We start from the raw sequence: 113,433 nt of genomic DNA, 5'->3' as shown, positions 1-113,433 counted from the left end.
AACTGCATCGCTTACGGGCCGGGCATTCTGGATCTCGCGCACCAGCCGGATGAGTGGGTGGGCGTCGATGACATGCTGGACAGCGCCAAGGTCATGGCGCTGACATTGGCGGAACTGCTGCTTTCGCCCTCGTGATGCGCTTTCGCGGAGCTGTCGCAAGACCGCCGCACCGTCGGTTTGCGTCCTGGAGCTTGGGGGCAGGGGGCCTTGTCAGGAAACCTCGACAAACCGACAGATCAGGCCGGGTGAGGCATCGGCGTCAGGCCCCGGTCGCCAGCGCAGTGGTCACCGCCCGCATGGTTGGCCTTCCGTGGTCCGGGCAGAAAGCTGGATCGCGTCTCGCTCCGAAGTCCCGACGCGTCGCCCCGGTTTTTCCTGACACGCTCTATGCAACGGCTTTCGTCGGCGTGAGTTCCATGGGGAGATCCGCCTGCTGGCAATCCAGATTACTGCTACAGGCGACAATCAGCCAGCCATGATCCGGGTCCAGCCGGATGACCCCGAGCGCAGTTCCCTCGAAGGTCTTGCTCTGCCCGGTGCCAGCGTCCGGGACCTGGTCCCGAAAGCGCCAGATCGCGTAGACATGATCGCCGATTGAGTCGATCTGCTGAACCTGCATTTCCCGTTCGGTGTGGTTCTCGATCCAGAATTCATGCAGCTGCTCGACCTGAGAACGCCCCCGGAACACGCCCCGCGGGGTGATGACCTTGCAATCCTCGTCGAAGAAGGCGAGGCAGGCTTGCACATCGCGCGCACGGAAATCCTCGCTGTAGGTATCCAGCATCAGTTGCAGTTCGGTCGTCAAGGACATGATCTTCTCCGGTGCTGGTATACCGACAGCCGAAGCTCGACGGGTGTTTGCCATGATTTCGCATGAAACCGTTAGAGAACCGTGAAAGTCGGCCCAGCGATCCACGCAGCCATGATCCGAAGCGCGCAATAAGAAGGGATTTCGGTGGCCCCACCTCCGCTTGCCTCCCGCCCGTGCCACGTATAGCGGTAGCCGGTAAGGCGCGCGGCGCGGGCAGGTTGCCCGTACCCGTTTCCGATCAGGAACAATCGATCATGACCGATACCCAAACCTTGTCGCCCGAGGCGATGGCCACCGCGCGGGGGAACTTGCTGGGATTGCTGCTACTGGCGTTTGGCTTTGCGCTGATGGCAACGGTTGACATGATCGCGAAATACCTCTCGCAGACCGTGCATCCTTTCCAGATCGTCTGGTTCCGGCAAATCGGGTTGCTGGTGGTCGCGGTCACATTCCTGGCGTTGAAGGGGCCGGGCCTGCTCAGGACGACACGGCCCGTTCTTCAGGTGGTTCGCGGTAGTACGGCGGTGTTTTCCGCCCTCTGTTTCATCACGGCAATCAGCTTTGTGCCTATTGCCGACGCGACGGCGGTGACCTTCGTGGCGCCGCTGATGGCCACGGCGATGGGGGCTCTTTTTCTCCGCGAGCCTGTCGGCCGCAGGCGCTGGACCGCCGTGTTTCTGGGCTTTGTTGGTGCATTGATCGTCATCCGGCCCGGATTCGGCGTCTTTCATCCGGCGATCGGACTTGTGGCCGTCGCGGCCGCGTTCTTTGCTATCCGGCAGATCCTGAGCCGGGTGATCGCTGCCACCGACCGCACGTCGACCACGATCGTCTATACCGGTCTTACCAGCTTCGTGCTGCTCTCGATGCTCCAGCCCTTCGTGTGGCAATGGCCGCAGGACGGGCGGATGATCCTGCTTCTCGTGGTGATGGCCGTCTGTGCGGCAGTCTCCGAGATCCTCGTGATCCGGGCCTTCGAGGTCGCACAGGTCGCGGTGGTCGCGCCGATGCATTACAGCATCATGATCTGGGCCACCCTCTATGGTTGGCTGATCTTCGGCCAGTTGCCCGATGGGTGGACATGGGCTGGAACGGCGTTGATCTTTGCCACCGGCATTTTCCTGATCTATCGCGAGCGCCTTGCCGCCCGGCGGATCACCGCGAGGCGAGGCTGACCGCGGGCCTTAGCCCTTGCCGCCGAGCGCGCGCCAGCCGATATCGCGGCGAAAGAATCCCTGCGGCCAATCCACGGCTTCGGCCATGGCATAGGCCCGCTCGCGCGCCTCTTGCAGCGTGCGACCCCGCGCGGTTGCGTTGAGAACCCGCCCGCCGGTGGCCGTCACCTTGCCGTCCACCTCGGTCGTGCCGGCGTGGAACATCATCTCCCAGCTTGTCTCGGGCAGATCGTCCAGCCCACCGATTACCGTGCCCTTCTCATAAGCGCCGGGGTAGCCCTCGGCGGCCAGCACCACGGTCATCGCGTGGTCCTCGGACCAGTTCACGTGCCGTTCGGCCAAGCGGCCCTCGGCGGCGGCCAACAGCAGGTCCAGCGCCTGTGCCCCCAGCCGCATCATCAGTGCCTGGCATTCCGGATCGCCGAAGCGGACATTGTATTCCACCAGCCGCGGCTTGCCGTCCTTGATCATCAGCCCGACATAGAGCACGCCACGATAGGGCGCGCCGCGCCGGGCCATTTCCGCCATGGTGGGCTTGACGATCTGCTCCAGCGTTGCCTCGACCAGTTCCGGCGTCATGATCGGGGCAGGGGAATAGGCGCCCATGCCGCCGGTATTGGGGCCGGTATCGCCCTCGCCGACGCGCTTGTGGTCCTGCGCCGTGCCGACGGGCAGCACCGTCTCGCCGTCGCAGAGCACGAAGAAGCTCGCCTCTTCGCCCTCCATGAATTCCTCGATGACGACTTCTGCGCCCGCCGCGCCAAAGGCTCCGCCAAGGATATCTTCGACACCTGCCAGAGCTTCGTCCTCGGTCATGGCCACGATCACGCCCTTGCCGGCGGCCAGCCCGTCGGCCTTGACCACGATGGGGGCGCCTTGTTCGCGGATATAGGCCCTGGCCAACTCCAGATCGTCGAACCGGGCCCACCCGGCGGTCGGGGCGCCTGCCGCGTCGCAGACCTCCTTGGTGAACCGCTTGGAGGCCTCCAACCGCGCGGCTTCCCTGGAGGGGCCGAAGACCGGGATGCCGGCTTCAGCCAACCGGTCCGCCACGCCAGCAGCCAGCGGTGCCTCGGGCCCGACGACGACGAAATCGATGCTCTCGGCTTCGGCAAACTCCACCACGGCTCCGCCATCGCAGATGTCGAAGCTCGCGCATTCGGCGATCTGCTCGATGCCGGCATTGCCGGGCGCCACGATCAGCCGGTCGCATTTGGGGTTCTGCAGGATCGCCCAGGCCAGGGCATGTTCGCGGCCGCCGCCGCCAAGCACCAGTATGTTCATGTCGTCTCCTCGGTCGGCCTTCTTCTAGGAGGGGCCGGGCCGGATCACAAGCACTCGCGGGCGGGGATTTGGTGTCGAAAGGGCTCTCTGTTACCTTGAGGAAGCCAAGGGAGAAAAAGGATGCTGGAATTCGACGCCGACACCACGCGCCTGCTTGAGCAATGCTATGTAGGCGCCGATGTCACGCGGCGCCGGAGAGCCTCGTTCGACCGCCTGCGGCCCGGACCCGGCGAGCGCATCGTCGATATCGGCTGCGGTAACGGCTTGCTGACGCTGGAACTGGCGCGCGCGGTCGGGGAGGGGGGCGAGGTGATCGGTGTCGATCCCAGCCCGGACATGCGTGCCGCGGCAGAGGACCGTTGTCGGGAGAGCCGCAACGTGCGCATCCTCCACGGGACCGCCGACGCGGTGCCCCTTGCAGATGAAACCGCCGACAAGGCGCTCTCTGTGCAGGTCTTCGAATACCTTTCCGATGTGCCCGCCGCGCTCACCGAGGCTTTGCGCATCCTGCGGCCGGGTGGGCGGCTTGTCCTGGGGGATATCCATTTCGGCTCGCTGGTCTGGCATAGCGACGATCCCGGCAGGATGAACCGGATGTGCGACTCCTGGGACCGCCATGCCGTCCATCTCGACCTGCCGGCGCATCTGCCGGGACTGCTGCGCGAGGCGGGTTTTGCCGTCGACGGCACCGACCCCGTGACAATCTGCGATTCCGAGATGCGGCCGGACGGGCTTGCGAGCATGATGCTCCGGCTGATGGAGCGCTACGCGGTGGCCAATGGCCACATGGAGGCCCCCGAGGCCGCCGCCTGGGCCGAGGAGCAGCATGCGCTGTCACAATCCGGGCGCTTCTTCTTCTCGATCAGCCATTATGTCACCATCGCCCACAAGCCGCATCGGTAGCGCCGCCGGTTTTCATCCGCTACCGCGAGCGATAGGTTGGCCCAAACGGCAGGAGAGCAGCCCATGTCAGACCTGATCGACGCGCCCGACGGCCCCGGCTCCAACGCGCCCGAGTTCACCGTTTCGGAGATTTCCGGCGCGGTGAAAAAGACGTTGGAAGGCGCCTTCGGCCGTATCCGCGTGCGTGGCGAGGTCGGCCGCGTGTTCCGGGCGCGCTCGGGGCATCTCTATTACGACATCAAGGACGAGCGGAACGTGCTCGCCTGCACCACCTGGAAAGGGCAGCTGGCAAACCTCACGGTGATGCCGGAAGAAGGCATGGAGGTGATCGTCTCCGGCCGGCTGACGGCCTTCGGGGCGCAGTCCAAGTACAACCTCAATGTCGAACAGGTCGAGCCGGCCGGCGCCGGCGCGCTGATGGCAATGCTGGAGAAACGCAAGAAACAGCTCGCCGCCGAAGGACTCTTCGAGGAGGCCCGCAAGCGCCCGTTGCCCTTCCTGCCCGAGATCATCGGCGTGGTCACATCGCCCTCGGGCGCGGTGATCCGCGACATCCTGCACCGGCTGCGGGACCGTTTCCCGCGCAAGGTGCTGATCTGGCCGGTGGCCGTGCAAGGGCGCGATTGCGCTCCCCAGGTCGCCGCCGCCATCGAAGGGTTCAACCGGCTCAGCCCCGGCGGACCCTTGCCGCGCCCCGATGTGATCATCGTCGCCCGCGGTGGCGGCTCCATCGAGGATCTCTGGGGGTTCAACGAGGAGATCGTCGCCCGTGCCGCCGCCGCCTCGCAGATCCCGCTGATCTCGGCCGTCGGCCACGAGACCGACACCACCCTGATCGACTTCGTCTCAGACCGCCGTGCCCCGACGCCGACCGCGGCCGCCGAAATGGCGGTGCCCGTGCGGCTCGAACTGCTGGCCCATCTCGACAGCCAGGGCGCGCGGCTTTCCGGGGCGCTCTCCCGCAACATGACCCGCCGCGGCGAACGTCTGCGCGACCTCGCCCGCGCCCTGCCGCGTCCCGACAGCCTGCTGGCCACGCCGCGCCAGCGCTACGACAACGCCGCCAGTCGCCTGCCGCTGGCACTGCGAACCGGCGTGCAAAGCCGCCGCCTCGGTCTCGCCCGCATCACCGCCCCGCTGCGCCCGCGACTGCTGACCCAACGGCTGCAATCCCTCTCCGACCGGCTGGAAGCCTCGGCCAAGCGGCTGGTCCCGGCGCTCGCGCGTGGAACCTCCCGGGCCCGGCAAGACCTCGACGCCCGCGCCGCGCGCCTCTCGCCTGCGCCACTGCTGCGTGAAAACACCCGACGCAAGGAAAGGCTGGCCGAGCTGTCCCGTCGCCTGCAAACGGCGAGCCAGACCGCCGTCGCCGGTCGCCGCGACCGCCTCTCATCGCTGGAACGCATCCTGCAAAGCCTCAACTACGAGGAAACGCTCAAGCGCGGCTATGCCGTCATCCGCGGCGATGGCGCCGTCGTCACCACGAAAGCCGCCGCCGAACAGGCCCGCAACCTGGAAATCCAGTTCGCCGATGGCCGCCTGAACCTGGGCCAGACGAAGACCGCCAAACCACGCAAGGACAAACCCGAACAGGGAAGCCTGTTCTGACAACCCGAATTCTTCTGACGACAAATATCCTCGCCGAAGGCATGCGCGCTCGCGCGCTTTCAAGCCCCAACCTTGGGTCCGAGACAGAACAGCTCCTCTTCCGTCTCCCCGGCCTCGTAAAGTTCCGTCCCCGTCTCCTCCCCGTCGAACAGCGCCCGAAGCCCGCCGCCTTCGGCATGGAAGGTCCAGCATTGCTGCCCTTCGATTCCCTCATAGACGAAACAGATCATCTCCCCTTGCGGGTACCAGTACCCGTCCTGGCATTCGCCATCGAGGAAGCTCCAAGTCACCTTTCTTCCCGGCATGTACCTCTCGGCGCCATACGCCCGGCCATGGGAATAGAACAGAAGCGTGCGTCCCTCGGTATGGGCCTCGAATGCCTCCGCCGAAAGCGGCCCCTCGGCGTTCGCGGGGGCGCAGAACGTCATCGCGATCACAACACTGACGAATAGGCGGCGCATGGCGGCTCCCGGAAAATTGCCCGGCCAACATGCCAGATCCTCTGCCGCCACTCCAGCCCGCCCGAAAGGCACGTGGCGAAACGGATGACAGGGCCGCCGCCTTCCCTTAAGCCGCAGACCATGTCCCTCTTCTCCGTTCCCCTCGCCCTGCTGGCGACGCTCTCTTCGGCGACTTATCTGATGTCCTTCTGCGCTTCCCCGCCGAGCCTCGTCAAATCCGCACTGAAAACGGCATCGACCCTTCTGCTCGCGCTCTCGGCCGTCACCGCCGGAGCAACGCCCTGGCTCATCGCTGCGCTTTGCCTTGGTGCATTGGGAGACTTGCTGCTCTCGCGGGACGGACAGAGGGCTTTCCTGCTCGGATTGATCGCCTTCGCAATCGCCCATCTGGCCTATGTCGGACTGTTTGTTTTCGAGGCCGGTGCCGAATTTGCGGAGTTGGCCAAGGGCGAGAACCTCGTCGCGGCCTTCCTGCTGCTGGCCTTCGGCGGCGTGATGGCGGGCTTTCTCTGGCGGCCGGCAGGCGAGATGCGCTGGCCGGTCATGGCCTATGTCGTGGTGATCCTTGCCATGGGCCTGTCCGCTGTCGCGCTTCCCGAAAGCGCTGGCATCTGGCCTTTGCTGGCCGCGCTGCTCTTCATCGCATCGGACGCGATTCTGGCCAGCGAGCTCTTCCTGCTCCCGCAACGGCATCCGGCGCGCCGGTTCGCACCCTACGCGGTCTGGTCACTCTACTGGTGCGCCCAGGCGCTGTTTCTTGTAGCTTTCCTACCGCTGCCGCCTGTGTGAGGCCGCATTCATGCGGCATTGCCGGGCTTCCAAATCGCGCGGCTTGTGATTAGGTGAGAAGGAGTCCCAGCGGAAAGACCCCCATGGCATTTTTCAGTAAACTCAAGGATCGGCTGTTCAAATCCGCCTCCAAGCTCGAAGAGGGGCTGGATGCCATCGTGCAGGATGGCGGCGAGGAAGAGGCGATCAAGCCGGACACCCCGACCCGGATCGCACAGGATCCCGAGCCGGAACCCGCGCCCGAACCTGCCCGCCCGCCCGAACCGGCGGTCCCCGAGCCGGTGACACCGGAGGCGCCGCAGCCGGGCGATCCCTTCCCCGATGCGCCGCCGTCGGAAATGCCCCAACCGGAGCTGCCCCCCGAGACATCCGCCGCGCCCGCCCGGCCGGGCCTCATGGGCCGCCTATTCGGACGCAGCGAGCCGACAACGGTGGTGCGACGCGCGCTCGATGACGACATGCTCGAACAATTGGAGGAGTTGCTCATCGCCTCCGACATGGGAGTCGACACCGCGCTGCGGGTGACGGCGAACATGGCCGAGGGGCGCTTTGGCAAGAAACTCTCTACCGCCGAGATCAAGTCTCTGCTCGCCTCCGAAGTCGCCCGCATCATGGAACCGGTCGCTCGTCCGCTGCCGCTTTACGCGAAGAAACCGCAGGTTGTGCTGGTGGTCGGCGTGAACGGCTCGGGCAAGACCACGACCATCGGCAAGCTCGCCAGCCAGTTCCGCGCCGCCGGAAAGAAGGTTGTGATCGCCGCGGGCGACACATTTCGTGCGGCGGCGGTCGAGCAGCTTCAGGTTTGGGGCGACCGGGCAGGCGTTCCCGTCCTGACAGCTCCCGAAGGCTCCGATCCCGCGAGCCTTGCCTATGACGCCATGGAAAAGGCGCAGCGCGACGGGGCAGATCTGCTGATGATCGATACGGCCGGCCGGCTGCAAAACCGTGCCGACCTTATGGAAGAACTTGCCAAGATCGTCCGCGTTATCCGCAAGAAAGACCCGGACGCGCCGCATAACACCCTCCTCGTGCTGGACGCGACCACCGGACAGAACGCGCTGTCCCAGGTCGAGACCTTCCAGAAGCTTTCCGACGTTTCCGGCCTCGTCATGACCAAGCTCGACGGCACCGCGCGCGGTGGCGTGCTGGTCGCACTGGCCGACAAGTTCGGCCTGCCGATCCACGCCATCGGCGTCGGCGAGCAGATCGACGATCTGCAGCCCTTCGACCCGGAAGAATTCGCCGCCGCCCTGACCGGCGCGGACGCCTAGAGCCGGCCCACGCTTTTCGTCAAAATATCTGCACAGCCAAAGCAACCCGGCGAAAACGGGAACCTGCGAACAAGGCGAAGCTCTCGCTGTTGTCGCGCGGAGCCATCAGGGGCGAGCGGATGGCGCGCGTCGATCACGCGGGCTTCAAATAGGCCTGACTTCCGACGTATGGGAAAGCCCGAGGAACCAACAGATGCGCAACCGCTGGCTGCGCCGCAGCCGGGGTGAGACGTGTCGGACTGGATCATTTCGCTTGAGGGCACGGAGGCCGGGGCCCTGCTCGCTACCCTGCTGGCGCTGGGCGCGGCCTTCCTGCATGCCGTCTTCGGGGCACTGCAAAAGGGGCGTTTCGATCCTTGGCTGAGCCGCGGGGCGATCGACGCGTGGCTGTTCGTGATCTCCGCCCCTGTCGCCCTGTTCCTGGTGCCATGGCCGGAGGGGCGGGAATGGCTGATCATGATCGGCGTCATGGTGATCCATTTCGCCTACAAGATCGGCATGGCGCTGGCTTTTTCTCGCGGCGCCTTCACGGTGGTCTACCCGGTCGTGCGTGGTTCCGGACCGCTCTTCACCGTCTTCGGAGCCTGGATCATCTTCGGCGAAACCTTCACGCTCATTCAGTGGGTTGGCGTGCTGGTACTGGTGTCGGGCATTTTCGGGCTGGCCGTCTACAACCTGATCCATGTCGAGATCGAGCGCGACACCCTTGTGCCCGCGCTCTGGCTGGCGGTGGGCACTGGCGCGCTGGTCGCGCTCTATACCACCTACGACGCCTACGGCATCCGCGCCACGCCGGACCCGTTCACCTTTCTTGCATGGTTCTTCTTCCTCACGGCCATGGACATGCCGGTAATCGCCGCCCTGCGCTGGCGCAACCTGCGCCACCGGCCCGATCCGCGCCCGCTGCTGGCGATGGGCTTTTTCGGCGCATTGGTGGCATGGGGTAGTTTCGGCTCGGTCATGTTGGCAACCCGGCTCGACAAGGTGGGCGAGGCGGCCGTCCTGCGCGAAACCTCGACCGTCTTTGCCGCGCTGATCGGCTGGCTGGTGCTCAAGGAAAGCGTCGGCCCGCGCCGGCTCGCGCTGATGAGCACAATCGCGTTAGGCGCCGTCATCATGGAGCTGGGCGGTTGACACTGCCGTAAAAAACGGCTGCAACCCTTCCAAGTTAACCCGGAGCCCACGCAATGGACGAAAAAAAGATCAATCCGCTCCTGAAACAGGTGCTGGAACTTGGCCCGACCATTGCCTTCTTCGTGGCTTACATGCGTATGCGCGAGCAGACCTACATGCTCGGTGGCACCGAGTATGACGGTTTTATAGTCGCTGCCGCCGCCTTCGTGCCGATCCTGCTGGTGGCGATGGCGATCCTGTGGAAGCTGACCGGCAAGCTCTCCCGCATCCAGGTGTTTACAGCGGTGCTGGTGATCGTCTTCGGCGGTCTGACCGTGTGGTTCAACGACGAGACCTTCTTCAAGATGAAGACGACAATCGTCTACGGCCTCTTCGCCATCCTGCTCGGAATCGGCCTGCTTCAGGGGCGCAGCTACCTCGCCTGGGTCCTGGGCGACGCCATGCCCATGGCGCAGGAAGGCTGGATGAAACTCACCCGACGGCTGACCTATGGCTTCGCTGCTCTGGCCGTGGCAAATGAGTATGTCTGGCGCACCATGTCCACCGATGCCTGGGTGAAGATCGAGACCTTCGGATTCCCGATCGCGCTCTTCATCTTCCTCTCGGTGCAGGTCTTCACCCTGCAGAAATACATGGAACTGGAAGACGAACCGGCCGAATAGGCCGGTTTCACACCATTGCCTTGTCGTTGGGCCGTGTCGCCTGCAGCATCTCCCATGCCGCCCGTGTCTCTTGACGGAATGCGTGCAAGCAATAGCCTCTTTGCGATCAACCGCATGAAACGAGGCATGTCGTGACCGAAAACCTTTCCGATCCCCCGGCTGCCCGCCGCCTGCAGGACGATCCGAACTGGCTCTACCTGTTGCGGGAATTCGAGACGCTCTATCGCTATGGCTCCCCCGGTGGCAGCAAGGCCATCCGCGCCCATCGCCGCAAGATCCGTGAAAGGCTCTCGCAGGTGATCGACGCCAACCCGGAAATCCTACCGCGCGAACCTGCGGAAAAGCCGGTCACCGCGTTCCTGCCGCGCGCGCTCGATATCGCGGCGCGCGGGTCGGTCCACGCCCTGTCGCGCGCCTTTGGACGGATCTGCCCGGCGCTGACCTGGGAATACGGATACGAGAAAGTGCCTAGGACGCTCGAAAAGAAATACGCCTATTGCGAGGTTCTGGGGCCCAAGGGGCCGGTTCAAGCCGAAAAACTCATCCTCGGCTTCGTGCTCTTCGCGCCGCGCACGACCTATCCGCAGCATAGCCATCATGACATCGAGGAAAGCTATGTTTCTGTGGCCGGCGCATGGTCCGAAAACGACGCGGCCGTCTACGCGCCCGGCTCTCTGATCCTGAACAATCCCGGTCATGAACACCGCATCACCACCGGCGATCAGGAACCCTGCCTGCTCGCCTATGCCTGGACTGGAACCCAGGAACGGCTCGTCGCGCCGGGAATGAAATTCTCCTCCACCCGCAAGATCCGGGCCGCCAAGGGGATCTGAGCCCCGAAGAGGAAAGGCGTCTGGCTTCCTCTTTAGCGGAAATGTCCCCGGTGGGGGTAGGCCCCGCCCGTGCTCCGCGCGAAACGACGCTAGCGCCGGAACAGTACCGACTGGCTCGCCTTGTCCTTCCGGAAATCGCCCCGCTTTTCAGCCGCAAGCGCGCGTCCCCGCTGCACGCCCGGGCGCGCGCCCATCGTCTCCAACCAGCGCGCCATATGCGGCTTGTCGTCCAGCGTCTGCTGCTGCCCTTCCCAGAGCGAGGCCCAGCCCCAGATCGCCATATCGGCAATCGAATAGAAATCGCCGGCCACGAATTCATGCTTTGCCAATTGCCGGTCCAGCACGCCGTAAAGTCGCGCAGTTTCGGCCCGATAGCGGTCTTTCGCATAGGGCAGGTCATTAGGCGGATCCATCGCCGGGGCGTATTTCAGAAAATGATGCGCCTGTCCCGCCATTGGGCCAAGCCCGCCCATCTGCCACATCAGCCACTGGTCGACGGCGATGCGTTCGCGCTCGCTCTCACCGTAAAAACGTCCGGTCTTTCGCGCGAGATAGAGCAGGATGGCGCCGGATTCGAAGATCGAGATCGGCGCACCATCCGGACCCTCCGGGTCGGTGATCGCCGGCATCTTGTTGTTGGGCGCGATCTTGAGGAAATCCTGCTCGTACTGCTCCCCCTTGCCGATATCGACGAGGTGCAACTCATAGGGCAGCGCCATTTCTTCCAGCGCAATGGACACTTTCCAGCCATTTGGCGTCGGCCAGAAATAAAGATCTATCAGCTTCTGCTGCATTTGGCGCTCCTCTCTATCCAGCGGACAGAATGCCGCTCAGGCGGCGAAGGGCAAGGGCGGAATGTGCTTTGCGAAGCTGCACGCACACTGCCGCTCGTCTGCCGGCTCTGGCCGCACCACCGCCATCGGAAGACGCCGGCGCGACATGTCGCGCGCCATCGGTACCGACCCCGACCGGAGGCATCGTCACCCTTCCTCGCGATCTTGCCCGGTTGGAAAAGCAGCAAGGCTACAGCGGGGAGACGGCCCGATTGCACGACCGTGACGTATCGGTAACGAAATGGTAACGCTCCCGGCCCGCGCTTGACGAGGCCACCGTCAGGGCGATAACTGCCCCACACGAGACTCGTGGCGATTTGTGCACCGGATTGCGGGCCACGTTAAACATGCCGCTAAAGAGGTCAGAAGCGGGTCGCCCCGCCGCTGGCTGCGGTGGGGCTTTTTTGTTGGGAGGTCTCCAAATGGAAGACTGGAAAACACGCACCAAGATGATACATTCCGGCATTCGCCGCAGCCAGTATGGCGAGGTGGCCGAAGCGATCTTCATGACCCAGGGCTTCGTCTATGACAGTGCCGAGCAGGCCGAGGCCCGCTTCATCGAGGCCGGGCCGGACGAGTTCATCTATGCCCGCTATGGCAACCCGACTGTGAAGATGTTCGAGGATCGCATCGCCGCGCTTGAAGGTGCGGAAGATGCCTTTGCAACTGCCTCCGGGATGGCGGCCGTCAACGGCGCACTGACCTCCATGCTGAAGGCGGGCGACCATGTTGTGGCCGCGCGGGCGCTGTTCGGCTCCTGCCTCTATATTCTCGAAGAGGTGCTGACCCGCTTCGGAGTCGAGGTCACCTTTGTCGATGGCACCGATCTCGATCAGTGGAAGCGGGCAATCAACAAGGACACCAAGGCGGTGTTCTTCGAATCGATGTCCAACCCGACGCTGGAGGTGATCGACCTGCCGTCAGTCGCTAGGCTGGCCCGTCGCGTCGGCGCAAAGGTCATCGTCGACAATGTCTTTGCCACGCCCGTCTTTTCGCGTGCTTTGGAACAGGGCGCCGACGTTGTCGTCTACTCGGCCACCAAGCATATCGACGGGCAGGGCCGTGCATTGGGGGGCGTGATCCTCGGCACCAAGGAGTTTATTCGCAAGACGGTCGAGCCCTATCTCAAGCATACCGGCGGCTCGATGAGCCCGTTCACGGCCTGGATCATGCTCAAGGGTCTGGAAACGCTCGACTTGCGCGTGCGGGCACAGGCCGCCACGGCGCAGGCCATGGCAGAAGCGCTTCAATGGGATACGCGGCTGGAACGGGTGATCTATCCCGGCCTCGAACAGCACCCGCAGCATGTGCTGGCCGGGCAGCTTCTCGAAAAGCCGGGCACGGTTCTGTCGCTCGACATCAAGGGCGGGCAGGCGGCGGCATTCCGCTTCCTCAATGCGCTCCAGATCATGACGATTTCGAACAACCTCGGCGACGCGAAATCCATTGTCACGCACCCGGCGACCACGACGCATCAACGCCTGAGCGATGAGCAGAAGGAAATGCTGGGTATCACGCCGGGACTGGTGCGCGTGAGCATCGGTATCGAGGATACCGATGACCTGATCGCCGATGTGAAACAGGCGCTGGACGCGGCGGAGGCCGCGTAGAGAAGAGCCCTTGCACGGATCTGCCGATAGATAGCGCGCTGCATGCGCGAACGATCCTGCGGATCGTGCCTCCGGCGGAGGTATTGGTGGAAAGATGAAAGCGGGTCGCGCTTATCATCCTCTTTTCGAACATATTCTGGCGGAGTGCTCGCAAGAGTACCGGGGGCAGAGCCCCCCGAATCCGCCGTCGACGGCTCCTTGCGTCTATTCGGAGATCCGTCCCCAGCGAACCCGGGCCCAGGCACGTTCGTGCAGCATGTAGGTGACCATGCCTGACGCCGCGCCGAGCAGGGCGATGGCGCCGCCAGTTCCTGCCGATCCCGTCACCGTCCAGGTGATCGCGGTCATCACCACTAGTCCCATTGCCTGCCATGTCAGGGCCTTCACGAAACTGCGCCTGGGGGTCTCGGTCATGTCCATTCTCCGGATCTTGTTGGCTTTTTCATCTCTGTATCGCGCTGTTTGGCGCTGTTGAAAATCCGGCGAATACTCTTGCTTTTTTCTGCATTGGTGAGAAAAGTCTACAGTTATGACAAATATGGATAAGCGTGATCGCGCGGTTATGTTTCGCGAGAGGCTGGCTGCGCAGATGGCGGCTTCGGGGATGAACCGCAGTTCTTTGGCGCGCGCCACGGGTGTGGACCGTTCCACCGTGGCCCAGATCCTGGCTGAAGGGACGGCGCGTCTGCCAAATGCGCATCTGGCTGCGGAATGCGCCCGCGCGCTCGGGGTTTCCTCGGACTGGCTGCTGGGGCTGACGGATCGGCCCGAACGGCCCGGCGATGTGCTGGCCGCGGCGATGACAATGACCGAGGCTGCGCGCTCATCGGCCGATGCGCAGCTTCACGAGTGGCACCGGGAGGCCGCCGGTTCCAAGATCCGCCACGTTCCGGCGACGCTACCGGATGTGCTCAAGACCGAGGCGCTGCTGAGCTGGGAATACAGCCGGTTTCTTGGCAAGACACCTGAACAGGCGATCGGCGCCACGCAAGACCGGTTCGGCCTTCTGGGCGAGCAGATGTCGGATTACGAGATCGCCGTGTCAACGGGCGAGCTGCGCGCCTTTGCCAGCGGGACTGGCTATTATCAGGGGCTCGATGCCGCGATACGGCGCGAGCAGCTCGATTACCTGATCGAAGCCACGCGGGATATTTATCCAGCGCTGCGGTTGTTCCTGTTCGATGCGCGGCGCGTCTTCAGCGCGCCGGTCTCCGTGTTCGGCTCCTTCCTGGGCGTGGTTTATGTCGGGCGGTTCTACCTGGCTTTCCGCTCGCGCGATCGGGTTCGCTTGCTGGCCGAGCATTTCGACAATCTCGTCCGGGAGGCGGAAATCGGCGACAGGGCGGTTTCCGGCTGGCTGACGAAGCTGCGCGACGAGGCCGAGATGGCTTGACCTCCTCGGAGGCATCGCGGCAGATGCACCAATGCCAATAGGACCCCGCCCAATGAAGCCATTCCTGATCCTGCAATTGCGTCCCGAACCGGAAGCCTCGGACAATGAATTCGATGCCTTCGTCGAAAAGGGGGGGCTGCGGCTGGAGGAGACACGGCGGATCCGGCTGGAGCGGGAGGAGATCCCGGCCGATCTCGACCTGACCGATTATGCCGGCGTTATCGTCGGCGGCGGGCCGGGATGCGTGTCGGATCCTGACGAGAGCAAGCCCGCGATCGAGAAGCATATCGAGGAGGAGATCCTCGGCCTGATGCCGCAGATCACCGAACAGGATATCCCCTTCATGGGGTGTTGCTATGGGATCGGGATCCTGGCGCATCATCTGGGCGCAAAGGTTTCCAAGGAGCGCTATGGCGAGCCGGTGGGCGCGGTGCCCTGCAGCGTGACCGCCGAGGGTCGGGCCGATCCGGTTCTGGCGGGCCTGCCGGAGCGGTTCGAGGCGCTGGTCGGGCACAAGGAGGCGGTGCAGGAGCTTCCGCCGGGCTGTGTGCAGCTACTGCATTCCGAGCCCTGTCCGTTCCAGATGATCCGCCACGGGCAGAATGTCTATGCCACGCAATTCCACCCGGAGGCCGATGGCGCGGTCTTCGCGCTGCGCATCGCCATCTACAAGGACAAGGGCTACTTCCCGCCCGAGGAGGCCGAGGTGCTGACCCGGGCCGTTCTTGCCTCCCAGACCGAGCTTGCCCCACGCATCCTGCGCAATTTCGTCGAGAGATATCGGTGATTTTTCGCGCCCGAGCGTTCGACCTCCACGCCAGCGACACTATCTAGAGCCAAACGGGCGCTGGACATGGCCCGGAAGCGGCGCAAGGTTGACACCTGTCCGCTTAAACTGGACACCGGAGGGGATGTTATGAACCGCCCAATGACTGCACCTGACCGAGAACCCAATCGCAACGAAGCGAAACGTGCGCTGGAACTTCTGCGCAAATGGGCGGATTCGGCCTCCGAGGACGAGCTTGTCGACCTCGACCCGCTGGTGGCGCGGCTGCGGCCGCAGGGGGCGCCGAATTCCTATCCGGCGCTGAGCCGCCTCTACCCGTCCGATTTCCGGGTGGACGAGGTCTACAAGGCGGGCATGCCAGACCTTCAGAACGGCCCCGAGAGCCTGATCAGGGGCGCAAAGCGGCAGATCCAGCATGTCGGCATCTCCAATTTCCGCCTGCCGATCCGGTTCCACCGCCGCGAAGGGGCGGAGCTGGCGCTCGACACCTCGGTCACCGGCACCGTCAGCCTCGATGCGGAGAAGAAGGGCATCAACATGTCCCGCATCATGCGCAGCTTCTATGCCTCGGCGGAACGGACCTTCAGCTTCGAGGTGATCGAGGATGCGCTGGAAAGCTACAAGCGCGATCTGGAAAGTTTCGACGCCCGGATAATGATGCGCTTCTCCTTCCCGATGATGGTGGACTCGCTGCGCTCGGGGCTGAGGGGGTATCAGTATTACAACATGGCTCTGGAGATGGTCGAACAGGCGGGACGCCGACTCAAGGTGATGCATCTCGACTATGTCTATTCCTCCACCTGCCCATGTTCGCTGGAACTGGCCGAACATGCTCGCAAGACGCGTGGCCAGATGGCGACGCCGCATTCGCAGCGCTCCGTGGCGCGACTGTCGATGGTGGTGGACCCGTCGGCCTCCTGCCTGTGGTTCGAGGATCTGGTGGAGATGTGCCGCAGGGCGGTGCCGACCGAGACGCAGGTAATGGTAAAGCGCGAGGACGAGCAGGCCTTTGCCGAGCTGAACGCGGCCAACCCGATCTTTGTCGAGGATGCCGCGCGGCTCTTTGCCGAGCAACTCCATGCCGACCCGCGCGTGGGCGATTTCCGCGTGGTGGCCAGCCATCAGGAGAGCCTTCACAGCCACGACGCCGTCAGTGTTCTGACCGAGGGCGAGACATTTTCCGGAGCCAGCCTGGAGCCGCATCTTTTTGCCAGCCTCGTGCACGGAGGCTGAGCTCAGTCAGCCTCGACGTTTCCCGAACAGCTTCTGCGCCGCCTCGGCGCGGTTGCGCACGCCGAGCTTGCGATAGGCCGATTTGGTGTAATCGGCGACGGTATTTGGCGAGAGGTCGAGCTTTCGAGCGCATTCCTTGCGCGAATCTCCCGTCCCGATCAGCTCGATGATTTCTCTTTCGCGGGGCGTCAGAAGGCTGAACCCGTCGGCATCGGTATGGGACAATTCTTCGAAACGGCGATGCAGAAGCAGGCAGAAACCGCGGATATCTGCCAGTTGATCAAACATTTCGGCCTCAAACCGCTTCCGGTCCAGAGGGGTGCCGATATTGAAGCCGCCGAATCGCGGTGAGCCGTCCAGCCGGGTCGGGATGCCGAAGCCAGTCCGAAATCCGACCTTTTCGGCGGCTAGAATGAGTGCGCGGGCTTCCTCCGGCAGGTAGTCATGGGTCTGCAGGTACCCCACGCCCGTGCGCGTGGCCTCATAACTTGCACAGCAATATTCCAGGAAAGGGTCGCGGGCAGGATCTGCGGTTTCGTAGATCTGCGGGATGTTTGTCCTAAGATCGACCGTGCTACGTTCCGCGTTGGTCAAGATATAGATGACATGCGGAAAACCGGCGGCGGCGAAACTCTCGATAGCGCCAGCCCACAGACCCTCCGCTGTTGCCTCGCGTTCCAGCAAGGCCGCACGTTCCATCAACACCGACAGCCCCCCCTTTTGGGGGGATATTCGTCGCCCCCCCGCACTTGTACTTTCCACACATACCCGGGGCGGTCCCGGGCAATTTAAACCGGTTTTAATTCTAACGAGTTCAGCCGACCAGTACGAAATACTTTTTTCAATTCAGGCGCGTGGTCTGAACGGGTTCTGTTTCCATGTCCCCTCGGAACTGCCTGTCCGGCCCATGAGCCCGCGGGGCCGCAACGTAGAGATCTGCTCATCCTCCCGTCAGGTGGATGGCAGGCAAAAACGATGACCGGCTGCGGTGAGTGAGTGGCACCTCGGTCGGTCATCGTTACATTGCCAGGTGTTGACAGCCGCGTGAAGGCACGCCAACCCTTGCCGCCATGTTCGACTATCGCCCCGTAGGATACGTCATTGGCTTGCTTGTCGCCGCGCTCGGGGCGGTCATGCTGCTGCCGATGCTGGCCGACCTGATTTCAGGTAATGAGCACTGGTTCGTGTTCCTGGTCTCGTCACTCGTGACGATGCTTGTGGGCGGCCTGATTGCACTTGCCTGCCAGAACGGGATCGAGGCGGGGTTGACGATCCGGCAGACCTTCGTGCTGACAACCGGTGTCTGGGTGATGCTGCCGGTCTTCGGGGCCATTCCCTTCGTGCTGGGCGAGACACAGGCCAGTTACACCGATGCCTTCTTCGAAGCGATGTCCGGGCTGACCACGACCGGTTCGACCGTCTTTACCGGGCTCGATCACCTGCCCGAGGGCCTGCTGCTGTGGCGCGGGCTCATGCAATGGCTTGGCGGTATCGGCATCATCGTCGTGGCGATGGTGTTCCTGCCTGAACTTCGGGTCGGGGGAATGCAGATCTTTCGCTCCGAAGCCTTCGACACCTTTGGCAAGATCCTGCCGCGAGCCGGACAGATCGCCAGCCAGATCTCGGTGATCTATTTCCTGCTCACGGCAGTCTGTGCACTGGTCTATGGCAGCCTTGGCATGGAGCCGCTGGATGCGGTCACGCATGCCATGACCACGATCGCCACCGGTGGTTTCGCAAATTACGACGCCTCCTTTGGAGCGTTTGGCGCCGGGGCCGAATATGCGGCCACGACGTTCATGATCCTCGCCGGATTGCCCTTCGTGCGCTACGTCCAGATGGTGGCGGGAAGCTGGCAGGCACCCCTGCGGGACCCGCAGGTGCGCGCTTTCGTCGGTATTCTGGGGACGGCGGCGTTGCTGATGGTTCTCTGGCAGGTATCGCAGAGCGGGCGTGACTGGGAGCCGGCGATCCGCAAGAGCCTGTTCAACGTGGCGTCGATCATCACCGGAACTGGTTATGCCAGCGAGGATTACATGCTCTGGGGCGCCTTCCCGGTGACCCTCTTCTTCTTTGTCGGTCTGGTCGGCGGGTGCGCGGGCTCGACCGCCTGCTCGGTCAAGGTCTTTCGCTACCAGCTCCTGTTCGGCGCGATCATGACCCAGGTGAAGGCGCTGCATTCGCCGCGTGGCATGTTCCCGCTGCGCTACGACGGGCGCGTGGTCTCGGAGGACGTGCTGAACTCCGTGATGTCCTTCTTCGTGATGTTCACGGTGACGCTGGGCGCGCTCTCGGCCGCGCTGGCGCTCACAGGGCTGGATTTCATCACCTCGGTGTCTGGCGCAGGGGCGGCGCTGGGAAATATCGGTCCGGGGCTGGGGCCCATTATCGGGCCGGCCGGCAATTTCGCAGATCTGAACACGTCCGCGAAATGGCTCCTCTCGGCGGGAATGCTGATCGGGCGGCTGGAGCTGCTCGTGGTCTTTGCCCTTTTCACGGTGAATTTCTGGCGCCGGTGAGGGCAGGGACGGGGAGCCGGGATTCGGTCGCGCGTCGATCCCGGCCCCGTCAGAGCGTTCTTCCTCAGTTCCAGCAGCTGATCCGCACTGTCACGTCGCCGGCAAGCGTCACCAGGTCTTCGGGGGCGAGCGATTTTCCGTCCTCGGCGGCACGCGGGGACAGGCCCGACTGGCCGAGGAAATCGGCAATGGCAGGCACGTCGACGGCAAAATTCACCTCCGGGGGGAGCTGTTTGTCACCCGCGTCGCCGCGCGCCCTGAGCATGCCCAGTACGGCACCGGTCGTGTCGAAGACGGGGCCACCCGCATCGCCGGGAAGAGCCTTCAGCGCGAGGCGCTCGACGAATTCCTCGCCCTGCAGGCCGCGAATGTCGGCCAGCGTGCCAAAGGTCAGCACGGGCAGGTCCAGGATGTCCTCATAGGAGAAACCGGCCAGCGTGACCTCGGAATTCAGCCGCGGCACCGAGCCCTGGAATTCGGCCACGGCGAGCGGGCGCAGGGACTGGCGCGGGGTCAGGAGGGCAAGCCCGAGCGCATCGTCGCGTGCTGTTACGTCGGCCTCGATCTCCTCGCCGATGGTGATGCGCGCGCACTGGCCCAACACATCGGTCGTTGTCAGGACCTTGCCGGTTTCATCGATGTAGAAACCGCTGCGCGACCGCTCCGGACGGCGGATTTCGAGGCCCGCCATCAGGTCGATACGCTGATCGGTGCCGTCTCCCGAGAGCGCGTTGTCCGGCAGAACGATGCCATCCAGGGGCGAGAAGCTCGCCTGCATCGTCTTGACGACGCGCTCCATCACTCGCGCGTCACCGCCGGACTTCCAGGTGACCGTGAAACCCTTCACTGCGCCGTCCTTGAGCGCGGCATAGCTGTAGGAATTCAGTTCGGGCGATTGCCCGGTCAGCACGAAGCTCTGCTTCTTGCGTTCCCGGAAACCCTCGGTGGGCACCACTTCGAGCGTCTGCATGATGTCGTAAAGGCCGAACAGCGTTGCCTCGTCGCCCGACTGGCTGATCAGGATCACCCGGACCTCGTCCGCGTCGGCGCTGTCGTAATGCACGAAAGGTGCCTCGGCGCGGGAATACTCGACCTTGCCGGTGGGCAGGATCATTTCGATGCCGGCGGCATCGTCGCGCACCGAAGCCAGCCCGAGATCGGTGAAGGCGGAGCGGTAATCCTCGACCAGTTGGGCCCGCTGGTTGGTGGTCAGAATGCCGGTCACGTCATAGCCCCTGGCCTCCTGCCAGGCGGCCATTGCGCGCCGCGTTCCGGCGCCGAAGGAGCCGTCGATCGCCGCATCGTAGAACCCTTCCCATTGCAGGCTTTCCTGCAGCAATTTGCGTTGCTCGCCATCAAGCCCGCGTTCGCTGGCGCGGGCCTCGCGCGGGGTCTCGTCGGGGATATAGGCGGGCGGAACCGGTTCCAGCGTCAAGGGCTGATCCGTCTGATCAGGCTGGGCGAGCGGCGACAGGAGCGTGGTCTGCGGGGTGGCCAGCAGCGAATTCGCGCCAACGGGCCAGAATTGCTGCTCGTATTGGTTGCTGAAGGCGATGTAGCTGTCCTGCGGAATCAGGCGGCCACGCTTGAGCGCGGTCAATTCCGCGCGCGCTGCATCCGGTGTATAGGGGCCAAGGGCAATGGCATACCAACGGCCGCCAACCCGGAAACCGGACACGTTGGGAAAGCTGGCGGCGTAGCTGCGCGCGCGCCCCTCGCCTTCGGCCAAGGTCCGCAGGGCTTCAATCTGGATCCAGGCGCTTCCCTGTTCCTGCGCGTGCGCGGTGGAGGAAAACCCCGAAAGAACGAGGGAAAATACAAGAACAAGAAAGGTCTTCACTGCGTCGTCCTCAAATAACTCTGCACCTTGACGGTGCCGACTGGATGTTTCGGGGCAAAATAGCAGAGCGGCGGCGCGGTGCACTTCAATTTTGCCGGAGGTCGGTATGCGTGGCGCAGTTGCATCGAAGGGGTCACGGTTGCGGGGCTGCCACCGGCAGGGGCTACAAAGGCGTCGGTTTCCCGGCAAACCGGCCCGGATGAGCAGGGCGCTTCATTGACCCCAATGCCCCGCAAGCCTATTGAGACGCGAAATCATGACGCGCCGCGCGCGCGACCACGAAAAGAGACCGGGACATCGCAATGACCGAGACGAGCCGACCGACCTGTTTCCAGGAGGTGATCCTGCGGCTTCAGAATTACTGGGCCGACAAGGGCTGCGCCGTGCTGCAACCCTATGACATGGAAGTGGGGGCAGGGACCTTTCACCCAGCCACGACGCTGCGCGCGCTCGGCTCCAACCCCTGGGCCGCCGCCTATGTGCAGCCCTCACGCCGGCCCACCGACGGCCGCTACGGCGAGAACCCAAACCGGCTCCAGCATTACTACCAGTACCAGGTGCTGATCAAACCGAGCCCGCCGGACCTGCAGGCGCTCTATCTCGGCTCGCTGCAAGCCATCGGCATCGACATGGGTCTGCACGATATCCGCTTCGTCGAGGATGACTGGGAAAGCCCGACATTGGGCGCCTGGGGGCTTGGCTGGGAGGTCTGGTGCGATGGGATGGAAGTCAGCCAGTTCACTTATTTCCAGCAGGTCGGCGGGCATGATTGCAAGCCGGTCTCGGGCGAGCTGACCTATGGCCTGGAGCGGCTGGCGATGTATGTGCTGGGCGTCGACCACGTGATGGACATGCCCTTCAACCGCCCCGACGCGCCGATCCCGCTCACCTATGGCGATGTGTTCCGGCAGACCGAGGGCGAGTATTCCCGCTGGAATTTCGACGTTGCCAATACCGATGTGCTGCTCAAGCAGTTCGAAGAGGCCGAGGAGCATTGCGACTTCATCCTGACGCATCCGGAGGTCGACCCGAAGACCGGCAAGCGCATCGTCATGGCGCACCCGGCCTATGACCAATGCATCAAGGCCTCGCACCTGTTCAACCTGCTCGATGCGCGTGGTGTGATTTCGGTTACCGAGCGGCAGGCCTATATCGGCCGTGTTCGGGCGCTGGCCAAGAAATGCGCCGATGCCTTCGTGCAGACCGAGGCCGGTGGCTGGACGGCGTGAACCCGTAGGGAGCTGAAGCGATGAGCGGCAAGATCATTGGAGGCGGAATCGTGGTACTCGCGCTGATTGCGGGCATCGCGATCTATTACCTTCAGCTCTATTACTACTACGACGAGGTCGACATCTCGGCCGAACAGGTCACGCTGACTCTGCTCGAAGGGCCGGCCGATCCGATCGTTGCCGACAACCTTCAGGTCATCGACGCGTCCTCCTCGCCGATCCGCTACCGCGCCTGTTTCACCACGCCCCAATCGCTCGCGATGCTGAGCGAGACCTACGAGATGTACGAGGGTGCCGAGCCGCTCACGGCCCCGCATTGGTTCGACTGTTTCGACGCGGTGGAAGTGGGCAAGGCGTTGGAAGAAGGACGCGCGCTGGCCTTTCTCGGACAGAAAAATATCGCCCATGGCGTGGATCGCGTCGTGGCCGTTATGGAGGATGGGCGCGGCTTCGTCTGGCACCAAGTCAATGAGGAGATCAAGAAATGACTCCGGAAGTTTTTGAAGTCCATGCGTTCGTCTCCGTAACGGTAGCCTTTCTGGTCTATATCATGGGGGCCAAGCTGACCCGGAATGTCGCTTTTCTTCGCGATTTCAACATTCCGGAACCGGTCTCGGGCGGTCTTCTGGTGGCGGTTGCCACCATGCTGACCTTCCTTTTTTTCGACGTGGCGATTTCTTTCGATCTCGCGGCGCGCGACTATTTCCTTCTCGTTTTCTTCACGGGGATTGGCCTCAACGCTCGCATCTCGGATCTGGTGAAGGGCGGGCTGCCGCTGGCGATCCTGCTCGGGCTCACCATCATCTACGTGATCCTTCAGAACATCATCGGCGTGGCTGGCGCGCGGCTCTTCTCGCTGCCGCCGGAGTTTTCGGTGCTGCTCAGCTCGGCGGCGTTGATCGGCGGGCATGGCACGGTCATCGCCTGGACACCGCGCATCGAGGAGATGACCGGGGGCGCGGCAGGCGTGAGCGAGCTGGGCGTGGCCGTGGCCACGATCGGCCTTGTCTGCGCGGCGCTGATCGGCGGACCGATCGCGAAATACCTGATCAACCGCTGGCGGCTGGAGCCGGATCGCCCGGACGAGGAGCCCACGGTTGGTGTATCGTTCGAGGACGAGGCGACGGAGAGCATCAACCACCTCAGCTTCATGCGGGTCATGCTCTGGGTTCATGTGACGATCGCCGTCGGCTATTCGCTCTGGGAAACGCTGGACCATTATGGCATCGGCCTGCCGCCTTTCGTGCCCTGCCTGCTGGCCGGGATCGTGCTCGGCAACCTCGTCCCGGCGATCCTGCCGCGCGTGGTCGAGGTGCGCCGCACGCCGACGCTTGCCATGATCTCCGATTTCTCGCTCGGCACTTTCCTTGCCATGTCGCTGATGTCGCTCCAGCTCTGGACGCTGCAGGGAATGGGGCTGGTGCTGCTCGTGGTGATGACGGCGCAGACGGCCCTGTCCATCGTCTTCGCCATCTACGTGCTCTTTCCGGCCATGGGGCGCGGCTACCGCGCCGCCGTTCTGGCCGCCGGTTTCGGCGGTGTGACGCTCGGCGCCACGCCGACCGCCATCGCCAACATGACCGCCGTGACCAAGCGCTACGGGCCGTCGCCCATGGCCTTTGTCATCCTGCCGCTTGTCTCGGCCTTTTTCGTGGACATCGTGAACTCCTTCGCGATCCAGTTCTTCCTTCCGCTCTGAGGACCCCGCAATGCCCGATCTGCTGATCGAACTCTTTTCCGAAGAAATCCCCGCCCGGATGCAGGCGCGCGCTGGCGCGGACCTGCAAAAACTTGTGACCGACGGGCTGGTCGATGCGGGCCTCACCTATGCCTCCGCGCAGGCCTTCACCACGCCGCGTCGGCTGGCGTTGACGGTCGCGGGGCTGCTCGCGACAAGCCCGACCGTGACCGAGGAGCGCAAGGGCCCGCGGACGGACGCGCCGGAAAAGGCGCTGGCGGGGTTTCTCCGCTCGACCGGGCTGACCAAGGACCAGCTGGAAGCGCGGGACGACAAGAAGGGGCAGGTTTGGTTCGCCAAGATCACGAAGGAAGGCCGCCCGGCAGCCGAGATCGTGGCCGAAGTGCTCGAAGCCACGATCCGCAACTTTCCCTGGCCGAAATCCATGCGTTGGGGCGCGGGGTCCTTGCGTTGGGTGCGGCCGCTGCATTCGATCCTGTGTATCCTGAGCGACGAGGCAGGGGCTGAAGTGGTGCCGCTGGACGTGGACGGGATGGCCGCCGGCAACATGACCCGCGGGCACCGTTTCCTCGCGCCCGAGCCCTTTGCGGTGACCGGCTTCGAGGATTATGCGGCCAAGCTCAAGCGCGCCAACGTTGTGCTGGACCCGGCCGAGCGGGCCGAGACGATCTGGCATGACGCGACCAACATGGCCTTTGCGCAAGGGCTGGAAGTGGTCGAGGATAGGGGGCTGCTGGCCGAGGTGTCGGGGCTGGTGGAATGGCCCGTGGTGCTGATGGGCGATATCGCCAATGATTTCCTCGGCCTGCCGCCGGAAGTGCTCAAGACCTCGATGAAAGAGCACCAGAAATTCTTCTCCGTCCGCAACCCGAGAACGACCCGGATCGAGAAATTCGTCACCGTCGCCAACATGGTGACCGCCGATGACGGCGCGACGATCCTTGCGGGCAACCAGAAGGTGCTGTTCGCGCGCCTGTCGGATGCCAAGTTCTTCTGGGAGAACGACCTGCGCGTGGCGCAGAAGGAACAGATGGCGCCGTGGCTGGAGAGCCTCGACAACGTGACGTTCCACAACAAGCTCGGCAGCCAGAAGGCGCGGATCGACCGTATCGCGGCGCTGGCGAAGGAAATCGCTCCGCTGGTCGGCGCCGATCCGGAGGCCGCCGAGAAGGCCGCGCAGGTGGCCAAGGCGGACCTTTCCTCCGAGATGGTTTACGAGTTCCCCGAGCTTCAGGGCATCATGGGCCGCTACTATGCCGAGGCCGCGGGCCTGAGCGCGGAGATCGCTGCCGCCGCCGAGGAGCATTACTCGCCGCTTGGGCCGTCCGATGACGTGCCCACCGCGCCGATCTCCGTCGCGGTGGCGCTGGCGGACAAGCTGGACACGCTGACCGGCTTCTGGGCGATTGACGAGAAGCCGACCGGCTCGAAGGACCCGTTTGCGCTGCGCCGGGCGGCGTTGGGGGTGATCAGGTTGCTGCTTTCTGCCGAGACGCGCACCACTCTCAAGCCTCTTGTATCGAAGGTGCAGGAACTCTTGGCTCCAGGCGTTGAACACATCGCGTTGGGAATAGGAGACCAAACACTGTTTGAAAATGCGCGGCGCGATGGCCTAGCTGACAGTCTTGTTCCTTCCGACGTCCTCTCCTTCTTCCACGACCGTCTCAAGGTCCACCTGCGCGACGAGGGCATCCGCCACGATGTTATCGATGCGTGCCTTGCCATGCCGGGTAATGACGACCTCGTGCTGCTGGTGAAGCGGGCCGAGGCGCTGGCGGATTTCCTCAAATCCGAGGATGGCGAGAACCTGTTGCAGGGCTTCAAGCGAGCCAACAACATCCTGACCCAGGCCGAGGAAGCCGATGGGGTTTCCTACGAATACGGGCCGGACCGGAAATTCGCCGAGACGGACGAGGAAAAGGCGCTGTTCGACGCGCTCGATTCGGCGGAAGGTGCGATCTCCTCGGCCATCGAAGCCGAGGATTTCGCGTCGGCCATGGCAAGCATGGCCTCCCTGCGCGCCCCGATCGACGCGTTTTTCGATGCCGTTCAGGTGAACACCGAAAATAATATCGTGCGGCGCAACCGGCTCAACCTGTTGCACCGTATCCGGGAAACCTGCCTGAAGGCGGCGGATCTGACGCGGATCGAAGGTTAACGGCACGCGGGGCATTTGCGCGAACACAACTCTCGCATATCGTGCGGGGGATCCGTTATGGAAGGGAGCAGCTCCGTGCTGATGACCGGCGAGACCAAGGACTTCACGTTGATCACGCCGAGTGCGGAGATCTCGGAGCAAAGCCATGGCGGGCGGGCGAAATGCCTGCAGCGGCTGATCCGGCTCGACATTCCGACACCGCGTACCGTGGCGCTCTCCTTTGACGCCGTGCATCGCATCGCCGAGGGCGAGCGACCGGATACGGCGCGGTTGCTGTCGGCCTTTGGCCGCACGCCGCTGGTTTCGGTGCGCCCCTCGAGCGAGGACCCCGATTGGGGCGGACCGGGGGCGATCCTCAATATCGGCATGAATGACGAGCGGCGGGCGGAGCTTGCAACGCGTCTCGGTCAGGAGGCGGCCGACCGGCTCTACCTGCGGTTCATCACGGCCTATGCCAATGACGTGGCGCGGCTCGACCCGGAGCCCTTCGAGGAAGCGGCAGAGGCGGACGATCCGGTGGCGGCGGCATTGGCCGCATACGACGCCGAGGCCGACATGCCCTTTCCGCAGGAGCCGGCCAAGCAGCTTGCCGGTGTGCTGCGCTCGATGGCGCGGGCCTGGGAGGGGGTGAGCGCGCGGCTCTTGCGGCAGGCGCGCGGGGCGCCGGTGGATGCCGGGCTCGGGCTGGTCGTGCAGGACATGGCGCATGGGCTCGGCCCGGGCGAGAGCGGATCGGGCGTGATCCGCATGATCGACAAGGTGACGGGCGACCCGCAGGTGACCGGGCGCTACAAGCGCAAGTCGCCTGAGATGCGCGCGATGGGGCGCAAGGGCAAGGAGTTGTACCTGGCGACCGACCCGCGTGGCACGTCGATGCAGGACGAGGCGCCGGAGCTGTTTGCCAAGCTGGTCGATATCGCGGATCGCTGCCGCAACAGGCTGCGCGAGGAGATGGAGATCAAGTTCACCGTGGCCGAAGGGAACCTGCAGGTTCTGGACGCGGTCAAGGTGCAGCGGAGCGCGCGGGCCGATGTAAAGATCGCCGTGGCGCTGGCCGAGGACGGCATCATCTCGCCGCGCGAGGCTCTGCTCAGGGTGGAGCCGAAATCGCTCACCGAGCTGCTGCACACGCAGGTGGATCCGGAAGCAAAACGCGACGTGATCCTGAAGGGGATCGCCGCCTCGCCCGGCGGCGCCACGGGGCAGCTGGTTTTCACCTCGCGCGCGGCACAGACTTCGGCCAGCCACGAGATCCCCTGTATCCTGGTCCGCCGGGAGACGACGCCGGAGGATATTCGCGGCATGCATGCCGCCCAGGGCATCATCACCGAGCGCGGGGGGATGACCAGCCACGCGGCGGTGATCGCGCGCGGCCTTGGCCTGCCTTGCATCGTGGGGGCGAACAAGCTGACGATATCCATGCGCAAGAAGACGGTGACCACGGCGGATGGGCGCGTCTTCCACGAAGGCGACCTGGTGACGGTCGACGGCACGGCCGGCGAGGCGCTGGCCGGCGCCGTGCCGATGCTGGAGCCCGCGCTCGACACCGCCTTCCGCACGCTGATGGGCTGGGCCGACGAGGTGCGCGATATCGGCATCCGCGCCAATGCGGACACACCGGACGACGCGCATATGGCGCATACCTTCGCCGCGGACGGGATCGGTTTGTGCCGGACGGAGCATATGTTCTTCGAGCCGGCGCGGCTGTCGGTCATGCGCGAGATGATCTTTACCGATAGCGAGACCGACCGGCAGGCCGCGCTCGAGCAATTGCTGCCGATGCAGCGCGAGGATTTCGTGGAGCTGTTCCGGATCATGGCCGGGCTGCCGGTCTGTATTCGCCTGTTCGACCCGCCGCTGCATGAATTCCTGCCATCGGACCGCGAAGGGATGATGGGGCTGGCGGAATCGATGGACCTGCCGCTCAGCGACGTCACCCGGCGGGTGGAATCGCTTTCCGAGTTCAACCCGATGTTGGGGATGCGCGGCGTGCGCCTCGGGGTGACGGTGCCCGAGATCTACGACATGCAGGTGCGCGCGATCTTCGAGGCGACGGTTGAAGCCAGCCGGCAGGCGGGCAAGGCGGTGGTGCCCGAGATCATGATCCCGCTGGTCTCGGCCAAGCGCGAGGTGGAGTTGGTCAAGAGCCGGATCGACGCCGTGGCCGCGGCCGTGCGTGTCGAATACGGGGTTGCCTTCGACTACCGGCTGGGCGTGATGGTGGAGACGCCACGTGCGGCGCTCAGGGCGGGCGAGATCGCGGCCCACGCGGCCTTTCTCAGCTTTGGCACCAATGACCTGACCCAGATGACCTATGGGCTGTCGCGCGACGATGCCGGGCGCTTCATGGGCACCTATGTCAGCAATGGTGTCTTCCACGAGGACCCGTTCCATACGCTCGACAAGGAGGGCGTGGGAGAGCTGCTTCTGCTGGGGGCGGAGCGTGGTCGGGCGGCCCGGCCAGAAGTGGTTTTATCGGTCTGCGGAGAACATGGCGGCGACCCCGACACGATCGATTTCTGCCGCCAGGCGGGATTCGATTATGTCTCCTGTTCCCCGTTCCGGGTGCCCGTTGCGCGACTCGCTGCGGCACATCTGGCGTTGAAGTCGTCGAGTCCCCGCGAGTCAGATCATTGAAAAAGCGCGGAAATCTGCCGGTGGTCGGCGGGTTTCTGCTCAAAAACACCGAAAATTCGTTGCCAATTTGCTCCGCTGAGCCTGCCGGGGCGATTCTTGTGATTCGCAGCATTTACTTCTGACAAGACGATTTGTTATCGCCGCCGACGGCTGGGTGCGGTCTTGCGCATCGCTGGTGGGATGATCTGATGTTGCGTGTGCGCAATCTGTTCTTGTCTGTTTTGACGTGCCTGTGCTTGGGCGTTCCGGCTTCGGCCGAGATGTTCATGTCGAGCTCCAATTACACCGGCGAGGAGGATGGCGCGCTGCGGCTGGAAGGCTTGATGGGGATGGAGAACCGCGTTCTCAACTCCCTCAGCGACGAGCATCTGGGCTTGCTCAGCCCGCGAAGCTCGATCCGGGCCAAGGCTCGGCCAAAGGAATTCCAGACGGTCTCCTACACGAAGAAATGGCTGGACAAGCAAGAGACCGTTGAGGGAAGCGCAGAGTGGCGCTGCCTGTCCGAAGCGCTCTATTTCGAGGCGCGCGGTGAAAGCGTGAAGGGTCAGTTCGCGGTTGCCGAAGTGATCCTGAACCGGGTGAAAAGCTCGCTCTATCCCGATACGGTTTGCGGCGTGATCCACCAGGGCACCGGCAAGAAATACCAGTGCCAGTTCACCTATACCTGTGACGGTAACCCGGAGAAGATCTCCGAGCCCAAGGCTTTCGAGCGGGTGGGCAAGGTTGCACGCCTCATGCTGTCAGGAGCGCCCAAGGTTCTGACCGGCGGTGCCACACATTACCACACAGTTTCGGTCCGGCCGTCCTGGGCGCGGAAATTCGCGCGCACGGCGTCGATCGGCGTGCACCATTTCTACAAGCATCCGCGGTCGTGAACCCGGAAACGGCCGGAACCGGGCCCTTGATGGCCTCGGAACCGAAAGAACGGTCGCCCCGGGCGGCCTTTCTGTCGTTTGAGGCGTGGCTTTCGCCGTCAGGCATGGCATGAAGCTGGCATGACCTCTGAACTCTCGCTTGCCTTTGCCCACCCCGAGGACCGTGCCGCCGCGACCGCTCCCGCCGATGCCCCGCGCGACCGTATCGCGCTGCGCGACTATGTGCGCGCCGTCGAGATCGGTGCTTTCCAGGAGGAGCGCGGGATTGCGCAACGCCTGCGTTTCAATGTCGTGGTCGAGGTCGGTCGGGCATCGGCCCCGCTGGCCGACGATGTCGATCGTATCCTGAGCTATGACACGATCACCGAGGCTGTGGAGGGGGCGCTCTCCGAAGAGCGTCTGAGCCTTTTGGAGACGCTGGCCGAACGGATCGCCGAGCGCCTGTTGAAGGAACCGCGCGCGCGTCGCGTCTTTGTCCGGATCGAGAAGCTGGATCGCGGGCCGTTTTCGCTCGGGGTCGAAATAGAGCGTTCGCAGGCGCAGCTCGGTCCGGTCGAGCAGGCAGAGACGGGTTTTGCCCGGCCGCTCGTCGTGTTCCTGTCGAACGAAGCGATCGCCGATCCGCGCCTGCCCGGCTGGCTCGACAGCCTCGAGGCGCTGTCGTTGCCGGTGGTGCTGACGGTTGGGGCGCCGGAGACGCCTTGCCCCGCGGCTGGCTCCGCGATGCCGCAGCGGCGGATCGACCTGCTGGCGCTGGAGCAGAATGCCTGGGTGCTGGCCGCGCGCGACAGGCGCTGCATTGTCGTCGAGAGCCGGACCGAGATCACCCACGCCATTCACGCCGGGCGCATCGTCGTCTGGGCGCCATCCAAGATCGTTCTGGATTCGATTGACGGGCCCGACGTCGCCCCGCGCGATGCGGCGGGCCTGTCGGCCTGGTTCGCGGAAATCCTCAATGCCGAACGGTTGCTGGGGCTGGGGGCGGATGTCCCTGGTGGCGACACCCTGGCGCTTGCCGACAAGCTCGATCTGTAGCAAACGGGGCGCAACGGCGCAGGCATTTGCATGACAGAATATTACCGACCAATACCCGTCTTCGACGTGGCTCGTCCGAGAGAGGCCTTCCCTTTGGCCGGCGGCTGGACATGGTTCGACAAGGTCGAGCTGCTGCGTCGCGGCGCTCTGCCCCGGATCGTTCCGGCGAGCGAGCTGCCCGGAGAGGTCCTGAAGCGCCTGAGCGAACCGCGCGGCGCTCTGCCGGGGCTTGGAATGCAGCACCCGCGCATCATGGGCATCCTGAACGTGACACCGGACAGCTTTTCCGATGGTGGCCTGCATGATGCCCCCGCGGCCGCGCTTGCCCATGCCCGGGAGATGGCGAAAGAGGCCGACATCATCGATATCGGCGGCGAGTCGACCCGGCCCGGGGCAAAGGACGTGCCGGTCAACGAGGAGGTCCACCGCACGGCGCCGGTAATCGCCGCGATGCGTGCCACCGGAATCCCGACGCCGGTTTCCATCGACACCCGCAAGGCCGCGGTGGCGCAGGCGGCGCTCGACGCGGGCGCGGACATGGTCAATGACGTGTCGGGGCTTGGCTTCGATGCCGGCCTCGCACCGCTTGTCGCGGAACGCGGCGTGCCACTCTGCATCATGCATTCGGTGGCGACCCCGGCCACGATGCAGGACGATCCGACCTACGAGGACGTCTTGCTGGACGTCTATGATTTCCTGTCGGAACGGGTAGAGATCGCCGTATCGGCAGGCATTCCGCGTCAGCGGATCCTGGTCGATCCCGGCATCGGCTTCGGCAAGACTCTGGCGCATAATCTCGCGCTTCTGGCCCGGATTTCGCTGTTTCACGGGCTTGGCTGCCCGATCCTGCTCGGCGTGTCGCGCAAGCGCATGATCGGCAGTATCGGCCGCGCCGCCGTGGCGCGGGATCGTGTGCCGGGATCCATGGCGGCGGCACTTGCCGCAGTGGCGCAAGGCACGCAGATCCTGCGTGTGCACGATGTTGCGGAAACCGCGCAGGCGTTGCGACTGTTTATGGCTGTAAATTCTGGAATTATCCCCGAGGAGAAAAAATGAGCAGGAACCTTTTCGGCACCGATGGTGTGCGTGGAACGGCCAATGAGTTTCCGATGACTGCGGAAATGGCGCTCAAGCTGGGGGCGGCGGCGGGACGATATTTCCGCCAGGATCACTCCGCGGCGCACCGCGTCGTGATCGGCAAGGATACGCGCCTTTCGGGCTACATGTTCGAAACCGCCCTGACGGCGGGGCTGACATCGACGGGCATGAACGTGCTCCTTCTGGGGCCCGTGCCTACGCCGGCGGTCGGCTTTCTGACCACGTCGATGCGGGCCGATCTGGGCATCATGATCTCGGCCAGCCACAATCCGGCCTCCGACAACGGAATCAAGTTTTTCGGGCCAGACGGTTTCAAGCTCTCCGACGATGCGGAGGCCGAGATCGAGGCGCTTGTCGAAACCGGCGTGACCCCTTCCCAGTCGCAGCATATCGGTCGTGCGAGGCGGATCGACGATGGCCGTTTCCGGTATGTCGAACGCGCGAAGCAGAGCTTTCCCGATACGCTGACGCTCAACGGGTTGAAGGTTGTGATCGACTGCGCCAATGGCGCCGCCTATCGCACCGCGCCGCAGGTGCTGTGGGAATTGGGGGCGGAGACGATCGAGATCGGGGTGTCGCCCGATGGCTTGAACATCAACGATAACTGCGGATCCACCCATGTGGCGACCGCCGCCGCGGCGGTCGTGGAACATGGGGCGCATGTCGGGATCTGCCTCGATGGCGATGCCGACCGGGTGATGATCCTCGACGAGAACGGCAAGGTCGCCGATGGCGATCAGATCATGGCCCTGCTGGCGTCCCGCTGGGCCGTAAACGGCCGGCTGAAAGGCGGTGCCCTCGTTGCCACTGTGATGTCGAACCTGGGTCTGGAGCGCTACATGCAGGGGCAGGGGCTGACGCTTGAGCGCACGCCGGTGGGCGATCGCTACGTGGTGGAGCGCATGCGCAAGGGCGGCTGGAACCTTGGCGGAGAGCAGTCCGGTCACATCGTGATGACCGATTACGCAACGACAGGGGACGGGTTGATCGCGGCGCTGCAATTCCTTGCGGCGATGGCGGAAACCGGCCAGCCGGCCTCCGCGCTGGCGCAGAATTTCGAGACCGTCCCGCAATTGCTCAGGAATGTCCGGTACGAGAAAGGGTCCGTTCCGCTGGAGGCTGATGGTGTGAAGGCATCGATACGGAATGCGGAGGAACGGCTGCAAGGCAATGGCCGACTGCTCATCCGGAAATCCGGAACCGAACCGCTTATCCGGGTGATGGCGGAGAGCGAAGACCCGGTACTGATGGAAATGGTGGTCGATTCCATTGTCGAGGCGGTCGAGGCGGCCGTTTGATCCGCGCCGGGACCGCTGCGGTCTAGCCGCGTCGGCGGCCAAACGCGGCCTGGATCGCCCGGCTTTGGCTGACCGCGATTCCGGCCAGGATCAAGGCAAGAGCGATGAAGAGTTGCGGCGGCAATTCTTCATCGAGCAGAACGATGCCGAAGATCACGGCCCAGATCGGCAGCATGTAGTTGGTCAATGTCATGAAGAGCGACCCAGCCGTGGTGATTACCCGAATGCGTATGGCCGCCGCGAGGGCCGTCGGAAACAGAGCCGCATAGAGCAAGGCGAGTGTCGGACGCAGCGGCCAGGCCGCCGGCCAGCCCTCGATCCAGATCGCGATCGGCAGCAGGATGATGGCACCGCTGGCCAGCGACGCTGCGGCAAAGGCAAGCGGCGGCATTCTAGGCGCCCGTCGCGTGGCGACCGATCCCACCGCGTAGCAGAAGGCCGCGAGCAAAATGGCGAGCCTGCCCAGAGGCTCGAATTGCGACCCCTCGGATTCGAGAGCGGAGGGTCCGAAAAGGATCAGCAGGCCAACGCTTCCAAGGCCAATTCCAGCGATCCGGCGTGGCCCAATGCCCTCCTCCGGCGAAAAGATCGCCACCAGCGGCAGAACGAGCAAGGGCAGCATCCCCATGGTCACACCGGCAAATGCCGAGGGCACATGCTGCAACCCCCATGTCAGCAGGGCAAAGGGCAGGGCGTAGGATTCAATCCCGAGCAATATGGCATAGACCCATCCCCTAGCGCCCCCCGTGCGGGTGATCTCCCCGAAACCCTGACCGATGGCGGTGCCGATCGCTGTCAAGGCAACTGCCCCGACTGCAAGGCGCAGGGCGGCGACAGTCCAATACCCGAAGCCTTCGAGGGCGACGGTCATCGACATGAAGGCCGCGCCCCAAATGACGCCGAGGGCAATGATCAGCAGCCAGTTGGTCAGGCCGGGATCTTGTGGAGAAGGGGTGGGCATGGTTGCAGCAATCGGACGAAACGCCGGCAGGTTCAAGGGAGCGCTGACGTGCTCGATGTCGCGGTGCCATTTCGGGGGCGCGCCGTAAGGCGTGGGGGCAGCGCTCCCTGCCTGCGGTTGCAACCGGTGCGAAGTGGATGGGTTCGCATTCGCGACTGGACAAGAAAAACCCCGGCCGAAACCGGGGTTTTCGTGTTCAGGGTGAAAGCCGCGATCAGTTGCGCGACTTGTCCACCATCTTGCCGGCGGAGATCCACGGCATCATGCCGCGCAGTTTCTCGCCTGTCGCTTCGATCTGGTGTTCGTCGTTGATGCGGCGGGTCGCCTTGAAGGACGGCTGGCCGACGGCGTTTTCGAGCATGAAGTCACGAACGAACTTGCCGGTCTGGATGTCGTTCAGAACGGCTTTCATGCGCGCCTTGGTTTCCTCATAAGGAAGGATGCGCGGGCCGGAAACGTACTCGCCGTACTCGGCCGTGTTCGAGATCGAGTAGTTCATGTTGGCGATGCCGCCTTCGTAGATCAGGTCCACGATCAGCTTCACTTCGTGCAGGCACTCGAAATAGGCCATCTCCGGCGCGTAGCCGGCTTCCACCAGCGTCTCGAAGCCCATGCGGATCAGCTCGACGAGACCGCCGCAAAGCACGGCCTGTTCGCCGAAGAGGTCGGTTTCGCACTCTTCGCGGAAGTTGGTCTCGATGATGCCAGAGCGGCCGCCACCGATGGCGGAGCAGTAGGAGAGGCCGATCTCCAGCGCACGGCCGGAGGCGTCGTTATGCACAGCCACGAGGCAGGGAACGCCGCCGCCCTTGGTGTATTCGCCACGCACGGTGTGGCCCGGACCCTTCGGCGCCATCATGATCACGTCGACGCCGGCCGGTGCCTCGATCAGGCCGAAATGCACGTTCAGGCCGTGGGCGAAAGCGATAGCGGCACCCTCGCGGATATTGTCCTTGACGTATTTGTTCCAGGTTTCGGCCTGAAGCTCGTCGGGCATGGTGAACATCATCAGGTCACACCAGGCGGCGGCCTCGGCAATGCCCATCACTTTCAGGCCTTCGCCTTCGGCCTTGGCCGCGGAGGGCGAGCCTTCGCGCAGGGCGACGACGACATTCTTGGCACCGGAATCGCGCAGGTTCAGCGCATGGGCGTGGCCCTGCGAGCCGTAACCCAGGATGGCGACCTTGGTGTCCTTGATCAGGTTGATGTCGCAGTCGCGGTCATAATACACGCGCATTTTGTTATCCTTTACTTGGAGCGGTGTTGATGGGCGCAGCATAGGCCTTTTGTCCGAATAGACGTTTCAGAGTGCATGTGATTGGACAAAAATTGCGAGTTTTAATTCGTAAAATCTGCTGATATGAGATATTTCATGATTGATGATCTGGACCGACGCATCCTGCGCCATCTACAGCATGACCCCGCCATTGCGACTGGCGCTCTGGCCGATGCCGCCGGAACGACGCCAGCCGTCTGCTCCAGGCGCCTCGCGCGCATGCGCGATCGGGGCATCCTGAAAGGGCAGGAGGCCATAATCAACTGGCCGGCCCTTGGCTATTCCGTCCATGTTTCGCTCCGTTTTTCGCTCGACAAGACCCAGACCAACGCTTTCGATATTTTCATTCGCGAGGCGCGCAAGGTGCCGGAAGTATTGGAAATACAGACATTTCTCGGCCGGGTGGATGTGCGCCTTGTCATGATCGCGCGCGACATGGCGCATTACCAGCATCTCTACCGCACACGCATCCTCACGCTGCCGCATATCGCCGACATCGAGGCGCTGGTCCACGTCGCCTCGATCAAATCCGAGGAAGTGCTTCCGATATGATCGAACTCGACGAGGTTGACCGTGCGTTGTTGCGCGAGGTCCGGGCGGATGCCACGCTGGCCACGGGCGAATTGGGCCGTCGTCTCGGCCTTTCGCAGCCCGCGGCCTGGCGGCGGATGAAACGGTTGAACGAGGCCGGGGTTCTCGCCGGACGCAGGCTGGTGGTGGACCGTGAAGCGCTCGGCTTCGGCGTCACCGTGTTTCTGGGCGTGAAACTGGCCATGAAGGGGCGTGTTTCTCTGGATGAGTTTGAACGTGCCGCCTCGGCCATTCCGGAAGTGCAGACCATCGAACATGTCCTTGGCCTCTACGATTACCGCTTGCGAGTCGTGTCGCGCGACCTATCGGACTTTGAACGGGTCCTGCGCCGCCGGATCATGACTCTTCCCGGGGCTGGAGACGTGGAAGCCAATGTCCTGTTGAGCGAGGAGCGCCTGCCGGGGCCGATCTGAACGTTTCTATTTGACGAAAAACCGTCCAGTTTCCTCGGCCTGAGCTTACCATCTGTTAGGTCTGCCGCTGCTAGCGTCCGCATGAAGGGTGGACGAGGGATGAGGATGGTCAAGACCAAGCGAGGCGTCTGGCTCTATTCGATCGCGGTCACGGTGGTTGTCGACGCTTCGGTTGCGCCGCTGGTCATGATGCTGGCGCCGCGCGCCGAATGGTACACGGACGTGCCGCCAGCCCTGGCGCTGGCGACCCTCTTGAGCATTGTTTTCTCCGTTTTCGCCTGGCGGCAGAATTTACGGGGCTATCAGCTTACGCAGGAACTCAGGGCCCTTCTCGAGCGGGACAAGCTGACCGATGTTGCCACGCGAGATTTCTTTTTCAAGCGGATGGCCGAGGCCCCCGATGCCTATGGCCTGTCGTTGATGGTCGATATCGACCATTTCAAGACGGTCAATGACACATATGGCCATATCGCCGGCGATGCCGTGATCCGCCACGTCGCCCAGATCCTGCAAAAGAACACCCGAAGCAAGGACATCGTCTGCAGGTTTGGCGGCGAGGAATTCATTGTGTTCCTCTTCGGTGTCGGCATGGAGAACGGTCTCGATGTTGCGGAGCGCATCAGGCGGGTGGTGGAAGCGGAAGTCATGCGCCACGATGGCCTGAAATTCCAGGTTACGGTTTCGATTGGCGGTTCGCTCAAGGACAGAACGGATGAGGTCAACCGTGCGATCAGAAAAGCGGATGAGGCGCTTTACCGTGCCAAGCAGCTTGGACGAAATCGTTCCATCATGAGTTGGGTGCGTACCGACGGGTCCGTGCCGGATGCGGCCTGACGGCGCCCGGGGCTTCACAACTTGCGAAGTGTTGCGGCGAACTGGGATCTTCGCGGACCACCAGCGACGCATATGGCGTGTTCCCACGCAATTCGTCGCGCCGACTCCATGTTGCGCTCAGCCAAGGAGGCGTCCAATCTGGCCCTAATCACAAGGAGTCTCCCAATGGCATTGCTCGATAGCGTCGATCCCGATGGCCTGCTCGAATTCTCGGTTGTCTTTACCGACCGGTCTCTGAACCACATGTCGAAAACCTTCCAGAAGGTGATGCTCGACATCAACGACATGCTCAAGGAGGTCTACAACGCCGATGCCGTTGCCATCGTGCCCGGCGGCGGCACCTGCGGCATGGAAGCCGTGGCGCGGCAGTTCGGAACCGATGCGCATGCGCTGATCATCCGAAATGGCTTCTTCTCTTTCCGCTGGTCACAGATCTTCGAGGCGGGCGATTTCACCGCGAAGACGACCGTGCTCAAGGCGCGGCCGTCCGGCAACGCACCCCGAGCACCTTTCGCTCCGGTTCCCGTCGAGGAAGCGGTTGCCGCGATTCGCGAAGCTCGACCCGATGTCGTCTTTGCCCCCCATGTCGAAACCGCAGCGGGTCTGATCCTGCCGGATGACTATATTTCGCAGCTGGCCGGCGCCGCGCGCGAGGTTGGCGCGCTGATGGTGCTCGATTGCATTGCGTCGGGTGCGGCCTGGGTGAACATGAAGGAAACTGGCGTCGATGTGCTGATCTCGGCTCCGCAAAAGGGGTGGTCCTCCAGCCCCTGTGCCGGCCTGGTCATGATGAACGACCGTGCAACGGCGCGTCTGTCCGAGACCACCAGTTCCAGCTTCGCGCTCGATCTCGCGAAATGGCGGGCGATCATGACAGCCTATGAAAATGGCGGCCATGCCTATCATGCCACCATGCCCACCGACGCGCTGCGCAGCTTCCGTGACACGATGGTGGAAACCCGCGACTACGGCTTTGAGCGGCTCCGGGAGGCGCAATGGGCGCTCGGCGACGGCACCCGCAGGTTACTCGCCGACCGCGGTGTCAAGTCGGTCGCCGCCGAGGGATTCGGCGCCCCGGGGGTGGTTGTCAGCTATACCGAGGACCCGGATATCCAGAACGGCAGCAAATTCGCCAAGATCGGCTTCCAGATCGCCGCCGGCGTGCCGCTGCAATGCGATGAGCCGGAGGATTTCCGGACCTTCCGCCTTGGCCTGTTCGGGTTGGACAAGCTCTACGACGTCCCGGCCACGCTGGTCCGGCTCGAAGAAGCATTGGACAAAGCTCTCACGTAAACCTGCTGCACTCCGCCATCATCTTTCGGAAAATGTGCCGGGGGCCGGCTGGCCCCCGGCCCCGAAGTCAATGCCCCATGCCGGCCCGCATGATCGCGTGGCGCAGGGACGTCAGGTCATGGGCAGCCTTCATGCCGGTCAGGCGCAGGTTCTGCACCTGCGGGTGCGGCGAGCGGGTAACCCGGTTGAACAGGTCGATTGCCTGGACGCGCTTTCGAATATCGGCGCCACGCTTGCGGTCATATTCCGCCAGCATCTTCTCGCAGCCCAGCCCATCATGGCCGGCCATGAGGGCAAGATCGCGCAACAGGATCAGATCATTCAGGGAGGTGTTGAGCCCCTGCGCACCAATGGGCGGGATCACATGGGCAGCCTCGGCCATCAGCGCCACCCGCGGTGCCGACAGACGCTCGGCGCGTTGGCTGATGATCGGCCAGAGCCGGCGTTCCGATTTCAGGTGCAGCGGACCAAGAATATAGCAGCTGCGTTCGGACATCCGCGCCTCGAACGCGGTCTGCTCCATTGCGGCCAGTTCCTCGGCCCGTGGGCCCCGGTTCATCCAGACCACGGCCGAGGCCGGTTGGCCGTCCAGATCCGGCAACGGCACGAGCGTGAAGGGACCGCCTTGGTTGTAGATCTCGGTGGAGACATTGGCATGCGGCTTGGCATGGCTGACGACGAAGGCCAGCGTCTTCTGGCCGTAGCGCGTTGTCTTCACCCCGATTCCGGCGGCCTCGCGCACGGCCGAATTGCGCCCATCCGCTGCGATGACCAGCTTGGCGGCGACGGAATCGCCATTGGAAAGACGCACGATAACGCCGCTATCCCGCGCGACCATGGAAACGAAGGACGTGCCGAAACGCAGGTCGACACCCTGCTGTGCCTTCAGCACCCGCGCCAGCCCCTGCAATACCCGCCAGTTCATGAGGTTCCAGCCGAAACTCTGCTCGCCCATATCGGTGGCCAGAAATTCCCGGCTGTCGCGGATCTGCGGCGGCCAGTTGACCGTGTCGACGACACGCAGGATGTTCAGTGGTGTGGCGGTTTCAGCCAGATCGTCCCAAAGGCCGATCTGCTCGAACAGGTTCTTGGCGGGCTGGAGAAAGGCGGTCGAACGCAAGTCCGAACCGTCGTCGTTGCCCTCGGTCACGGGCGGTTCGGGCGAGACCAGCACGGTGCGAAAACCCGCGCGACCAAAGGCCAACGCAGCCGTCAGGCCGGCGATCCCGCCGCCGGCGATGAGAATGTCTGTTTGGGTGCGTGCCATGGTCGGGCCCTCCTGCGCTTGGATTTAGGGCGACAGGGTGCCCCCGTACAAGCGGCAAACGGTCCCGGCCGGTTGGCGCCCTATTGCCCGATCGAGATCAGGACCAGTGCGGCCAGCGACACGAAGGTCAGCAGCACGAAAACGAGGCCGATACCGGCCACACCCATGGTCAGCCCGGCAATGACCGCTACAACCACGAGCAGAAGCACGATCGCGAAGAAGGCGCCTTCGCCTTCGCTGCGCTGCAGGCCTTTCCAGCCACGGTCGCCGGTGAAAGGCACGAGGTTTTCGGAAGGGGCGGTGTGGGTTTCGGTCTCGCTCATGGGATTCTCCGGATCAAATGGTTTCGCCTACATTAGCGGATAGTGATGCTACGCGAGCGGCGCAACATGCCGCAGAATGAATGTTTATGAGCAGCCCGACAGGTCGGACGGGCTGACTCACGTTCCCGACGGATCAGGTATCCTGCAGGGCGCGGACACCGATTTCGCCTTCCTCGCGGGCCTTCATGGCCAGCGCCGCGGCATGGGCGGCGGCGAGGGTGGTGAAATAGGGGATGCGATCCATCAGCGCGACGGACCGCATCGAGCGCGAGTCCTCGACGGCCTGTGCGCCCTCGGTGGTATTCATCACCAGGTGCACTTTGCGATCCTTCATCACGTCGACAATGTTCGGCCGGCCCTCGTAGACCTTGTTGACGATCTTGGCCGGAATGCCTTCGGCGGTGAGGAACTTTGCCGTGCCGCGGGTGGCGATGATCTCGAAACCGAGGTCGTGAAGGGCCTGGGCCGTCTCAAGCAATTGGGGCGACTTGTCATCCGGCTTGATCGACATGAAGACGCAGCCGCTCGTGGGCAGGTCGGCGCCCGCGCCGATCTGGGCCTTGAGGAAGGCACGGTGGAAGTTCTTGTCGGAGCCCATGACCTCGCCGGTCGAGCGCATTTCCGGGCCGAGGATCGTGTCGACGCCGGGGAAGCGGGCAAAAGGCAGCACGGCTTCCTTGACGGCGAAGGTGTCGATCTGCGGATCGACGAGGTCGAAAGCCGTCAGCTTCTCGCCGGCCATGAGCCGGGCGGCGATGGAGGCGATGGGCGAGCCGACGGCCTTGGCCACGAAGGGCACGGTGCGCGAGGCGCGCGGGTTGACCTCGATCAGGTAAACGACGCCGTCCTTGATCGCGTATTGCACGTTCATCAGCCCGACCACGTTGAGCGCCAGCGCGAGCGCCTCGGTCTGCTTCTTCAGCTCTGCGATCATCGCGGCGTCGAGCGAGTAGGGCGGCAGCGAACAGGCCGAGTCGCCGGAATGGACGCCTGCCTCCTCGATATGCTGCATGATGCCGGCAACATGCACGTTCTGGCCGTCGCAGAGCGCATCCACGTCGATCTCGATAGCGCCTGACAGGTAGCTATCGAGCAGGACCGGGCTGTCGCCGGAGACCACCACCGCCTCGGAGATATAGCGCTCCAGTTGGGCATGGTCGCGCACGATCTCCATCGCCCGACCACCGAGAACGTAGGAGGGGCGGATGACCAGCGGGAAGCCGATATCATTGGCAATCGCCAGCGCCTGGGCATCGGTGGAGGCGATACCGTTCCTGGGTTGCTTCAGGCCCAGCTTGTTGACCAACGCCTGGAACCGCTCGCGGTCCTCGGCAAGGTCGATCGCGTCGGGCGTGGTGCCGAGGATCGGGATGCCGGCCTCTTCGAGGTCATTGGCGAGCTTGAGCGGTGTCTGTCCGCCGAACTGCACGATCACGCCGTGCAGCGTGCCTCTCTCCTGTTCGACCCGCAGGATCTCCATCACGTGTTCGAAGGTCAGCGGTTCGAAATACAGCCTGTCGGAGGTGTCGTAGTCGGTGGAGACCGTCTCCGGGTTGCAGTTGATCATGATGGTCTCGTAGCCGGCATCGGTCAGCGCGAAACAGGCATGACAGCAGCAATAGTCGAACTCGATCCCCTGGCCGATCCGGTTCGGACCGCCGCCGAGGATGACGACCTTTTTCCTGTCGGAGGGCCGCGCCTCGCATTCGGCCTCGCCCATCGCGGGAACTTCATAGGTCGAATACATGTAGGGCGTCTGGGCCTCGAACTCGGCCGCGCAGGTGTCGATCCGCTTGAACTGCGCCACGACGCCGAGATTCTGGCGGGCACGGCGAATATTCGCCTCGTCCCGGCCCGTCAGCTTGGCCAGCCGTGCGTCGGTGAAGCCCATCATCTTGAGGCTGCGCAGGCCCTTTTCGTCGAGTGGGATGCCATCCTTGCGGATGCGGGCCTCGGCGCCGATGATCTCGCGGATGCGGGCGAGGAACCAAGGATCGAAATCGGTGATCTCCCGGATCTCCTCGTCCGAGAAGCCGAAGCGCATGGCGTGGGCGATGACGCGGATCCGGTCCGGCGTCTTGAGCGCCAGCGCGCGGGTCACCGCCTTGTCGATGGACATCTGGTCGGTCTGGGTCTTGCCAACGAGGATCTGCGGCACAACCGGATCATCGCTATCGGCAAGAACGACGTTCTCGTCGCCGGGCAGGCCGGCGATCTCGGCCTCGTCGAAGCCGGTCAGGCCGGTCTCCATCGAGGCCAGCGCCTTTTGCAGCGACTCGTGGATGGTGCGGCCGATGGCCATCGCCTCGCCCACGGATTTCATCGCCGTGGTCAGCTCGGGCTTGGAGCCGGGGAATTTCTCGAAGGCAAAGCGCGGGATCTTGGTGACAACATAGTCGATGGTCGGCTCGAAGCTTGCCGGCGTCACCTTGGTGATGTCGTTGTCCAGCTCGTCCAGCGTGTAGCCGACGGCGAGCTTGGCGGCGATCTTGGCAATCGGGAAGCCGGTGGCCTTTGACGCCAACGCCGAGGAGCGGGAGACGCGCGGGTTCATCTCGATGACGACCATCCGGCCGTCCTCGGGATTGATCGCCCATTGTACGTTGGAGCCGCCCGTTTCGACGCCGATCTCGCGCAGAACGGCAATCGAGCCGTTGCGCATGATCTGGTATTCCTTGTCGGTCAGCGTCAGCGCCGGGGCGACGGTGATCGAATCGCCGGTATGGACGCCCATCGGGTCCACGTTCTCGATGGCGCAGACGATGATCGCGTTATCCGCCTTGTCGCGGACAACCTCCATCTCGAATTCCTTCCAGCCCAGCAAGCTCTCGTCGATCAGGATCTGGCTCACCGGCGACGCATCGAGGCCGGTCTTGCAATAATACTCGTAATCGTCGCGGTTATAGGCGACGCCGCCACCGGTACCGCCCAGCGTGAAGGCGGGGCGGATAATCGCCGGAAGGCCGACATGCTCCAGCGCGTCGAGGCACTCTTCCATCGTGTTGGCGATGACGGCCTTGGGATTTTCCAGCCCGATCCGGTCCATCGCCTCGCGGAAGAGCTTGCGGTCCTCCGCCATTTCGATGGAAACGCGGTTGGCACCGATCAGTTCGACACCGTATTTGTGCAGAACGCCCATATCGGCAAGCGCCAGCGATGTGTTCAGACCGGTCTGGCCGCCCATCGTCGGCAGCAGCGCGTCGGGGCGCTCTTTCTCGATGATCTTGGCGACGATCTCGGGCGTGATCGGTTCGATATAGGTGGCGTCGGCCATGTCGGGATCGGTCATGATCGTGGCCGGGTTGGAGTTGACCAGGATGACCCGGTATCCCTCTTCGCGCAGCGCCTTGCAGGCCTGCGCGCCGGAATAATCGAACTCGCAGGCCTGGCCGATTACGATCGGTCCCGCTCCGATGATCATGATGGACGATATATCGGTGCGTTTGGGCATGGTAGGAGTCTCCGGGCAGCGGGCTTCGGCAAATTGACTGCGTTATAGGGATGGGCTGGAAAGGTGCAAGAGGGCAAGGGCCCGGCATTGCGATTGAAGTCGCGTCACCCGGCATTCACCGCTTTTCTGCCTGGTGGAAGAAATTGACAGGTGGACCGGGTTTATCCAACCAAATCGGTGCGCCGTGCGTGGCGTAGTTGCGTTTCGGGCAACGAGGTGCGGCCCTTCCCGGCTGTCAGAAGAGCGCGAGAAGCAGAAGGCTGACAGCGCACAGTCCTGCCCAGCTTCGCCAGAGCGCGGTCACGGAGCGGTCGATCGCCTCGGGGCCGGGGGAGCGGTCTCCCGCCGGGTAGATGACGGGAAAGTCTCGGATCTCGCCGCCATAGCTGCGCGGGCCGGAGAGCGCGACATTCAGGCAGCGCGCCATGGCGGCCTCGGGCCAGCCGGCATTGGGCGAACGGTGCTGGCGCGCCTCGCGGGCAACCTTGCCCCAACCCGAGAACAGGCCGTGCGACAGCAGGATCAGCGCCCCGGTGAGCCGGGAAGGGATGTAATTCAACACATCGTCAAACCGGGCCGAGGCCCAGCCGAAAGCCTCGTGCCGTTCCGTGCGGTGGCCGATCATGCTGTCGGCGGTATTGGTCACCTTGTAGATCAGGATTCCGGGAAGCCCGCCGAGCAGGTACCAGAAGACCGGGGCGGTGATGCCGTCCGAAAAGTTCTCCGCCGCGCTCTCGATGGCGGCGCGGGAGACGGCGGGCACGTCCATGCCGGTCGTGTCGCGGCCAACGATCATCGAAACGGCGCGCTTTCCGGCCTCCAGGTTCTCGCGCAGGGCGCTGGCCACGGCGGCGACATGCTGGACCAGCGATTTCTGCGCAACGAGGATGGCAACGACGATGACATCGGCAAGCTGGCCGGGAATCCATGCCTGAAGCGCCCAGCCCAACAGGCCGGCGAGAAGCACCAGCGCCAGGAGCGTGAGGGTGCCCTTAAGGCGGCGACGGTTTCCTGTGTTGAAACTGCGATCCACCCAACCCACCGCTCGGCCCATCACGACCGCGGGGTGTGGCAGGCGCGACCAGAGCCATTGCGGCTCGCCCAGAACCGCGTCCAAGGCCAGCGCGAGCAGAAGAACAAGCGGGGAGCCGGTCATGCCAGCGCCCGCTCAAGTTGTTGCCAGTCCGACTCGCTTCCGGGCAATCCGAGGCGGATCCATTCTGAGGAATAGGGGAAGCGCCGGGACCAGACATGTCCGCGCGCGAGTCGTTCCTGCATCGCGGTCGCGTCAGCGGTTCGATAGAGCCGGAAGAGCGACGTGCCACCGGCAAGCGTCGCGCCTACAGCCGTCATCAGTGTATCGAGCCTTGCGGCATCGGTGTCGAGCCGGGTGCGGGTTTCCCTGGCCCAGTTATTGTCCGTCAGCGCCGCTTCCCCGATGGCGAGGGCCGGTCCGGAGACGGACCACGGGCCGGTCATCTCCCGCAAGGGGGCGATCAACGCCGGCGCGCCGATGACGAAGCCGAGCCGCAGACCGGCCAGCCCCCAGAACTTGCCGAAACTCTTGAGAACCAGCGTTTGCGGACGCGTTGCCACAACCGGCAACAGGCTCCGTTCCGGATGAATGTCGCAGAAGCTTTCGTCGATGATCAGAAGCCCGCTTTCGGGCAGCTCTTCGGCCGTCCACAGGCGGCCATCGGGATTGTTGGGATGCACGAGGACGGTGGCGTCAACAGGGCCGTCGTCGATCCGGGGCACCGTGTCGAACCCTGCATTGCGAAAGGCGGCGGCATGTTCGTTATAGGTCGGTGCCGGAATATGGACCCGGCCGGGGCCGTGCGGCGCCAGCAGAAACGGGATCCGGGCAATCGGGGCCGAGGCGCCATGCGTCGGCAGCACCTCCAGGCCGGCGGGAACGTCCCAGTACGCACGGGCCGCCGTGATGAGACGCGCGAGGCTGTTGCTGTCGGGCAGGGCGCTCCATGCGTCGCCGGGTAGTTCGGGCAAGGGATAGGGGATCGGGTTGATGCCAGTCGACAGGTCCAGCCAGTCCGTGCGCGCACCGCCCCACCTTTCGCAGGCCGCATCCAACCCGCCGCCATGGTCCCGTTTGGAGCCGTGCGTATTGTGGCCTTTCTCTCCCGCCATGCCGAAGCCTCGTCATCAAGCTGTCCGCCTTCGCGGTATCGCGCCGCTTTTGCTGTGTTTCCCGCGCGAAGGAAAGCCGTTAACGCTTGCGAACCAATCATTAACGATTCGTTAAGAAAAAAAGCTCAGGAACATAAGGCAGTAGTGCCGTATTGGTTTCGGCACGGGGGTTGCATGCAAGTCTTGATTGTCGAGAGCAGCCGCGATTTGGGCTGGCTCTGGAAACGTCATATTGAACGGATGGGCCACGAAGTTTCGCTCGCGCAAGGTCAGGCCGAGGCAATCGCCTTCCTGCACGACCGGTCTTTCCAGGTCATCATACTGGATGTCGTTCTGGAGGAGGGAAGCGCTTTCGCGGTGTCCGACTTCGCGTCCTATCGCCGCCCCGCGGCACGGGTTATCTTCGTGACCAACACCAGCTTCTTTTCCGACGGCTCGATCTTCAGCCTCGCGTCCAATGCCTGCGCCTTCTTGCAATCGGAGACCCCGCCGGAGGATCTCGCGGCGATGGTCGAGTATCACGGCAAGGCGCGCCGCTAAGGCGGATCAGGCCGCGCTGTCGGCCTCCAGCCAGTCGCGCCCATGCGGCGCGGACCAATCCATCAGCGGAGGCACTGGCACGATCCGGGACGGGTTGATCGTTTCGTGACTGTAGAAATAGTGGCGTCGGATGTGATCGAAATCGACCGTCTCGGCCACGCCCGCATATTGGTAGAGTTCCCGTGTGTAACCGAGCAGGTTCGGCATGTCGGCCAGCCGGTTGCGACTGCATTTGAAATGGCTGAAATAGACCGGATCAAAGCGGATCAGGGTGGTGAAAGCGCGCCAGTCTGCTTCCGTGATCTGCGCGCCGGCCAGGTAGCGTTGCCGCGAAAGGCGGTCCTCCATCCAGTCCAGCACCTCGAAAACATCTCCAACGGCGTCGTCATAGGCGGCCTGGCGGGTGGCGAACCCGGCGCGGTAAACGCCATTGTTGAGGTTGGCATAGAGACGCTCGTTCACCGCGTCGATTTCATCGATCAGGGCTGGCGGACGCATGCGAGCACTATCGCCGGTCACTCCGGCAAACGCATTGTCGAACATGCGGATGATTTCCGAGCTTTCGTTGGAAACGATCCGGCCGGTGGTCTTGTCCCACAAGACGGGTACCGTGACGCGGCCGGTGAAATCGGCTGTATCGCGGGTGTAGATGTCGCGCAGGTAGGGCAGGCCGAACAGGCTGTCGCCCGTGGCCCCGGGATACTCCCGTCCGAAGCTCCAGCCTTCGGACAGCATGTCCGGGTGGACGACGGAAACCGAGATATGTTCGGCAAGGCCCTTGATCTGCCGATAGATGAGCGTGCGATGCGCCCAAGGGCACGCCAGCGACACGTAGAGGTGATAGCGGCCGCTTTCGGCTCTAAATCCGCCCGTGCCACTTGGTCCTGGCCGGCCATCCGGCGTGATCCAGTTGCGGAAACCCGCCTCCGAGCGGACGAACTCGCCGCCCGTTTTGCTGGTGTCGTACCAGCTGTCATGCCATTTCCCGTCGATCAGAAGACCCATTTTTACCCCCATTCGCATTCGCCTCAGAAGGTAATGATCCTGCCGGGTTTCGAAAGGCCGACCGGTGCAGGGGCGCCTGCGGTTTTTTGCACATGCAGTCATGTTGTTGAAATGTCGCGACTTTGTGGGGCGCGAGCGGGTTGCGCCCGGTCGCCGTTGACAGCGGAGCTGGTGGATTGCCCAATGCAGGCCCGTTCGACAAGGAGAGCCGCATGTCCGAATTTCTACCGCGGGAACTGCGAGATGAGATGGAGCGCGCGCGCCGAACGCAACGCCGCAAGCGTAGCTATATGAAGGTCCGGGCGGGCGAACAGGAGATGCCCATCCTGCGTTACTGGGAGAGTGGTTTCGCGGTAACCGCCGAGGACGCACCGCGCCTGCGCGGTCTGGTCGATCTGTTCGATCACGGCAGACATCTCTGCCAGGCGCTCATCGTCACCAGTTCCGAAGCCGATGGCGAACGAACATACGAGGTGAAAACCGCCAATCCGGCCGACCGGAATGCGCCTGCTGCGGATTTCGTGCGCGAGCGGCCTGAACCGGTGGGGCTGTTGCCACAGAAGTAGACCCAATCTACCAACGCTGTTCACCTGAAAGATCGAGTGGAAATCGTTCGAGCGCTCAAAAGTTTCTTTGGGTCATGCCGCCTACGCGGCTATTTGGTTCAAGAAGAAGTCGTGACTGCCAGTCGTTCTTCTTCGGGCCAGAAATATCCGATGGCGATTGTTCTTTGGGGGAAAGCCCCCTTTCGAGGTTGGAACTGGGCCAATCTTGCTAGGGCCGAATCTCGACCTCGGTGCCCGTTGTCGTGTGACGGAACAATTCCTCGATCTCGGCATTGGTGATGGCAATGCAGCCCTCGGTCCAGTCGCCGGGGATTTTCATGAAATCGGGCAGCTTGTTGGGTTGGCCGTGGATGAAGATGTCCCCGCCGGGGTTCACGCCGAGTGCGGAGGCTTCGGCGCGGTCCTCGGGGCGTGGGTAGTCGAGGCCGAGCGATAGGTGGAACCGGCTGCGGTCGTTGCGGCGGTCGATCCGGTAGATCCCTTCCGGCGTCTTGCCGTCGCCCTGTTGTTGCTTATCGCCCTCCGGCGCGAAGCCGAGCGAGATGCGATAGCGTTTCCGGATTTCACCATCGCGGTAGACCACCATCGTGCGGCGGCTCTTCTCGATGACGATCCGATCAATGTCCTCTGTCAGGGCCCGCGGAGGGGTCATGTCCCAAGGTTCGAAATGGTGCCAGAGCGATGCGCCCAGCATGGCGGGCGGCGCCAGCAGCGCCGCCGTGACGAGCAGAGGGCCGATCAGCCCCGTCACTGGAGATCCGCAAAGGCGGTGGTCAGGCGTTCCATGGCTTCGTTGACCACACTGCGGGGCGTGGCAAAATTGAAGCGCAGGAAGCTCTCGCCACCCTTGCCGAAGGTCGGGCCGTGGTTGATGGCGATGCGGGCGTCCTTTTGCACCCGCCGGGTGAACTCGTCGCGTTCCATGCCGGTGCCCGCGAAATCCACCCAGGCGAGATAGGTCGACTCCATCTTCATCGAGGCGAGGCCGGGAATCGACTCCACCGCCGCGTCCAGCAGCTTTCGATTGCCATCGAGATAGACGATCAGCTCATCCACCCAGGCGGCACCATCCGGCGAGTAGGCTGCCGTAGTCATGGCCAGCCCGAAGCTGTTTGGCGAGAGTCCGAGCGCAGACATGCGCGTGGCGAAGGCCTTGCGCAGGTCCGGGTCCGGGATGATCACGTTGCCGGTATGGGAGCCAGCGATGTTGAAGGTCTTGGTCGTGGCGCTCATCATGACCAGCCGGTCCTCGATGCCTTCGATATTGGCCATCGGGATATGGGTCGCGCCGGGATAGACGAGGTCATGGTGAATTTCGTCGGAGACCAGGATCAGGTCGTGCCGCTTGGCGAAGGCGGCCACCCCTTCCAACTCCTCGCGGGTCCAGACGCGGCCGCCCGGGTTATGCGGTGAGCACAGGATCATCAGTTTCTCGCGCCCGGTCATCTGCGCGTCCCAGGCGTCGAAATCCATCTCGTAGCGGCCATTATTGTTGACCATCTGGCATTCGACCACCTCGCGGCCAGCGGAGCGGATCACGCGGGCAAAGGCGTGATAGACGGGAGTCATGAGAACGACGCCATCGCCCGGCGCGGTCCATGTGTCCACGCACATGCCGGTGCCGTGCACGAGGCCATGGGTGGTGAAAATCCACTCCGGATCGACCGTCCAGCCGTGGCGTTCGGACATCCACCAGCAGATCGCGTTCTTGTAGTCGCCCTCGCCGCCCCAGTAGCCATAGATGCCATGCGCCGCCATGTCCTCGACCGCTTTCTGCACGCAAGCCGGCGGACGGAAATCCATGTCCGCCACCCACATGGCGATGCCGTCCTTGGCCGGAACGCCGTAGATCGGCTCCATCATGTCCCATTTCGCGCAATGGGTTCCGAACCGGTCGATGATCTCGTCAAAGGACATTAGGCACCTCTTTTCTGCTCGGCGCCGAAGCTATCGGCTGCAACGGCAGGCGCAAGAGAAAGCCGCGCAGTGACGGCGTGATATTGCCACGCAAGCGGGCATCGCCTACATCGCGTGCATGACTTTGCGTTCGATCCTGATACATCCCGACCCGCGCCTCAAGAAGGTGTGCGATCCCGTGCCCGATCTGTCCGACGAGCTGCGGACACTGGCCGACGACATGCTGCAAACCATGTATGATGCCCCCGGCATCGGGCTTGCGGCGCCACAGGTCGGGATAACCCGGCGGCTGATCGTGCTCGATTGCGTGCGCGACGGCGAAGGCGAGCCACGCCCTCTGGTGATGTTCAACCCCGAGGTGATCGCGGAATCGGAGGAGAGCAGCGTCTACGAGGAAGGCTGCCTGTCGATCCCTGAACAATATGCCGAGGTCGAACGCCCGGCCGAGGTGACGGTGCGGTGGATGGACCGCGACGGCGCCGCACGTCAGGAAGACTTCAATGGCCTCTGGGCGACCTGTGTTCAGCACGAGATCGACCATCTGAACGGCGTGTTGTTCATCGATTACCTCAGGCCGCTCAAGCGCCAGATGATCACGCGCAAGATGCAGAAGCTCAAGCGCGAGCTGGCGCGGGGCTGAGCGGCATGGGGCGACTGAATATCGTCACCTGGCCCGATCCGGTTCTTGCGCGCGACTGCGACCCCGTGGGGGAAATAGACGCTTCGCTGCGCCGGCTCGCGGAGGATATGCTCGCCACCTTGTATGCCGCCGAGGGGCGGGGACTGGCCGCGCCGCAGGTCGGCCAGCCGCTGCGCCTGTTCGTGATGGACACCGAGTGGAAGGAACGCGCGCCCGCGCCGCGGATCTTCATCAATCCCGAGATCACCTGGACCTCGCCGGAGACACAGGCCTTCGAAGAAGGCTGCCTGTCGATCCCCGGCATTCTGGCGCGGGTGGAACGCCCGGCGCAGATCCACATGCGCTGGACCGAGATTGACGGCTCCGCGCAGGAGGCGGACCTTCACGGGTTCGACGCCATCTGTGCGCAGCACGAGCTGGACCATCTCGATGGGATCGTCACGCTCGACCGGGTGGACCGACAGATGCGCCTTGCCTTGATCGAGGAATATAACGCATGACCGTGCGGCCCTTCGTGCCCTGGCCAGACAAGCGCCTGCGAACGGAAGCCGAACCCGTGGGCGCGGTCACGGACGAGATCCGCGCAATCTGGGCCGACATGGTCGACACGATGGAGGCTATGCCAGGGCTTGGACTGGCGGCACCGCAGATCGGTGTGATGCTGCGGCTTGCCGTCGTCGATTGTTCCGAGGAGCGCGGCAAGGCAGTGCTGTTAGCCGATCCGGAAATTGTGGAGGCGTCGCCCGAACTGCGCGCCCATGACGAGGCGAGCCCGAATCTGCCCGGCATGCATGCGCGGCTGGAGCGTCCGGCCAGGGTGGATGTCGCCTTTACCGATGCGCAGGGTAGCCGTATGCGGCAGGTATTCGAGGGCGTCTGGGCGACCTCCGTCCAGCACCAGATCGATCATTTGAACGGCAGGATGTTCTTTGACCGGCTCAGCCGGACGAAACGCGAGATGCTGCTGAAGAAAGCACGCAAGGCAAAGGGGTAGGGGATGAAGGTTATCTTCATGGGAACGCCGGATTTCTCGGTTCCGGCGCTGGATGCTCTGGTGGAGGCCGGGCACGAGATCGTGGCGGTCTATAGCCAGCCGCCGCGGCCGGCCGGTCGCGGCAAGAAGCCTCGCCCGAGCCCGGTGCAGGCACGCGCCGAGGCGCTGGGCATCCCGGTGCGCCACCCGGTCTCGCTGCGCCCGCAGGAAGAGAAGGATGCCTTTGCCGCGCTCGGCGCCGATATCGGGGTCGTCGTTGCCTATGGGCTGATCCTGCCGCAGGCGATTCTCGATGCGCCGGCGCATGGCTGTCTCAATATCCACGCCTCGCTGCTGCCGCGTTGGCGCGGTGCGGCGCCGATCCACCGGGCGATCATGGCCGGCGATGCGGAGACCGGCATCTGCATCATGCAGATGGAAGCGGGGCTCGATACCGGCCCTGTGCTGCTGCGCGAGGCAACGGGGATCGGGCCACAGGACACGACCGCCGATCTGCATGACCGGCTCTCGGCGATGGGCGGGCGAATGATCGTGGCGGCACTGGCGCAGGTCGGAGCGCTTTCGCCCGAGATCCAACCCGAAGAGGGCGTCACCTATGCCGATAAGATCGACAAGGCCGAGGCGCGGGTCGACTGGAGCCAGCCCGCCGAAGCGGTGGACCGCCAGATCCGGGGCCTGTCGGCTTTCCCGGGCGCGTGGTGCGAGATCGCGGGCGAGCGGGTGAAGCTGCTGCGCAGTCGCCTGGTGGCGGGCAACGGGGCGGCGGGCACGGTTCTGGGCGGGTTCAGGGTCGCCTGCGGCAGCGGCGCCATCGAAGTTCTCGAAGCGCAGCGGCAGGGCAAGCGCCCGATGCCGGCAGAGGAGATTCTGCGCGGGCTGAGCCTGCCAGACAAGCTCGACTGACCAGTCTCAGTTCTTGAACGGCGCCATTCCGGCGCGCGCCAACTCGTCGGCGCGCTCGTTTTCCGGGTGGCCGGCATGGCCCTTGACCCATTCCCAGCTCACATCGTGGCTGGCCTGTGCGGCGTCGAGGCGCTTCCACAGCTCCACGTTCTTCACCGGTTTCTTCGCGGCCGTCTTCCAGCCGTTCTTCTTCCAGCCATGGATCCACCCGGTCACGCCATTCTTCACATAGGCGGAATCGGTGATCACGGTGATCTTGCTCGGCCGGGTCAGGCTTTCCAGCGCGCTGATCGCGGCCAGAAGCTCCATTCGGTTATTGGTGGTTGCAGGCTCGCCGCCCGACAATTCCCGTTCCTTGACGATCGTGTCGCCATCCTTGGCCTGCAGCAGTGCGCCCCAGCCACCCGGGCCGGGATTGCCTGAACAGGCGCCATCGGTGAATGCATATAGCTCGGTCATGCGGGGCGGATACGGGAGGTTTCGGGGCGGGGCAAGGGATCACGGCTTGCGGGCGGTCAACACGATGAATTCATGTGGCGTACCGTCGAAGCCGACGTCCTCTCCATGCTCCTGGATGACAATTTCAAACCCGGCGGCATCGAGAAGCCCGCAAAGCTCGTCTTCCGTGTAATAAGTATAGAACCGGTCCTTGCCGTCGCGGGCCTCGCCCGATCCGAGCTTCAGCGCCAACAGGAACCACCCGCCCGGGCGCAGTGCCCTGTACAGGGCCGCAAGATGGCCGGGCATGGCGGAGCGCGGCGCGTGTAGCAGGCTGAAATGCGCCCAGATCCCGTCATAGGCCTCGGTTTCCGTGACGCTATCGAAACGCGCCACCCGCACCGTCAACCCGTAGCGTTCGGCGGCCACGGCGGCCATGCCGTCGGAGGCGTCCAGCGCGACGACCTCCAGCCCCCGTTCGATCATGCGCGCCGCCCAGTTCCCCGGCCCGCAGCCAAGATCGAGCACCCGCCCGCCCTTGGGCAACCGATCCATGAAGGCTTCGAGGCGCGGATAGGGGCGTCCTGTCTCGACGAGCTGTGCATAATCGCCAGCCTGCGTGTCATAAACCGAGAGAGTGCGTTCGTCGCTCATTCTTCCAGGGCCCTCGCGGATGTTACGCCCGCTCCAGCGCCAGGCGCAGACCGAGGGCCGCAAAGATCGCGCCAAAGGAACGGTTGAGCCAGCGCATGGCTTTCTCGCTCGACAGGACGGCATCGCGCGCGGCGGCAGCAAAGATGCCGTAGCCGACAAAGACAACGAAGGTCATGAGCATGAATACCGCGCCGAGCAACATCATCTCGCCATTCGCCGCCAGCGGATTGCCCGACAGGAAGGCCGGCAAAAGGGCGAGAAAGAAGATCGAGAGTTTCGGGTTCAGGATGTTGATCAGCGCACCGCGCCGGGCGATGGCCCAGGGTTGCGGCGTGCCCTTGCTGGGCGAGATCGCCAATGCGCCGCCTGAACGAAGCGCCTGCCAGGCGAGCCACATCAGGTAGGCGACGCCGGCGAATTTCACCACCTGGAACAGCAGGGCCGAGGTATGCAGCACAGCGGCCAGCCCGAGAATCGCGGCCGTCAGGTGAGGCAGGATCCCCACAGTGCATCCTAGGGCGGCCCAAAGGGACGCGCGGCGCCCTTGTCCCAGCCCGATGGCCAGCGTGTAGATGACGCCCGTTCCCGGTGCGATCACGACCACGAAAGCGGTCAGAAGGAATTGTAGCGAGATCATTTGGCGGCCTCCCGGAGGACGCGCGGTACCTTGAACTCCACCCGTTCGATGGCGGTCTCCACCTGCTCGACGGTGACCTCGTAACGCTCGGAGAAAGCGTCGATCACTTCGCGCACGAGCACTTCCGGGGCCGAGGCGCCGGCGGTGATGCCAAGCGTCGTGATCCCTTCCAGGGCCCGCCAGTCGATGTCGCCGGCTCGCTGTACGAGTTGCGAGTAATCGCAACCGGCCCGTGCGCCGACCTCGACCAGTCGGCGGGAATTCGAGGAGTTCGGAGCGCCAATCACGAGGATCGCGTCAACCTTGGGGGCCATCGCCTTGACCGCCTCCTGCCGGTTGGTCGTGGCGTAGCAGATGTCTTCCTTGTGCGGCCCGACGATGGCGGGAAACCGGGCCTGCAGTGCAGCGACCACGCCTGCGGTATCGTCGATGGAGAGGGTCGTCTGGGTGACATAGGCGAGGCGCTCCGGGTCGCGCACGTCGAGCGTGGCCACATCCGCGACCGTTTCCACAAGCAATACGTCGCCGTCGGGCAACTGGCCCATGGTGCCGACGGTCTCGGGATGACCGGCGTGACCGATCATCACGATCTGGAGGCCTTCCTCCGCATGCCGCTCGGCCTCGATATGCACCTTGCTGACCAGCGGGCAGGTCGCATCGACAAAGACCATCTGCCGCCGCTCCGCCTCGGCCGGGACCGCTTTCGGCACCCCATGGGCGGAGAATATCACCGGTCGGTCCGTCGGGCATTCGTCGAGTTCCTCGACAAAGACGGCCCCTTTGTCACGCAATCCGTCAACGACGAAGCGATTATGAACGATCTCGTGGCGGACATAGACGGGCGCGCCCCATTTCTCGAGTGCCATCTCGACGATCTTGATCGCGCGGTCCACGCCGGCACAGAAGCCACGCGGCGCGGCGAGGTACAGGGTCAGGGCAGGTTTGTTCATAAGGACCTCCGGAGGCCAGACGTAAGGCGTGGGCGCGGAGGCGTCCAGCGAAGAAATCGTAGCTTGGATCCGTTTGGCCCGTCGCAAGGGGGGGCGTTGCCCCCGCGCTCAAGCGAGCGTTTCCCTGGGACATTTGCGGAAAGAGGATCCGAGACTCCCTCCAATGTTCTCTTTCCCAAATATCCCCGCCGGAGGCCCTATCCGAGGGACCGTCAACGCGAGCACAGCACGCGCCCCCAAACGGCCATAGCCTCCGGAAAGCTACGAAGCCGACTAAAACGCGAAACGGCCCGCCCTGGGGCAGACCGCTTGTTCCATCCAGTAGAGCTGCGCACGTCAGTCGCGTGCGAACTCCTCTGTGCGCATCTGCTCGGGGCGCGGTTCACGGGGCGGGCGACCGATCACGTCTTTCAGCTCGTCCAGCTCGATGAAGTTGTCGGCCTGGCGGCGCAGTTCGTCGGCGATCATCGGCGGCTGGCTGCGGATCGTGGAGACCACGGAGACCCGCACGCCGGAGCGCTGCAGGCTTTCGACCAGCGGACGGAAGTCGCCGTCGCCCGAAAACAGTACGATATGATCGACATGCGGAGCCAGTTCCATGGCATCGACCGTCAGCTCGATATCCATGTTGCCTTTCACCTTTCGGCGACCCTGGCTGTCGATATATTCCTTGGCCGGCTTGGTCACCATGGTGAAGCCATTGTAGTGGAGCCAGTCCACCAGGGGCCGTATGGGAGAGTAGTCGTCGTTTTCCAGAAGTGCCGTGTAGTAGAACGCTCGAAGAAGCTTGCCGCGGCGCATGAATTCCTGCCGGAGAAGCTTGTAGTCGATGTCGAAGCCCAGGGCTTTCGCGGCGGCATAAAGATTTGAGCCGTCGATGAAGAGCGCAAGGCGTTCATCCCTGTAGAACATAAAATATCCTTTCGGTATACCGCGCGGACAAGTGAGTGGTTGAGTGGATAAAGTCCGCTGCGGTGATCGACTAAATAAGGAAAAACCACTGTGCCGCAAGGTATATCACGTCATAAATGCGATACAAAGGCCGTGATTGGCCTAGGGTCGAATGTCGCATCCGGCACGTTTTCGAGCCAAGAGCTTGTCAAGGGGGCTTTTTCGGCAGTCGAATATGACGCGGTCCGGCTTGTTTCCACCAGCAGCCTCTATGCCACGCCTTGTATTCCTGCGGGCGCAGGCCCCGACTATGTCAACGCGGTGGCGCTGCTGGAGACGAGCCTTTCGGCCGAGGCGCTGCTCGCGAGGCTGCATGAAATCGAAAAGAAATTCGATCGCAGGCGAGAGGAACGCTGGGCGTCGCGCACGCTCGATCTCGACTTGCTGGATTTTGGCGGGCGCGTCGCGCCGAGCCGGGAGATGTGGCAGCGATGGCACGACTTGCCCTTTGAACAGCAGAAAACCCTGTTCCCCGACGATATGATTCTGCCCCATCCGCGCATTCAGGATCGAGCCTTCGTTCTTGTTCCCCTTGTTGAAATCGCACCGGACTGGCGGCATCCGGTCCTGAGGCGCAGTGCGCGCGAACTTCTCGAGGAATTGACAGAGGATCAACTTGCCGGCATTCGTGCAATCTGAATCGAGCGAATCCCTTGCACTCCGCGGCAAGGGGAGTTATTAGACACGCTCGCACCCCTGGCAAGCTGGAGTTCCCTATGGCCCGCGTGACCGTAGAAGATTGTGTTGACAAGGTTCCGAACCGTTTCGAGCTCGTGATGCTCGCCGCGCATCGTGCGCGCGAGATCTCGTCGGGTTCCGAGATCACCGTGGACCGGGACAACGACAAGAACCCGGTCGTCGCCCTGCGCGAAATTGCAGAAGAAACACAGCTTTCCGGCAGTCTGCGCGAGCGCATGATCGAGGCAAACCAGACCCAGATCGAGGTCGATGAGCCCGAAGAAGATTCCATGGCACTGCTGATGGGCGCCGAGACTCCGGATCGTCCCGAACCGGACGAAATGGACGAGGAAAAGATGCTGCGCGCTCTCATGGAAGCGCAGGAGCCGCGGTAATACGCCACGAAATGGCATTGTAACGAGCTTGTCCGCGCATGATTGATGTCGAAGACCTTGTCGCGCTCGTTACTGCCTATAACCCGCGCAGCGACACTGCGAAGATCCGGGAGGCCTATGCCTTCGGGCATGAAATGCACGAAGGGCAGAACCGGCATTCGGGCGAACCCTATTTCACCCACCCCGTCGCTGTCGCCGCGCTTCTGACCGAGCAACGGCTCGATGATGCGACAATCATAACCGCGCTGCTGCACGACACTGTCGAGGACACCCGCGCCTCTTATGCCGATGTCGAACGGCGCTTTGGCCGCGATGTCGCCGAACTGGTCGATGGCGTCACCAAGCTGACCAACCTGCAATTGTCGAGCTCGGAGACCAAGCAGGCGGAGAACTTCCGCAAGCTTCTGATCGCCATGTCCAAGGATCTGCGGGTGATCCTGGTCAAGCTTGCCGATCGGCTGCACAACATGCGGACGATCAAGTACCAGCGGCAGGAAAAACAGATCCAGAAATCTCGCGAGACGATGGATATCTATGCCCCTCTGGCCGGTCGCATGGGTATGCAGTGGATGCGCGAGGAGTTGGAGGACCTGGCCTTCCGTGTCCTCAACCCCGAGGGGCGCTCCTCCATTATCCGTCGTTTCATCACGCTGCAGCGCGAGACCGGTGACGTGATCCACAAGATCACTCATGACATGCGGCTGGAACTCGACAAGGTCGGCATCGAGGCCGACGTGTTCGGCCGGGCCAAGAAACCCTATTCGATCTGGCGGAAGATGCAGGAGAAGGGGCTCGGCTTCTCGCGCCTGTCGGACATCTACGGTTTTCGCGTGATCACCGAGGACGTGCAGGACTGCTACCGTGTGCTTGGTGCGATTCACCAGCGCTGGAAAGCGGTGCCGGGGCGGTTCAAGGACTATATCAGCCAGCCGAAATCCAACGGCTACCGTTCGATCCACACCACGGTTTCGGGACGAGACGGCAAGCAGGTGGAAATCCAGATCCGCACCCGGCAGATGCACGAGGTCGCCGAATCCGGCGTTGCCGCGCATTGGTCCTATCGTGACGGTGTGCGGGCCGAGAACCCCTTCGCGGTCGACCCGGCCGAGTGGATCTCGACCCTCTCGGAGCGGTTCAGCGAAAGCGACAACATCGATTTCCTCGAGCATATGAAGCTCGAGATGTATTCCGACCAGGTCTTCTGCTTCACACCCAAGGGCGACGTGATCAAGCTGCCAAAGGGGGCGACCCCGCTCGATTATGCCTATGGCATTCACACGCGGATCGGCGACAAATGCGTCGGCGCCAAGATCGACGGTGTGCGCGTGCCGCTCTGGACCCGGCTCAAGAATGGCCAGTCAGTAGAGATCATAACGGCAGAAGGGCAGCGTCCGCAGGCGACCTGGCTCGACATCGTGGTGACCGGCCGGGCGAAATCCGCAATCCGCCGCTCCCTGCGCGAGGAAAACCGCGAGCGCTATATCAAGCTCGGCTCGGAGCTGGCACGGGTTGCTTTCGAGCATATCGGCAAGACCTCCACCCCCAAGGCGTTGCAGACGGCAGCCAAGCAGCTTGGCCTGCAGGATCACAAGGAGCTTCTAGCCCGGCTCGGATCGGCGGAACTCACCGCGCGCGACGTTGTCTCGACGCTCTATCCCGAACTGGCCGCCCGCGAAGGTGAGGAAGTCGAAAGGGAGCGCGCCGTTCTCGGCCTCGCGGCGGATCAGACGCCTACGCGCGGCAAGTGCTGCCAGCCGGTTCCCGGCGAGCGGATCGTTGGCATCACCTATCGCGGCCAGGGGGTCGTGGTGCATGCCATCGACTGTCCGACGCTGGTCGAACTGGAAGACCAGCCCGACCGCTGGATCGATCTGCATTGGCATTCGGGGTTGCACCCGGCCGTCTATACGGTGACGCTGGAAATGACGATCAGCAACGATGCCGGCGTGCTGGGTCGAATCTGCACATTGATCGGGGAGCAGAAGGCCAATATCTCGAACTTGGAATTCATGGACAGAAAGCCGGACTATTATCGCCTCGAAATCGACGTGGACCTGCGCGATGTCGAACATCTTCATATGGTCATGACGGCGTTGGAAGCGGATAACGATGTGGCGATGGTCCAACGTCTCCGGAATGCCGATCGCAAGACGCAGGGCCTTGCGGAAATCGAGTGAAAGGTCTTGAGGCGTGGTCTTCAAGCGACGTGACAAACGAAGCTGGCTGAGGATCGTGGGCGAAAGCCTCTGGCCACGAGGTGGCTGGGGGCGTGCTGCGATCTATGTCAAGCATCGCATCCGGCGCCTGCCCGACAAGCCACATCGAATCGCGCGCGGCATCTTTGCGGGGGTCTTCGTCTCCTTCACGCCCTTTTACGGCTTTCACTTCCTGACAGCCTATATCGTCGCGAAAACGGTTGGCGGGAACATTCTGGCCGCGATCCTGGCCACATTCTTTGGCAATCCCATCACGTTCCCCTTCATCGCCGCCATCGCGCTCAAGATGGGTTACTGGATCCTCGACCTGGAAATCGCACCACATGTGGCCGCGCGTCTTCACGAAGTGGGGCCGGAAGAAATGAGCGCCAGCCTCATGGAGAAGTTCTCAGGGGCCTTCGCTGATCTCTGGGCCAACTTCCTGACGATCTTCAACGGCGAAATGGCAAATTGGCATCGGCTCGGCGTTTTCTTCGAGGAGGTCTTCCTGCCGTTTCTCGTTGGGGGAATCATTCCGGGCATCATCGTGGGCCTCATCGCCTATCATATCACGCTGCCGCTGATCTCGGCCTATCAGAACCGCCGCCAGATGCAGCTTCAGCGCAAGATCAAGGAAATCAAGGCCGCCAGCCGACCGAAGATCTCCGAACCGGGGCGGTGATCTCCTACCGGTTCATGTGCTGCGAAAGGCGCTGAAGCGGGATTCGATGCTTCCCGAAATCGTTTGGAATGCAAAAACGATGCAGGATGTTTCCGGGTGTTCCGGAGGCGCTGCATGCCGCGACGGGGGCAGCGCCCCCATTGCTCAGGAAAACTTGTTGTCGCGCGGGAAGCCATAGGGCGGCTGGCGGCCGACGCTGGCGCGCTTGCCGATATAGGGCGAGAGATCCTTCTCATGGCGGGTCTGGCCGTTCGGCATGAGCCATTTCAGGCCGGATTCCGCGTTGAAGGTCGTGATATCCGACAAACCGCCATCCAGTTCCAACATGCCCTGCCGGCCGCGGGTCTGGTTGTATTTCTGGATCCGAACGCCCTTGCCGCGGGTCATTTCGGGCAATTCACCGATCGGGAAGATCAGGAATTTCCGGTTCTTCGAGATGACCGCTACGTGATCGCCATCGACCGGCTTGCAGATAAGCGCGCTTACCTCGCCTTTCACGTTCAACACCTGTTTGCCCGTGCGGGTCTGGGCGAGCACTTCGTCGGAGGGCACCACGAACCCGTCCCCCGCCGTCGACGCCACGAGCAGGCGCGTGCCTGCGCGGTGAATCATCAGGGAGACGATCTCCGCCTCGTTGGGCAGATCCACCATCAGCCGGACCGGTTCACCCATGCCGCGCCCACCGGGAAGCTGGGAGGCCGAAAGCGTGTAGAAGCGGCCATTGCTGCCAAAGACCAGCAGGCGATCTGTCGTTTCGGCGTGGAACAGGAATCGGCCCTCGTCGCCATCCTTGAATTTCAGCTCGGAATCCAGCGCGATATGGCCCTTCATGGCCCGGATCCAGCCCATCTTGGAGCAGACGACCGTGATCGGTTCGCGGTCGATCATTGCTTCGAGGGGAACCTCGGCCACTTCGACCGCCTGGGCGAATTGTGTGCGCCGCTCACCGCCGGGGACCTTCTTGCCGAACTTGGCGCGAACCTCCTTCAACTCCTCGCCAATGCGGGTCCATTGCAGGTCCTCGCTATCGAGCAGGTCCTGCAGGCCGGCGCGTTCTTCAAGGAGTGCTTCCTGCTCGGAAATGAGTTCCATCTCCTCCAGCTTGCGCAAGCTCCGCAGCCGCATGTTCAGGATCGCCTCGGCCTGTACATCGGAGAGCGATCCCTCGTCGCCCTCGGCCAGCGGGGCAGGGGGCACGTAATCGGCCTCCGACATCGCGCGCGGGAAGGTGCCGCCCCAGCGTTCGCGCATCAGCGCGTCCTTGGGCGAGGCGTCATAGCGGATGATGTCGATCACGCGGTCGAGATTGAGGAAGGCGATGATGAAGCCTTCGAGCACTTCGAGCCTGTGGTCGATCTTTTCCATCCGGTGCTGCGCGCGCCGGATCAGCACCTCGCGGCGGTGATCGAGGAAGGCGCGCAGCACCTCCTTGAGCGAACAGACCTTGGGCGTGCGCCCGTCGATCAGCACGTTCATGTTCATCGAGAAGCGGGTTTCGAGGTCCGAGCTGCGGAACAGCATGTTCATCAGCACATCCGCTTCCACGTTGCGCGAGCGCGGCTCCAGAACGATGCGGATATCCTCGGCGCTCTCGTCGCGTACATCGCCCAGGATCGGGACCTTCTTGGTCTGGATCAACTCGGCGATCTTTTCGATCAGCTTGGATTTCTGTACCTGGTAGGGGATCTCGGTGACCACGATCTGCCACTGGCCGCGGCCAATCTCCTCGATCTCCCAACGCGAGCGCAGCCGGAACGCGCCACGCCCGGTGCGATAGGCCTCGGCGATGTTCTCGGGCGGCTCGACGATCACGCCACCGGTCGGGAAATCCGGTCCGGGGATGTAATTGAGCAACGTCTCGTCGCGCGCGTCCGGCGTCTTGATCAGATGCAGACAGGCCTGGACCAACTCGTCGAGATTGTGCGGCGGGATGTTGGTAGCCATGCCGACCGCGATACCGCTCGATCCGTTGGCCAGCAGGTTCGGGAAGGAGGCCGGCAGCACTTCGGGCTCGGTGAGCGTGCCGTCATAGTTTTCGCGGAAATCGACCGAGTTTTCGGTCAGACCTTCCAGCAGCGCTTCGGAGGCGCCGGTCAGGCGGGCTTCGGTGTAGCGCGAGGCGGCCGGGTTGTCGCCGTCGATGTTTCCGAAATTGCCCTGACCGTCGACCAGTGGGTAGCGGATCACGAAATCCTGGGCGAGACGCGCCATCGCGTCATAGATCGCCGCGTCGCCATGAGGGTGATAGTTGCCCATCACGTCGCCGGAGATCTTGGCCGATTTCCGGTAGGCCCCGGACGATGTCAGCCGCAACTCCCGCATCGCATAGAGAATGCGCCGATGCACGGGCTTCAGCCCGTCGCGGGCATCGGGAAGGGCGCGGTGCATGATCGTGGAGAGCGCATAGGTCAGGTAGCGCTCGCCGATCGCCCGGCGCAATGGCTCGGCGATCTCGTTCGGGGTCATTTTGGGGTCGTTTGCGTCGTCGCTCATGGGGGCTGTGTATCCAAGCAGGCAGGGGCGAACAAGCGCGACGCTTCGTAGAAATTGTCTCTTGGCGCGCTATCTTCTGCAGCAATGTGCTATTATCTGGTTTCAGAGTTTTTTGTTGCTGATTCTCGTGTGTGTTTCCAGGGAGGTTTTTGATGCTCGGACGTTATATTGCAGGGACGTTGTTGGTCCTCGGGGTTGCAATGATGGTGGCGCCCGATGGCCCGGAAAGCAAACCCTCCGTGCCCGTTTCCAGGACCGAAACGTCGCCCGTGGCGCTCGCCACGGCGGAACCGGAAGCGATGGCTGCTGCCGTTCGCAACTCTTCCGACACCATGGCTGAACGTCCGGCCCCGATGCAGGCGCCAGTGAGCGATCCCGAGCCCACTTCCATGCAAGCCGGCGTGCACGCAGCCCTCGCCCAGGCGCTTGCCCTCGACGCCACCGAGACCGCCGCCGAAGAACCGCTGAGCCCTGCCGACGAACCTGCGCCGGTCGCCGATGCACCGCTTCCGGCAGAGGGCGAGACCGGAGCGGATACAGCGCTTCTTGCCGGCCTGACGCTGGATATGGATGCCTCGACCGCGCCCTTCCTGCGACTGCCAGACCAACCCGAAGCAACCGCGCAAACGGAGGCTTCGCTGGCCGAGGGCAATGCGCGGATGATGTATGTGACTGGTACCAAGGTGAATGTGCGCTCCGGCCCGTCGACGCAATACCGTGTCGTGGACACGGTGGCCTATGGCGATTCGGTCGAGCTGGTTGCCTATGAGGGCGATGGCTGGGCACGTATTCGCATCGGAAACAGCGACATGGTCGGCTTCATGTCGCGCAATTTCCTCGATAACGAATTGTCCGGCGGCTGATCCAAGACCGGTTGAACACCTTCGCCTGAAAAGGCAGGAGGGGGCAAATGATCAAAGGCCCCCTCATGACAGGCACTCCATCGCAGAAAACCATTCTCATGACCGGCTGTTCCTCCGGGATCGGCTATGACGCGGCGCATGGGCTGACGGCGCGCGGCTGGCGCGTCTTCGCCACCTGCCGCCGCGAGGAAGACGTCGAACGCCTCAAGGGCGAAGGGCTGGAAAGCCTTCGGCTCGATTACGCAGATGGCGACTCAATCTCGGCCTGCGTCGCGGACGTTCTGGAACGCACCGGCGGGCGGCTCGACGCGCTCTATAACAATGGCGCCTTCGCGTTGCCAGGTGCGCTTGAGGATTTGCCGACGGACGGGCTGCGGTCGCTCTTCGAGGCCAATTTCTTTGGCTGGCACGAACTCACGCGGCAGGTGATCCCGGTGATGCGCGCGCAGGGCCATGGGCGCATCGTGCAATGCTCCTCCGTGCTGGGACTGGTGCCGATGAAGTGGCGCGGTGCCTATGTCTCGTCGAAATTCGCGCTGGAGGGGCTGACGGACGTGCTGCGTCTGGAGATGGCCGATAGCGGCATCAAGGTGATCCTGATCGAACCCGGACCGGTGACCTCCAGGATCCGGATTAACTCTATTCCGCATTTCGAACGCTGGATCGACTGGCGTGCCTCGCCGCGGGCCGATCAATACGAGAAGAGCCTGCTCAAGCGTTTATACGAGGACCGCGGCCCGGACCGGTTCGAACTTCCGGCCGAGGCGGTGACCGCGAAACTCCTGCGCGCGTTGGAGGCCCGCAACCCCGCGCCACGCTATTACGTGACCACACCCACCTATATCATGGGTGCGCTGCGGCGGATCCTGCCGACGCGGGCGCTGGACGCGATCATCCAGAAAGGCTGAATCGGGCTTCGCAATCCGGCCCCGAGGGGCTATGTCGTGCCGAAGGTCCAAAGGGGGGAGAGGTCCGATGCTATCCGATCCGCTATTTATAATCGCCGCGGCAGCGGTGCTTGTCGTGCTCTTCATCCTGTTGACGGGCATCGGAGGTTTCGCCCGCGGCGGCGATTTCAACCGCAAACATGCCAATCGGATCATGCGCTATCGCATCGTCGCGCAGTTCGTGGCGATCCTGATAATTCTTCTCGTTGTCTGGCTTCGCCGGGGAGGTTGAAAATGGTTGTTCTGAACAAAATCTACACGCGCACCGGCGACGGCGGTGACACGGCGCTCGGCAATGGCGAGCGCGTGGCCAAGCATTCGGCGCGGGTCAATGCCTATGGCACGGTCGATGAGTGCAACGCGACCCTCGGCCTGGCGCGGCTCCACGCAGACGGCGAGACAGACGAGCGCCTCGCAGCGATCCAGAACGACCTGTTCGACCTCGGCGCCGATCTCTGCCGCCCCGACATGGAAAAGGATGCAACGGCGGAATACCCGCCGCTGCGCATGGTGCCGACCCAGGTCCAGCGGCTTGAGGCCGAGATCGACGCGATGAATGGCGACCTGACGCCGCTGCGCAGCTTCATCCTGCCCGGCGGTTCGCCCCTCGCGGCCCATCTGCATCTGTGCCGGACGGTGTCGCGTCGCGCCGAGCGTTTGGCGGTGGAGCTTTCCACCGTCGAGGCGGTCAACCCGGCGGCCATCAAATATCTCAACCGACTGTCGGACTGGTTCTTCGTGGCCGCGCGGGTGGCCAACCAGAACGGAACGGCGGACGTGCTCTGGGTGCCGGGCGCGAACCGTTAACTCTCGCGCTCCCGTCGAGAGGCCCTCAGGCGAGAGAAATAGAGCGGGTAGGCGATGGCCGAATCCTGAAAGATCGCGGCCAGGCCCAGCGACACCGCGGTGGTGTTCACGATGATACCGCAGCACAGCCCAACCGTGACCAGGAACCCTGCGCGTCAGCCGAAATGGGCAGATTTCGTGAGCACGAGGATATTGTCCGGCCCCGGTGCGGCAAGTCCGTTTCGATCTCAGTCGTGGAGGGCTAACGAAACAATATTACGTACCGCGACCATAGAACGCGGCGTCCGGAACCGCTTTGGCGTCGTTTTTATGCTGTTGCAGCATGAGACCCTCCGCTAAGCAATGATGCGATAGAACCGGAATGAAACCGTCGGCCGCTGCGGCCGACCAAAAAGGAGACACGTGAATGAAGGTCCTCGTACCCGTCAAGCGCGTGATCGACTATAACGTGAAGGTCCGCGTGAAGGCGGACGGCACGGGCGTCGATCTGGCCAACGTGAAGATGTCGATGAACCCCTTTGACGAAATTGCAGTCGAAGAGGCCATCCGCCTCAAGGAAGCCGGTAAGGCAACGGAGATCGTCGCGGTTTCCATCGGTGTGAAGCAATCCCAGGAAACCCTGCGTACGGCCCTCGCCATGGGCGCCGACCGCGCGATCCTGGTCGAGGCCACCGATGATGTGCATACCGATATCGAGCCGCTCGCCGTCGCCAAGATCCTCAAGGGCATCGTCGATGAAGAGCAGCCCGGCCTTGTTCTGTGCGGCAAGCAGGCGATCGACAACGACCTGAACGCCACCGGCCAGATGCTCGCCGCGCTTTTGGGCTGGGGGCAAGGCACCTTCGCGTCCGAAGTGGGCGTGGAAGGCGATAGCGTGAATGTCACCCGCGAAGTGGATGGCGGGTTGCAGACCATCAAGGTCAAGATGCCGGCGGTTCTGACGGTGGACCTGCGCCTCAACGAGCCGCGCTATGCGTCGCTGCCCAACATCATGAAGGCGAAGAAGAAGCCGCTCGATATCAAGACGCCCGCCGATTACGGCGTCGACACCACGCCGCGGCTCGAAGTCGTCAAGACATCTGAGCCCGGAACCCGAAAGGCCGGCGTGATCGTTGGCTCCGTGGACGAATTGATTGCGAAACTCAAAGACGAAGCGGGGGTCCTCTGATGGCTGTTCTTCTTCTCGCTGAAGTGCACGGCGCCGAGCTTGCGCTGGATGCGACCGCCAAGGCCGTGACCGCTGCCAAGGCCCTGGGTGACGTCACCGTCTTGTGCGCTTCCGCCGGTTGCGGCGGCGCCGCCGAAGCCGCAGCCAGGATCGATGACGTGGCCAAGGTGCTCTGTGCCGATGACGCGGCCTATGGAAATGGTCTCGCCGAGCCGATCGCCGCCCTGGTTGTGTCGCTCGCCGGGGACTATTCCCACATTGTCGCGCCCGCCACGGCCTCGGCCAAGAACATCCTGCCCCGTGTTGCCGCGCTGCTCGACGTCATGGTGATTTCCGACATCACAGCCGTGGTCGATGCCGACACGTTCGAGCGCCCGATCTATGCCGGCAACGCGATCCAGACCGTGAAATCCAGGGACGCGACCAAGGTCGTTTCCATCCGGACTGCGAATTTCGAAGTTGCTGGGGCCGGCGGCTCTGCCGCTGTTGAAGCGGCGGCGATTGCAGCCAACCCGGGACTGTCCGAATGGGTCGAGGACAAGGTTGCTGCTTCCGACCGTCCGGAACTGACCTCCGCCGGCGTGGTTGTCTCCGGTGGCCGCGGTGTCGGCTCCGAAGAGGACTTCAAGATGATCGAAGCGCTGGCCGACAAGCTCGGCGCCGCTGTCGGTGCCTCCCGTGCCGCTGTCGATTCGGGCTACGCCCCGAACGACTGGCAGGTCGGCCAGACCGGCAAGGTCGTCGCCCCAGAGCTCTACATTGCCGTCGGCATTTCCGGTGCCATTCAGCACCTCGCCGGCATGAAGGACTCCAAGGTCATCGTCGCCATCAACAAGGACGAAGAGGCGCCGATCTTCCAGGTTGCCGATTACGGCCTCGTCGCGGATCTGTTCGCGGCCGTCCCGGAGCTGACCGAAAAGCTCTGATCGCTCCGAGCGACACGGATTTGAAAAGGCCCGCCAATTGGCGGGCCTTTTCTTCTAGGCGAAATACGGTTCCAGAAGTCCGGTCAGTTTTCGCGTGGCGGCGTCATGCACCTCGATGCCCGGCATCTGCATGGCCACCGGCGCCTCCAGTTCCGAGAAAACCATGCCCTCGGTGCGCGTGCCGCGAATGCCGGGATCGTAGACGATCTCCACACAGTCTTCGACGTGGTTGTCGAGCGCTTCGATCATGCCCCTGTCGACATAGAGCGGATCATTGCCATAGCTTGCCAGAACGCCCTGTGCTTCCTCGGGGCGGTGATCGGCAATCCAGAGCAGTATTTTCGGCCCCTTGATCCTGCCCAGAAGGCTGCGCATCCGGGCAACCCAGGCGGCGCGCAACTCCTCGATCACGAGGTTGAACCGCTTTTCGCAGCGAATCTGCAATGCGCTCATCAGGTGCCGCGTGAAGGCGAACTCGGTGAAGTCCACCTCTCGGAACACGGTCTGCATCAATGTCGAAGGACCAACGAAACGGTCGTTTCGGCGCGGATGCACCGAGTAGAACCGGTTCGACAGGTTATGGGCGCCCATGACCTGAACAACGGTGACGCGCGACTCGGCCGCGATGGAGAGCAGCGTCTCGTCGTTGTTGTAGACATCGATTCCCCCGTTCACGCAGCCCAGGTTCACGCATTCTTGCCCGATCTCTTCGCCGACCAGGTCTGGAAAGGGTTCCTCTATGAAGCGCCCATATGTCTCTGTCGAGCCGAAGAAGGCGACATAGGGTTGATCCAGTTTCTTTTTCGGCCCCCGGAACAGGAGCTTCGAGTTGCCGTATCTGCACGGCAGATAGTCTAGGGCGCCATCGCCCGGATGTTCAAAAGCCATCCCACCACCTCAGTTTCATTCACCCGGGGAACAGGATGCAGGACGAGGATTGCGAATTTCCTAAACTGAAAGGTTGAGACGATTTATAGCAATGAAAGGAGTCGCAGGTTGCTGGATCATTTCGCACTCGCAGCATAGTCTCTGCGCAAACGCAGCATCCACGAAAGGGTGGCACAATGGATATAAAGACAGTTGGCATCGTCGGCTCTGGGCAGATGGGCAACGGGATTGCCCATGTCTTCGCGCTCTCCGGCTATGACGTGAAGCTGCACGATATCAGTCAGGAAGCGCTGGATCGTGGCATGGCGGTGATCCGCAAGAATTTGGATCGACAGGTTTCGCGGGAAAAGATCACCGACGAGGCGCGCAACGAGGCGCTCGCCCGCATCCATACCACGCTGACGCTGACCGATCTGGGTCAGTCCGACCTGATCATCGAGGCGGCCTCCGAGCGCGAGACGATCAAGCTGGCCATCTTCGAAGACCTTGTGCCGCATCTCAAGCCCCACACGATCCTGACCTCGAACACCTCCTCGATCTCGATCACGCGACTTGCCAGCCACACGGACCGTCCGGAACGTTTCATGGGGCTTCATTTCATGAACCCGGTGCCGGTGATGAAGCTGGTCGAGCTGATCCGCGGTATCGCCACGGATGACCCGACCTACCAGACGATGCTTGGCGTGGTCGAAAAGCTCGGCAAGACAGCGGCTTCGGCCGAGGATTTCCCCGCCTTTATCGTCAACCGTATCCTGCTGCCGATGATCAACGAGGCGGTCTATACGCTCTACGAAGGGGTCGGCAATGTGCGCTCCATCGACACGGCGCTGAAACTCGGTGCTGCGCACCCGATGGGGCCGCTTGAGTTGGCCGATTTCATCGGACTCGATACCTGCCTTGCAATCATGAACGTGCTCTATGACGGGCTGGCCGATACTAAGTACCGCCCCTGTCCGCTGCTGACGAAATATGTCGAGGCCGGCTGGCTTGGCCGCAAGACCGGCCGTGGCTTCTATGATTACCGGGGCGAGGAGCCTGTCCCGACGCGCTGATCGCGCGCAGGGTTCAAACCAAACAGAACGCCCGCATCAGCGGGCGTTTCCGTCTGGGCGCTTCAGATCTTCTTGAGCGAAAGGGTGCGTTCGCGTAGCATGGCGACGAACCCGCGCGGGTTTGAGGCCCATTCGGCGATCTCTTCACGCTCGACCGGCTGGCCCACCACCGGCGCCTGCGGTTTGTTGAGCGCGTGAACAACCTCGTAGAGCAACAGGCCCTGCCGCAAGGTGGCCGAGACCCGGTTCGCCATCTGGTACCAGCGCGAATTGTTGCCGGGGAAGTAGATCGGCAGCACGCGGGCCTGGCTGCGCTGGATCATCTTGGCCGTGAACGGGTTCCATTCGTGCTCTATGGCCGGACCGAACATCGTCTCCGAGGAGGCAACGACGCCCGAGGGAAAGAGCACGATACAGCCGCCATCCTTGAGATGGTCCATCGCTGTCTTCCTCATCTCCAGGTTCTGCTTCAAGGCATCCGCCTCGTGCGGGAAGGGAACCGGGATCATGAACCGGTCGATCTCGCCGACGCCGGTCAGAAGCGAGCGCGTTAGAATCTTGTAGTCCGTCCTGCGGCGTCCGATCAGTTCGGCCAGAACCATGCCGTCGATCAATCCATGCGGGTGGTTGGCAACGATCACCAACGGGCCCGATTCGGGGATATCGTCGATCTGGCTCTGCGGTGTTCGCAGCGCGATGCCCATGACATCGAGAGCCTGCGCCCAGAAGGCCTGCCCGTCCGGCACGCCCATGGCTTCGAATTTCCGGATCAGCCGCAGCAGCCGCATCTTTCCGGTGAGGGCTTCCATAAAATGGATGAAGCCCACCTGAAATGGGTTTTCGAAGGTATTCGCGTAGGAAAGTCGCCGCTTGTCATAGGGTTGGTCGGAAAGGTTCTCACCGCTGCCCTGACCGCGCAACGACGCAGACGGGCGCGTATGCATGAGCACCGGCCTATGCTGGGTCGATTCAACCAACTTGTCAGGTCTCCCTGCTCGTCTGCCTCACATCCCTTCGCCGAACCGGTCCGCGACGAGATTGACCAAGGCCTGCATCAACTCATGTGCTTGCGGGCCGCTGGTTTCGACCTCAATAGAGGTTCCGCGGGAGGCTGCCAACATCAAAAGGCCCATAATACTGTCTCCCGCAGCGTCCAGCCCATCCTTGCGGACTTCCGCCGAAGCGTCGAAATCCTCGACCGTTTCGACGAACTTGGCCGAGGCGCGCGCATGCAGGCCTTTTTCGTTGATGATTTCGAGGATCTGAACCTTGCTATCCGCCATTCAGTTGGTCTTCCCGCCATTACCATCGAAACTGTTGATATATTTCCGGCCTGCCATCAGCGCCGAGTTGACGGCGTCGTTGATCGACATCTGGCGCGACTTTGCCAGCTTGATCAGCATCGGCAGGTTTGCCCCGTAGAGGATCTTGCGATTGGATTTGTTGCAGGCGCGCAGCGAGAGATTGGAGGGGGAGCCGCCGAACATATCCGTCACGACGACGACGCCGTCGCCCGTGTCGACCGAATTGGCCGCATCGAGGATCTCTTCCTGCTTGAGGACACGGTCATGTTCCGGGGCAATGGCAATTGCCCGCATGCCGACCTGCTTGCCGACGACATGTTCTACCGCCGCAAGATACTCGTTGGCCAGGCCTCCGTGAGCAACGATCACGATGCCGATCACTCGTTCTTCCCCGTCTGTCTGCCGGAGCCGGCAGGGGTCGCCCTGCGCTCCAACTCTCTATGTCTAATTGACACCTGCCACCCAGCGTTCGCAAGCGTATTTCCGAGCCGTTCGGCGACCGTAACCGAGCGGTGTTGGCCGCCCGTGCATCCGAAACCGATCGCGAGATACGACTTTCCCTCTTCCACATAGGCCGGAAGCAGCAGCAAGGCGAGCTCGCGGACCTTGTCAAAGAAGGGGTCGAAGCGCGGATCGGCGGCGACATAATCCGAGACCTCGCGCGACAGGCCGTCGAGGCCGCGCAGTTTCGGTTCCCAATAGGGGTTTCGCAGGAACCGGCAGTCGAACACCATGTCCAGCCCGCGTGGCAGGCCGCGCTTGTAGGAAAAGGAATGGACCGACAGGGCGAGCCGGTTATCCGGCGCACTTCCGAACCAGCGGTCGATTTCGGCACGTAACTCGTGAATGGTCAGCTCCGAGGTGTCGATGACGATATCGGCCCGCACCCGGATCGGGCTCATCAGGTCGAAATCACGCGCGATCCCCTCGGCTGGGCTTTCGGCCGGCGCCAGCGGGTGCCGCCGCCGCGTCTCGGAATAACGTCTGAGCAGGATGTCAGGCTGGCAGTCGAGATAGAGCAGCTCGACATCCCGTTCACCCAGCCGGGCCAGCAGGTCCAGGAAGGCGCCTGTCGAGAAGTCGCGGTTTCGCGTGTCGATTCCGAGCGCGAGCGCGGGGCCATGCGGGCCGCCCTCGAGTAGGCGCGGAACCAGCGAAAGGGGCAGGTTGTCGATCACCTCGTAGCCGAGGTCCTCAAGCGCGCGTATGGCGGTGCTGCGCCCGGCGCCCGACGGGCCGGTGACCAGGACAAATCGGGATACCGGCGCGGAGGTCTGCGCGGGATCGGATGGGCTCATGGTGTGTCTCGCCTTTGCAGGAGGCAATGGTAAAGGGCAGTTGCTGCATGCCCGCCGGGCGGACGATGCAGCAAGATGACCTTTTGGCCAAGTATCGAAAGATGCCTCCTGGGGGGCAGGCGATGCAATTCTGCCTGGCCGAGGTCGAGCACGAGCGCCACCTCCGCTTCCGGGCAATAGGGCAGGCGCAGCAGGCCGACATGCCTGGCCTCGATCATGCCGGCGATATTGGGATGCGGTGTCGCCAGAAGTCGCCCTTGATCGAGGCGTATCTGAGTCTGGTCATCGGCGACCAGTTCGGCGCCGAGCGAAATCATCTCCAGCGCGAGCGTGGATTTGCCGCTGCCCGCGGGGCCGGTGATCAGCAGGGCGCGCCCATGCAGGGCAACCGTCGACGCGTGAAAACGGGTGCTTGTCAGGGGGGGATCCTGTTCGGCCGGTTCCGTCGGGTTCTGCATCGGATCAGACAGGTAGTCCGACGACGAAACGGGCGCCGAGCGGTTCCGATGCGATGTCCACATCGGTCGGTCGGATGTTTTCAGCCCAGATCACGCCACCATGCGCTTCGATGATCTGCTTGGAAATCGCAAGGCCCAGACCGGAATGGTTCCCGAACTGTCCCGGCGGGCGTTCGGAGTAAAACCGGTTGAAGATCTTGGTCAGGGCCTGTTCGGGGATGCCCGGGCCGGTATCCTCGCAGACGATCAGCACGCGGTTTTGACGTTTGCGCACCCAGACACGCACGGCGTCGCCCGTGTCGCAGAAGCTGACCGCATTGGTGATCAGGTTGACGAAGACCTGTGCCAGCCGCGCTTCGAGCCCGTAGATCTCGATCGGCTGCCGGGGCAGGTCCGTAATGAACTCGACACCCTTCTCCGAAGCTTCCTGGCCGAGATAATCGGTCAGGTTGGTCAGCATCTTGACCAGGTCGAACCGCTCTTCGTCCTCGCGGACAAGTTCGGAATCCAGGCGCGAGGCGTTCGAGATGTCGCTCACCAGCCTGTCCAGGCGGCGCACGTCGTGGTCGATGACATCGAGCAGCTTCTCCCGCTGGTCCTCGCGCTTGGCCACGCGCATGGTGCCGACGGCGGAGCGCAGCGAGGCGAGCGGGTTCTTGATCTCGTGGGCGACATCGGCGGCGAATTGTTCGTTCGCGTCAATCCGGTCATAGAGCGCCGCCACCATGCCACGCAGGGCGCCCGAGAGGCGCCCGATTTCGTCGGGGCGGCCCGTCAGGTCCGGAATCCGAACCCGGCCCGGTGTCATCTTGCGCGCATTTCTGTCGCGTCCGATTTCTGCCGCGGCGGCGAGATCCGACAGCGGGTTGGCAATCGTCGAGGCCAGCACGAGGCTGAGGCCGATGGAGACAAGGATGGCGATGACGAACATCTGAAGGACCTGTTCGCGCTCTGCACGCACAAGCCCGTCAACCTCGCCGGGATGGGACGAGATCGCGACCACGCCCGCAATCTGGTCGCCATGGCGGATCGGAGAGGCAACGGTGAAGAGCGTCTCTCCTTCGCTATCGGTGGCCGTGCCTGCGACCTGTTCACCCTGCGCTGCCCGTGGCGCAAGCGAATGGGCCAGCGTTTCGCCATTGGTTCCTTCCGTTTCGACCGGGCCGGGCGTCAGCAGGTGCGATGTGCCAACCCAGATGGAGTTCAGGAAATCGGTGATGATGGTCGAGTTTTCGGGCAGGGCCTGGGCGAAATCCTGTGCGGCCTGCCGAGCCACGAGAGCCCCTTCGGCGTCATAGACAAAGACTTCCACGCCGCGGGTCAGCGTCAGTGCGGAGAGCGTTTCCTGGGCATCGACCCCATCGCCCCCGGACAGGCTGACCGGGACGTTCCTCGGAAGCTGTGCCTCGAAGACATTGGCGATCAGCGCGGCTTCGGTCTTGAGCCCGGCAACCCGTTGCGCGGCGATGCTGTCGCGGAACGGGTTGAGATAGAACACACCTCCAACGAGGATCAGAAGACCGATCAGGTTGAACGTGATGATCTTGCGCGCCAGCGGCGAACGATTCAGCGTGAAATAGCTGCGACGGGCGCGCCGGCGCTGCATATCTGCATCGGATCGCTCCGGGACGACCCAATCTTCGCCCAAGACAACGTTGGACTCCTGTTCGTGCCTGGTGTCCCGCACCTTCTAAGCGCCTTTCCTTACCGGCGAACCGATTACTCTTCGTTGTAGCGGTAGCCGATACCGTAAAGCGTCTCGATTGCCGAGAACTCCGGATCGACACTACGCATCTTCTTACGCAGGCGCTTGATGTGGCTGTCGATCGTCCGGTCGTCTACATAAACCTGATCGTCATAGGCGACATCCATGAGCTGGTCGCGGCTCTTGACGAAACCGGGGCGTTGCGCGAGCGCCTGAAGCAGCAGGAACTCGGTAACCGTCAGCGCCACGTCCCGGCCCTTCCAGCTCACCGAATGGCGCAGGGGGTCCATGTTCAACTCGCCACGGGTCAGAACCTGGCTGGTCTCCGGCTCGCCGGCCTCATCGGCCGAAATCGCTTCCTGGCGGCGCAGAAGTGCCCGGATCCGCTCCACCAGCAGACGCTGGGAGAAGGGCTTCTTGACGTAATCATCCGCGCCCATGCGCAGCCCGAGAACCTCGTCGATCTCGTCATCCTTGGAGGTCAGGAAGATGACCGGCATGGAGGATTTCTGGCGAAGCCTCTGCAGCAGGTCCATCCCGTCCATGCGCGGCATCTTTATATCGAGAACCGCCATGTCCGGCAGGCGCCGGTTGAAGGCGTCAAGCGCCGATTGGCCGTCATTATACGTTTCTACCTCGAACCCTTCGGCCTCCAGCGTCATGGATACCGATGTGAGGATATTTCTGTCGTCGTCCACGAGCGCGATGCGCGACATTGGTTTGACCCTCGTACTGCTCATTCTTGATTTATTGGCATATTGTCACGTTTCCGGGGCTGGGAATCAACTGCCAATGCGAATCACATGGGGCTCGCGGCTCCAACAAAGCGTCATTTCGGAAAGGAATGGCTAATTTGCATCACAGCTTGTCGCATCCTTCGCGTGTTCAAGAGGTTCGGTATGCAGTGGAACACATGACGGTATGCGAAAACTGTCGCCGGTCATGTGGTGCCGGCAACTCGGCTATTCATGGCGGGAAACAGCGACATTGTAGCGCTAACAATCGGCATCGTTGGCGGTACCAAACGTTTTCGGAGATGTTATACGGAGCGCGCCGGGACGAGATGTCCTTGGCTGGCAGGCCCCCCCTGCGCAACATCACTGCAATCCCAGGAGGAACGCATGGAAGCTCCAACCACCAATGCCCGGCTTATCGAGTGGGTCGAAAAGATGGCGGCCCTCGCCAAGCCCGAGAAGGTCGTATGGTGTAACGGATCCCAGGAAGAATACGACGCGCTCTGCCAGGAAATGGTGGATGCCGGTACCTTCGTCCGCCTCAACCCCGAGCTGCGCCCGAACAGCTACCTCGCCCGCTCGCACCCGTCCGACGTTGGCCGCGTTGAAGACCGTACCTTCATCTGCTCGAACAACAAAGGCGACGCTGGCCCCACGAACAACTGGGCTGCCCCGGCCGAGATGCGCGCCACTTTGAACGAGAAGTTCGACGGCTGCATGAAGGGCCGTACGATGTACGTCATTCCCTTCTCCATGGGTCCGATCGGCTCCCCGATCTCCAAGATCGGCGTCGAGATCTCCGACAGCGCCTATGTTGTCACCAACATGCGCATCATGACCCGTATGGGTCAGGAAGTGCTGGACTCGCTCGGCGATGACGGCTTCTTCATCCCCTGCATGCACTCGGTTGGTGCTCCGCTTGCTGAAGGCCAAGCTGACGTTCCGTGGCCTTGCGAGAGCGACATCGAGAACAAGTACATCGTTCACTTCCCGGAAACCTACGAGATCTGGTCCTACGGCTCCGGCTACGGCGGCAACGCCCTGCTCGGCAAGAAGTGCCTGGCCCTGCGTATCGCTTCCGTGATGGCCCGCGACGAAGGCTGGCTCGCCGAGCACATGCTGATCATGGGTCTGGAATCGCCGGAAGGTGAAAAGACCTATCTCGGCGCCGCCTTCCCGTCGGCCTGTGGCAAGACCAACCTGGCCATGCTGCTGCCGCCGAAAGGCTTCGAAGGCTGGAAGGTCTCGACCGTCGGTGACGACATCGCATGGATCAAGAAAGGTCCGGATGGCGAGCTGCGCGCGATCAACCCCGAAGCCGGCTTCTTCGGCGTTGCTCCGGGCACCAACCGCGCCACCAACCCGATCGCAATGGACACGATCGTCAAGGACGTCATCTACACCAACTGCGCGCTCACCGACGAGGGCGACATCTGGTGGGAAGGCATGACCAAGGAAGCTCCGGCTCACCTGATCGACTGGAAAGGCAACGACTGGACTCCCGCAAGCGAGACCCCGGCCGCGCACCCGAACGCCCGCTTCACGGCGCCGGCTGCAAACTGCCCCTCCATCGACCCCGCCTGGGAAGATCCGGCAGGTGTCGCGATCGACGGCTTCGTCTTCGGTGGCCGTATGTCCAAGGACATGCCGCTGGTCTACCAGGCCTTCAACTGGTCGCACGGCGTCTACCTTGCTGCCACGATGGGTTCGGAAGCCACTGCTGCCGCGATTGGCGTGACCGCCATGCGTCGCGACCCGATGGCGATGCTGCCCTTCTGCGGTTACAACATGGCCGACTACTTCAGCCACTGGCTGAACGTTGGCCGTCGCGTGTCCAACCCGCCGCGGATGTTCCGTGTCAACTGGTTCCGCAAGGACGAGAACGGCAAGTTTATCTGGCCGGGCTTCGGTGAGAACATGCGCGTGCTGAAGTGGATCGTGGATCGCGTCCATGGCCGCGGGAACGCAGTGGAAAGCCCGATCGGCTGGATGCCGCGCCACGAAGACATCCATTGGGATGGCCTCGATTTCCCGTCCGAGACCTTCTACGAGCTGATGAGTGTCGAGCGTGACGCGGGTACGGCGGAAGCGCGCGCCCACGAGGAACAGTTCGACAAGTTCTTCGACCGTCTGCCGAAAGAGTTCATCTTCGAGCGTGAACTCCTTCGCTCGCGCGTGTGGCGTTCCCCGGATCATTGGGAACTGGCCCACGAGCATCACGACTGATAGCGCTTCGGCGTTCGTTGGAGAGGGCGGCTTCGGCCGCCCTTTTTTTTGTTGAAAATGGGTCCAAACCTCGCCATTCGGGGCGCAGGGAGTATGAGCGATCCGCCCGGCGGCTTGCGCAACAGAGAGTTCGGCTGGCAGGCGCACCGCCTGCCAATCGTTTTTTGAGGGGAGTGACCGCAATTGCGGTCAAAGGGAGAGACAATGACCATTGGACGTGTGAACCCGGCGATGCGCCTGGAAGAACAGGGCATTTCGGGCCTTGGGAAAGTTTACTACAATTACATCGTGCCGAACCTGATGACGGAGGCGCTGCGGAATGAAGAGGGCCAGCTCGGCCTTGGCGGCACTTTCCTTGTGAGCACTGGTGAGTTCACCGGCCGTTCGCCCAAGGACAAGCATGTCGTGCGGAACGCGGCTTCCGAAGACAGCGTCTGGTGGGAGAACAACAAGCCCATGTCCCAGGACGGCTGGGACAATCTGAAGGCCGACATGTTCGAGCACATGAAAGGCCGCAACTACTACGTGTCCGACCTTTATGGCGGCGCCGACAAGGATCTGCGTGTCTCCTTCCGGATGGTCAACGAGTTCGCCTGGCACGGCCTGTTCATGCGCCACATGCTGCGCCGTCCGGCCCGCGTCGAACTGGACAGTTTCACGCCCGACTGGACCATCGTGAACTGCCCGTCCTTCCAGGCCGACCCGGAGCGTCACAACTGCCGCAGCACGACCATCGTCGCGCTCAATTTCGAGGACAAGATGATCCTCATCGGCGGCACCGAATATGCCGGCGAGAACAAGAAAGCCGCCTTCACGGTGATGAACTATATCTACCCCGCCCAGGACGTGATGGCGATGCACTGCTCGGCCAACCACGCCAAGGGCAACCCGGATGACAGCGCGGTCTTCTTTGGCCTTTCCGGCACCGGCAAGACGACGCTCTCCGCCGATCCCGCGCGGATCCTGATCGGGGACGACGAGCACGGCTGGTCCGATCGCGGCATCTACAATTTCGAGGGCGGCTGTTACGCCAAGACGATCCACCTGTCGCAGGAAGCCGAGCCGGAAATCTACGCCACGACCTCGATGTTTGCGACCGTCGTCGAGAACATGGTCTATGATCAGGAGACGCTGAAGCTCGACTATGACGATGACAGCCTGACGGCCAACATGCGTTGCGCCTATCCGCTGACCTCGATTCCGAACGCGTCCAGCACTTCGCTGGGCGGCAACCCGAAGAACGTGATCATGCTGACCTGCGATGCCTTCGGTGTCCTGCCGCCGATCGCGCGCCTGTCGCCGGAGCAGGCGATGTACCATTTCCTGTCGGGCTTCACCTCCAAGGTGGCTGGCACCGAGCGGGGCGTTACCGAGCCGACGCCGACCTTCTCGACCTGCTTCGGCGCGCCGTTCATGCCGCGACGTCCGGAGGTCTATGGCGACCTGCTGAAAAAGAAGATCGCCGAGAACGACTCCCATTGCTGGCTGGTCAATACCGGCTGGTCCGGCGGTGCCTACGGGACGGGCTCCCGCATGCCGATCAAGGCCACCCGCGCCCTGTTGTCGGCTGCGCTCGACGGCACGCTCAAGACGGTCGCCTTCCAAAAGGACCCGTTCTTCGGTTTCGACGTTCCGGTCGAGGTTCCGGGCATCGAGACCGAGCTGTTGCACCCGAGAAACACCTGGAAGGACAAGGAGGCCTATGACGCGCAGGCCAAGAAGCTTGTCGGCATGTTCAGCGAGAATTTCGAACAATACTTGCCTTATGTGGGCGAAGACATCAAAGCTGTCGCTATAGGCTGACAAGCCCTGACGCGTAGCACCTCGTGGCGGCCCGGCTTTGTCCGGGCCGTTTCTATTTGGGCTGGCGCGCGCCTTTGGCCTTGTCCCCGCCGGTGGCAGGGAACAGTATCGGGGCAACCGGAACGGGTTTTGACCGATGAAACAGCACTTTGCCGCCCTCGCCATGGCTGTCTGGAGCGTTCTGCCGGCTCACCCGGCACAGGCAGGCGACGTGCTGGTCTTTGCTGCGTCCAGCGTGAAAGAGGCGTTGGAGGAGGCCTGTGACGCCTGGTCCGAGCGGAGCGGAAACCGGGCGGTCATCTCGCTGGCCGGAAGCTCGACCCTTGCCCGCCAGATCCAGGCCGGTGCCCCGGCGGACCTGTTCCTGTCCGCCAATGAAAACTGGATGGACGTTCTGGAGGCCGATGGACTGCTGCGCGAGGGAACCCGGACCGACCTGCTGGCCAATTCCCTTGTCGTCATTGCCAGCGATCCGGTCGCGGATCCGCTCGACCTGCATTCCCCCGATGCGCTCGCCACCCGGCTTGGCGACGGGCGGCTGGCCATGGCGCTTGTCGATGCCGTGCCCGCCGGCATCTATGGCAAGGCCGCGCTGGAGTCGCTCGGCCTCTGGGACAGTGTCGCGCCGCGCGTAGCGCAGGCCGACAATGTCCGCGCCGCATTGGCGCTGGTCGCTGCGGGCGAAGCCCCGCTCGGCATCGTCTATGCGACCGATGCCAGGGCCGAACCGCGTGTCGGCGTCGTCGCCACCATTCCCGCGGGCACGCATCCCCCCATCCGCTACCCGCTCGCCGTGATGGACGCTTTCAGCGCCCCGGCCGCGGAGGATCTGGCCCGGTTCCTTGCGGGCGCGGAAGCAGGTGAGATCTTCCGCGCGAACGGTTTCGAGACACCTGCACAGGGGGCGCAATGACCCTCGGCCTGTCAGCGGAAGCCTGGGCGGCGGTCGGCCTGTCGCTGAAAGTCTCGTTCTGGGCCGTGCTGCTGAGCCTGCCGCTCGGAATTGCGACCGCCTACCTACTGGCGCGCGGCCGTTTCCCGGGCCGGCAATTGCTGAACGGACTGGTGCATTTGCCCCTGATCCTGCCACCTGTCGTTACCGGGTACCTGCTCTTGCTCACATTCGGGCGCCGCGGCGTGGTGGGCGCGTTTCTCTACGACACATTCGGTATCGGCTTTGCCTTTCACTGGACCGGCGCCGCGCTGGCTGCGGCGATCATGGCCTTCCCGCTCATGGTACGCTCCATTCGTCTGTCCATCGAAGCCGTAGACCCCGGCCTCGAACAGGCCGCCGCCACACTGGGCGCATCCCGGCTGCGGGTCTTTGGAACGGTCACGCTGCCGCTGGTCCTTCCCGGCATCCTTGCCGGCACCATCCTCGCCTTTGCCAAGGCAATGGGCGAGTTCGGCGCGACAATCACCTTCGTTTCCAACATTCCGGGCCAGACACAGACCCTGCCTTCGGCGGTCTATGCCTTTCTGCAAGTGCCGGGGGCCGAAGGCTCGGCCATTCGCCTCGTCGTGATCTCGGTGGTCATCGCCATGTCCGCGCTCGTGGCCAGCGAGTGGCTCGCCCGCCGCATGGCGCGCCAGAGGGGGGCGACATGACCCTCTCCGTCGATCTGACACACAGGCGAGACGGCTTCACACTGGAGACCGGTTTCGAGAGTCCGGACGGTGTAACGGCGCTGTTCGGCCATTCCGGTGCGGGGAAAACCACCGTGGTTCAGGCGGTTGCCGGCTTGCTGCATCCCGATAGCGGCAGGATCGCGGTGGGCGACTGGGTGTTGCAGGACAGTGCAGCCGGCCTTTGGCTGCCGCCGCACCGCCGCCGTGTCGGGTACGTGTTTCAGGACGGGCGGCTGTTCCCGCATATGTCGGTCGGCCGCAACCTCGACTATGGACGCCGGATGAACCGCCTTGCGCGCGATCCGGCTCGGGAGCAGCGTGTGCTGGACATGCTGGGGATCGCGCCGTTGCTTGACCGTCATCCTGTCGGGTTGTCCGGCGGCGAGCAGCAGCGGGTCGCGATCGGGCGGGCCCTGCTGTCGACGCCGCGCCTGCTGTTGCTGGACGAGCCACTTGCCGCGCTGGACGCCGCCCGCAAGGAGGAAATCCTGCCCTATCTCGAACGGCTGCGCGACGAGGCTCGGGTTCCGATCCTCTATGTCAGCCACTCCATGGCCGAAGTCGCGCGACTTGCCACGCATGTCGTTGTCCTCCGCGAAGGGAAGGTCCTGCGCTCCGGCCTTGCCCCACAGGTTCTCTCCGATCCCGCGACGGTTCCGGCGCTCGGGCCGCAGGAAGCCGGTGCCTTGCTGGAAGTGCGTGTTGAGCAACATCACGAGGATGGCCTGACTGCCGTGGCCACCTCTGCCGGAACGCTGTTGTTGCTGGGCGTGACCGCGCCGCCGGGGACGCAGCTGCGCGTGCGGATTCCGGCGCATGAGGTGATCCTCGCTCTGGAGCCTCCCAGGCAGATCTCCGCCCTCAACATTCTCCCGGCCCGCGTTCTTGCTCTCAGGCCGGGCGATGGGGCGGGAATGATGGTGCAGCTCGAGTCCGGAACCGACAGGCTGCTGTCGCGAGTCACGAAACGCTCCGCGCAGGCGCTTGGCCTGCAGCCCGGGCGGGAATGCCATGCGATCGTGAAGTCGGTAGCCGTCGCCCGAAGCGATATCGGCGCGGGAGGGAGTGTCTAGGAAAAGCAGTGTTGCGCGGCGGCATGGATGCCGCTTTGAACCATGAGAGGCTTGTCGAACGAGGATGAGGGGACGCGTCTTTCATCTTTCCGGCAAATACCTCCGCCGGAGGCACGATCCGCAGGATCGTTCACGCGCGCGGAGCGCGCGCCCTCGAATCTCCCCCGCGTGCTAATTCAGGTGCTCTGTCCCGCGCAGAGTATGCCTCAGAAGACCGCCCGACGGATCAGGTTCAGTCCTGCCAGGATCAGAACCAGCAAAGTCACCTTTCGGAAGCCTTCCTGGTCCAGGCGGTCCTGAACTCTCTGCCCAAACCGCATTCCCAGCAAGGCGGGAAGTACCATTGCAGCCGAGAAAGGCAGGGTGCGCGCGTTGAGAACGCCGGTTTGCAGGTGGGTGACAAAGAGCAGAATCGCACCGAGGCCGAAGGCCACTCCCAATGTGCGCAACTGGTCCCCTTTCGGCGTGGAAGTGGCCGTCAGATACAGAACGAGCGGCGGGCCCCAGACACCGGAAACCCCGCCGATAATGCCGGACAAGGTTCCCAAGCCGATCTCTGCCGGAATGCGGCGACTTTTCGGGATTCTCGGACGGATCCCGGCCAGTTGCAGCAATCCGAAACCGATGATGGGAAAGCCTATCATTCCAAAGAGAACCCGTTCGTCGATGGTGCGCACCAATTGCGCCGAGCCGATCAGGAAAATCGCGCCCACGCCGAGATAGAGGCGATACCGCTTGATCGTGGACATTGCCGCGCCCACACCGTCCCGGAAAGCCTGGAAGCCGTTGGTGATGACCGTGGGCAGGATCAGCCCGGCCAGCGCCATTTCCGGCGACAGGAACGCGGCCATGCCGGACACCATGATCATCGGCATGGCAAAACCGGTTGCCCCCTTCACGAAGGCGGCCACGAGGGCCACGCCGCAAGCCATGACGAAAAACTGCGGCGGTAGCCCGCCCATGAACAAAGACAGATCCATGCTCCGCGCTTACCCCATCGCAACGGTCGCCGCACCTGCAAATCGTTCGAGACATATTGCGCATAAACGCCAAGTCAAATTGAAATTATGTTGCGCTGCACCTGCGAAAGGATTATGACCGTCCGAAACCGGAAACCGAAGGATTCGAGCCATGCCGCATGATGGACAGGACCTGCCCCCGAACACGGTCGAGCGCCCCATTCTCGACAATCTGCTGGAGTTGACGAAAGCGGCCATCGCGCCGGTCGACGAGCTCGTTGAAGCCGCCACGGCGGCGGTGAAATCCCGTGTGGTCAGCGGCGAGCGTGTTTCGGGCGCGCTTCTGGAACAGCACCAGACAGCGGCGCACGCGTTGGCCTGGCTGGCGACCTATGCGCAGTCGCTGACGCAAATGCAGGCCTGGGCCGAACGGTTGCAGGGCGAGGGCAAGTTCGGCGAGATCGAGCAGCTCCTTCTTCAGATCGCCTTTGGCGAATACCTGTTGCAGATCCAGGGCGGCATTCCGATGTCCCAGGGCGAGATCGTCCGGGTCCGCGATATGGGGCTGGACGAGCTGGAGGACCTGCAACGCCTGCACACGACCGAGATCGTCCTTCTCTGCCAGAACGGCAATTCGCAGCGGGCACGTACGCGGCTTGTCGAGCTGATGCAGGAGCAATCGGCCAATATCACCGTCGGCGCGACCGGGCTCGAGGACGAGCTGGAGATGATCCGCGAGCAATTCCGCCGCTACTCGGTGGAGCGCGTGGAGCCTAATGCGCATCAATGGCACCTGAAGGACGAATTGATCCCGATGGAGATCATCGAGGAGTTGGCCGAGATGGGCGTGTTCGGGCTGACGATCCCGGAGGAATATGGCGGGTTCGGCCTCTCCAAGGCCTCGATGGTTGTTGTCTCCGAGGAGCTCTCGCGCGGCTATATCGGCGTCGGCTCGCTGGGAACGCGCTCCGAGATCGCGGCGGAGTTGATCCTTGCCGGCGGCACGGATGCGCAGAAGGAATACTGGCTGCCGAAACTCTCCAGTGCCGAGATCCTGCCCACGGCCGTCTTCACGGAGCCGAATACCGGCTCCGACCTCGGCGCGCTGCGCACCCGCGCGGTGAAGGACGAGAATGGCGACTACAAGGTGACGGGCAACAAGACATGGATCACCCATGCCGCGCGCACCCATGTGATGACGCTGCTGGCGCGGACCGATCCGGAAACGACGGATCACAAGGGGCTGTCGATGTTCCTGGCCGAGAAGATTCCGGGCTCGGTAGAAGACCCGTTCCCGACCGAAGGCATGACCGGCGGCGAGATCGAGGTGCTCGGCTATCGCGGCATGAAGGAATACGAACTTGGCTTCGACAATTTCCACGTCAAGGGCGAGAACCTGCTTGGCGGCGTCGAGGGGCAAGGCTTCAAGCAGCTTATGAAGACATTCGAAGCCGCGCGCATCCAGACCGCGGCGCGGGCCATTGGCGTGGCGCAATCGGCGCTCGATATCGCCATGCAATACGCGCTCGACCGCAAGCAGTTCGGCAAGGCGCTGATCGAGTTCCCACGCGTCTCCGGCAAGCTCGCCATGATGGCGGTCGAGATCATGGTGGCGCGCCAGCTCACCTATTTCTCGGCTTGGGAGAAGGATCACGACCAGCGCTGCGACCTGGAGGCCGGTATGGCCAAGCTGCTGGGGGCTCGCGTGGCGTGGGCGGCAGCCGATAACGGCTTGCAGATCCATGGCGGCAACGGCTTCGCGCAGGAATACGCGATCAGCCGCGTGCTCTGCGATGCGCGGATCCTGAACATTTTCGAAGGGGCCGCCGAGATCCAGGCGCAGGTTATTGCCAGGAGGCTGCTCGGTTAGAAAGCTCAGGCGCAGGGCATCGCCGCAAAGCAAGGCTTCCCCTAGGTCCTCGACGCCTGCGGCGTCTCCGGCCTTTGGGGCCGGGCGCGCCTTCGGCGCGTGGGGCTGCGCCCCGGGTGAGCAAGGGTGGCTTGCCTTGGTATCGGCGACTGCCTAGACCGGAGAGAGATACAGCTTCGGGAAGGCGGGCATGGAAACCGGCAAGCGCATTCTACTGGTCATCGGCGGCGGAATAGCTGCTTTCAAGTCTCTGGATCTGATCCGGCGCCTGCAGGACCGAGGCCATTCTGTGACCCCGGTTCTCACGCGTGCGGCCGAACAGTTCGTCACTCCTCTCTCCACCTCGGCGCTGGCGGGCCGGAAGGTCTATCGTGACCTGTTCGACCTGACTGACGAAGCCGAAATGGGCCATATCGAACTGAGCCGTGCGGCCGACCTGGTCGTCGTGGCACCGGCAACGGCGGACCTTATGGCCAAGATGGCCAACGGACATGCCAACGACCTTGCTTCGACGCTGCTCATGGCCACAGACAAACGGGTCCTGATTGCGCCGGCGATGAATGTGCGCATGTGGGAACATCCTGCAACGCGACGAAATCTCGCGACCCTAAGGGGCGATGGAATCCTGACCGTCGGGCCGAATGAAGGACCGATGGCCTGTGGCGAGTATGGGTTCGGCCGGATGGCCGAAGTGCCGGAGATCGTTGCTGCCGTTGAACAAGCCCTGTCTGATGGACCCCTCAAGGGGAAGCATGTGGTTGTGACCTCCGGCCCCACCCATGAGCCGATCGACCCGGTCCGCTATATCGCCAACCGCTCCAGCGGCGCGCAGGGAACCGCCATTGCCGCCGCCTTGGTTGCGCTGGGCGCCCGGGTGACCTTTGTGACCGGACCGGCCAGCGTTCCGCCGCCTTTCGGCGTGGATGTGGTGGCGATCGAGACGGCGCGCCAGATGCGGGATGCGGTGATGGAAGCGTTACCGGCGGATGCGGCGGTTTTCGCCGCGGCGGTGGCCGATTGGAGGGTCAGCAACGCGGCTGGGCACAAGATGAAGAAGGACGGCTCGGGGAAAGCTCCGGCGCTCGAATTCGCTGAGAATCCGGACATTTTGGCCAGCGTATCGCAACTCACACAAGAGCGCCCCCCGCTCGTGGTGGGCTTTGCGGCCGAAACCAATGACGTCGTGGCGAACGCCACCAGCAAACGGGCCCGCAAGGGCTGTGACTGGATCGTGGCGAATGATGTCTCGGAAGCAACCGGTATCATGGGCGGCAGCGAGAACGAGGTGATCCTGATCTCCGATCAGGGGGCCGAGCCGTGGCCCAGACTTGGCAAAGAAGAAGTCGCCCGCAGGCTCGCGGAACGTATTGCGGCCGAGATTTCCTGAATGTGCAATGGGTGTCGGCCGTAAAGAGCCGGGTTTGGGCGCTTAAGGGGGCTTTGTCCCCCGCGCTCTCGCGAGCGCATCCCCGATTGGTAGCAAGATTTCAAGAGTTCGGACGGAATTTCACTTTTCGCAATCGAAAAACGACGTGCTGCGGCGCTTTCCAGTCAGCTAGAACAGCACCGGGGCAGGAAAGAGAACTCTTTCAGGCCGGCCCATGCCTATTTTACTCCGGTCGATCCAAACCCGCCGGTTCCGCGTTCCGTGTCACTCAATTCGGCAACCTCGACGGTGCTATAGCGATGAACATGTGCGATCACCGCTTGCGCAATGCGATCGCCATGGTCGATGGTGAAGTCCGCCTGCCCGAGATTGAAGAGACCGCACATGACAACGCCACGGTAATCTTCGTCGATGGTGCCTGGGCTGTTTGGCAGGATGATGCCGTGTTTCAGCGCAAGCCCGGAACGCGGCCGGATCTGCATCTCGGTGCCGGCGGGCAGTTCGACGTGAAACCCCGTGGAGATCATCTGGAATTGCCCGCGTGACAGGGTAACGGCTCCCTCAGGGAGAAATGCCCGCAAATCCATCCCGGCGGCACCGGGGGTTGCATAGCCGGGCAGGGGCAGGTCGGTATTCCCGTCCACACGTTTGAACTTGATACTGGTCATGGCGACATCTTCCCCAATGATGCTTGAGACATTCTGATCAAAGGCCGGAGCAAGCAGGCTGCGCGCCCAAGTGAAAATCGCGGCACCGTGGGCAATTGTCCAGAGCCGCGACGAGACTCCGCCGCGTATCAGTCCAGCCCGAGCAGCTGGAACGGCGCCCAGTAGCCGGGATGCGCATTGGTATTGGTGGCCACATCACGCATCGATATCCGCAGTGCTTCCGCCCGCGTCGCCGCCGCGCCATCTTGCAGTGCCTTGAGAGAACCGGTCGTCAGGGCCACGGCGACCTGATCGTGAACGGGCCAGTGCGAGACCAGAAGAGCGGATGCGCCCGTCTGCAGAAAGGCGCTCGCAAGGCCGGAAAAACCCTCTCCACCCTGCCGGATGCTGGCTGCCGTGTCGCAGGCCGACAGGATCACCCAATCCGCATCGATGGTCATCTGCGTGATCTCCGTGGCGGTCAGCAGCCCATCGTCTTCGAACTCTCCATTCGCAGATGAGGAAGCTTGCGCCGGCGGGGTCATCACGAGCGCCGGGTCCGCAACGCCTTCGAAAGTTCCGGCCAGCAGGCCATGGGTTGCCAGCAAAAGAACCTCCGCGTTCAGCTTGCCCTCTTGCGCGGCTTGCTGCAGTCCGGCTTCGGTTGCTTCGGTTGCTTCGGTTGCTTCGGTTGCTTCGGTTGCTTCGGTTGCTTCGGTTGCCTCGGCGCCGAGAAGCACCGAGCTCTCAGTGGCGCCCATGAGGTCCTTGAAGGCCATGACTTCTTCGCGTGTGCCCGGAAGGCGGATCTGCTCGGGGGCGATCTGGCCAGAGCGTTCGTAGGAACGAATTGCCTGCGCCAGCCTTTCCGTTCCGTCCGCGCCGCTACCATCGAAGTCTGGATCGCCGAGGCCAAAGAAAGGCGCCCGTTTCGCCGTTGCCGGGGACGGGGCGTTTTGCCGTCCGCGCAGATAGGCGACCGATGGCAGGATGGAGACCGCGCGTTCCAGCCCCAGCCATTTCGTATTCCTCAGCGCCTCGGAATCGTTGTCGAGCCCATCGGGTGGCGTCATGACAAGCGCGTTGAAGGGCAAGTTGAACAGCGCGCCATGCGGTACCAGCGACCAGTTCTGTTTGCCATCGATCAGGTCTGCAACGACAGGGTCTCCGAACAGGGCCGGGTATAGAGAGTGAGCCAGCGCGCGGTCGAAGGCCGGTTGGTCGTTCCCGGACCCGTTGAGCGAAAACGCGCCGCGGTTGCCGGCAACAAGGGCTCGGCGCAGGGCGGTCATATGGGTCAGAAGCTGCCGCGTGTTGAGCGGCACCTCCGCCCAGGCAGCGCCTTCCCGCGTGATTGCCCAGACGAAGATCCTGTCATTGCCTGAATTGTTGTTGCCGAAAGGCGTGACGACGAAGCGGATCAGGGCCTCATCCGGACACAGGAGATCCTGTTGAAGCTCGTGCACGGGGACAGGTGCGGGTTTCAGGGCGGCGGCAATTTCCGGAGCCGCCAGCCGCAAGCGTTCAAAAGCCGTTTGCGTTGCTTCCTGCGATTGGATGCGTTGCCCGGCCAGCGCCTTTCGCCGCTGTTCCACCTCGTCCAGCGAAAGACGTTCCCTCTGCGCTTCCAGGTCCCTCAGGCCCCGCAGCGCCACGCCAAGCCCGGCCTGCGCCGTTTCCCATTCCGCGTAAAGCGCTGCCTGCCGGGGGGCTTGCGCGGCACGCTGCCGCGCGCTGGCCCGCGCCACGGATTGCTCCGTTGCGCTGCTCAAGGCCTGAGAGCGCAGGAAATACTCGCGCAGAAGGTTCTCCGGAGCGTTGACCGTCTCCTGTGCGCGGCCTCTCTGCGCAATCTCGAACACATCGTCAAACTCGCCGACAAGAAAGAGCGTCTCCAGATGCGTGGTCGCAATTTCTGGCAGGCGCGGATGTTGATCGCGGAGGAGTTGCATCAATTCATCATCTAGACAGAACTCCGCGTAGAGCTGCATCAGATGCCGCGATGCCGGATCGGCCACGGTCTTTCCGCCCGCATCATAGGCCAGCGATGCCTTCCGGTAGATTTCTTCCAGCGTTGCAAGGGGGCGCGCATTTTCTCCCAGCAGGATTTCCAGCCGGGCCTCCGTCGCCAGAAGGTCGATATAAAGCGACTGTTTCTGCCGCGTCTCGCTTTGACTGTAATAGGCCCGCGCGGCGTCGATCACGGCGCGTGCGGGGGGAATTGCCTTTCCTCGACCAGCAGCGCGGCCAGCTTTCCGCGCATATTCGCCGCGAAATGCGGGTTCTCGGTTGTGGCGATGATCTCCCGGTAGAGCGCAATCGCTTCGGGCGGATCGACCAGCACGGCCAGCTGGGCCTTGAGGTCCGTGACGTTCTCGCTTTCGCCGGGTTGGGCGAGGCGGTCGCGGAGATCGGCGATCCCGAGCGCCCGGTTGGCCTGAGCGACCTCGCGCAGTGCCTCAACGTCAGAGGCAAGACCGAGGCTCTTGAAGATGATATCGGCGAAAACCATCAATTGGGCGGAAACCGGACGGCCTGCCTGCGCGTCCAGGCTTGCGGCTTCGAGCAGGCGGCGAGCGAGGAACAGGCTTTCCTCGAACTCGTTCGAGGCAAAAAGCTCCTCCAGAAACCGCATCCCCCGCGTGCGGGTGGTGGCATGTGTCGGCCCCAGCTCGGCAAGCGCCATCCGGTAGCCTTCCTCAAGCAGATCCAGAACGGTCATGTCGGATAAGAATCTGGCAGCCGAGTAAAGCTCCAATGTATTCAGGCGGACCTGTAACGGCGAGCTCTCTTCGGTTCGGGCAAGGCCCCAGGCCATTTCGGAAAGCTGCCGCGATTGATCCCGGAACACCGGGTCCGACGTTTTTTCGAACAGGCCGAACAGGTTCCGCGTTTCCTTGCTCAGGAGAGCCACAAGCGTTTCCACGGGGTGGGTGCCGGTCGGGTCCGGAATCGCGGCGGCGATTTCCAGCCAGTCGGTGCCGACTTTCCACGCGGCTTCGGTCTCGCCGGATTGCAGTCGGTGCGCGATCGCCTTTGCCACGAGATCGACGGTCTTCTCGTTTCGCGGTCCGATCTCGTGCACCGCCAGCGCGATTGCGCGGTCATAGCGCTGCGCGATGTCGGGCGCGTCGCCGATGTTCAGGAAGCTGATCGCCATGTTCATCACCGCAAGACGGTAGCCCGGGGGAAGCTCCCGCGCCTGCTCAGCAAGGCTCCACATCTGTTGCGCGGTGCGGCTCAACGCGTCGTGGTCACCTGAGGAAAACTCCGAAATGCCGCGCTTGTGGAGCTGGGAAATCTGCTCGGGGACGCTCGGCCCTGTCTGGGCCGGCAGCATCGCGCCCGACAGCGAAAACACCGCGCTGATCAGGAAGGTCGCGAAAGGTCTCATCATCTGGATCCGCTCAGAGTTGGGAGGCACGGGCGCGAGGGCGTCACCGCTCCGGCTGTTTCTGGCGCGGCTGCGCTGAAAGCGCCCGTTGAATGCGTGCTCAGTTGCTTTCGAACAGCCGTTCGAAGCTGCGTTCCAGCGCCTCGGCCTCGCCGGCATCGGGCACCGCGTCGGCCACCATGGCGCGGATCGCTTCCGGCGTCACCTCCGCCTCGTCCCAGAGCCGACTGATCAGGCCCACCATCTTTTTGTCCGGGCAGGCACCCTTTTCGTACAGCCAACCACCCGCTGTCGTCTGTGCAAGGCCGCAACGCCGCCCGGGTTCCGGGTTCAGCCAGATCAGCGACATGATATCGGCCAGCGCCGAGCTGTCATTGGCGAAATAGGTGTGGGCCAGCATGTCTTCGCCCAAATCGGACATGTCGACCGTGTCGAAATCTTCCGCGTTGAGGATCGTTCCGCCGGCCTGTCCGGCGCGTGGCGCGTTGCCATGCAACTTGCGCGAGGCCGCCAGCGCCCAGTCGTTTTCCGAGGCATAGAGCGTCAGCCGCTCGGCCAGCGGGCGGATGGTCTTGGCCATCTCGGCAAAGAGCCCCGCATCGACATCCGGCGCGGCAAAGAAGAGTTGACCGAAGAGCGGCATGTCGAGCCCCTTGGCCTCGGCCCGCAGCGCCAGCAGCTCCAGCGCATCGGTGGCAGCGCGGTTGCCCATGGAATGGGCGACGATATGGATCGTTTCCGCCCCTGACCGCGCCCGCAGATCCTCCAGGAAATGCGACAGACGCCGCCCGCTTAGCCGCACAACCGCTTCATCGGCGACATAGCGCATGGTCTTGCCGGCCGAGGGCCAGGAATAAAGCACCGGGATGCCGCGGTAATCCATGTCATATGCGAGCTGCGCGGCGCGGCGGGCGGCGGCGTCGAAGCGGGTGTTGAAGCCGTGGATGAAGACCACCGCCTCCTTGCGTTCGCGCCCCTCCATCTCCGTGCGCATGCGGGAGAAATAGCCATCCACCTCCATCGGCTCGATCTTCTGCACCATGACGTGTCGGGCGGGCGAGGGGCCGAATTCCAGCCGCCAGATCGAGGGTGTTTCGATCGCGCCGGGGATATGGGTGTTGGGGATGGTCACGGTCACCACGCCATATTCCAGCTCGCCCCGCCCCGCGCCGTAGAAGTCCGACGCATCGGGATTGCCGGTCCGGGCGCGGTCCGTTGCGTAATAGACATCGACCGGTCGGTAACCGGCTGTCTCGTCGGCGCGGGTGCCGACGGCATCCGGGTCCAGTGCGGCTTGCGCCTGCGCGAGATAGGACTCGGCTGCCGATTTCTGCCCGGTCACTTCGGCCAGCCGTGCCATGTCGCGATAGATCGCGGCGATGCTGTCTCCCGATTGCCCGCCATCCAGCCGGTATTTCAGCCCGGCTTCCAGCGCGCCTATGGCCGCGTCCGGCGCACCGGCCTGTTCATAGAGATCGGCCGCGAGGTCGAAATAGGGCAGCGGGTTGCGCCCGAGCGCCTCGCCGCGCGAGAGTGCAAAGGCGCCAAGCTCGGCGGCCATATCGGCCGTGGCGCGAAGGTCCCCGCCGGCTTGCAGGATTTCCAGCTTCAAGGTGAAGAGGTCGAAATAGACCTGAAAATCCGGCGTCGGGCTCGTTTCGAGCGCGGCAATGGCCGCATCGATTGCGGCAACCCGCGCGGCGTCGGTCTCGAGCCCCGACATTTCCAGTTCGAAGGCGATCGGGTCGAACGGCGTTCCGTCACTGCCTTGTGCATTGGCAACAAACGGCAGGACGGTCGCGGTCGAGACCAGAAAACACAACAGGAGGGGTTTGATATGCATTACCGATCCATTTGATTTGACGCTGAAAACAGGCGCAGATTATCTGGTGGGACGGTGAAGTAAACACGGCAGAAAGACGAACGCCCGGGTCCTGCCACTTGTCTTCCGGGGACGTGTATTTGAGGCATGGAGTTTTTATCATGTGGAATTTTCGGGCGCTCGCGTTGTTTTTTGCGTTTGTGTCGGCGCAACCTGGCTTGGCGGAAACCAGTGCATTGCTGATAGGAGTTACCGATTACGATGACGCCGCGATTCCCGATCTGCGTGGTCCGGTGAACGATGTGCGCCTGATGCGCGATGTTCTGGACCGGCGCGGTGTGGAGGCAATCACCGTTCTGGCCAGTGGGCTCGATGGCGCCGAAGCGCCGACCCGCGCGGCCATTCTCGCCGCGTTCGACGCCCAGGCAGAAGCCGCCCATCCGGGCGACTTCGTCTATATTCACCTCAGCGGCCATGGCTCGCGCCAGCTCGACAGCGAGGGCGAGGAGACCGACGGGCTGGACGAGATTTTCCTGCCGATGGACGTGGCGCGGGCCCCGAGTGGCGCCTCGCAGCTGCCCAATGCGATCACCGATGACGAGATCGGCGAAAAGGTGGCCGCGATCCGGGCGCGGGGCGCTGATGTGTTCCTAGTGATGGATAGCTGCCATTCCGGCAGCGGTATGCGCGCCGCCGAGCCGAGCCTGGCCGAACGGCAAGTGGACCCGGGCCTGCTCGGGATCGACCTGTCCGCCGCAACGGCGTTGCCCGCTGCCGAGCGCGCAGCGGCCCCGGCCTCTGATCCCGCCGGAACGGATGTGCCGGGGCAGGGGGGCTACGTTGCCTTCTATGCCACGCGCTCCAACGATGTCGCCCGCGAGGTGGACATGAGCCAGGGCGCGGAACCCGATGGCAGCCAGTGGTACGGTCTTTTCACCGCCGCGTTGGCGGCACGGCTGGAGAGCGAACAGGCGCTGACCTATCGCCAGCTTTTCCAATCGGCGCTGGCCGAGCTCAACCGGGGCGCGGGGTTTGGCATGGCGGCGGTGCAGACCCCGCTTTGGGAAGGCAGCCTGATCGACCAGCCGGTCTTTGGCGGCAGCGGCACGGCAGGCCCTGCGCGCTATCTCGTCGATGGCAACCAGCTTGCAGCGGGGCAGGTGCACGGGTTGCAACAGGGCAGCCTGATGGCGCTGGTGGCGGACGCCGCCGATGCGCCCGATGCGATCCTCGGCTATGCGCAGATCGAGGCCATCGAGCCGCGCAACGCCACGCTGCGCCCAGTCTCGGAGGATTGCCTGCCCGATAGCACGGCGCTTTGCCCGCCCGTCGGAAGCCTGCCCGCTGCGGCCGGTTTCGCGCAGCTTGAGGCGGGCCCGCTCGACCGCGTGATCCATTTTTCCCCGCTGATATCGCTCGATACCGAAGCGCCGTTGCCCGAGGGCGATCCGCTCCCGGCCCGCTTCGCCGCGGCGCTTGAAGCCGCCAGCGCTCGTGCGGGCATTCCCGCCGAAAGCGGGGGCGAAGTCTATTCCGTTCAGGTGCTGCAGCGCGACGGCGCGCTCTGGTTCGGCCCTGCGGCCCAGATCGACCATGCGCCCGCCGGGCTTTCCTTCGATCTGTCGGGCGAGGACGCCCGGCTCACCGAATTGCTGGTGCGCATCCTCAAGGCGGAGCGGCTGGCCGAGACGCTGGACGGGCTCGAGGGAACGGCGTCTTTCGTCAACCCGTCCCCCATCCGCATCGAGGCGAGCCGTTTCGCCAGCGATATCGCCGCGCTGCAGCCGCCGGGTGCGCCGGCCGATCCGCAAAATGAATGCCGCGCCGCGCTTTCGGGCATGCGGGAAGAGGGGTTCCGCGCGCTCGATGCCGCCGCCGATCTCAAGCAATGCGACCTGCTGCGCTTCGCGGCTACGGGCAATCGCGACGGCCAGCGCGACGTCAACCGCATCCATATCGACGCGCAATACTGCGTTCATGTCGATTACGAACTGGTCGAGGGCACCCAGGCGCCGCGCGCGCTCGGTGACCCGATGGTGATGTGCTCGGATTGTCCCGGTCCGGTGCCCTATTCGGCCGGCCATGAACGGCTCTATATGCTGGTCAGCGAGGTGCGCGAGAATGCCGAGGCGCTCAACCTGACAGGGCTGGTGGAGAATTGCGGCGCGGGGCTCGCGGGCGAGGGCACCCGCTCGGCGGCGCGCGACGCGCTGGCCGGGCTGCTCGGCGAGGCCGCCGCGCGCGGTGCCACCCGTGGCGCGATGGGGCTCGGCGGAGCGCTCTCGGATGTCTGGGTGGAAAGCTATCGCTGGCGGGTGATGCCGCGCGCGTCGGTCTTTGCGCGGGCCGGTCTGGAATGAGTTGCCCCGGGATGCGCCTTGTTGCCAGCCTCGCCCTCCTTCTGCTGTTGCCCGCCGCTGCGGCGGCGCAGGAGGTTTCCGTGTCCGGATTCATCGGCGGAACATCGGCGCTGTTCGACTTTCTGACCAGTCATGCCAGCGCCGCCGCGCTGCGGCTCGAAGGGCTTTCCGCCAGTCTCGCGGAGTTCCCCTCCCGGATCGCGTCCTTCTTCGCGATGCTGTCGGAGACCGGCTTCGACCCGCTGCGGATGCTCTCCACCGCACTCCCTTGGCTGCTGCTGGGGGCGGGATCGGAATATCTCTTTCGCCGCCTGTCGCGACGCTTCCGTCTGGGAAGCCGCGCGGGCAAGCTCTCGCAACAGGTGCTCAAGGCGCTTCTGGATTTCGCTGGGCTCGCCATCTTCGCGCTCATCGCCGGCTGGCCTTTGCTGATGAGCAGCCAGTCGGACCCGGTCGCGCAGGTGCTGATCGTCACCTACTTCTCGGCGCTGATCGGCATTCGCGGCTTCGCCATGTTGGTACGTATCCCGCTTGCGCCCTTTGCGCCTGAAATCCGCATTGTCGCGCTTTGCGATGCCGACGCGGGGCGGCTCTATCGCTGGGTGGTGGGCATCGCCGCGCTGGCGATGGTGTTTCTCGTCACGGCGGTGCTGCTGGCCGATGGCGGGCTGGGCCGGGACGCGGTTCTGATCTTCACCCTTGCCAGCCGGTCTGTGGTTACGGCGCTGCTGATCCTGGCCTGCCTTGGCAACCGCCGTGCCATCGCCGCGATCCTGGCGCGCGATCCGTCCGGGCGCAGCCGTGGGCCCGGATGGCGCAGCTTTGCCGCGCTCTGGCACCTCTTCGCGATCTTCTACATTTGCCTGTCCTGGTTCAGCACCTCGATCCTGCTGCTGCTGGACCGCACCGGTGCCGGACGCACCGCCGCCGATAGCTTCCTGCTGGTCATGGCACTGATCGTGACCTGCCTGCTGATCGACGATTGGGCCGCCGGCAGCGAGGCGCGCGATCGTGCCCGCCGCGCGCAGGCAGAGGGGGGGGCGGCGGATGCCGAGGACCTGCCAAGCTTCCCGCAATTCTTCGGCCGTATGGGGCAGTCCTTCGCGATCCTCGCCGCCATTTTGCTGCTGATCCGGCTCTGGAGCGGGCCGTGGCGCCTTGTCCGGCATGACAAGGTCGCCGCGATCCTGCCGGCGCTTGTCCAGCTCGCGATCACGCTGACGCTGGCCTATGTTCTCTGGCACCTTGTGGTGATCGGCTCGGAGCGGATATTGCGCCGCGCCGCCTCTCCGCGCGATGGCGATGGCCCGCCGCGCCGCGACCGCGTCGCCACGTTGCTGCCGCTGCTGCGCAACACGATCCTGGCGATGATCGTCACCATCACAGGGCTGATCGGCCTGTCCTCCATCGGTGTCGACGTGGTGCCGCTGCTGGCGGGGGCCGGGGTGATCGGCCTGGCGCTCGGCATGGGCAGCCAGACGCTGGTGCGCGACGTGATCTCGGGCGTGTTCTTCCTTCTCGACGATGCCTTTCGCGTCGGTGAATACGTCAATGTCGGGCTGGCCGAAGGCACCATCGAGCGCGCCGGCGTCCGCTCGCTGCAGATCCGCCACTACCTGGGAACGCTGCATACCGTGCCTTTCGGACAGATCGGCACCATTGCCAACCGCTCGCGTGGCTGGGTCGCCATGCAGCTCGATTTCCGCCTGCCGCTGGCTGCCGAACCTGCGGCGCTGGCCGAGGTCTTTTCGCAGATCGGCGACGCGCTGCTGGCCGATCCGGAGAACGGCCCGTTGTTGCTCGAAAAGCCCGGATTTGCCGGGATCGTTTCGATCGAGGATCGCTTCATGGTGGTGCGGCTGGTCTATAAATGCTTGCCTGGGGCACAATTCGGCCTGCGCGACGCGACCTATCGCATCGCGCGGGCGCATCTGGCCGAGGCGGGTTTCGAATTCGCCCTGCCGGAGTTTCGCCTTGAGGCCCTGCCGGGGGGTACCAAATCGGAGAGAAACTGATGAACCGCGTTGCGCTGCTGCTGATTGCTCTTCTGTTGCCTGTTCAGGCGGCGGCGCAGACCCCGATCGCCCGGCTCTCGGAAGTTGCCGATTTCGTCGTTGCCATGGATTTCTCGCCTGATGGCACCCGCCTCGCCGTGGGCGATGTCAATTCGTTGAGGATTTACGATGCGGTCGAGGGCGGGCTGCTCTTCCAGACCGATTTCGATTTCGGGATCTTCATCGAGGATGTGCTCATTGCCCCTGACGGCGACCGCGTGGCCCTGGCCTTGGGCGAGAATGGGGTGGCGGTCGTCGATAGCAGACTGCCGGCCAACCCGGTCATTCTGCGGCGCGATGGCGCTTGGCGCAACCTGATCCGGACCCGGCAGGGGGGCGCCTTCGTTGCGACCGAGAATTTCGCTGGCACCGCGGTAAAGCTGGAATGGGAAACTCTGGCTGCGGAGGATATCCGTTTCGACGAGGTGCTGCCGAAGCCCGAATTCTACACCGAACACGACTTCTCCGAACCATTCGGCGGAGACGGGTTGGGGCAGATTCCGCTTTTCGGCGAGAATGTCACCTTCGAGAATTATCCCCCCGATCCGGATGCGCCCCAGACGCTGCTGGAAACACTCTTTGCCGACTGGTCGGAGCCATTGATCTGGTTTCTCTATTCGAGCTTCGACCGGGGCGCGCATCGCTTCGGCTTCGAAACCGCCGAGATGAAGGATGTACAACTGATCACCCTTCGTCAGACGGAGCGCGGGGCGCGGGCGCTGTTTTCGGCAAAAACGTCTTCTGAGACGAGCCTGTTGCTCTACGATCCGGGCAGCGATGAGGTCACTTTCAGGCGGGATTCGGCTGGGGTCGAGCCGGTTTATCTGACGGATGCGGTGATTTCGCCGGATGGTACGCGCGTCGCCCTGCACGGGGTGGATCATTCGGTGGAGATCTTCGCCACCGAGGATGCACCGGCGATTACAGACCCTAATGGCCAGTCAGAGGTAGAGGAGGCTCAACCCAACCTCGCGCTGACACAGGGCCACGATGGCCGGCTGGTGCAGATCGCGCTTCCGCCGGGCGGCGATGTGTTTGGTACCCGGGGCGAGGGGGACCGGGTGTTTCTCTGGGATCGCGAGACCGGGCGCCAACTCCGCGCGGTTGGTGGCGGGCAATCCCTTAGCTGGTTCGATCTCTCGCCCGATGGCGAGATGGTTCTGACAATTGGCACGCTCGACGGCATCAAGCTGTGGCGCGTGGCCGATGGCGCGCTGGAAACGGTACTTCCCGACCGCGACCGGCCCGTTTGGGGGAAAATCCTGAAGGGTGGACAGCTCCTGCTTTGCGACATCGCAGGCTGTGCAATTGGCACGAAGGAAGCCTTTCTGACCGGGGCCGCCCGGGGAATTCCCCACCCCGAGGGGATCGGGCAACGATTGGCGCGTGTCTCCGGCCTCTCTCCTGACGAAGATTTCGCCCTGTTTCTGTTCGACGAAGGGTCACTCCTGCGTCTGGATCTTCGGGAGATGCGCTTCGAGGTGGTCGCCGATATCGACGGCGCGGCCGCGCTCGCAGTTGGCGCGGCCTCTGCCCTTGTCGGCACGGAGGCAGGAGAGTTGCAGCTTTTCGACATTCACTCAGGCGGGCGGTTTTGGACAACGCGACTGGACCCGGACAAGAAAACGCGGATCGCGCCACTCACGGGAGACCGTTTCCTCGTCGATTCCGATGGCAGCCTGCCTTGGGAGGACGACCAGCCGGGGACCGCGCCGCTCCGGCGTGTATTCAACGCCCGGACCCGGCAATTCCAGGAGACCCTTTCGACCCCCGCAAACTTCTTTCGGACGCCGCGCCCGGGGCCCGCAGCCTACGATCCGTCCACCCAGACCCTTTACGCGGCGTTGCAGACAGACAGGCTGAACAATGACATTCGGATCGATATCCGCGACATGGCCCGAGGCGCGTGGATCGGGACAATCGGAACCGAAGCGATGGAGCCGAAGCGGCTGACCTTTTCGCAGGACGGCAACGCGCTGATCGTCAACGGCGCCCGCATGGCGGTTCATTGGGACCTGCTCTCGGGCAATGTCTCGGATAGCCGGCCATCCACGATCCTGTCGAGCAGTCATCCCGCAGGTGACGGCGTGGCCTATCTGGTGGAAGCGGGAGAGGCCTGGGGCATGCCGATGATCCGCAGCGCGGCTTTGGGCGAACGGGCGCTGGAATGGACGCCGCCGGCGGGACGGGACACCGAATTCGCCTTTGGACCGGTTTTCGAACAGATCGCGTCTAATGGGCAGGAACTTCTGGCCGTCGACACCTGCGAACTCGTCTCGGCGGAAGACTGCAAGGTCATTGCGGCGATCTTCGATCTCGACGCGATCGGGGGCGGCGCGCTCGGGGCGGAACGCGTCGTGCAACTGTCTCCGCCCGATGGCCAGCCCAATTTCAGCCTGTCGCCGGATGGGCGTATCCTGGTTGGGGCGACATACGATCGCCTGACCGCCTATGGCGCCGAGACGGGAGCATTGCTGTGGGAGACGGATGTCGACCCCGACATGGTCTATTCGCGGCCGCTGGCCTTTTCGCCGGACGGCCAGCAGATCCTGCTCGAACGCGAGCGGAACCGGCTCTTCGAGATCCGGGATGCGATGAGCGGAGCGGTCCTGAACAGGATTGAGACAGAGGCGACGCGGACAAGAACATCCATTGTCTCGGCAAGCAACGGTGTCGGACAGCTATTGCACTTCGGCACGGAGCGTCTGTCGATTCTGGACGATGCGGGCCAGGCGCGGGCCTCGACGGCGCTGCAGGGCGGTATCTATGGGCTGGCCCACCGGCACGCCCAAAGCGATATGATCTTCGTGGAGGAAGCGGGGGGGCGTAACCTTCTGTGGTCGCCCGACGCCGAAAGATCCGTGACCATCGAGGCCAATGTCGTGCCGCTTGGAGAAGGTGCCGCGTTTTCACCCGACGGCCGCCTGCTGGCCTTGATCGAAACCAGTGGCCTGGTCAGCCTCTGGCGAACCGAGACCGGAACGCGGCTGGCCCGGCTCGCCGCGCTTCGGGATGGGGGCTGGGCGGTAATCGGCGAGAACGGACGCTATGATGCCTCCGATCCGGGCGATTTCCCGGCGCTTGGCTGGGTGCTGCCGGAGGCGCCGACAAAGGTGCTTCCGCTGGAGCTTTTCTACCGGGAATTCTTCGAGCCCGCGCTTCTGCCCCGCCTTGTCCGCGGCGAGAGCTTCACGCCGCTGCCGGGCCTGCGTGAGATCAACCGACTGCAACCGGAGCTGCGCTTTGTCTCGGTCTCCGAAGATCCGGAACATCCGGGCAGCGCGCGTGTCACGCTCGAAATCGCCGAGACGCAGGCGGACGGGATGCGCAGCGGGTTCGGCGCGCTCAAGCTTTTCCGCGACGGTCAACTCGTGGGCCAGCGGGAGTTCCTCCCGGCGGATGTGGCCGGGAAACAGCAAGCGGTGTTCACGGATATCCTGCTGCCGCGGGATGGCCGTTCCGTCACCTTCTCGGCCTACGGGTTCAATGGGGATGGCATCAAGAGCACCACCATCCGACAGGATTTTGCGCCTGTCACCGAAGGGCGCACGCCTTCGGAAAAGCCGCGGGCCTATATCGTCTCGGTCGGTGTCGATCACTATGCGAACCCCGCTTGGGATCTGAACTATGCGGGTGCCGATGCCGCTCTTGCGGCACAGGCCGTTGCCGCGCGGCTTCGTGCCAGCGACGCCTTTGAAAATGTGGCGGAGGTGCAAATGATCTCCCGCGCCGACGGTCCGCCGCGCGCCAGCCGGGCGCAGATCGAAGCGGTACTGCGCAGCCTTGGCGGCGAAAGCGGCGACATGGAACCGCTGGCCGGCCTGCCCGGCGCCGAGGCGTTGGCGCGTGCCCGGCCGGAAGATTTCGTCTATCTCTTCTTTGCCGGCCACGGGCTGGCGGGACGGGACGGACGGTTTCACCTGTTCCCCAGCGATTTTGGCGAAGGCTCTAGCGGCCGGAAAATCGGCCCGACGGAGCTGGAGCAGACATTGCCGAGCGATGTGCTGAGCGCGCTGCTCCTGCGCATCCAGTCCGGCAACATGGTCATGGTGATCGATGCCTGCAACTCGGCGGCATCGGTTGAGGGGGGCGGCTTCAAACCGGGCCCGATGGGCAGCCGGGGGCTGGGACAGCTTGCCTATGACAAGGGCATGCGCATCCTGACCGCGAGTCAGGCGGAAGGTGTAGCACTGGAGTCGGACCTGCTGCGTCACGGCGCGCTGAGCTACGCGATGTTCCGCGAGGGGCTCGAAGGGCAAGCGGCGGACCGCGCCCCGGTGGACCGGCAGATTTCGTTTTCCGAGCTGCTCAGCTTCGCCAAGACCCGCGTGCCGAGCCTTTACGAGGAGATCGTGACGGATCGGTTCGAGCCGCTCCAGCGTGGCAGTATGAGCCTCGATTTTCTGGCCGGTGGCACGCCGGAACCACAAACCGACGCCGTCCGCTTCCTGCAACGTCCTGCGTTGTTTGACTTTTCTGCCCGAGGAAATGCAAGCGACGTGTACATGCCCGTCGTCGTCACACACCCCTGATGGCGCGCATTGCGGGTGGGTTTGGCCGTGTCAGTCCTGAAGGTCAGCTGTCGCTTGGAAAGCGCGTCTGCCGGGAGATAACGGCTCGTGCCCGGTCGGCGCGTGCAGGTCACATTTCCGATGAAAGCTTGATCTCGCCGGTTTGCAGGACGGGGGAGGCGTCGATTTCATCTGCATCGAGCATCGCCGCCACACGTTCGAGGTTGGCGACAATCATGGCCTGTTCCCAGTCCGCCAGTTCGGAGAACTTTCGAACAAATCGCTGCTGCAGGGGATCGGGCGTTTCGCCGAGGGTCTGGCTCCCCTTTTGCGTGATAAGGATATGCGTCTGACGCCGGTCGAGCGCTGATTTCTCGCGCAGCGCCATGCCGTCGCGGACGAGCTTGTCCACGAGCGACGTGACCGTTGCCTGCGACACGCGCATGCGTTGGGAAATTTCCTTGGCGGTGGTCTGGCCGGTTTCGTCGATGATCTGCAGCGCGCGGAACTGCACTGGCGTTATACCGGCCACCTGTTTGAGTTCGCGTCCAAACAGCTCGGTGGCCCGCAAGATACGGCGAAGAGCGATCAAGCTGCTATCGAGACGATCCATCGTGATTCAGGTTCCTAAGGGTAGCCAAGTATATTTTGGACGATTGGGCGAGGCAATCCCGCGTATTCTTTGATGATCAAAGCAAATACTAACAAATATCCACATGAAACTCTCTGGAAACTGTGGTTTTCTCGAAGATCGAAGTATTTTTACGCGGTGGGTTGAAATTTTCCGGCCATTGCAATACTTCGATTATCGAAGCAAATGGAGGCCCAGAGAATGCACACCGCCCACGATTTCGTTCGTCCGTCTTTGCCCGTCTTGCGCAAGCCGCGGGCTGCCGATGGCGCCGCGATCTGGAAGCTCGTGCGCAACTGTCGGCCGCTCGACGAGAACTCGATGTATTGCAATCTCATTCAGTGCGATCATTTCGCCGACACATGCGCGCTCGCCGAAGTCCATGGCGATGTCGTGGGCTGGGTGTCTGCTTATGTCATGCCGAATGATCCCGAGACGCTCTTTGTCTGGCAGGTCGCCGTGGATGAGCAAATGCGCGGCTCCGGGCTTGGCGCCCTGATGCTGCAAAGCATCCTGACGCGCGATGCCTGCGAGGACGTTCGCCGTTTGCAGACGACCATCACCAGCGACAACGAGGCCTCCTGGGCGCTGTTTCGCAAGTTCGGACGTCTGCAGGGAACGTCGCTCGACGTGCAGCCGTATTACACGCAAGCGCTGCACTTCCAGAACCGGCACAAGACCGAGAACATGGTCACCATCCCGCTTGCACGCCAGGTGGCCGACGCCGCCTGATGTGGCGGCTTCCGGCTTTCACCATACCCATTCCTGAATTCGAAAGAGGTCGTATGTCTACGAAACCTTCCAATATATCTGTGTTCAAGCGCCGCGAGTCAGAGGCCAGAAGCTATTGCCGAGGCTTCGACACGGTCTTTACCAGCGCTCGCGGCTCGGAGATGACCGATGCCAGCGGACGCAGCTATGTCGATTTCCTCGCCGGGTGTTCCTCGCTGAATTACGGGCATAACGATCCCGACATGAAGGCCGCGCTGATCGACCATTTGCAGGCCGATGGCGTGGCGCATGGGCTCGACATGCATACCGATGCCAAGGCCGCCTTTCTCGATGCTTTCTGCACCAATATCCTCGCGCCGCGCGGGATGGACCACAAGGTGATGTTCACCGGCCCCACCGGCGCCAATGCTGTCGAGGCCGCGATGAAGATCGCGCGGAAGGCGACCGGGCGGACCAATATCGTTGCCTTCACCAACGGCTTCCACGGCGTGACCCAGGGGGCGCTTGCGGCCACCGGCAACGGCTATCATCGCGGTGGAGCAGGCACGACGCTGCACGGCGTCACGCGCATGCCCTTCGACGGGTACATGGGCGATGCCTTCGACACTGCGGATCTGCTCGAAGCGATGCTGGAGGACAATTCCTCCGGGCTGGACATGCCGGCCGCGATCCTTCTGGAGACGGTGCAGGGCGAGGGCGGTCTGAACGCCGCGCGGCCCGAATGGTTGCGCCGGGTGGCGGAACTGGCGCGGTCCAATGGCATTCTGCTGATCGTGGACGACATCCAGGCCGGCTGCGGGCGTACAGGGTCCTTCTTTTCCTTCGACGGGATGGAATTCACGCCGGACATCGTGACGATGGCCAAGTCGATCTCGGGCTTCGGCCTGCCGATGGGGCTGGTGCTGGTGCGGCCCGAGCACGACGTGATGGGGCCGGCGGAGCATAACGGCACCTTCCGTGGCAATACCCATGCCTTCGTGACCGCGCGGGTGGCGATCGAAAAATTCTGGTCCGACGAGACGTTCCGCGCCGATATCGACCGTCGGGCGGCGATCGTCGCGGATGGGCTGGAGATCATCGCCGGGATGATCCCCGGCGCGCGGCTCAAGGGGCGCGGCATGATGCGCGGCGTTGATGTCGGCTCCGGAATGCTGGCCGGAGATATCTGCGCCCGCGCCTTCCAGAAGGGTTTGATCGTCGAGACTTCCGGGCCGAATGACGAGGTCGTCAAGATCCTCGCGCCGCTCACGACACCCGACGCGACCCTGCGCAAGGGGCTGAACATCCTTGTCGATGCGGCGCGCGACGTGATCGGGCAACAGAGTATCGCAGCGGAGTAACAGGCATGATCGTCAGGGATTTCAAACATATCGTCGAGAACGAGCGCGAACGCGTCACCTCTGACGCGCGTTGGACCAGCGTGCGCATGCTGCTGGCCGACGACAAGATGGGGTTCTCGTTCCACGTCACTTTTCTCGAAGCCGGCTCGGAGCACACGTTCGAGTACAAGAACCATTTCGAGAGCGTCTATTGCATGCAAGGGACCGGTTCGATCACCGATCTGGCCACGGGCGAGACGCATTACATCCGGCCCGGCGTCATGTACGCGCTCGACAAGCATGACCGTCATATCCTGCGTGCGGAGGATGAGCTGGTCATGGCCTGCTGTTTCAACCCGCCCGTCACGGGGACGGAAGTGCACCGCGAAGACGGCTCCTATGCCGCACCGGAAGAGATCGAGGCCTGACAGATGACACATACGGTGGAGAAAATCGGTGGGACATCCATGTCCCGCCTCGACAGGTTGCGCGACACGCTCTTCATGGAGAATGGCAGTGCCCGCTACGGTCGCGTTTTCGTGGTCTCGGCGTTTTCCGGAATCACCAACCTGCTGCTGGAGCACAAGAAGACCGGCGAGGCCGGCGTCTATGCCCATTACGCCAATGCCGATGACGAGCATGGCTGGCACGACGCCCTGAGCCGGACCGCCGAGGCGATGATCGCCGCGCATGAGGCTGTGCTGGACAATCCCGGCGATGTCGAACGCGCCACGGCTTTCGTTCAGGAACGCATCGAAGGCGCCCGAAATTGCCTGATCGACCTGCAGCGGCTTTGCTCATACGGCCATTTCCGTTTGAACACGCATCTGTTGCAGGTGCGCGAATTGCTGTCGGGCCTTGGCGAGGCGCATTCGGCGCTGGTATCCACGCTGATGTTGCAGCGCGCCGGGGTGAATGCCCGGCTGCTGGACCTGTCCGGCTGGCGCGACGATTCCGAGCTGACGCTGGAGCAACGCATCGGTCGGGCGATGGACGGGGTGGACCCGTCACGTGAGATGCCCATCGTCACCGGTTATGCGCAATGCAGCGAAGGCTTGATGCGGGAATTCGACCGTGGCTATTCCGAGGTGACCTTCTCCCGGCTTGCCGCGCTGACCGGCGCGAGCGAGGCGATTATTCACAAGGAGTTCCACCTCTCGTCAGCCGATCCCAAGCTGGTCGGGGCGGAGAATGTGCGCAAGCTCGGGCACACGAATTACGACGTGGCCGACCAGATGGCGAATCTGGGGATGGAGGCGATCCACCCCTCCGCTGCGAAAACCCTTCGCCAGGCAGGGGTGCCGTTACGCATCGCCAATGCCTTTGAGCCCGAGGACCCGGGCACGATCATCGACGAACAGCCGGCCGAAAAGCCGAGGGTCGAGATCGTCACCGGGCTCGACATCATCGCGCTGGAGCTGTTCGAACAGGACATGGTGGGCGTGAAGGGCTACGACGCGGCCATTCTCGACGCCCTGACGCGGCACAACGTGCGGATCGTCTCCAAGATCTCAAATGCAAACACGATCACGCATTACGTCGATGCCTCGCTCAAATCCATGCGGCGGGTCGAGAGTGACCTCTCGGCGCTTTACCCGCAGGCGCGGATCTCGGCGCACAAGCTGGCCCTCGTCTCGGTCATCGGGCGCGACCTCAGCGGGTTGCAGACACTTGCGCGCGGCATGCAGGCCCTCAGCGCCGCGGGACTGGAGCCGCTTGGCGCGTGTCAGGGGCCGCGCAACGTGGACACCCAGTTCATCCTCGACAGATCCGACAGATCGGTTGCGATCCGGAGCCTGCACGCGGCCTTTGTCGAAGACAGCGAGGCGGGGTTCGCGCTCGTGGCGTGATCGCCCGCGCTCCGCGACCCATGACAGATACCTGCGCTGCTGTAATAATGCGTCTTCATGGGAACCGTTACCTCACTCTTCCTGCGCAAGATGGTTGCCGCGGCCGGGACTGCCGTGGATCAGGCCGGGTTGCTGCGATCGGTCGGGCTGGATCCTGCCGGTGCCGCCGATCCGAAGCTCATGGTCAAGGATACGGCGTATTACGGCTTGCTGGAGCGTCTGGCGGCCGAGATAGACGTGACCGACCTGCCGCTGCGCGCAGGCGCCTCGATGCGGCTCGACGACTATGGCGCGCTCGGGCTGGCCTTCAAGACGGCGACCACGCTTGGTGGTTCCTACAGGCGGGTCACGCGCTACGCCCGGCTCTGGACCAGCGTTGTCGAGTATTCGCTGGAGCCCGAGGGCGGAAACACCTGGTTTCACCTGCACCGCGCCGGAGCGCGCCGGCTTGGCCTGCGGCTTTCCAACGAAGCGACGCTGGCGAGCGCGACGGCGATTGCGCGCGAGGTCTCGGCGACCGGAACCTTCTGCCCGCTCGAGGTCCATATCCAGCATGCCGCGCCACCGACCAGCACGTTGCACGAGGCCTATTTCGGCTGTCCGGTCGTCTTCGGGTCGGATCGAGACGCGCTCCTGATCGCGGCGGACTCCATGGCGAGCGCCAATCGGCTGGGCGACAGGGGGATCACGCGCTTTCTGGAACAACATCTGGAGCAGGAACTTTCGGAAGTCTCCGATAACCGGTCCGTCGCCGAGCGCACGAGGGATGTCATCGCCGATGCGCTGAGCGAAGGGCTTCCCAGGATGGAGGAGGTCGCGGGCCGGCTGGGACTGAGCGGGCGGTCGCTGCACCGGCGCCTTGCGGAAGAGGGTCTGAGTTTCAAACTGGTGACCGACGATACCCGCCGGGATCTTGCCCAGGGCCTGCTGCGCGATCAGCAATATTCCATCGCCGAAATCGCCTACCTGACAGGGTTCTCCGAACAGAGCGCGTTCAACCGTGCCTTCAAGCGCTGGACCGGCGCGACCCCGGCCAGCTACCGGAACGGACGGCTTTAGTCCTGATCCCGAGCATTGGCCGCAATCCGGCTTCTTAAGACGCCCCGAAAAAACATCGACACCGCGCGCCGCGCCACCGAAAATGTGGCCATGGACAAGCTTTCGGTCATGAACGCCTATTGCCGGATCGTCGAGCGCGGCAGCTTCGCCCGCGCGGCGGAGGATCTCGGCGTTTCGGCGGCGCTGCTCTCGCGCGAGGTCAAGCTGCTGGAAGAGAGCCTCGGCTGCACGCTGCTCACCCGCACGACGCGCGCCATGTCGCTGACCGATGCCGGGCGGCTCTATTACGAGGAGGCGCTGGGGATCCTCGATGCGGTGGGCCGGGTGGAGGAGCATATCCGCGAAGGCGCGGGAAGGGTCCGGGGGCATCTGAGGGTCAACGTTTCAAGCTCTTTCGGGCAGATCGTGGTTGCGCCCGTCTTGCCCGCCTTTCTCGATGCCCATCCCGATCTGCGCCTGACGCTGTCGATGGACGACCGCGTGGTGGACATGATCGAAGGCGGCTTCGATGTTTCGATCCGGATCCGCCCAGCGATGCCGGATTCCTCGCTGGTGGCGCGGCGGATCGGGATCATGCGCCAGCGGGTCTTTGCCTCTCCGGACTACCTGCAACGCGCCGGCACGCCGCAGCGGCCAGACCAACTACCAGCGCATCGCATCGTCGGCTTCCTGCTGGCCGGACACCTTACCGATTGGGCGTTGAAGGGGCCTGACGGGGTGCAGTCTGTCCATCTCGACCCGCCAGTTAGGGTCGGCAACAGCCTTGTGCTGCGGGACCTGCTGATTGCGGGGCAGGGGATCGGGACCCTGCCGGATTTCGTTTCCGACGGCCCCGAGGCGCGGGGAGAGCTGGTGCGTGTTTTGCCCGATCACGAACTGCTCGCACCGGAAATCTTTGCCGTGACCGCCTCGCGGCTTGGCATGGACGCAAAGGTCTCGGCCTTTCTCGACCACCTGCGGGCCGCGCTCCGCCCCGGGCATTCGTAACCAGGCGTAAAGAATGATTTGCGCGCGGGCCGGTTATTCCGGCGCGCCGCATTCCGCATCTTTCCGGCATCGCAACCCGAACCGGAGAGGATCCCATGTCCCGCATTCTCGTTCTCTATTATTCCAGCTACGGCCATGTTCGTGCACTGGCACAGGCCGAGGCCGAGGGCGCACGCAGCGTTCCCGGCACCCATGTCGATCTGCGTCGTGTGCCCGAAACCGTGCCAGATGCCGTGCGGCGGAGCGCGGGTTATCTCGAAGACGATACGCCGGAGGCTGCGCCCGCCGATCTGGCCGAGTATGATGCGATTATCTTCGGCACGCCCACGCGCTTCGGCATGATGGCCGGGCAGATGAAGCAGTTTCTCGACCAGGCCGGCGCGCTCTGGGCGCGGAATGCGCTGGTGGGCAAAGTGGCCGCCGTGTTTGCGTCCACCGGCTCCCAGCATGGCGGCCACGAGGCGACGCTGCTGTCGACCCAGATCCCGCTTCAGCATTTCGGCATGTTGATCGCCGGGCTGCCCTATAGCTTTGCCGGCCAGACCTCCCGTGAGGGCATCATCGGCGGCGCGCCCTATGGTGCCAGAACAATCGCAGGGGCCGATGGTGCTTTGCAGCCGACAGAGACCGATCTCGCCGGCGCGCGTTTCCAGGGCGCCCATGTCGCGCAGCTTGCCGCCCGTCTCGCGGTGGCCACGCCTGCCCGGCAGGTCGCCTGATGCCCAGCAAACACGCCATCGGGACCTTCCACAAACATGAAAGCCTTTCCAATGCTCTTCCAGTTCCGCAGACTGACCGAAATCCGTCACCGGTGTCGCCCGCGCGGCGTGCCACGCGATCTCTCGCCACAGCAGATGCGCGATATCGGCCTCGAACCCTGGCCGGAACGGCCACTCATTTTCCCGCGCGCCCTCTGGTGAGCGCCGGTTGCACGATGAACAGGACATGACATCATGACCCGCCCGACCGACATTCTCATTACCGCGATGGCGCCCACCATCTGGGGCAGTACCTATCTTGTCACCACCGAAGCGCTTCCGGCGGGCTATCCCGTCACCCTTGCCGTTCTGCGCGCATTGCCGGCGGGGCTGCTGTTGCTCGTCGTTACGCGCAGCCTGCCGCCCCGGGAATTGCTGGGCCGCGTCTTCGTGCTCGGGGCGCTGAATTTCGCCATCTTCTGGACGCTTCTCTTCGTGGCGGCCTACCGGCTTCCTGGCGGCGTCGCGGCAACGCTTGGTTCGCTGCAGGCGCTGATCGTGATCGGGCTGGCGCGCGGTATCCTCGGAACGCCCATCCGCGCTCTGGCGGTCCTAGCGGCGCTGACTGGCGTCACCGGCGTTGCGCTGCTGCTGCTCGGGCCTGACGCCGCGCTCGACCCCATTGGCGTTGCTGCTGGGATCGGCGGGGCCGCATCCATGGCCGCGGGCACTGTTTTCAGCCGGAAGTGGCAGCCGCCTGTGCACGCGCTGACATTCACGGCCTGGCAGCTCACCGCGGGAGGAGTGATCCTACTGCCCCTCGCCCTGCTGTTCGAACCGCCGCTGCCCGCGCTCACCGCGACGAACATCGCCGGACTGATCTGGCTCGGCCTCGTCGGTGCGGCGCTGACCTATTGGCTCTGGTTCCGCGGCGTCGCCCGGATCGAGCCCGGCGCGGTGTCCATGCTCGGCATGATGAGCCCGGTCACCGCCGTGGCCCTCGGCTGGCTGTGGCTTGGACAGGCGTTGAGCCCGATGCAGGCCGCCGGCGCGGTAATCGTGCTCGGCTCGGTCTGGATTGGCCAGTTCGCCAACCGTCCCCGCGCCGATGCACTTCTGGCGGTAACGGCCCGATCCGCGCACTCGAATTCAGCCTGACTGTTGCGTTTGGCTACGCCTCAGCCGCTGTTGGTGAGCGACGATGATTGCTGCCTTCCAACGCAGGGACCATGCGTCAGGCGACAGTGGCGTGGCGACCGTCCCTATTGAGAGGTGCGAGCCGGCGGCGGAAGGCGACCAGGCACAACCCTGCAATTGCCAGTTCGACGACAAGGGCCCCAAGAATGTTTCCCGAGGGCATGCCATCGACAATAAACCTGACGAGCCGCCCGGCCGGGAACGCAAGGAAGACGGTCAGCGCCGCCACGATGGAGACCTGACTCAGCTTTTCGCGCACAATTCCGGCCAGCATTAGGAGGCCAAAGGCCGCGAGGCCGGAGGCCGGGGCACGCAATTCGCTCAGCAGGTTGACGTTGTTGTCAAGAGTGATGCCGTAGCTGGCGTAGAAGGCCTGTGGCGCGGCGAGGATGAACGCGCCGATGCCAAGCGCCGTGACACCGGCAATGCCGAGGGCGATCTTCTCAAATCGGGTGGTGGTCATGATCTGTCCTTTCAGGATCGGGTTTTCCGGCGTCAGGCAGCAACCGACCATGCGCCGGCGTGGGCCGCGGTACTTGCGAAATCCGCGAAATCCCGCGGCGGACGGCCAAGCGTACGCTGCACGCCGTCGCCGAGGCTGGCATTGCGTCCGTCCAGCGTCTCGCGCGCGATCGCGGTGAAAACGTCCGCCACGAAGGTGCCGCCCGCCTGTGCGATCTCGGCGTGAAAGTCTTCGAACGAGATCGGGATGTGCTGGATCGGGCGGCCGATTGCTGCAGACAGTTCTGCGGCCATGTCGGCAAAGCCAAGCAGGCGCGGCCCAGTCACTTCGTAGAGCTCGCCCCTGTGTCCCTCTTCGGTCAACGCGGCCACAACGACATCGGCAATGTCGTCGATATCGATGATCGGCTCCTGCACATTCCCGCCCGGCATTGGCAGCACACCGGCCAGGACCGGATCGCGCAGGTAGCCTTCGGAGTAGTTCTGCGCGAACCAGGCGGCGCGGACGATGGTGAAATCCATGCCCGATTTGCGGACGACCTCCTCTCCCAGCCGGGCATGATGCTCCCCCCGTCCCGAGAGCAGAACGAGGTGCTCGACGCCCGCAGCCTTCGCGGCCTCGCAGAGAGCTTCCAGCTTTTCGACGGCACCGGGAAAGGCGAGATCGGGGAAATAGGTGACATAGGCCGACCGGACCCTCTCCAGCGCAGCGGCCCAGGTTTCGGGTGCCTCCCAATCGAAGGGCGTGACGGAGGTACGTGAGCCGCGGCGGACCGCATGGCCCTTCGTTTCCAATCGGCTGGCGACGCGCGAGCCGGTCTTGCCGGTGGCGCCAATGACAAGGATGGGATTGATTTGCATGGGTCTTGTTCCTCAGATTGAATTGATGGCCAAGGGATAGACGTCACGCCGTGGCAGCGTATTGACCGACCTTGCCAGGTTTTTGACCGATCTTGCCAAATGCCGGGTCAGGGGTGCCACACCCAGCCTTCGGTCTCGCCCTGTGTCGGCGAAATCAGACAATTCGGTGTGAATTTTAGAGTTTTTTCACAGCGTTTTCATCAGCTTCTGAACGATCTCAACGCAAACTTAAGACCGACAGTCCAAACACTTTTTTCAAGTCGTCGATGGAAATACGGGATGAGACTATGACTCGAAAATCTGCGTTTGCGAAGGTTGCGATGACCGCCCTGTTGTTTGGTGGCGGAATTGCACAAGCCGACACAATCGAACTCAGGGGAGACCAATGGTGCCCCTTCAATTGTCAGCCTGGCAGCGAACGTCCCGGATTTATGGTTGAAATCGCGCGCGAGGCGTTGGCGCTCTATGGTCATACCGTGAACTACGAGATCATGAATTGGGCCCGCAGTCTGGAGTACGTTCATTCCGGACGGATCAATGGGGTGATCGGCACCGACAAGGATGAATCCCCCGACCTGGTGTTTGGCCCCCCGATTGGAACATACCAAGAAGCGGTGGCCTTCCGAGCCGGCGAGGCGAGGCAGATCGATTCAACCGAGACGATTGAAGGTCAGCGTGTCGGTGCGATCAAGGGCTATGAGTATATCAGTGTGATTGCTGACTATATGGACCAGAATTCAAGCAGCAGTGAACTGGTTCAGACCCTTTCCGGTGACACTGCGCTTGAGCAAAACCTACGGAAACTCTTGGCACGACGGGTGGATCTGGTGCCGGAAGAGCGCTCGGTGCTGGCATACACGTTGTCAACTTTGTCGATCACTTCTGACGTTGAAATTGCCCTCGACCCAGAGATTTCCGACCTGTTCATCGCCTTCTCTCCGGAACTCGAAAACTCTGAGACTTACGCAACGCAACTGGCAAGCGGACTCGAGCAATTGCGGGCTTCGGGCCGTGTTGCCGAGATCATGTCGCTGTATGGCCTGTCGGAATGACAGCTCACGGCCTCTATCTGCCACGGTTGCACGGGGACAGATCAATGGCTGACCGAAATGATGACGTCGGTCGCAAAAGCCCAGGCTCTTGCAGGGATTGTCCAACGTTTCAAAAAGTGACGTGACCCTCAACCAAGGCACGCTCTCTCGCCCGCAGGTCCGCCATGGCGCAGAGCGTGCCGTGTTTCCATCTTATGAGAGAAAACAATGAAGCCGTTCCGCCTGAACCTGTCGGTGAAGTCCCGTATTCTGGTTTTGATCCTTAGCGCGTTGAGCCTCTTCGTAGTGGGCTATTCGCTGTTCTGGTCCGCCCGCTACACGACGCAGCTCGAAACGGCTTTCCAGAACGAGATGCGGCTTGCGCCTCAATTCCTGACCACGCCGGTGGCGGCTGCGGTCTGGGACTTCCAGCCGGAAGCTGCGGAGGCTGCATTGGCCGGGCTCGAGATGCTCGATTCCGCCAGTTTTGCGCGTGTTCTCGAAGGTGGCGAGGCGACCGTCCAATATGTACGCGAGGGCGATTGGCAGCCGCGCTGGGACGGGCTGCTAAAGGAACTGAACGTCGCTTCAACGGAGGAGCAGACGATTTCTGCCGGCGAAGACGTCGTGTTGATAAGCCCGTTGATTGCGGAGGACGGCTCGCTGCTGGGGCAGCTGGTTTTCGGTTTTTCGCGGGCCAGCATTGGCGCGAAGATCCGGGATGCGAATATCTGGTCCACAACGATAGGGATCGTCGCGTTTGCCGTCTTTGTCGTGATTACCCTTTTCATTGCCTCGTCGGTCACCCGGCCACTCAACAGGCTGATTGACTTGATTGATCGCATGCGCGGCGGCGAGACAGATTTCGTGTCTCAAGATTCCGTCCGTCGGGACGAGTTCGGCAATCTCGGCCGCGCGGTGGAAGAATTCAGGGACAATCTGATCGAAACGCAGAAGCTTCAACGCGAAGAAGCTGAATCGCGCCAGGAACAGGAAGCGCTGAAAGCCAAACTGGCGGATGAGGAAGCTGCTCGCGCCGAAGAAGCCGAGCGTTCGCGTGTCGAGCGCGAACTGGCGCGGGACCGGGAGGCTGCAGAAAAGGCTCGGGCCGAGGAGCAACGGCAAGCCGAGCGCGAGGCGCGTGCGGCGGAGCAATCCCAGGTCGTGGAGGCGCTGTCGAATGCGCTCGGAGCGATGTCGAAAGGGGACCTCGGCGCTCGTCTCGAAGAGGCGTTTCCCTCGGACTACGAAGTATTACGGCACAATTTCAACGAAGCCGTCGATCGAATCTCTCGTTTGGTAGGAGCGATCGTCCAGGGGGCTCAGGGTATTCGCAACGAAATCGGCACACTCAACAGCGCGACCACGGAAATGGGCCACCGAACCGAATCCCAAGCGGCTTCTCTGGAGGAAACCGCCGCGGCTATCACAGAGCTCTCGGCCTCGGTGGACAACTCCAATAAGGGCGCTCAAGAGTCGACCGATACCGTCGTCAAAACCCGGAGGAAAACCGAAACCGGACGTGGGATTTTGCAAGAAACCATTGGGGCGATGTCGGAGATTTCCCAGAGTTCCGGAAAGATCTCGAAGATCACCAAGGTCATCGACGATATCGCTTTCCAGACCAACCTTTTAGCGTTGAATGCCGGTGTTGAAGCGGCACGGGCAGGTGAGGCCGGACGCGGTTTCTCGGTCGTGGCCTCTGAAGTCAGAGCACTGGCGCAACGCTCGTCGGAGGCTGCCAAGGAAATCGCCGAACTGATCTCGACCTCCGGCGAACAGGTTGAAAGCGGCGTTGCCTTGGTCGAGCATTCGGGGGAAGCGCTGACGGAAATCGACACCATGGTGGCGACGCTGAACACGCTTGTCGAAGCGAGCGCTGAGGCCTCGACGCAACAATCGGCGACGCTTGCCGAGATCATGACGGCAGTGAACCGTCTTGATCAGGTGACTCAGCAAAACGCGGCCATGTTCAAAGAAACTACTGCGGCAGTTGGAACGCTGCAGGCCCAAGCGGATAGCCTTGAAAACAACGCTGCTGCGTTCCGCCTCGGCGTTGGGGCGGAGGTCGTTCCCCTCGCTTCTCGGAATTCGAAAACATCTGTTTCCGCAGTGAGTTCCCCAATCCCTGCGTTTCACGTGCCGTAGACCATTACAGCGGTAGAACACCCTACGCGGAAACATAAGATGATGACCAAAGCAGCGATGCAGCCTGACTACATCAACGATAGGAGGCAGTGACCTGTTCCGAAAAGAAACTCTGTTGTGGTGTCTAGGTCATGTTGACAAATGGCGGAGCCATAGGCGGATTGATGTGATGTCGATGAAGCCGAGGAAGCTTTCAGCCGTTT

The 113,433-nt window shown here is 63.3% G+C and carries 104 protein-coding genes and 1 riboswitch (1 of these 105 only partly in view); of the genes, 65 read left to right on the top strand and 39 right to left on the bottom strand.

Going from position 1 to position 113,433, the window contains the following annotated elements; genetic code table 11:
• Nucleotides 1–135, top strand: the final stretch of a protein-coding gene (locus AX756_RS10530) for an acetylornithine deacetylase/succinyl-diaminopimelate desuccinylase family protein (RefSeq protein ID WP_068310837.1). The gene continues 1,158 nt to the left of window position 1, outside the view; only the last 135 of its 1,293 coding nucleotides appear in the window; the start codon falls outside the window, past its left edge; its stop codon occupies nt 133–135.
• A gap of 250 nt (nt 136–385) precedes the next feature.
• On the opposite strand, the gene AX756_RS10525 is transcribed toward AX756_RS10530, so the two are convergent.
• A complete protein-coding gene (locus tag AX756_RS10525) occupies nt 386–811 on the bottom strand; it encodes a YybH family protein (protein ID WP_068310834.1) in 426 nt (141 codons plus the stop codon).
• 254 nt (nt 812–1,065) lie between these two features.
• Here AX756_RS10525 and AX756_RS10520 point away from each other — a divergent pair, with 254 nt between their 5' ends.
• Nucleotides 1,066–1,986, top strand: a complete 921-nt coding sequence (locus tag AX756_RS10520; RefSeq protein ID WP_231701030.1) for a DMT family transporter — start codon at nt 1,066–1,068, stop codon at nt 1,984–1,986.
• A gap of 9 nt (nt 1,987–1,995) precedes the next feature.
• Here the strand turns inward: AX756_RS10520 and purD are convergent, their stop codons facing one another.
• The gene (gene purD, locus AX756_RS10515; RefSeq protein ID WP_068310831.1) at nt 1,996–3,270 is read right to left on the bottom strand and encodes a phosphoribosylamine--glycine ligase; all 1,275 of its coding nucleotides are present in this window, start codon (nt 3,268–3,270) and stop codon (nt 1,996–1,998) included.
• Between the two features lie 120 nt (nt 3,271–3,390).
• Here purD and AX756_RS10510 point away from each other — a divergent pair, with 120 nt between their 5' ends.
• A complete protein-coding gene (locus AX756_RS10510; RefSeq protein WP_068310828.1) occupies nt 3,391–4,173 on the top strand; it encodes a methyltransferase domain-containing protein in 783 nt (260 codons plus the stop codon).
• A gap of 63 nt (nt 4,174–4,236) precedes the next feature.
• Nucleotides 4,237–5,781 (top strand): exodeoxyribonuclease VII large subunit, encoded by a 1,545-nt coding sequence (xseA, locus tag AX756_RS10505; protein ID WP_068310825.1) that lies wholly within the window; start codon nt 4,237–4,239, stop codon nt 5,779–5,781.
• 59 nt (nt 5,782–5,840) lie between these two features.
• Here xseA and AX756_RS10500 read toward each other — a convergent pair whose 3' ends face one another.
• Nucleotides 5,841–6,242: a hypothetical protein gene (locus AX756_RS10500; RefSeq protein ID WP_068310823.1), complete on the bottom strand. Its 402-nt coding sequence runs from the start codon at nt 6,240–6,242 to the stop codon at nt 5,841–5,843.
• A 120-nt stretch (nt 6,243–6,362) separates the two neighbouring features.
• On the opposite strand from AX756_RS10500, the gene AX756_RS10495 reads away from it, so the two are divergent.
• From AX756_RS10495 to AX756_RS10475, 5 genes are all read left to right on the top strand, one after another.
• Nucleotides 6,363–7,031 (top strand): lysoplasmalogenase family protein, encoded by a 669-nt coding sequence (locus AX756_RS10495; protein WP_068310820.1) that lies wholly within the window; start codon nt 6,363–6,365, stop codon nt 7,029–7,031.
• 83 nt (nt 7,032–7,114) lie between these two features.
• Complete coding sequence (ftsY, locus tag AX756_RS10490) at nt 7,115–8,302, top strand: signal recognition particle-docking protein FtsY (protein WP_068310818.1); 1,188 nt, start codon at nt 7,115–7,117, stop codon at nt 8,300–8,302.
• A 231-nt stretch (nt 8,303–8,533) separates the two neighbouring features.
• The gene (locus AX756_RS10485) at nt 8,534–9,436 is read left to right on the top strand and encodes an EamA family transporter (RefSeq protein WP_068310816.1); all 903 of its coding nucleotides are present in this window, start codon (nt 8,534–8,536) and stop codon (nt 9,434–9,436) included.
• Nucleotides 9,437–9,489: 53 nt separating this feature from the next.
• A complete protein-coding gene (locus AX756_RS10480; RefSeq protein WP_068310814.1) occupies nt 9,490–10,098 on the top strand; it encodes an inner membrane-spanning protein YciB in 609 nt (202 codons plus the stop codon).
• Nucleotides 10,099–10,229: 131 nt separating this feature from the next.
• On the top strand, nt 10,230–10,931 hold the full coding sequence (locus AX756_RS10475) for a dimethylsulfonioproprionate lyase family protein (RefSeq protein ID WP_068310812.1): 702 nt from the start codon (nt 10,230–10,232) through the stop codon (nt 10,929–10,931).
• An 89-nt stretch (nt 10,932–11,020) separates the two neighbouring features.
• Here the strand turns inward: AX756_RS10475 and AX756_RS10470 are convergent, their stop codons facing one another.
• Nucleotides 11,021–11,725: a glutathione S-transferase N-terminal domain-containing protein gene (locus AX756_RS10470; RefSeq protein WP_194247530.1), complete on the bottom strand. Its 705-nt coding sequence runs from the start codon at nt 11,723–11,725 to the stop codon at nt 11,021–11,023.
• Nucleotides 11,726–12,063: 338 nt separating this feature from the next.
• Nucleotides 12,064–12,142, top strand: a riboswitch (SAM riboswitch).
• A gap of 44 nt (nt 12,143–12,186) precedes the next feature.
• Here AX756_RS10470 and metZ point away from each other — a divergent pair.
• The gene (gene metZ / locus AX756_RS10465) at nt 12,187–13,374 is read left to right on the top strand and encodes an O-succinylhomoserine sulfhydrylase (protein ID WP_068310810.1); all 1,188 of its coding nucleotides are present in this window, start codon (nt 12,187–12,189) and stop codon (nt 13,372–13,374) included.
• A 204-nt stretch (nt 13,375–13,578) separates the two neighbouring features.
• Here metZ and AX756_RS10460 read toward each other — a convergent pair whose 3' ends face one another.
• Entirely contained in the window at nt 13,579–13,788 is a 210-nt protein-coding gene (locus AX756_RS10460; RefSeq protein ID WP_068310808.1) for a DUF2061 domain-containing protein, read from the bottom strand.
• Between the two features lie 115 nt (nt 13,789–13,903).
• On the opposite strand from AX756_RS10460, the gene AX756_RS10455 reads away from it, so the two are divergent.
• From AX756_RS10455 to folE2, 3 genes are all read left to right on the top strand, one after another.
• Entirely contained in the window at nt 13,904–14,767 is an 864-nt protein-coding gene (locus tag AX756_RS10455) for a helix-turn-helix domain-containing protein (protein ID WP_068310806.1), read from the top strand.
• Between the two features lie 52 nt (nt 14,768–14,819).
• Nucleotides 14,820–15,554, top strand: coding sequence for a glutamine amidotransferase (locus AX756_RS10450; protein WP_068310804.1), 735 nt, complete (start codon nt 14,820–14,822; stop codon nt 15,552–15,554).
• A 129-nt stretch (nt 15,555–15,683) separates the two neighbouring features.
• Nucleotides 15,684–16,787: a GTP cyclohydrolase FolE2 gene (gene folE2, locus AX756_RS10445; protein ID WP_068310802.1), complete on the top strand. Its 1,104-nt coding sequence runs from the start codon at nt 15,684–15,686 to the stop codon at nt 16,785–16,787.
• A gap of 6 nt (nt 16,788–16,793) precedes the next feature.
• On the opposite strand, the gene AX756_RS25605 is transcribed toward folE2, so the two are convergent.
• Nucleotides 16,794–17,486: a helix-turn-helix transcriptional regulator gene (locus tag AX756_RS25605; RefSeq protein ID WP_068310800.1), complete on the bottom strand. Its 693-nt coding sequence runs from the start codon at nt 17,484–17,486 to the stop codon at nt 16,794–16,796.
• 371 nt (nt 17,487–17,857) lie between these two features.
• On the opposite strand from AX756_RS25605, the gene AX756_RS10435 reads away from it, so the two are divergent.
• Nucleotides 17,858–19,306, top strand: a complete 1,449-nt coding sequence (locus AX756_RS10435) for a TrkH family potassium uptake protein (protein WP_068310797.1) — start codon at nt 17,858–17,860, stop codon at nt 19,304–19,306.
• A 64-nt stretch (nt 19,307–19,370) separates the two neighbouring features.
• Here the strand turns inward: AX756_RS10435 and AX756_RS10430 are convergent, their stop codons facing one another.
• The gene (locus AX756_RS10430) at nt 19,371–21,146 is read right to left on the bottom strand and encodes a serine protease (RefSeq protein WP_068310795.1); all 1,776 of its coding nucleotides are present in this window, start codon (nt 21,144–21,146) and stop codon (nt 19,371–19,373) included.
• Between the two features lie 302 nt (nt 21,147–21,448).
• Here AX756_RS10430 and AX756_RS10425 point away from each other — a divergent pair, with 302 nt between their 5' ends.
• The 9 genes from AX756_RS10425 (at nt 21,449) to glmM (ending at nt 33,175) form a co-directional block, all read left to right on the top strand.
• The gene (locus AX756_RS10425) at nt 21,449–22,375 is read left to right on the top strand and encodes a glycine--tRNA ligase subunit alpha (RefSeq protein WP_068310793.1); all 927 of its coding nucleotides are present in this window, start codon (nt 21,449–21,451) and stop codon (nt 22,373–22,375) included.
• 20 nt (nt 22,376–22,395) lie between these two features.
• Nucleotides 22,396–22,863, top strand: coding sequence for a DUF6446 family protein (locus AX756_RS10420; protein ID WP_068310791.1), 468 nt, complete (start codon nt 22,396–22,398; stop codon nt 22,861–22,863).
• Nucleotides 22,860–24,074, top strand: a complete 1,215-nt coding sequence (gltS, locus tag AX756_RS10415) for a sodium/glutamate symporter (RefSeq protein WP_068310790.1) — start codon at nt 22,860–22,862, stop codon at nt 24,072–24,074. The genes AX756_RS10420 and gltS overlap by 4 nt, the downstream gene beginning before the upstream one ends.
• 10 nt (nt 24,075–24,084) lie before the next feature.
• Entirely contained in the window at nt 24,085–26,232 is a 2,148-nt protein-coding gene (gene glyS / locus AX756_RS10410; protein ID WP_068310787.1) for a glycine--tRNA ligase subunit beta, read from the top strand.
• 57 nt (nt 26,233–26,289) lie between these two features.
• Nucleotides 26,290–28,869 (top strand): putative PEP-binding protein, encoded by a 2,580-nt coding sequence (locus AX756_RS10405; protein ID WP_231701028.1) that lies wholly within the window; start codon nt 26,290–26,292, stop codon nt 28,867–28,869.
• Between the two features lie 266 nt (nt 28,870–29,135).
• Nucleotides 29,136–29,744, top strand: a complete 609-nt coding sequence (locus AX756_RS10400; RefSeq protein WP_231701027.1) for a cell wall hydrolase — start codon at nt 29,136–29,138, stop codon at nt 29,742–29,744.
• Nucleotides 29,745–29,864: 120 nt separating this feature from the next.
• Nucleotides 29,865–30,779: a dihydroneopterin aldolase gene (locus AX756_RS10395; RefSeq protein ID WP_068310785.1), complete on the top strand. Its 915-nt coding sequence runs from the start codon at nt 29,865–29,867 to the stop codon at nt 30,777–30,779.
• A 30-nt stretch (nt 30,780–30,809) separates the two neighbouring features.
• Nucleotides 30,810–31,835: a dihydropteroate synthase gene (gene folP, locus AX756_RS10390; protein WP_068310783.1), complete on the top strand. Its 1,026-nt coding sequence runs from the start codon at nt 30,810–30,812 to the stop codon at nt 31,833–31,835.
• Nucleotides 31,832–33,175: a phosphoglucosamine mutase gene (gene glmM / locus AX756_RS10385; protein ID WP_068310781.1), complete on the top strand. Its 1,344-nt coding sequence runs from the start codon at nt 31,832–31,834 to the stop codon at nt 33,173–33,175. Before folP ends, glmM begins: the two co-directional genes overlap by 4 nt.
• A 22-nt stretch (nt 33,176–33,197) precedes the next feature.
• Here the strand turns inward: glmM and AX756_RS10380 are convergent, their stop codons facing one another.
• Nucleotides 33,198–34,136 (bottom strand): DMT family transporter, encoded by a 939-nt coding sequence (locus AX756_RS10380; protein WP_068311147.1) that lies wholly within the window; start codon nt 34,134–34,136, stop codon nt 33,198–33,200.
• 214 nt (nt 34,137–34,350) lie between these two features.
• Nucleotides 34,351–35,373 (bottom strand): ketol-acid reductoisomerase, encoded by a 1,023-nt coding sequence (gene ilvC, locus AX756_RS10375; protein ID WP_068310779.1) that lies wholly within the window; start codon nt 35,371–35,373, stop codon nt 34,351–34,353.
• 135 nt (nt 35,374–35,508) lie between these two features.
• Here ilvC and AX756_RS10370 point away from each other — a divergent pair, with 135 nt between their 5' ends.
• From AX756_RS10370 to AX756_RS10355, 4 genes are all read left to right on the top strand, one after another.
• Nucleotides 35,509–35,964 carry an Lrp/AsnC family transcriptional regulator gene (locus tag AX756_RS10370; RefSeq protein ID WP_068310777.1) on the top strand — a complete coding sequence of 152 codons (456 nt, stop codon included), beginning with the start codon at nt 35,509–35,511 and terminating at the stop codon, nt 35,962–35,964.
• Nucleotides 35,961–36,416 (top strand): Lrp/AsnC family transcriptional regulator, encoded by a 456-nt coding sequence (locus AX756_RS10365; RefSeq protein WP_068310775.1) that lies wholly within the window; start codon nt 35,961–35,963, stop codon nt 36,414–36,416. Before AX756_RS10370 ends, AX756_RS10365 begins: the two co-directional genes overlap by 4 nt.
• 105 nt (nt 36,417–36,521) lie before the next feature.
• Nucleotides 36,522–37,250, top strand: a complete 729-nt coding sequence (locus AX756_RS10360; protein WP_068310773.1) for a GGDEF domain-containing protein — start codon at nt 36,522–36,524, stop codon at nt 37,248–37,250.
• 165 nt (nt 37,251–37,415) lie between these two features.
• Complete coding sequence (locus tag AX756_RS10355; RefSeq protein WP_068310771.1) at nt 37,416–38,543, top strand: pyridoxal-phosphate-dependent aminotransferase family protein; 1,128 nt, start codon at nt 37,416–37,418, stop codon at nt 38,541–38,543.
• A gap of 67 nt (nt 38,544–38,610) precedes the next feature.
• On the opposite strand, the gene AX756_RS10350 is transcribed toward AX756_RS10355, so the two are convergent.
• The 5 genes from AX756_RS10350 to cobD all read right to left on the bottom strand — a co-directional run bounded on the left by AX756_RS10350 (nt 38,611) and on the right by cobD (nt 45,732).
• Complete coding sequence (locus AX756_RS10350; protein ID WP_068310769.1) at nt 38,611–39,810, bottom strand: FAD-dependent monooxygenase; 1,200 nt, start codon at nt 39,808–39,810, stop codon at nt 38,611–38,613.
• A gap of 80 nt (nt 39,811–39,890) precedes the next feature.
• Nucleotides 39,891–40,133 (bottom strand): hypothetical protein, encoded by a 243-nt coding sequence (locus AX756_RS10345; RefSeq protein ID WP_068310767.1) that lies wholly within the window; start codon nt 40,131–40,133, stop codon nt 39,891–39,893.
• Nucleotides 40,134–40,266: 133 nt separating this feature from the next.
• Complete coding sequence (gene carB / locus AX756_RS10340; RefSeq protein WP_068310765.1) at nt 40,267–43,584, bottom strand: carbamoyl-phosphate synthase large subunit; 3,318 nt, start codon at nt 43,582–43,584, stop codon at nt 40,267–40,269.
• 235 nt (nt 43,585–43,819) lie between these two features.
• Complete coding sequence (cbiB, locus tag AX756_RS10335; RefSeq protein ID WP_068310763.1) at nt 43,820–44,740, bottom strand: adenosylcobinamide-phosphate synthase CbiB; 921 nt, start codon at nt 44,738–44,740, stop codon at nt 43,820–43,822.
• On the bottom strand, nt 44,737–45,732 hold the full coding sequence (gene cobD, locus AX756_RS10330) for a threonine-phosphate decarboxylase CobD (protein WP_068310760.1): 996 nt from the start codon (nt 45,730–45,732) through the stop codon (nt 44,737–44,739). The genes cbiB and cobD overlap by 4 nt, the downstream gene beginning before the upstream one ends.
• 174 nt (nt 45,733–45,906) lie before the next feature.
• Here cobD and AX756_RS10325 point away from each other — a divergent pair, with 174 nt between their 5' ends.
• Nucleotides 45,907–46,272 (top strand): response regulator, encoded by a 366-nt coding sequence (locus AX756_RS10325; RefSeq protein ID WP_068310758.1) that lies wholly within the window; start codon nt 45,907–45,909, stop codon nt 46,270–46,272.
• A gap of 6 nt (nt 46,273–46,278) precedes the next feature.
• On the opposite strand, the gene AX756_RS10320 is transcribed toward AX756_RS10325, so the two are convergent.
• Nucleotides 46,279–47,277, bottom strand: coding sequence for a glutathione S-transferase family protein (locus tag AX756_RS10320; RefSeq protein ID WP_068310756.1), 999 nt, complete (start codon nt 47,275–47,277; stop codon nt 46,279–46,281).
• A 212-nt stretch (nt 47,278–47,489) separates the two neighbouring features.
• On the opposite strand from AX756_RS10320, the gene AX756_RS10315 reads away from it, so the two are divergent.
• Nucleotides 47,490–47,843, top strand: a complete 354-nt coding sequence (locus tag AX756_RS10315) for a hypothetical protein (protein WP_068310754.1) — start codon at nt 47,490–47,492, stop codon at nt 47,841–47,843.
• Between the two features lie 208 nt (nt 47,844–48,051).
• Here the strand turns inward: AX756_RS10315 and AX756_RS10310 are convergent, their stop codons facing one another.
• Nucleotides 48,052–48,594, bottom strand: a complete 543-nt coding sequence (locus tag AX756_RS10310) for a L,D-transpeptidase family protein (RefSeq protein WP_231701026.1) — start codon at nt 48,592–48,594, stop codon at nt 48,052–48,054.
• A complete protein-coding gene (locus tag AX756_RS10305; RefSeq protein ID WP_068310752.1) occupies nt 48,591–49,760 on the bottom strand; it encodes a MalY/PatB family protein in 1,170 nt (389 codons plus the stop codon). The genes AX756_RS10310 and AX756_RS10305 overlap by 4 nt, the downstream gene beginning before the upstream one ends.
• Nucleotides 49,761–49,878: 118 nt before the next feature.
• Between AX756_RS10305 and def (AX756_RS10300) the strand changes: the two genes are divergently transcribed.
• Genes def (AX756_RS10300) through fmt form a run of 4 tightly spaced genes read left to right on the top strand, consistent with a single transcriptional unit; the run spans nt 49,879 to nt 52,297 of the window.
• A complete protein-coding gene (gene def, locus AX756_RS10300; RefSeq protein WP_068310750.1) occupies nt 49,879–50,400 on the top strand; it encodes a peptide deformylase in 522 nt (173 codons plus the stop codon).
• 5 nt (nt 50,401–50,405) lie between these two features.
• Nucleotides 50,406–50,900, top strand: coding sequence for a peptide deformylase (gene def, locus AX756_RS10295; RefSeq protein ID WP_068310748.1), 495 nt, complete (start codon nt 50,406–50,408; stop codon nt 50,898–50,900).
• On the top strand, nt 50,897–51,394 hold the full coding sequence (gene def, locus AX756_RS10290) for a peptide deformylase (RefSeq protein ID WP_068310745.1): 498 nt from the start codon (nt 50,897–50,899) through the stop codon (nt 51,392–51,394). Before def (AX756_RS10295) ends, def (AX756_RS10290) begins: the two co-directional genes overlap by 4 nt.
• 3 nt (nt 51,395–51,397) lie before the next feature.
• The gene (gene fmt, locus AX756_RS10285; RefSeq protein WP_068310744.1) at nt 51,398–52,297 is read left to right on the top strand and encodes a methionyl-tRNA formyltransferase; all 900 of its coding nucleotides are present in this window, start codon (nt 51,398–51,400) and stop codon (nt 52,295–52,297) included.
• Between the two features lie 6 nt (nt 52,298–52,303).
• Here the strand turns inward: fmt and rnhA are convergent, their stop codons facing one another.
• The 5 genes from rnhA to AX756_RS10260 all read right to left on the bottom strand — a co-directional run bounded on the left by rnhA (nt 52,304) and on the right by AX756_RS10260 (nt 55,888).
• Nucleotides 52,304–52,756, bottom strand: a complete 453-nt coding sequence (rnhA, locus tag AX756_RS10280) for a ribonuclease HI (RefSeq protein WP_068310742.1) — start codon at nt 52,754–52,756, stop codon at nt 52,304–52,306.
• A gap of 39 nt (nt 52,757–52,795) precedes the next feature.
• Nucleotides 52,796–53,389: a class I SAM-dependent DNA methyltransferase gene (locus AX756_RS10275; RefSeq protein ID WP_068310739.1), complete on the bottom strand. Its 594-nt coding sequence runs from the start codon at nt 53,387–53,389 to the stop codon at nt 52,796–52,798.
• Between the two features lie 22 nt (nt 53,390–53,411).
• Complete coding sequence (locus AX756_RS10270; RefSeq protein WP_068310738.1) at nt 53,412–54,026, bottom strand: LysE family translocator; 615 nt, start codon at nt 54,024–54,026, stop codon at nt 53,412–53,414.
• Nucleotides 54,023–54,976 carry a 4-hydroxy-3-methylbut-2-enyl diphosphate reductase gene (gene ispH, locus AX756_RS10265; RefSeq protein WP_068310736.1) on the bottom strand — a complete coding sequence of 318 codons (954 nt, stop codon included), beginning with the start codon at nt 54,974–54,976 and terminating at the stop codon, nt 54,023–54,025. Before ispH ends, AX756_RS10270 begins: the two co-directional genes overlap by 4 nt.
• 336 nt (nt 54,977–55,312) lie before the next feature.
• Nucleotides 55,313–55,888 carry a LabA-like NYN domain-containing protein gene (locus tag AX756_RS10260; RefSeq protein ID WP_068310734.1) on the bottom strand — a complete coding sequence of 192 codons (576 nt, stop codon included), beginning with the start codon at nt 55,886–55,888 and terminating at the stop codon, nt 55,313–55,315.
• A gap of 90 nt (nt 55,889–55,978) precedes the next feature.
• Here AX756_RS10260 and folK point away from each other — a divergent pair, with 90 nt between their 5' ends.
• From folK to AX756_RS10240, 4 genes are all read left to right on the top strand, one after another.
• Nucleotides 55,979–56,566 carry a 2-amino-4-hydroxy-6-hydroxymethyldihydropteridine diphosphokinase gene (gene folK, locus AX756_RS10255; protein WP_231701025.1) on the top strand — a complete coding sequence of 196 codons (588 nt, stop codon included), beginning with the start codon at nt 55,979–55,981 and terminating at the stop codon, nt 56,564–56,566.
• Nucleotides 56,567–56,643: 77 nt separating this feature from the next.
• The gene (gene rpoZ / locus AX756_RS10250; RefSeq protein ID WP_068310732.1) at nt 56,644–57,000 is read left to right on the top strand and encodes a DNA-directed RNA polymerase subunit omega; all 357 of its coding nucleotides are present in this window, start codon (nt 56,644–56,646) and stop codon (nt 56,998–57,000) included.
• A 38-nt stretch (nt 57,001–57,038) separates the two neighbouring features.
• Nucleotides 57,039–59,177 (top strand): RelA/SpoT family protein, encoded by a 2,139-nt coding sequence (locus AX756_RS10245; RefSeq protein WP_068310730.1) that lies wholly within the window; start codon nt 57,039–57,041, stop codon nt 59,175–59,177.
• A gap of 13 nt (nt 59,178–59,190) precedes the next feature.
• On the top strand, nt 59,191–59,877 hold the full coding sequence (locus tag AX756_RS10240; protein ID WP_068310728.1) for a DUF2062 domain-containing protein: 687 nt from the start codon (nt 59,191–59,193) through the stop codon (nt 59,875–59,877).
• A gap of 144 nt (nt 59,878–60,021) precedes the next feature.
• Here AX756_RS10240 and AX756_RS10235 read toward each other — a convergent pair whose 3' ends face one another.
• Nucleotides 60,022–62,370 (bottom strand): DNA topoisomerase IV subunit A, encoded by a 2,349-nt coding sequence (locus AX756_RS10235; protein WP_068310726.1) that lies wholly within the window; start codon nt 62,368–62,370, stop codon nt 60,022–60,024.
• Between the two features lie 152 nt (nt 62,371–62,522).
• Here AX756_RS10235 and AX756_RS10230 point away from each other — a divergent pair, with 152 nt between their 5' ends.
• The 6 genes from AX756_RS10230 (at nt 62,523) to AX756_RS10205 (ending at nt 67,081) form a co-directional block, all read left to right on the top strand.
• Entirely contained in the window at nt 62,523–63,233 is a 711-nt protein-coding gene (locus tag AX756_RS10230) for an SH3 domain-containing protein (protein WP_068310724.1), read from the top strand.
• A gap of 47 nt (nt 63,234–63,280) precedes the next feature.
• Complete coding sequence (locus AX756_RS10225; protein ID WP_231701023.1) at nt 63,281–64,141, top strand: SDR family oxidoreductase; 861 nt, start codon at nt 63,281–63,283, stop codon at nt 64,139–64,141.
• 67 nt (nt 64,142–64,208) lie between these two features.
• Nucleotides 64,209–64,412, top strand: a complete 204-nt coding sequence (locus AX756_RS10220) for a twin transmembrane helix small protein (RefSeq protein WP_068310723.1) — start codon at nt 64,209–64,211, stop codon at nt 64,410–64,412.
• A gap of 2 nt (nt 64,413–64,414) precedes the next feature.
• A complete protein-coding gene (locus tag AX756_RS10215; protein ID WP_068310721.1) occupies nt 64,415–64,987 on the top strand; it encodes a cob(I)yrinic acid a,c-diamide adenosyltransferase in 573 nt (190 codons plus the stop codon).
• 406 nt (nt 64,988–65,393) lie between these two features.
• Nucleotides 65,394–66,155, top strand: a complete 762-nt coding sequence (locus tag AX756_RS10210) for an electron transfer flavoprotein subunit beta/FixA family protein (RefSeq protein WP_068310719.1) — start codon at nt 65,394–65,396, stop codon at nt 66,153–66,155.
• Complete coding sequence (locus AX756_RS10205) at nt 66,155–67,081, top strand: FAD-binding protein (RefSeq protein ID WP_068310717.1); 927 nt, start codon at nt 66,155–66,157, stop codon at nt 67,079–67,081. Before AX756_RS10210 ends, AX756_RS10205 begins: the two co-directional genes overlap by 1 nt.
• A 54-nt stretch (nt 67,082–67,135) precedes the next feature.
• On the opposite strand, the gene AX756_RS10200 is transcribed toward AX756_RS10205, so the two are convergent.
• Nucleotides 67,136–67,969: a DUF6473 family protein gene (locus tag AX756_RS10200; protein WP_068310715.1), complete on the bottom strand. Its 834-nt coding sequence runs from the start codon at nt 67,967–67,969 to the stop codon at nt 67,136–67,138.
• A 176-nt stretch (nt 67,970–68,145) separates the two neighbouring features.
• Between AX756_RS10200 and AX756_RS10195 the strand changes: the two genes are divergently transcribed.
• Complete coding sequence (locus AX756_RS10195) at nt 68,146–69,021, top strand: 3-hydroxybutyryl-CoA dehydrogenase (RefSeq protein WP_068310713.1); 876 nt, start codon at nt 68,146–68,148, stop codon at nt 69,019–69,021.
• Nucleotides 69,022–69,083: 62 nt separating this feature from the next.
• On the opposite strand, the gene AX756_RS10190 is transcribed toward AX756_RS10195, so the two are convergent.
• The 7 genes from AX756_RS10190 to AX756_RS10160 all read right to left on the bottom strand — a co-directional run bounded on the left by AX756_RS10190 (nt 69,084) and on the right by AX756_RS10160 (nt 74,502).
• Entirely contained in the window at nt 69,084–69,965 is an 882-nt protein-coding gene (locus tag AX756_RS10190; RefSeq protein WP_068310711.1) for a lysophospholipid acyltransferase family protein, read from the bottom strand.
• 60 nt (nt 69,966–70,025) lie between these two features.
• Nucleotides 70,026–70,304 (bottom strand): HPr family phosphocarrier protein, encoded by a 279-nt coding sequence (locus tag AX756_RS10185; protein ID WP_068310709.1) that lies wholly within the window; start codon nt 70,302–70,304, stop codon nt 70,026–70,028.
• Nucleotides 70,305–70,706, bottom strand: coding sequence for a PTS sugar transporter subunit IIA (locus AX756_RS10180; protein ID WP_068310707.1), 402 nt, complete (start codon nt 70,704–70,706; stop codon nt 70,305–70,307).
• Nucleotides 70,703–71,623, bottom strand: a complete 921-nt coding sequence (rapZ, locus tag AX756_RS10175) for an RNase adapter RapZ (protein ID WP_068310705.1) — start codon at nt 71,621–71,623, stop codon at nt 70,703–70,705. The genes AX756_RS10180 and rapZ overlap by 4 nt, the downstream gene beginning before the upstream one ends.
• Entirely contained in the window at nt 71,620–72,081 is a 462-nt protein-coding gene (locus AX756_RS10170; RefSeq protein ID WP_068310703.1) for an HPr kinase/phosphorylase, read from the bottom strand. Before AX756_RS10170 ends, rapZ begins: the two co-directional genes overlap by 4 nt.
• Nucleotides 72,082–72,085: 4 nt before the next feature.
• Nucleotides 72,086–73,687 (bottom strand): sensor N-terminal transmembrane domain-containing protein, encoded by a 1,602-nt coding sequence (locus AX756_RS10165; RefSeq protein ID WP_082739051.1) that lies wholly within the window; start codon nt 73,685–73,687, stop codon nt 72,086–72,088.
• 113 nt (nt 73,688–73,800) lie between these two features.
• The gene (locus tag AX756_RS10160; RefSeq protein WP_068310698.1) at nt 73,801–74,502 is read right to left on the bottom strand and encodes a response regulator transcription factor; all 702 of its coding nucleotides are present in this window, start codon (nt 74,500–74,502) and stop codon (nt 73,801–73,803) included.
• A 252-nt stretch (nt 74,503–74,754) separates the two neighbouring features.
• Between AX756_RS10160 and AX756_RS10155 the strand changes: the two genes are divergently transcribed.
• The 5 genes from AX756_RS10155 to modC all read left to right on the top strand — a co-directional run bounded on the left by AX756_RS10155 (nt 74,755) and on the right by modC (nt 81,251).
• Nucleotides 74,755–76,746: a phosphoenolpyruvate carboxykinase (GTP) gene (locus tag AX756_RS10155; protein ID WP_082739040.1), complete on the top strand. Its 1,992-nt coding sequence runs from the start codon at nt 74,755–74,757 to the stop codon at nt 76,744–76,746.
• 204 nt (nt 76,747–76,950) lie between these two features.
• On the top strand, nt 76,951–78,549 hold the full coding sequence (locus AX756_RS10150; protein ID WP_068310693.1) for a phosphoenolpyruvate carboxykinase: 1,599 nt from the start codon (nt 76,951–76,953) through the stop codon (nt 78,547–78,549).
• A gap of 136 nt (nt 78,550–78,685) precedes the next feature.
• Nucleotides 78,686–79,462: a molybdate ABC transporter substrate-binding protein gene (gene modA, locus AX756_RS10145; protein ID WP_068310691.1), complete on the top strand. Its 777-nt coding sequence runs from the start codon at nt 78,686–78,688 to the stop codon at nt 79,460–79,462.
• Nucleotides 79,459–80,157: a molybdate ABC transporter permease subunit gene (modB, locus tag AX756_RS10140; RefSeq protein WP_068310683.1), complete on the top strand. Its 699-nt coding sequence runs from the start codon at nt 79,459–79,461 to the stop codon at nt 80,155–80,157. Before modA ends, modB begins: the two co-directional genes overlap by 4 nt.
• Nucleotides 80,154–81,251: a molybdenum ABC transporter ATP-binding protein gene (gene modC, locus AX756_RS10135; protein WP_068310682.1), complete on the top strand. Its 1,098-nt coding sequence runs from the start codon at nt 80,154–80,156 to the stop codon at nt 81,249–81,251. The genes modB and modC overlap by 4 nt, the downstream gene beginning before the upstream one ends.
• A 206-nt stretch (nt 81,252–81,457) precedes the next feature.
• On the opposite strand, the gene AX756_RS10130 is transcribed toward modC, so the two are convergent.
• Nucleotides 81,458–82,231 carry a sulfite exporter TauE/SafE family protein gene (locus tag AX756_RS10130; RefSeq protein ID WP_068310680.1) on the bottom strand — a complete coding sequence of 258 codons (774 nt, stop codon included), beginning with the start codon at nt 82,229–82,231 and terminating at the stop codon, nt 81,458–81,460.
• Between the two features lie 151 nt (nt 82,232–82,382).
• On the opposite strand from AX756_RS10130, the gene AX756_RS10125 reads away from it, so the two are divergent.
• Both AX756_RS10125 and coaBC read left to right on the top strand, forming a co-directional pair.
• The gene (locus AX756_RS10125; protein ID WP_068310678.1) at nt 82,383–84,080 is read left to right on the top strand and encodes an acyl-CoA dehydrogenase family protein; all 1,698 of its coding nucleotides are present in this window, start codon (nt 82,383–82,385) and stop codon (nt 84,078–84,080) included.
• A 190-nt stretch (nt 84,081–84,270) separates the two neighbouring features.
• Nucleotides 84,271–85,467, top strand: a complete 1,197-nt coding sequence (coaBC, locus tag AX756_RS10120; RefSeq protein ID WP_068310677.1) for a bifunctional phosphopantothenoylcysteine decarboxylase/phosphopantothenate--cysteine ligase CoaBC — start codon at nt 84,271–84,273, stop codon at nt 85,465–85,467.
• Between the two features lie 218 nt (nt 85,468–85,685).
• On the opposite strand, the gene dut is transcribed toward coaBC, so the two are convergent.
• From dut to AX756_RS10100, 4 genes are all read right to left on the bottom strand, one after another.
• Nucleotides 85,686–86,135, bottom strand: coding sequence for a dUTP diphosphatase (dut, locus tag AX756_RS10115; RefSeq protein WP_068310676.1), 450 nt, complete (start codon nt 86,133–86,135; stop codon nt 85,686–85,688).
• 128 nt (nt 86,136–86,263) lie between these two features.
• Nucleotides 86,264–88,318 carry a CHAT domain-containing protein gene (locus tag AX756_RS10110; protein ID WP_068310675.1) on the bottom strand — a complete coding sequence of 685 codons (2,055 nt, stop codon included), beginning with the start codon at nt 88,316–88,318 and terminating at the stop codon, nt 86,264–86,266.
• On the bottom strand, nt 88,315–89,508 hold the full coding sequence (locus AX756_RS10105; protein ID WP_197431071.1) for a hypothetical protein: 1,194 nt from the start codon (nt 89,506–89,508) through the stop codon (nt 88,315–88,317). Before AX756_RS10105 ends, AX756_RS10110 begins: the two co-directional genes overlap by 4 nt.
• 100 nt (nt 89,509–89,608) lie before the next feature.
• Entirely contained in the window at nt 89,609–91,351 is a 1,743-nt protein-coding gene (locus tag AX756_RS10100) for an alpha/beta hydrolase (protein ID WP_068310670.1), read from the bottom strand.
• Nucleotides 91,352–91,566: 215 nt separating this feature from the next.
• Between AX756_RS10100 and AX756_RS10095 the strand changes: the two genes are divergently transcribed.
• The 3 genes from AX756_RS10095 to AX756_RS10085 all read left to right on the top strand — a co-directional run bounded on the left by AX756_RS10095 (nt 91,567) and on the right by AX756_RS10085 (nt 100,276).
• Nucleotides 91,567–93,690, top strand: coding sequence for a caspase family protein (locus AX756_RS10095; RefSeq protein WP_163886967.1), 2,124 nt, complete (start codon nt 91,567–91,569; stop codon nt 93,688–93,690).
• Between the two features lie 80 nt (nt 93,691–93,770).
• On the top strand, nt 93,771–95,705 hold the full coding sequence (locus AX756_RS10090) for a mechanosensitive ion channel family protein (protein WP_163886966.1): 1,935 nt from the start codon (nt 93,771–93,773) through the stop codon (nt 95,703–95,705).
• Nucleotides 95,705–100,276 carry an outer membrane protein assembly factor BamB family protein gene (locus tag AX756_RS10085; protein WP_068310665.1) on the top strand — a complete coding sequence of 1,524 codons (4,572 nt, stop codon included), beginning with the start codon at nt 95,705–95,707 and terminating at the stop codon, nt 100,274–100,276. The genes AX756_RS10090 and AX756_RS10085 overlap by 1 nt, the downstream gene beginning before the upstream one ends.
• A gap of 109 nt (nt 100,277–100,385) precedes the next feature.
• Here AX756_RS10085 and AX756_RS10080 read toward each other — a convergent pair whose 3' ends face one another.
• Nucleotides 100,386–100,868, bottom strand: coding sequence for a MarR family winged helix-turn-helix transcriptional regulator (locus AX756_RS10080; protein ID WP_068310663.1), 483 nt, complete (start codon nt 100,866–100,868; stop codon nt 100,386–100,388).
• A 219-nt stretch (nt 100,869–101,087) separates the two neighbouring features.
• Between AX756_RS10080 and ectA the strand changes: the two genes are divergently transcribed.
• The 9 genes from ectA to AX756_RS10040 all read left to right on the top strand — a co-directional run bounded on the left by ectA (nt 101,088) and on the right by AX756_RS10040 (nt 108,689).
• Nucleotides 101,088–101,618, top strand: coding sequence for a diaminobutyrate acetyltransferase (gene ectA / locus AX756_RS10075; RefSeq protein ID WP_068310661.1), 531 nt, complete (start codon nt 101,088–101,090; stop codon nt 101,616–101,618).
• Nucleotides 101,619–101,671: 53 nt separating this feature from the next.
• Nucleotides 101,672–102,958: a diaminobutyrate--2-oxoglutarate transaminase gene (ectB, locus tag AX756_RS10070; protein ID WP_068310659.1), complete on the top strand. Its 1,287-nt coding sequence runs from the start codon at nt 101,672–101,674 to the stop codon at nt 102,956–102,958.
• A 5-nt stretch (nt 102,959–102,963) separates the two neighbouring features.
• Nucleotides 102,964–103,365 (top strand): ectoine synthase, encoded by a 402-nt coding sequence (locus AX756_RS10065; RefSeq protein WP_068310657.1) that lies wholly within the window; start codon nt 102,964–102,966, stop codon nt 103,363–103,365.
• 3 nt (nt 103,366–103,368) lie between these two features.
• Nucleotides 103,369–104,787 carry an aspartate kinase gene (locus AX756_RS10060; protein WP_068310655.1) on the top strand — a complete coding sequence of 473 codons (1,419 nt, stop codon included), beginning with the start codon at nt 103,369–103,371 and terminating at the stop codon, nt 104,785–104,787.
• 57 nt (nt 104,788–104,844) lie between these two features.
• The gene (locus AX756_RS10055) at nt 104,845–105,846 is read left to right on the top strand and encodes an AraC family transcriptional regulator (protein ID WP_068310653.1); all 1,002 of its coding nucleotides are present in this window, start codon (nt 104,845–104,847) and stop codon (nt 105,844–105,846) included.
• A gap of 90 nt (nt 105,847–105,936) precedes the next feature.
• The gene (locus tag AX756_RS10050) at nt 105,937–106,833 is read left to right on the top strand and encodes a LysR family transcriptional regulator (protein WP_068311135.1); all 897 of its coding nucleotides are present in this window, start codon (nt 105,937–105,939) and stop codon (nt 106,831–106,833) included.
• Nucleotides 106,834–106,928: 95 nt separating this feature from the next.
• On the top strand, nt 106,929–107,552 hold the full coding sequence (gene wrbA, locus AX756_RS10045) for an NAD(P)H:quinone oxidoreductase (RefSeq protein WP_068310651.1): 624 nt from the start codon (nt 106,929–106,931) through the stop codon (nt 107,550–107,552).
• Between the two features lie 36 nt (nt 107,553–107,588).
• Entirely contained in the window at nt 107,589–107,753 is a 165-nt protein-coding gene (locus AX756_RS25600) for a hypothetical protein (RefSeq protein ID WP_156461452.1), read from the top strand.
• A 33-nt stretch (nt 107,754–107,786) separates the two neighbouring features.
• Nucleotides 107,787–108,689 (top strand): EamA family transporter, encoded by a 903-nt coding sequence (locus AX756_RS10040; protein ID WP_068310649.1) that lies wholly within the window; start codon nt 107,787–107,789, stop codon nt 108,687–108,689.
• A gap of 76 nt (nt 108,690–108,765) precedes the next feature.
• On the opposite strand, the gene AX756_RS10035 is transcribed toward AX756_RS10040, so the two are convergent.
• Nucleotides 108,766–109,191 (bottom strand): DUF4345 domain-containing protein, encoded by a 426-nt coding sequence (locus AX756_RS10035; protein WP_068311133.1) that lies wholly within the window; start codon nt 109,189–109,191, stop codon nt 108,766–108,768.
• Between the two features lie 32 nt (nt 109,192–109,223).
• The gene (locus AX756_RS10030) at nt 109,224–110,051 is read right to left on the bottom strand and encodes an NAD(P)H-binding protein (protein WP_068310647.1); all 828 of its coding nucleotides are present in this window, start codon (nt 110,049–110,051) and stop codon (nt 109,224–109,226) included.
• 287 nt (nt 110,052–110,338) lie between these two features.
• Between AX756_RS10030 and AX756_RS10025 the strand changes: the two genes are divergently transcribed.
• Both AX756_RS10025 and AX756_RS10020 read left to right on the top strand, forming a co-directional pair.
• Entirely contained in the window at nt 110,339–111,103 is a 765-nt protein-coding gene (locus tag AX756_RS10025) for a substrate-binding periplasmic protein (protein WP_197431070.1), read from the top strand.
• Nucleotides 111,104–111,310: 207 nt separating this feature from the next.
• A complete protein-coding gene (locus tag AX756_RS10020) occupies nt 111,311–113,230 on the top strand; it encodes a methyl-accepting chemotaxis protein (RefSeq protein WP_068310644.1) in 1,920 nt (639 codons plus the stop codon).
• The last annotated feature ends 203 nt before the right edge of the window (nt 113,231–113,433 follow it).

It is taken from the genome of Aliiruegeria sabulilitoris, assembly GCF_001558155.1.
Classification (GTDB): domain Bacteria; phylum Pseudomonadota; class Alphaproteobacteria; order Rhodobacterales; family Rhodobacteraceae; genus Tropicimonas; species Tropicimonas sabulilitoris.
Note: the sequence above shows the minus strand (reverse complement) of the source record. Positions and strands in the feature narration are given on the sequence as shown.

What these genes read in the sequence shown, in the direction of transcription:
- AX756_RS10350 (WP_068310769.1), bottom strand. Translation starts at nt 39,810, where the DNA reads ATGGCACGCACCCAAACAGACATTCTCATCGCCGGCGGCGGGATCGCC.
- AX756_RS10450 (WP_068310804.1), top strand. Translation starts at nt 14,820, where the DNA reads ATGAAGCCATTCCTGATCCTGCAATTGCGTCCCGAACCGGAAGCCTCG.
- AX756_RS10060 (WP_068310655.1), top strand. Translation starts at nt 103,369, where the DNA reads ATGACACATACGGTGGAGAAAATCGGTGGGACATCCATGTCCCGCCTC.
- glyS (WP_068310787.1), top strand. Translation starts at nt 24,085, where the DNA reads ATGCCCGATCTGCTGATCGAACTCTTTTCCGAAGAAATCCCCGCCCGG.
- AX756_RS10100 (WP_068310670.1), bottom strand. Translation starts at nt 91,351, where the DNA reads ATGCATATCAAACCCCTCCTGTTGTGTTTTCTGGTCTCGACCGCGACC.
- dut (WP_068310676.1), bottom strand. Translation starts at nt 86,135, where the DNA reads ATGACCAGTATCAAGTTCAAACGTGTGGACGGGAATACCGACCTGCCC.
- AX756_RS10185 (WP_068310709.1), bottom strand. Translation starts at nt 70,304, where the DNA reads ATGGCGGATAGCAAGGTTCAGATCCTCGAAATCATCAACGAAAAAGGC.
- metZ (WP_068310810.1), top strand. Translation starts at nt 12,187, where the DNA reads ATGGAAGACTGGAAAACACGCACCAAGATGATACATTCCGGCATTCGC.
- AX756_RS10400 (WP_231701027.1), top strand. Translation starts at nt 29,136, where the DNA reads ATGTCGAGCTCCAATTACACCGGCGAGGAGGATGGCGCGCTGCGGCTG.
- ectB (WP_068310659.1), top strand. Translation starts at nt 101,672, where the DNA reads ATGTCTACGAAACCTTCCAATATATCTGTGTTCAAGCGCCGCGAGTCA.
- AX756_RS10030 (WP_068310647.1), bottom strand. Translation starts at nt 110,051, where the DNA reads ATGCAAATCAATCCCATCCTTGTCATTGGCGCCACCGGCAAGACCGGC.
- AX756_RS10215 (WP_068310721.1), top strand. Translation starts at nt 64,415, where the DNA reads ATGGTTGTTCTGAACAAAATCTACACGCGCACCGGCGACGGCGGTGAC.
- modA (WP_068310691.1), top strand. Translation starts at nt 78,686, where the DNA reads ATGAAACAGCACTTTGCCGCCCTCGCCATGGCTGTCTGGAGCGTTCTG.
- ectA (WP_068310661.1), top strand. Translation starts at nt 101,088, where the DNA reads ATGCACACCGCCCACGATTTCGTTCGTCCGTCTTTGCCCGTCTTGCGC.
- folE2 (WP_068310802.1), top strand. Translation starts at nt 15,684, where the DNA reads ATGAACCGCCCAATGACTGCACCTGACCGAGAACCCAATCGCAACGAA.
- AX756_RS10315 (WP_068310754.1), top strand. Translation starts at nt 47,490, where the DNA reads ATGTCCGAATTTCTACCGCGGGAACTGCGAGATGAGATGGAGCGCGCG.
- modB (WP_068310683.1), top strand. Translation starts at nt 79,459, where the DNA reads ATGACCCTCGGCCTGTCAGCGGAAGCCTGGGCGGCGGTCGGCCTGTCG.
- AX756_RS10470 (WP_194247530.1), bottom strand. Translation starts at nt 11,725, where the DNA reads ATGCAGCAGAAGCTGATAGATCTTTATTTCTGGCCGACGCCAAATGGC.
- AX756_RS10365 (WP_068310775.1), top strand. Translation starts at nt 35,961, where the DNA reads ATGATCGAACTCGACGAGGTTGACCGTGCGTTGTTGCGCGAGGTCCGG.
- AX756_RS10085 (WP_068310665.1), top strand. Translation starts at nt 95,705, where the DNA reads ATGAACCGCGTTGCGCTGCTGCTGATTGCTCTTCTGTTGCCTGTTCAG.
- rapZ (WP_068310705.1), bottom strand. Translation starts at nt 71,623, where the DNA reads ATGAGCCCATCCGATCCCGCGCAGACCTCCGCGCCGGTATCCCGATTT.
- AX756_RS10405 (WP_231701028.1), top strand. Translation starts at nt 26,290, where the DNA reads ATGGAAGGGAGCAGCTCCGTGCTGATGACCGGCGAGACCAAGGACTTC.
- AX756_RS10225 (WP_231701023.1), top strand. Translation starts at nt 63,281, where the DNA reads ATGATCAAAGGCCCCCTCATGACAGGCACTCCATCGCAGAAAACCATT.
- AX756_RS10380 (WP_068311147.1), bottom strand. Translation starts at nt 34,136, where the DNA reads ATGCCCACCCCTTCTCCACAAGATCCCGGCCTGACCAACTGGCTGCTG.
- AX756_RS10500 (WP_068310823.1), bottom strand. Translation starts at nt 6,242, where the DNA reads ATGCGCCGCCTATTCGTCAGTGTTGTGATCGCGATGACGTTCTGCGCC.
- AX756_RS25600 (WP_156461452.1), top strand. Translation starts at nt 107,589, where the DNA reads ATGAAAGCCTTTCCAATGCTCTTCCAGTTCCGCAGACTGACCGAAATC.
- AX756_RS10245 (WP_068310730.1), top strand. Translation starts at nt 57,039, where the DNA reads ATGATTGATGTCGAAGACCTTGTCGCGCTCGTTACTGCCTATAACCCG.
- AX756_RS10035 (WP_068311133.1), bottom strand. Translation starts at nt 109,191, where the DNA reads ATGACCACCACCCGATTTGAGAAGATCGCCCTCGGCATTGCCGGTGTC.
- cobD (WP_068310760.1), bottom strand. Translation starts at nt 45,732, where the DNA reads ATGGCGGGAGAGAAAGGCCACAATACGCACGGCTCCAAACGGGACCAT.
- fmt (WP_068310744.1), top strand. Translation starts at nt 51,398, where the DNA reads ATGAAGGTTATCTTCATGGGAACGCCGGATTTCTCGGTTCCGGCGCTG.
- AX756_RS10275 (WP_068310739.1), bottom strand. Translation starts at nt 53,389, where the DNA reads ATGAGCGACGAACGCACTCTCTCGGTTTATGACACGCAGGCTGGCGAT.
- AX756_RS10480 (WP_068310814.1), top strand. Translation starts at nt 9,490, where the DNA reads ATGGACGAAAAAAAGATCAATCCGCTCCTGAAACAGGTGCTGGAACTT.
- AX756_RS10190 (WP_068310711.1), bottom strand. Translation starts at nt 69,965, where the DNA reads ATGCATACGCGCCCGTCTGCGTCGTTGCGCGGTCAGGGCAGCGGTGAG.
- AX756_RS10425 (WP_068310793.1), top strand. Translation starts at nt 21,449, where the DNA reads ATGACCGAGACGAGCCGACCGACCTGTTTCCAGGAGGTGATCCTGCGG.
- AX756_RS10210 (WP_068310719.1), top strand. Translation starts at nt 65,394, where the DNA reads ATGAAGGTCCTCGTACCCGTCAAGCGCGTGATCGACTATAACGTGAAG.
- AX756_RS10065 (WP_068310657.1), top strand. Translation starts at nt 102,964, where the DNA reads ATGATCGTCAGGGATTTCAAACATATCGTCGAGAACGAGCGCGAACGC.
- AX756_RS10355 (WP_068310771.1), top strand. Translation starts at nt 37,416, where the DNA reads ATGGCATTGCTCGATAGCGTCGATCCCGATGGCCTGCTCGAATTCTCG.
- AX756_RS10435 (WP_068310797.1), top strand. Translation starts at nt 17,858, where the DNA reads ATGTTCGACTATCGCCCCGTAGGATACGTCATTGGCTTGCTTGTCGCC.
- cbiB (WP_068310763.1), bottom strand. Translation starts at nt 44,740, where the DNA reads ATGACCGGCTCCCCGCTTGTTCTTCTGCTCGCGCTGGCCTTGGACGCG.
- def (WP_068310750.1), top strand. Translation starts at nt 49,879, where the DNA reads ATGACTTTGCGTTCGATCCTGATACATCCCGACCCGCGCCTCAAGAAG.
- wrbA (WP_068310651.1), top strand. Translation starts at nt 106,929, where the DNA reads ATGTCCCGCATTCTCGTTCTCTATTATTCCAGCTACGGCCATGTTCGT.
- AX756_RS10170 (WP_068310703.1), bottom strand. Translation starts at nt 72,081, where the DNA reads ATGCAGAACCCGACGGAACCGGCCGAACAGGATCCCCCCCTGACAAGC.
- AX756_RS10360 (WP_068310773.1), top strand. Translation starts at nt 36,522, where the DNA reads ATGGTCAAGACCAAGCGAGGCGTCTGGCTCTATTCGATCGCGGTCACG.
- ftsY (WP_068310818.1), top strand. Translation starts at nt 7,115, where the DNA reads ATGGCATTTTTCAGTAAACTCAAGGATCGGCTGTTCAAATCCGCCTCC.
- AX756_RS25605 (WP_068310800.1), bottom strand. Translation starts at nt 17,486, where the DNA reads ATGGAACGTGCGGCCTTGCTGGAACGCGAGGCAACAGCGGAGGGTCTG.
- carB (WP_068310765.1), bottom strand. Translation starts at nt 43,584, where the DNA reads ATGCCCAAACGCACCGATATATCGTCCATCATGATCATCGGAGCGGGA.
- AX756_RS10270 (WP_068310738.1), bottom strand. Translation starts at nt 54,026, where the DNA reads ATGATCTCGCTACAATTCCTTCTGACCGCTTTCGTGGTCGTGATCGCA.
- glmM (WP_068310781.1), top strand. Translation starts at nt 31,832, where the DNA reads ATGAGCAGGAACCTTTTCGGCACCGATGGTGTGCGTGGAACGGCCAAT.
- AX756_RS10320 (WP_068310756.1), bottom strand. Translation starts at nt 47,277, where the DNA reads ATGGGTCTTCTGATCGACGGGAAATGGCATGACAGCTGGTACGACACC.
- AX756_RS10520 (WP_231701030.1), top strand. Translation starts at nt 1,066, where the DNA reads ATGACCGATACCCAAACCTTGTCGCCCGAGGCGATGGCCACCGCGCGG.
- AX756_RS10160 (WP_068310698.1), bottom strand. Translation starts at nt 74,502, where the DNA reads ATGTCGCGCATCGCGCTCGTGGACGACGACAGAAATATCCTCACATCG.
- AX756_RS10205 (WP_068310717.1), top strand. Translation starts at nt 66,155, where the DNA reads ATGGCTGTTCTTCTTCTCGCTGAAGTGCACGGCGCCGAGCTTGCGCTG.
- def (WP_068310748.1), top strand. Translation starts at nt 50,406, where the DNA reads ATGGGGCGACTGAATATCGTCACCTGGCCCGATCCGGTTCTTGCGCGC.
- AX756_RS10460 (WP_068310808.1), bottom strand. Translation starts at nt 13,788, where the DNA reads ATGACCGAGACCCCCAGGCGCAGTTTCGTGAAGGCCCTGACATGGCAG.
- AX756_RS10025 (WP_197431070.1), top strand. Translation starts at nt 110,339, where the DNA reads ATGACTCGAAAATCTGCGTTTGCGAAGGTTGCGATGACCGCCCTGTTG.
- AX756_RS10235 (WP_068310726.1), bottom strand. Translation starts at nt 62,370, where the DNA reads ATGAGCGACGACGCAAACGACCCCAAAATGACCCCGAACGAGATCGCC.
- AX756_RS10105 (WP_197431071.1), bottom strand. Translation starts at nt 89,508, where the DNA reads ATGAGACCTTTCGCGACCTTCCTGATCAGCGCGGTGTTTTCGCTGTCG.
- coaBC (WP_068310677.1), top strand. Translation starts at nt 84,271, where the DNA reads ATGGAAACCGGCAAGCGCATTCTACTGGTCATCGGCGGCGGAATAGCT.
- rpoZ (WP_068310732.1), top strand. Translation starts at nt 56,644, where the DNA reads ATGGCCCGCGTGACCGTAGAAGATTGTGTTGACAAGGTTCCGAACCGT.
- AX756_RS10050 (WP_068311135.1), top strand. Translation starts at nt 105,937, where the DNA reads ATGGACAAGCTTTCGGTCATGAACGCCTATTGCCGGATCGTCGAGCGC.
- AX756_RS10525 (WP_068310834.1), bottom strand. Translation starts at nt 811, where the DNA reads ATGTCCTTGACGACCGAACTGCAACTGATGCTGGATACCTACAGCGAG.
- modC (WP_068310682.1), top strand. Translation starts at nt 80,154, where the DNA reads ATGACCCTCTCCGTCGATCTGACACACAGGCGAGACGGCTTCACACTG.
- AX756_RS10155 (WP_082739040.1), top strand. Translation starts at nt 74,755, where the DNA reads ATGGCGGGAAACAGCGACATTGTAGCGCTAACAATCGGCATCGTTGGC.
- AX756_RS10305 (WP_068310752.1), bottom strand. Translation starts at nt 49,760, where the DNA reads ATGTCCTTTGACGAGATCATCGACCGGTTCGGAACCCATTGCGCGAAA.
- ilvC (WP_068310779.1), bottom strand. Translation starts at nt 35,373, where the DNA reads ATGCGCGTGTATTATGACCGCGACTGCGACATCAACCTGATCAAGGAC.
- xseA (WP_068310825.1), top strand. Translation starts at nt 4,237, where the DNA reads ATGTCAGACCTGATCGACGCGCCCGACGGCCCCGGCTCCAACGCGCCC.
- AX756_RS10395 (WP_068310785.1), top strand. Translation starts at nt 29,865, where the DNA reads ATGACCTCTGAACTCTCGCTTGCCTTTGCCCACCCCGAGGACCGTGCC.
- AX756_RS10345 (WP_068310767.1), bottom strand. Translation starts at nt 40,133, where the DNA reads ATGAGCGAGACCGAAACCCACACCGCCCCTTCCGAAAACCTCGTGCCT.
- AX756_RS10150 (WP_068310693.1), top strand. Translation starts at nt 76,951, where the DNA reads ATGACCATTGGACGTGTGAACCCGGCGATGCGCCTGGAAGAACAGGGC.
- AX756_RS10020 (WP_068310644.1), top strand. Translation starts at nt 111,311, where the DNA reads ATGAAGCCGTTCCGCCTGAACCTGTCGGTGAAGTCCCGTATTCTGGTT.
- AX756_RS10200 (WP_068310715.1), bottom strand. Translation starts at nt 67,969, where the DNA reads ATGGCTTTTGAACATCCGGGCGATGGCGCCCTAGACTATCTGCCGTGC.
- rnhA (WP_068310742.1), bottom strand. Translation starts at nt 52,756, where the DNA reads ATGACCGAGCTATATGCATTCACCGATGGCGCCTGTTCAGGCAATCCC.
- AX756_RS10420 (WP_068310791.1), top strand. Translation starts at nt 22,396, where the DNA reads ATGAGCGGCAAGATCATTGGAGGCGGAATCGTGGTACTCGCGCTGATT.
- purD (WP_068310831.1), bottom strand. Translation starts at nt 3,270, where the DNA reads ATGAACATACTGGTGCTTGGCGGCGGCGGCCGCGAACATGCCCTGGCC.
- AX756_RS10455 (WP_068310806.1), top strand. Translation starts at nt 13,904, where the DNA reads ATGACAAATATGGATAAGCGTGATCGCGCGGTTATGTTTCGCGAGAGG.
- AX756_RS10325 (WP_068310758.1), top strand. Translation starts at nt 45,907, where the DNA reads ATGCAAGTCTTGATTGTCGAGAGCAGCCGCGATTTGGGCTGGCTCTGG.
- AX756_RS10370 (WP_068310777.1), top strand. Translation starts at nt 35,509, where the DNA reads ATGATTGATGATCTGGACCGACGCATCCTGCGCCATCTACAGCATGAC.
- AX756_RS10195 (WP_068310713.1), top strand. Translation starts at nt 68,146, where the DNA reads ATGGATATAAAGACAGTTGGCATCGTCGGCTCTGGGCAGATGGGCAAC.
- AX756_RS10510 (WP_068310828.1), top strand. Translation starts at nt 3,391, where the DNA reads ATGCTGGAATTCGACGCCGACACCACGCGCCTGCTTGAGCAATGCTAT.
- ispH (WP_068310736.1), bottom strand. Translation starts at nt 54,976, where the DNA reads ATGAACAAACCTGCCCTGACCCTGTACCTCGCCGCGCCGCGTGGCTTC.
- AX756_RS10040 (WP_068310649.1), top strand. Translation starts at nt 107,787, where the DNA reads ATGACCCGCCCGACCGACATTCTCATTACCGCGATGGCGCCCACCATC.
- AX756_RS10165 (WP_082739051.1), bottom strand. Translation starts at nt 73,687, where the DNA reads ATGCAGCGCCGGCGCGCCCGTCGCAGCTATTTCACGCTGAATCGTTCG.
- AX756_RS10220 (WP_068310723.1), top strand. Translation starts at nt 64,209, where the DNA reads ATGCTATCCGATCCGCTATTTATAATCGCCGCGGCAGCGGTGCTTGTC.
- folP (WP_068310783.1), top strand. Translation starts at nt 30,810, where the DNA reads ATGACAGAATATTACCGACCAATACCCGTCTTCGACGTGGCTCGTCCG.
- def (WP_068310745.1), top strand. Translation starts at nt 50,897, where the DNA reads ATGACCGTGCGGCCCTTCGTGCCCTGGCCAGACAAGCGCCTGCGAACG.
- AX756_RS10080 (WP_068310663.1), bottom strand. Translation starts at nt 100,868, where the DNA reads ATGGATCGTCTCGATAGCAGCTTGATCGCTCTTCGCCGTATCTTGCGG.
- AX756_RS10230 (WP_068310724.1), top strand. Translation starts at nt 62,523, where the DNA reads ATGCTCGGACGTTATATTGCAGGGACGTTGTTGGTCCTCGGGGTTGCA.
- AX756_RS10055 (WP_068310653.1), top strand. Translation starts at nt 104,845, where the DNA reads ATGGGAACCGTTACCTCACTCTTCCTGCGCAAGATGGTTGCCGCGGCC.
- AX756_RS10130 (WP_068310680.1), bottom strand. Translation starts at nt 82,231, where the DNA reads ATGGATCTGTCTTTGTTCATGGGCGGGCTACCGCCGCAGTTTTTCGTC.
- AX756_RS10260 (WP_068310734.1), bottom strand. Translation starts at nt 55,888, where the DNA reads ATGTTCTACAGGGATGAACGCCTTGCGCTCTTCATCGACGGCTCAAAT.
- AX756_RS10125 (WP_068310678.1), top strand. Translation starts at nt 82,383, where the DNA reads ATGCCGCATGATGGACAGGACCTGCCCCCGAACACGGTCGAGCGCCCC.
- gltS (WP_068310790.1), top strand. Translation starts at nt 22,860, where the DNA reads ATGACTCCGGAAGTTTTTGAAGTCCATGCGTTCGTCTCCGTAACGGTA.
- AX756_RS10495 (WP_068310820.1), top strand. Translation starts at nt 6,363, where the DNA reads ATGTCCCTCTTCTCCGTTCCCCTCGCCCTGCTGGCGACGCTCTCTTCG.